The sequence below is a fragment of the Pseudoalteromonas sp. P1-7a genome (assembly GCF_001401855.1).
In the GTDB taxonomy this organism is placed as follows: Bacteria; Pseudomonadota; Gammaproteobacteria; order Enterobacterales; family Alteromonadaceae; genus Pseudoalteromonas.
The window spans coordinates 1-115,343 of record NZ_LKDU01000009.1 but is presented as its reverse complement, the minus strand read 5'-3'; the positions used below and the strand labels follow the sequence as shown (position 1 = coordinate 115,343).

Sequence of the window (115,343 nt, the reverse complement as noted above, 5' to 3'; positions counted from 1 at the left end):
GCAATATTAGAGCGTAATGAAAATGCAGGTAAAGTGGTACTACTGGTAGAGTAACTCTTTAATTTTAGGGTTTAGCCCATATACTAAGCCCTATAAAAAACACATAAGGTTAATAATGAATCCAATACTAGCAATACTTAAAGAGCACAACGTAAGCGACGAAAAAGTAAAAGCACTATTCGAAGCCTTTACGCAAAACCCAATGATGGCTATGGCACTAGTGCAAGAGCTTGGTATCCCACCTGAAAAACTACAGCAATTAATGGCGGTGGTAATGACTCAACCGCATTTAATTAAAGAGGCTACCGACGAGCTAGGCTTAGACTTTGAAAAGGTAAAAGAAGCGAAAGATAAGCTAAACCAGCAATAAGCCCTACAAGTTACTCATTACCAAGGCATAAGCCTTGGTAATCTTGCCTTAAGTTCCACACACTTTTTGTTACATTGTTCATGGAACTGCTTGGTATTAAGCGAGTCATACCAGTACTTATGATAGGTAGGGACTAGGTATGAAGGCACTTTATAAATTTTGGAAAAATAACCGTTCGTTAATTTTATTTATTGCGCTTATGAGCGTGTTTAGAAGCGCGGTTGCAGATTGGTATGAAGTACCGACAGGCTCGATGAAACCCACTATTTTAGAAGGCGATAGAATATTAACTGATAAAATGGCCTACGATATTCGCATTCCGTTTACGCATATACCTTTAGTAAAATTAGCCGACCCAAAAACAGGCGATATTATTGTATTTGATTCACAAGCTGCAGAAAATCGGTTAATTAAACGCGTAATTGGTGTACCTGGCGATACTGTTGCGCTTTACAATAACGAGCTTGTCATTAATGGCGTTAAAGTTAATTACAATAATTTGCAAAGCAATATTGATTCTTTAGATAAAATAGAAGACTTAAATGGTCATAAGCACACGATTCGTGTTGCGCATACGCCTTCGCAGCTATCGGGTTTTAATAAAATAACCATTCCAGATGATTATTATTTAGCAATGGGTGATAACCGCGACCACAGTGCTGACTCGCGTGTTATTGGTTTAATTCCTCGCAGCGAACTACTTGGCAAAGCAGAGCGCATTATTGTGTCGCTTGATTACGACGATTATTACTTACCGCGTAAAAACCGCTTTTTAAGACCCTTACTTTAAGGCGGTTTTGGGCGCTAACCACACGCCCGATTTTAATCGCTTAGCTCTACAATTTTTTGTGCAATATTATAAAGCGAGCAGTGCGAGTTCATTGCTTGCTGTTGTAATTTTTTATGAGCTTGCTCTTCGCTAAGGCTTAACTGTTCAATTAAAATATACTTTGCTTGATGTATTATTTTTTGTTCTGTTATTACTCGTTTAGCATCAACTAAAGCCTGATTTATTTGCTTAATATGCTGGCTTTGCTCCATGATTAAGTCGTACATACTTTTATTACTATTGAGTTTATTGGCGGCGGTATTTTGAGGTGTGCTTTGCTTAAACGCGAGTTGGCCATCAGTAATTGGCATGTATTGCTCTTCAAGGCTGCTTATAACCTGTTTGTTTGAATTTAAAGTTCGCTGTGCCTGAGCTATTTGCATAGCTGCAGAGTCAATAAGGTAGTCACTGAGGTTTTGCTCAATCTTATGCATAATATCTATGCGCGTTGTTGTCACCTCGTACCACACTTCACTAAGTTGAGAGAGCGGCTGCGCGTTTTCGTCATCTAAATTTTGTAAAAGCCCCCTCAGCTGATCTACCTGTTTATTGACGGGGTGATCAGTTAAAGATCGGTAGCATTTTAATACATGGTCGTCGGCGTACTCGTTAAAAAACGTAAAGCTGTGGTGCTGTTGTTGAACAAAATGCGCAAGCTGTTGTTTTTGCTCTACAGTAAACTTACTTGATGCAAACGCTTGCGCGCCACATGCACGTTCTTGCCCAGCATATTCTTTACCTTGCATAAAGTTAAAGTAGGCAACAAGCAAGCGAGTAACGCGCGGGTCGCTTGCGCCATCGGCGGCTTCTAAAATAATATTAAGTAAATACGATATAAGCTGTGTGTATGATTGCGTAGCATGCACAGGACTCACTTTTTGATTTGCTATTTGCACTCTAAGGTTTGGTAGCGCATCTAACGATTGCAAACTATGGGTAATTAAATTGTATAAACGGGTGTGGCCTGTGTCGGCGTTATCGGTAATAAAAGTCGTTTTTATTGACTGGTAAAACAGTGTTTGCGTTTGTTCTGTTAAGCTAATCTGTTGCTTTAGCTGCGAAGTAAAACGCTTGCGGTTTGAGGCGAGATAAATATTGCTCATGCCGCGCTCTTTTTGTAACTGATGTATAAAATCGCCCAGTTTAGTAAGTGATGCACAGCTTTTTTGAAGCTGTTTTAAGGCATGAATCTCTTGGTATTTTGCTGCTAATAAAAACTGTTTTGTGAGAGGATTGCTCGATAACATAGGACTTATTCCGCACTTTTTTGTTTTTAAAGTGCAACCACTGTTCCAAACATTTAAAAATGCATTGATTGAATTTAAAACTAAATTAAAACAGTCTCTTAAAGCCATTGTTTTTATGTATTTGCCTATTAACTGTTGTGTATTTAATACAGTAATAAACCTTTTTGGTGCAAAATTTGTGATTTATGCACCCCATTGCGTCCTTTGTAAAATAAGAAAAAAAAGTGTTTACTCTGTAAACTACACAGAGCAAACACCAGAGGGGGAATTTATACCTCGCTATACTTAAGCAGCTCTGGGCTAACAGCCATTTTATGATTTATTACCTCGCCTATCATAATGAGCGTAGGGCCTGTTAATGTATGAACTGCACCTTCACTGACAATATGCTCAAGCGTGCTGGTTATTATCTTTTGTTTATTCGTTGTCGCATTTTCTATTAGTGCGATAGGGGTTGTTTTAGGCCAGCCAACTGATAGCAAGCCCGCGCTTAATGCGCTTAATCGTGCTAATCCCATATAGACAACTAATGTAGGATTATTGGCGTTTTGCACATAGCTGTAATTGTGCCAATTAGGGAGTTTATTAGGATCGGCAAATTGTGCCGTTAAAAACGTAACACTTCGGGCTACATCGCGGGCGGTAAGGGGGATACCGGTATACGCTGAGGCAGCACAGGCTGTGGTAACGCCAGGTATAATAGCAAAATTAATATTATGCTCTGTTAGGGCGCTCGCCTCTTCATTGATGCGCGCAAAAATACTCGGATCACCCCCTTTTAAACGAACAACTTTACACCCTTGTTGTGCATATTTTACTAATAGGGCACTTATGGTAGCTTGGGGCATAGAATGTTTACCAGCGCGTTTACCTACATATACACGCTGTGCATGTTTAGGTATGGTATTTAAAAGCGCTTCGCTTACTAAGCTGTCGTACAATACCACGTCGGCTGCTGCAATATGGCGCTGCGCTTTAACCGTTATAAGCTCAGCATCGCCCGGGCCTGCTCCTATTAAATACACGTGGCCGCTTTTTGGGTGTTCAGCTTTGTGCTTTGTATTTTGAGTTAGCTTATTAACAAATTTGTTTAGCCATGGGCTTTCAATACCTGAAAAATATGAAAGAACACTCATTTTATGCTCCTCATGCTAATGCTGTAATGGCTTTTGGCTCAGCACTAACAAAGACATTGCCATTGTCTATTTTGGCTTCAAATACGGGGAGCTGTATTGCCTCTGCTTCTAGGCATTCGCCAGTATTTAAACAAAAATGTTGCTTATACAAAGGGGAGGCCACTACTAATTTGCCATCAATAGAGCCAATAATACCGCGCGATAGTACATTGGCTTTGCCTATCGGGTCGTAGTTGCTAATGGCTAACACAGGCTCACTATTTTGTGGAACATAAAATATGGCCACTTGCTGGTTGTTTACTAATGCGCATACGCCACTATTAGCAACTAGGTCATCGGTTGTTCCAATTTTATGCCAATACATCAGCTTGCTCCTGCTCAATTTCCATTACGGGGATACGGTTTGTTGAATTTTGTTGGTTACGTTTTTCAGACTCAGTAGCAGGGCGAATTTGGTTGCGCTCTTGTACAAATAAAATATTGCTATCGGCATCTGGGCTATTAATAAATTGGCGGAACCGTTTTGAGGCCTCAGGACTTTCGACTGCTTTTTTCCATTCGCAGGCATAAGTTTTAGTTATAAACGCCATTTGCGTTTCAAGTTCGTGGCAAATACCTAAGCTGTCGTCTATTACTACGCTTTTTAAATAATCTAACCCGCCCTCTAAATTTTCCAACCACACTGAGGTGCGCTGTAGCTTATCGGCGGTTTTAATGTAAAACATGAGCACACGGTCAATGTATTTAATGAGTGTGTCGGTATCTAAATCGGTCGCAAATAAATCAGCATGGCGTGGGCGCATACCGCCATTACCACACACGTATAAGTTCCAGCCATTTTCGGTCGCTATTACGCCTATATCTTTGCTTTGTGCCTCAGCACATTCGCGAGTACAGCCGGAAACGGCCATTTTAATTTTATGCGGTGCGCGTAATCCTTTGTAGCGGTCTTCAATCGCTATTGCGTGGCCAACACTGTCTTGTACACCATAGCGACACCACGTACTCCCAACACACGATTTAACCGTTCTGAGCGATTTACCATACGCATGGCCTGTTTCAAAACCTGCGGCTATAAGTCTTTCCCAAATAATAGGGAGCTCTTCAAGGCGTGCACCAAATAAATCAATACGCTGCCCACCGGTGACTTTACAATACAGATTAAAGTCTTTGGCCACTTGGCCAATAACAATGAGTTTGTCGGGGGTAATTTCACCACCAGCAATACGAGGCACTACTGAGTAGGAGCCATCTTTTTGCATATTAGCTAGGTAAGTGTCGTTAGTGTCTTGCAGGCCAACATGAGCAGGCTCTAAAATAAAGTCGTTCCATGTTGAGGCTAAAATAGAAGCCACTGCGGGTTTACATATTTCACAGCCGTGATGACCGCTGCCATGCTTAGTGAGTAAATCATCAAAGGTTTTAATGCTTTCTACTTTTACTATATGCAGTAGCTCTTGGCGTGAATAAGCAAAATGCTCACACACATGGTTATTTACTTCAACGCCACGGCTTTCAAGCTCACTGTCGACTACCGATTTTAATAACGCGGTACAGCCGCCACAGCCACTGGCGGCTTTGGTGCACGCTTTAACTGCAGATAAATCGCATGAGCCGCTATCAATGGCACCCACTATATCGCCTTTACTTACATTGTGGCATGAACAAATGGTGGCGGTATCGGGCAGGGCATTCCCAGCTAAAACAGGTGCGCCTTCGCTGTCAGGTAAAATGAGGCACTCAGGGTGTGCGGGTAATTCCATGTCGTTTAACATGTACTGCAACAGTGTGTCGTAATCGCTAGTATCGCCAACAAGTACTGCGCCTAATAACTTGTTGCCGGCCTCATTTAAAATAATTTTTTTATAACAATCACGAATAGGATCTTGATAAATGAGCACTTTGCAATCGGGGGTTTTAGCGTGCGCATCGCCAATAGAACCTACCTCTACACCAAGGAGCTTTAATTTTGTGCTCATATCGGCGCCTAAAAACTCAAGGTTGCCGCCTGTGAGTTGACTTGTTGCAACGCGGGCCATGTTGTAGCCAGGTGCTACTAAACCAAAAAGTTTTTTATCCCAAAGGGCGCACTCACCAATGGCATAAATATCAGGGTCTGATGTTTGGCATTGGTTATTAATTACAATACCGCCGCGCTCTCCTAGTTCTAGCTCGGCTACTTTACCTAGCTCATCGTAAGGGCGAATACCGGCCGAGAACAAAATTAAGTCGGTTTCTAAAAACGTGCCATCTGAAAAATTTAGTCTGTAACGGCTTGTTTCGCCTTTTACTATTTCGCTGGTGACCTTAGCGGTATGCACGCTCACGCCCAGCTTTTCTATTTTATTTTTTAACAGCGTGCCACCTTGAGAGTCGAGTTGGACTGCCATAAGTTGCGGTGCAAATTCAACAACATGTGTATCAAGTCCAAGTTGCTTAATTGCATTGGCCGCTTCAAGTCCTAATAAACCGCCACCTATCACTACGCCACTTTTACTTTGAGCGGCGCTTGCTTTTATTTGCTCTAAATCCTCTAGGGTACGGTAAACCAAGCAATGGGGTTGGTCATTCCCTTTAATAGGCGGTACAAACGGGTACGACCCTGTTGCTAAAATAAGCTTATCGTAACTAAACGTATCACCAGTTTGAGTGTTAACTACTTTGTTTGTTTTATCTATTTCATTAACCCACTGATTAGTATGTACATTTATATTTAACTGCTGGTAATTATCAAAGGTGGTGAGGGCTAAATCGGCGGCTGTTTTACCATCAAATACGCTGGATAAGTAAACACGGTCATATGCTAAATTTGCTTCCCCGCACAGTACGGTAATGTGTGCATTAGCGTCGCTTTGGCGCATTTGCTCTACAAAATGGTGCCCAACCATCCCATTACCAATAATGAGTATTTTTGTTGGTGTTTGCATTGGTATCCCCTCAATGACGGTTTAATTTAAAACAAAAAAGCCCGCCACAGATACAAGTTAATGTAACTGCGAGCGGGCTTCTTTGCCTGTGGTCATAACAACCTAAATGTGTGTCGTTTTAATAACGAACAGTATGGTTATCTTGTAAGCAAAAATACGACCAATTTTATAAGTGTTTGTTTTTTAAGAGCTACACTGCTTTTGAATGGTTTTATTTACACATATTTGAGTGGTTTTGGTGCGGTGCTAGCACTATAGAAGTGCAAATAAAGAGGTTACGACGTGCTAAGTAGTCAAAAAAGTGCATTTTGTGCTGTTAACTAATAACGGGGGAGACGTTTAGGGTATGAATAAAAAAATACGCCTAATGTTATTTTGAGATAAAAAACACTAGGCGTATTAATACTGTAAAGCGGCTTACTTACTTTGCTTTGCCAGGGTTTCTACATCGGTATCTTCAACAGGTTTAAAGCTGCCTGTTGCTTCATCGTAGGTTTTAATTTCTGCAGATTCAATATCATATACCCAACCGTGTAGCTTAATTTGACCAGTTGCAATTTTTGCAGCCACAGCAGGGTGTGTTTTTATATGCTGTAACTGTTGTACTACGTTCTCTTCGATTACCAAGCCTAGGTGGTCGTTATTATTTAGCTCTGCGCAACCGCATTTTTCTTTTACAACTTCTGTTGCTACGCGGCTGTGACCAAGCCACTCTTTAACGTGCGGCAAGCTTGATAACCCCTCAGTATTTATAGCGCCTTTCATTGCTCCACAGTCTGAGTGTCCACAAATAATAATGTGTGATACGCCCAGCGCTGCCACTGCAAATTCAATTGAGGCAGTCATGCCACCGGTTTGATTACTGTGCGGCGGGATAATATTGCCCGCGTTACGGCAAATAAATAATTCACCGGGTTCGGTTTGAGTTACTAAGTTAGGGTCGATACGTGAGTCGGCACAGGTGATAAATAACACTTCTGGGTTTTGACCATTGGCTAGTTTTTGAAACGCTGCTTTTTTTGATGGGTAAACTTCTTTTTGAAACTTAGCCACGCCCGAAATAATATGTTCCATGTACAACTCCTAATTGGGGTAATTTAATCGTATTACTTATAGCTTTATTCGCCAGACAAATTAGCGCCAGTATAACTTTGTTCTTATTTTTTTTGTACTGTTTAGCCGTTTAATAAATTTCATGTAATTTAATTAAATGCTGCATAAGGGGCGGTAGGTTATCAAAGCCATTAATGGCAAGTTTTATAATGAATCAACGTGGATAGGGATTTGTAAGGTTATTTAAATAAATTGGCAAAATAGGGAAGATAGGAGCGTGTTAAACGCCCCTATTAAATTAGAGTGTATTAAAAGTCATAGTTAAAGCTTAGAGTAAGCCTTCTACCATCTAATACAACGCCATAAGTCTCGTTGGTAACTACACGGTCTGTTACGTTATATAAGCCAGCCATGAGTTTTAAGTCATCAGTAATCCAATAACGAGCACCTATATCCATCATGGTGTAACCCGGAGTGCCATCACTTAGGCTGGTACGACTTAAGTAGTCGGTTGTTTCGCCACGATAATTTACACGGCTCCATAAATTTACAGTATCGCTGGCATCCCAATTTAAGCTAATGTTAGCCATTTGCTTTGGTATTTTATTTAAAGGCTCGCCTGCAAAGTCACCTGTTTTTTGCTCAGAATCAGTGTAAGAATAGTCGCCTTTAACACGTAAACTTTGGTTAATACGGTAGCTTATCGTTGCTTCTAACCCTTGCATCTGCGCTTTTGAGATATTTTTTTGCGTACTTAAAAACTGATAGGTATTGCCGCTGAATTCACATTGGTAGTTTTCAAAGTCATTCCTATCAATATTTTCGCTAACACAGTATCTATCTTCTGCAATTTTATCATCAAAGTTTGTCTGATAAAGCGTTAAGCTAGTGGATAGACCTACTTTGGGGTCGTTATAAATAAAACCTACTTCGTAGTTTACGCTGGTTTCAGGCTCTAGATCAGGATTACCTATGATCAAGGCACGTGAAATTGATGTCCCATCTGCAGATAAATTAGGCGACCCGCCGCCACCAGTACCGCGTCCAAAGCCAGCTGTGGCTTGAGAGAGTGAAGGTTGCGTATACCCGGTAGAAACACCGCCCTTAATAGTAAAATTATTAGTGGTATGCCAGTTGGCATACAGGCGGGGTGACCAATGCGAGCCAAATTGTTCATCGTTATCGTATCTTAAGCCTGTTGTTATGGCTAAGTCGTCAATAAAGTTCCACTCAACCTCTGTGAATAAAGCACCAATCCACCGATCTACCGTGTCACTTGCAATAGCAACATTAGCATCAAGTAAACCGTTGGTTTCATCAACGAGCTCTTCTGTTTTATAGCGTGCGCCAACAGTATAAATGTGCTTATCGCCTGCGTAAGTTGCCGAACTATTTAGCGTGATCACTTCTTCTTTTTTATCTTCATTTTGAACACGTTCCGATAAGTCTTGCTGAAGATACGTATTTGTAGTTAGCTTGCCATAATTACCATTATGAGTAACTACATACATTTGCTTCTCATATTCGTATTGAGACCCTTCGGCATCAGCCGCAATAGACTCACCTGGCGTATGCTTAAAATCAATGTTTGATGTATTGTAAGCTAAGCTCATTCGGTTTTTAGCATTTACAGCCCAATTAAATTTTACACCTAATTGCGTTGTATCCGAATCAGGGCGGCTTGCAGCAGAGTCTCCACCGCCTGAATAACCACTTTCATCGGTATGCTGTAAAGACCCTGTAAGCTCAACGCCTAATGCGTCTTTTATTAAAGCGCCGCCCAGATAAAAGTCACTATTGTACTCATCATTACTTACATCATTCATCGATGAGGTATAACTGGCCGCCAAACTGCCTGACCAGTGTTGAGGGGCTGCACGGGTAATAATATTAATTACACCCCCCATTGCCTCTGAGCCATAAAGCGATGACATAGGGCCGCGAATAACTTCTACACGCTCAATCATTGCAAGCGGTGGAATACCAATTTGTTTGCCTCCATCGGCACCGTTGGTATTGACAGAGCGACCCGCTGAAATAGGGCGGCCATCAACAAGGTATAGGGTGTACTGATCATCCATACCACGAATACTAATATCTTGCATATTACCGCCACCACTGACGTATACGCCGGGTATATCGCGAACAGCATCCACCACAGTGGTATAAGACTGTTTACGTAACTCTTCTTGTAATATGACCGAGATAGAAGCAGGGGCGTCTATAATTTTTTGTTGGTAACCGGTTGCTGTTACAACCATTGTTTCCATTTCGTTGTTATTTTCTGTGGCCGAAGCTCCCATGGCTAAAGGGACAAAAATAGCCAAAGGCAACTTTTTACAGGTCAATGGTGCTTGCTTAAACAATGAGCGGTTGCACATTAAAATGTTCTCCTTTACGTGTAGACCTTTATTTATAAAGTGCAAATGATAATTCTTATTGTTATCATGTAAAGAAAATTGAATGGAACAATGTGTTGCAAAAGCCGCAACACATTGCACTCGTTTGTTTATGACAAACAGGTTTAACTGTAGGTATAAGCCTGTTTTTTATTTCAAACGTTGCAGGAGGTTATAGTGTTACAGTTTAAAGAATTACATAGTTTTGTGTCTGTTGTTAGTTCGGGCAGTTTATCAAGTTCTGCAAAAACGCTTCAGTTATCTAAATCAACTCTTAGCCGACACCTAAAAAATTTAGAGCAAGATACAGGTTATACTTTATTAAAAAGAATGCCTAAAAGCTTAGTCCCTACGGAGGCAGGGCTGCGCTTTTATAGTTATTGCGAGCAAATACTTCGCATTGCTAATGAGGCCAAACATGAACTAGCTACACTCGATGAAAAGATACAAGGCGAGGTGGTTGTGTATGTTGATAATGGTTTATTAAGAGGTTGGCTAGGCGATGTGGTTGCTCAGTTTTTAACGCGCTTTCCTGATGTGAGCGTGACTTTAAAAACAGATATAAAGGCAAATTCAAATCAGTGGCGAGATCATATTTTACTTTGTATGGGCTCTCTCCCAGAGACCAGCCAACGCCAAGAAAAACTCTGCATGTTATGGCAAGGAGTATTTGGTAGTAAAGAGTATTTTAGCCGTAACGGCTACCCACAATCACCGGAAGATTTGATAAACACACAATGGCTTCAATTACTTGGGAATAAAAGCGAGCAGCTAGTGATGACTGATCAGCGTGGGACAACATTAAGTGTGCCTGTACCTTCATCACGTATTCAGTCTGATCAGCTCGTGTTACAGGGGGATGCAATAAGCCATGGGCATGGGCTGGGTTTATTACCACTGTGGCAAGCCAGCATGCGGCTCAATGCTCACCCTGGGTGTTTTGAGCGTTGTTTAAACGACTGGGTAGCGGATCCACTGCCTATTTGGCTATGTTACCCATTTGGTAAATTAGCGAAAAAGCAACGCGCCTTTATAGATCATATTAAAGGTAATTTACCTAAAGCCTGGAACACTGAAATATGCCAAAGTATGTAATAGTAATTAGAGTATGTTGAGCTTTTAAGTTAACTTCTCATCAGTCTGTTTGGTATTTAGGCAAAGTCGAGCCTATCTCGTTATTCCCTATAAATAGGCGCTAACGTCGTATTAACGCCAAACAGCCGCTGCCCAAAGGGTCTCCCTGGGGACTATTTAATCTTAGTAATTCGGCTTTTGCTTAATCCATCATGTTACAAAAATCGCACTGTGATTAAATAGCCCCTAGTTTAAACAAATTTTAGTCCGCAAAGATCAACAGACCCTCACAAACGCGAAGAAGTGTCTTAGTGTTCTAGAAACTGCAACGCAAAAAACCGCTTTTATACCCAATAAAACAAATACGACTCATTATCATTTTTAGGTGTGCGTGATAGCATGGCCTACCAATTACCTATACTTACACAAAAGGAAATAGTAATAATGTACGGTCAATTTTTAAATATACTTATAATTTTAGTGTTCGGCTTTTATTCAGTGGCAAGTTTTGCCAACTACCCTTTAACAATAGAGCATGCAGGAAAGAAGCCTGTTGTTATAAAACAAAAACCTAAAAAAGTGGTTGTTTTTGATTTAGGTGTACTCGATACCATAACAGCGCTTGATGTTGAAGTAACCGCTGTAGCTAAGGGCGTGTTCCCAGATTATTTGGCAGGTTATAACACCTCTGATAAAGCAATAGCGGGTAGTTTATTTAAACCCGACTATGCAAAGCTCAAAGATATAAAACCTGACCTTATTATTGTGGGTGGCCGAAGCCGTAAGGCCCTTGATAAATTATCGGGTATTGCGCCAACTATTGATTTAACCGTTAATGCCGATAGCTTTGTGCCTAGCGTTAAAAGAAATGTTTTATTACTGGGCAGTATTTTTGATAAAAAACAACAAGCAAAGTCACTGTGGGAAAAGCTAAACAGTAAAATCCTAACTTTGCAGGCTAAAGCAAAAAGTAAAGGTGCAGGGCTAGTTTTATTTACCGTAAAAGATGTGTTTATTGCACATTTACCTGGCGATAGGTTTGGTATGGTGTATGACCTGTTAGGTATTCCAAGCGTTGGTAAAATTAATAAACAAACCGACAGTAAAGCAAATAAAAAGCAAACTAAAGCACAAAAAGCCAAACATGCTGCAACCCTTACAAAAGCATACATAGAAAAAAAACCTGATTGGTTATTTATACTCGACAGAGGGCTAGCAACCGCAGGACAAAGTAATATTAAGCAAGCATTAACTAGTTCACCTTTTATAAAAAATTCCAACGCTTGGCAAAAAAATCATGTTTATTATCTAAATCCAACACAATGGTACGTAGTTACTGGTGGATACACGAGTGTACTTAACACGGTTAATGATCTAAATACACTATGGTAAGTAACAAGCCCAAAAGTGCACACTATTAACTCAGCATACTTTGAGTTTATGGGCTGATTTTAAGTTATACATACGCTGATCCGCTAAGGTTAAACACTCGGTATGGTTTTGGCATTCATCGCTTGATGCTATGCCATAACTAATACCTGATTGCGGCCATTGACGCTGTATAGTGTTATGTAATGCTTTGAGCTTTTGGGTGAGCGTGGTTTTAAGCTGGGGGAGGTGTGATTTGTTTTTGACTTTACATAACCAAATAAATTCATCGCCCCCGGTTCTAAATACGGTGCCGTCTTGCGCTAAATGGTGTGTCATTAATTTTGCTGCATTAATTAAAAACGCATCCCCTTTGGCGTGCCCAAGCCCATCGTTTATTTTTTTTATTCCATCACAATCTATAAACACAATGATGTAAGCACTATGTGCAAGTTTAACCAGCTCATCATCTAATAATAATCGGTTGCCAACTTGGGTTAGAGGGTCAAAGCGAGATTCATACAATAAGGTATTAAACGCTTGATGCTTTAACTTCAGCCACTCAGATAAAGATAATAATATACACACGCAATCTATTGCTAAAGCGATCAGCACAAAGATTTCTGCTGATGTTGCATTTATTAAATTAAAATGAAACGCAACGTAGACTACTAATGAGAGGCTATAGAGCACATTGCCAAATAAAAAGTACTTGGCTCTAAAATCGTTCAGGCTAAGCATAGCAAACCCGGTAGTTAAACTAAGCGTAACCCATATTGCTGCTAAAAAATGCGCGGTATAAAACACCACATAAAAGGGCATTAATAGACTGCAAACGCCACATACAAAGGCAGTAATAGAGAAGTATTTTAATGCGCGTGTCAGCTTGTTTGTTTTTTCTTTATAAAAGTTAAATAGGTAGTAGGTAAATGCGCCAGCGCAACTCACAGCAAAGGCGAATAAATACATACCTAAGTAATGTTTATTAAAAGTGGGACTGGCGTAAACTGCATTGAAAGCACCTGAGGCAAACGCCCAACCAAAGCCATGTAAACCAACATAGCCAGCACAAAATAAGGCCACTTTTTGTTTTACATTTAAAAACATTACCAAGGCCAATATTGCTAAAGTAAGCATGACTGAAATAGCAATAAGGCTTATTGAGTTTATATAAAATTGATGATGTAAAAATGCACCCTCATCTAAAATAGTCAGATCAACTGGGGTAGGGTAATGTTTGGCTTCTAAATATATCCACAAATAGCCCTTGCTTGGTTCAAAAAAGGGCAGTTTAAATGCCTGACCATGCATTAAAATGGCCTGCTGGTTTACATGAGTCTGCGAAAAATCAGCAAGCTTAACTATATCCCCCTGTTCGGTTTGCCAAAAGGCTAGGCCAACATCGATAAAATTGGCCTGAGGAAGCACATACCAATCACCAGTGGCGGGGCTATTTAGTGCCACTTTTGTCACTACAGCGCCACTTTTACCGAGCAGAGTGCTTATTTCAGAACTGTTTTTATATGATGTAATGACTTGTTGAGCAGAAGGTGTGGTATTAAATGCTGTAACAGGACGCCACAGGTTATCATCCTCTATGGTAGTGTTATTGTTATTAAGTGGATAAGCATGTGTTAGCGGGCTAAAAAAAGCACAGAAAAAAAATACTGTTAATATACCAGCCCGCGCCATACCTAAACTCACTTTAAAAACCCATTAAGTCATTATATTTAAAGTACAAGCGCCTTGTACATAAAGCAATCAAAACTAATAGAGCTAAGCAAAGGTACGTTTAAAAATGTAGCTGTTTTTTGGTAGGTTTACATCCCGAAGTTTTTGATTTTTATAGCAAGTTCATGTGATAGATTAAGTATAAATATCTTTTGAAGCCTATAAATATCTTTTGGGGCTTATAAATGATTAATAAACTTAAGGTTGATAAGGGTGACTATACAGGTACGAAACTCACCCAGCTTTAACGTTTTTGGTGTTTTTTTAATAGTGTATCTGTTGTGATTTATGTTAATTTTTAAAACATACCGCTGCATCGTTGCATTTAAAACTCAAACGTAAAACCAAATTCTCTTAGTTTTTCGTATACGTTTATATCAAAACGGTACAAAGTAGCGGCTCTGTGAGCTACATTTGTTTGCTTTTCTTTGCAGTTTATTAGTAAGTTCATTTTTTGGAACTTACGTCTAAAGTTAGGTTTATCGAGTGATTTATTTAAAATCGACTCGTAAATTCCTTGTAGCTCAAGTAGGGTAAACTTTTCAGGGAGCAGGCTAAAACCAATCGGCTCGTGCCTTACTTTATAGCGTAAGTAATCTAAGCCACTTTTTAAAATGTCGGCGTGGTCAAACATTAAAGGGGGGACGTTATTTACATCAAACCATTCACATTCTAAAGCATTGTCGCCGCTCACAAGATTGGTTTCTTCAAAGCGTACGAGCGAATAGTAAACAATGGTTATAATACGTCTAGCAGGGTAGCGGTCAACGTTACCAAACGCACCTAACTGATCTAAATAAAGGTTTTCAACACCGGTCGTACTTTTAACAACACGCAGAGCTGCAAGGTCTAAGTTTTCATCTTTACGAACCCAGTGACCAATTAAACCCCACTGGCTTGTTGCAAGGCCGCGGTTATATTTAACTAGCAACACCTTTAACTTACCTTCATGAATAGCAAATACAATATTATCTACGGTTAGATTACTAATGCAGTCATCAGGAATTGATTCTTCGTCAATATTGTTAGAAATGTTTGATGTTTTATGGTGCATAAATTACTCAGCCAAAGCTATACGTAGATATTGTTATAAAGACTATTAAGAGTATATAAAAGGGGCTTAAAGCGCAAATAAAAAGCGTTTATAAATCCTATCTAAAACAACCACATCTATATAATTAACGGTTACTTGAACTGTACCCAATTAAATTAATTTACAAACTTAGTGTTCTTTAGCCGCGAATTCAAGTCCGAAGTGCACCACTCACTAAATTAGGCTGCTCCACGTAATTCGTTAAAGACGACCTCAGGTTGTTTGTAACCAAGGCATTTCCTTGGTCTCAAGTTCAGAGCACGTTGCGCTTGCGCAACCTGCTTGTCTGTTACTGTTCTAAGGGCTGTGCCTTTGCTGATGTACTGCCGCAGTAATCCGTTAAAGTTCTCATTTAAACCTCGCTCCCATGACGAATAGGGATTGGCGAAGTAAATGTCTGTTTTCAACTTTTCGGCAACTAGCTCGTGTCCGCAAAACTCCGTGCCGTTGTCTGCGGTAATCGTATGCACATGGCTACGATAGCGCCACAACATTCCAACCATTGCACGACTGACTTCTGCTGCGCTCTTCGCAGGCACCTTGCGAATTAGATAAAACTTACTCTTACGCTCAACCAAACTCACAATAGCACCCGTGCCGCTTTTGCCCAGGACGCTGTCTGCTTCCCAATCGCCAAAGCGTCTCTTTTTATCAACGATAGCAGGCCTATGCTCAATACCAACGCGGTTCGGGATAATCACGCGTTTCGCACGGCTGCCTTTTCGGTACTTGCGTCGGCCATGACGCAGTTGTTTATACAGCTTGCCACCCGTTAATTTATCGCGCTGTACATCGCCATAAATCCACTCATGACTAACCGGATGACCGATAAGTTTACCCACACCTGATATTTGTTCAGGGCTCCACTTTTCATTCAAGCCGAACTCGACAAACATAATAGTGAGTGCTGATACGCTATATTTTGCTGCACTTCGTCGTCGCTTGACGGATTTTGATTGCGCCTCCTCAGGGAGATAGTGCGTACCACGAATTCTATTACGCCGGACCTCACGACTTATCGTGCTGTGGCTCACTTTCAAACGATTTCCAATTTCTCGGTAACTGAAACCCTCGCGTAAGTAGGCTTTTATCTGGTATCGTTGTCCCTCGAACAACTGTTTGTAACTCATGGTAACTACTCTTGTTTTTTGGCGATTACAGAGTACCACCAACAGGCAGTTGATCTCTTCTCACCATTTAACCAAGAGTGGTGCACTTATTATCTGAATTCGGGTCTAAGTAGTGGTTCTTTATTGAGCGAGCAATACCTTTGTATGTTAGTAGCTTTGATTCTTAATTAGTGTGATGTATCAAGTAAATTACCAGTAAATTAAAAATGTAACATAAATGTTTACATGCGCTAAAAATGCATATAGTATTTTTGACTATATCGATTTGCATTGAAAATTGAGCACACATGAACAACACAAAACACACACTCACAATTAAAGAAAAAATAGGGTACGGACTTGGCGATACAGCTAGTAATATTGTATTTCAAATGGTCGCTAACTTTATGTTGATATTTTATACCGATGTTTACGGTTTATCTGCAGCCGCTGCGGGTACCTTATTATTAGCGGTTCGTTTATTTGATGGAATTACCGACCCTATAATGGGTAGCATTGCCGATAGAACTCGCAGCCGTTGGGGCTCTTACCGCCCATATATATTATTTTTAGCCGTGCCTTATGGTGTGTTTGCTTGCTTAGCATTTATAACCCCCGATTTTGATTCTACGGGCAAGCTTATATATGCCTACTTTACTTACGGGCTATTAATGACGTGTTATACCGCTATTAATATACCTTATGGCGCACTTGGCGCAGTAATGACAAACGATCCAAAAGAGCGAGCATCGCTTCAGTCATATCGATTTGCAATGGCAATGGCTGCACTACTTGTAATTGTATGGGCACTGCCTAAGCTAGTTACTTTTTTTGGCGACGGCGACGATGTAGTAGGTTACCCGCTAGCCATGGTGTTTTTAGGCGGACTTGCTGCGGCTTGTTTTTTACTATGTTTTAAAATGACTAAAGAAACAAAACAAGTTAAACCCGCGCAAACTAAAAAGAATGCCTTCCTTGAATTTTTAAGCTTATTTAAAAACGATCAATGGGTTGTAATAGCCGTTATAAGCCTAGCAACATTAATTTTAATTGGCGTTAGAGCCTCTGTAGCGCCGCATTATATTAAGTACTACGTGGGAGAAGCCTCACTTACTTCTAATTTTTTAACACTTTCAGCAATTGGCTCAGTACTAGGCGCTGTGTCTACTAACTTTTTAACCAAATTTATTGAAAAGAAAACACTTTTTATCGCCGCGTTAGTGGTGGTGATTGTTTCTCATAGCATGTTCTACGTACTTGAGAGCGACGCCATAGTCACCATTTTTATCGTCTACTTTATTGCTAACTTTGCCCACATGATAATTACCCCAATTATGTTTTCAATGGTGGCAGATACGGTTGACTATGGCGCCTTAAAAATTGGTCGCAGATTAACCGCTGTTACGTTTTCGGGCCATTTATTAGCAATAAAACTAGGCTTTGCAATCGGCGGTGCGATTGCTGGTTGGATATTATCTGGCTATGCATACGTGCCTAATCAAGAACAGTCAGAACACACGTTATCAGGCATTTTACTCGCCTTTGCCGGCATTCCAGTAATTTGTACCGTGGCATGTTTAATTTTTATAACACGTTACAAACTTACCGAGCCTGAAGTAAAGCGCATTCAAACGCAGCTGGCTGATAACAAAACCATAAACTAATTTAGCAGCCCACTTTGCGCCTTTTTAAAAGCGCTAAGTGGGCAGGCAATACTAGGAGTAAAAATGCAAAATACAGCGCAATCAGCACCCCCATCTAATGGGTTAAGTGACGCTGAACTTAAACAGTTAAAAGACCTACAACGAGCCAACTCGTTAATACAAAACCACAATGTGTTAGTTGATCACATGTATACCGCCGATCCGTCTGCGCATGTGTTTAACGGCAAAGTGTATATTTATCCTTCGCACGACATTGAATCAAAAAATGAAATTAATGATAACGGCGACCACTTTGCAATGCGCGACTACCATGTGTTTTCGCTTGACGAAAGCTCAGGCAAAGCCATAGACCATGGCGTAGCACTTTGTGTAGACGACGTAAAATGGGCAAGCAAGCAAATGTGGGCACCCGATGCAGCGCATAAGCTTGGTCAGTACTACCTTTATTTCCCCGCGCGCGATCAGCAAGGTATTTTTAGAATTGGCGTTGCAAAAAGTGATAGCCCAACAGGTCCATTTAAAGCCGAAGACGATTACATTCAAGGGACATTTAGTATTGACCCTGCTGTATTTGAAGATGACGACTCAAGCCATTATTTGTATTTTGGTGGCTTGTGGGGCGGCCAATTACAAAATTGGCAAACCAGCGAATTTAATGAACAAAGCACGTATCCAAAAAATGGTGAACCTGCAATTCCTGCGCGCGTTGCAAAATTATCGCAAGATATGATCAGCCTAAGCGAAGACGTAAAAGAGGTTGTTGTACTAGATGAAAGCGGCTCGCCAATTACAGTATGCGATAACAACCGCCGATTTTTTGAAGGCCCTTGGGTACACAAACACAACGGTGTTTATTACTTTTCGTACTCAACGGGCGATACACACAAAATTGTATACGCTACGGGCGATAACCCTTACGGACCATTTACTTACCAGGGTGTTATTTTAAACCCTGTACTTGGTTGGACCACGCATCACTCAATTGTTAAGCACAATGGCGACTGGTTTTTATTTTATCACGACAGTACGTTATCGGGCGGGCAAACCCATTTACGCAGTATGAAAATGGCTAAGCTTGAGCACGACTCAAACGGAAAAATTCAAACAATAAGTCCATATGAACACGCTTAACAAAAATAGTTTTAAACAATGCAAATTATCTGCGTAAGCAAAGCTTAAGCTTTTATTTGCACAAAAAAGATGTAGTCAATGTGACCATTAATTTATTTTGTTAATGGTCTAAATAAGAGGAAGCTGAGGACATATGACAAAATGAAAATATTTTAAAGCAAAAATTAGCACAAAGAATTAGCATAAACGTGCTGTTATTTAATGGTTTTTAGTTAAGTAGCACATGTTTAAAACTGGTTGTGGTCTTTGTAAAACGTTTAAAACATACACACACAATAATTATTTATTGACCGTAAAATGAAACAAATAGTTTACAATTATGTTTCGAGTAACTCTTAAAGTCTTGCAGTACGTCAATAATAATTAAATAAGAAAAAGGCATCATGATGTTTAAGAAAAAGATAATTTCAACAGCCATACTCGCTGCAATGGGTACCGTTACGCTTCCTCACCAAAGCTACGCTGCCGAAACCGTTGTCGACGAAGATGTAGAAATAATACAAGTAACAGGCATTAGAGGTTCATTGCAGCGCTCTATGGATGTTAAACGCGACTCTTCTGGTATTGTCGATGCTATTTCGGCTGAGGATATGGGGAAATTTCCTGATACTAATCTTGCTGAATCGCTGCAACGTATTACCGGCGTATCAATTGATAGAGCGGGCGGTGAAGGTAGCCGCGTAACAGTACGTGGATTTGGACCTGCTAATAACTTAATTACTATTAATGGCCGCCAACTTCCAAATACAACAGGTGACCGTACATTTGATTTTGCTAATGTGGCATCTGAAAGCGTATCGGGCGTGCAAGTTTATAAAACATCAGACGCAAGTGTTACCTCAGGTGGCATTGGCGCAACTATAAACTTAACAACAAGCAGGCCTTTAAATAGCCCAGGTATAAAAGCATCGTTTGGCGTAAAAGCTGTAGACGATCAATCAACCGATGAGGGTAGTATTACACCGGAGGTAAGTGGTTTATATTCGCAAACATTTGGTGACGATAAATTTGGTATATCTATTTCAGGTAGCTACCAAGACCGTGAAAGCGGTATGCAACAGTTTATTCAAGATCAAGGCTACAGAGCATCTGATTACACAAATACAGGGTGGGGCGGTGTACCTGCAGGCGCAGAGGGCGGAGCAAACAGACCTACATCAGGTATTTATTCAAACCCGCAACAACCACGTTATGTGTTTGAAGAACGCCAACGTGAACGTGTAAATGGCCAGCTAGTTTTTCAATATCAACCTGTTGAAAACATTACAGCAACCCTTGACTACACTACGTTTAGAACAACCGTTGAAGAGCAGCACACTGATGCGTCAGTTTGGTTTAACTACGCAGGCGATAGAAGTGAATCTGTTTGGGCGGGCGAGCCTAACGCGTATCCACTTATTTACTCAGAAATTTATGACATTCAAAGTGATGCTGATTACCGCGATACGTCGCTTACGGTAGGTTCTTGGGGTCGCGAAGAAAAAACAGATTCACTAGGCTTTAATCTAGAATGGGCAGTGTCTGATCAGCTTAACCTAGAGTTTGATCACCACAGTTCAAAAGCATCAATGAAAGCAACTGATCCACGCCACGGTACACGTAACAATATTCAGTTACCGTCGTACACACGTTCGCGCTCAGGGCTTGATTTAACTGGCGACTTACCAGGTATTGCAATTGGTAACATTGAAAACTTTAACCCAAGTACTATGCGTTTATCGGGTAGCTGGTTTGCAAACGATAAATACGATTCAGAAATCGATCAAACGCAAATTTCGGGCGACTTCTACATTGACGACAACCTAAGCATTGACTTTGGTGTTGCGGTTAATAAAGTAAATAACCATTACCGTCATACGCAAGTACAGCGCCCAGATTGGGGTGGTGTTGGTGTTGAGGGTGACTTTGCTGATATTGATTGGCGCCAAGATACTATTTTAGATAAGTTTCAAGCTAAAGCGGGTAACTTTGAAGGCACTGCAACACAAGGCGAATACGATTTATTTAATACAATCTTTTTTGCCGACTTTGATGCGATTGTAAATGCAGCAGAGTACGCAGATCCTATTGCTAACGTAGATAACCTTTATGGTGATTGTAAAGCAGCCGACGGCGCAGCAGCAGGACCAAACGGCGAAGGACAATTTTGTGCCTCAACTGACTGGGATGCAGCAACAAACCGCTTTACGGAAGAAAAAACGCAGTCTGCTTTTGCTCAAGTAAATTACAAAGGCGAATTGAGTGGCATGTTTTTCGACCTGCAAATTGGCTTACGCTACGAAAAAACAGACGTATTTTCTAAAGCAACAGCACCAGGTTACAGCCGCGTAGAGTGGAACGAAGATACAGCTACATCAGTAACCGGTGTTACCGGCATTGAAACGCTAAGCCAGTCGGCAGATTACAGCCAGTTCCTGCCAAATATTAACTTTAATATTGAAGTTGTTGAAGATGTAATGATTCGCGCAGCAGCGAGCAAAACTATTTCAAGAGCGGGTTATGGCCAACTACAAGGCGGTACAACTATTAATACCGGCGGTAGCTTAAGTGGTTATTCGGGTGGCTCTGGTAACCCAGGACTTAAACCGCTTGAATCAATTAACTATGACTTATCAAGTGAATGGTATTACGGCGAAGGTAGCTATATTTCGTTTGGTTACTTTAAAAAAGACGTAACAAATTGGATCACTACAGGTACTATCGACTCAAATATATTTAACTTAGCTGATCCATTAAATGGTGAAAAGTTTAGAGCTGCTACAGCGGCACTTGGCGCTAATGCATCTAACGAAGATATCAGAACCTATATATTTGAAAACTTTGCTGATGATCCAAATGTACAACCTAAATTTGATGAAGATGGCGAGTTAGACGGCGGCACAATTGTTGGTGACCCAGACTCAGATGATCCAATTAACTTTAGAATAAACGTGCCTGTAAATGGCGACCAAGAATACACCATTGATGGCTTTGAATTTAATATTCAGCATTTATTTGGTGAGTCAGGCTTTGGCGGTATTTTTAACTACACTATGGTTGACTCGGGTCTTGAATACGACAACGACTCGCTAGAGGATACAGAAGCACTTGTAGGGTTAAGTGATACTGCAAACGTAGTGTTCTTTTACGATAAAGAAGGCTTACAAGCACGTATTGCGTATAACTGGCGCGACTCGTTTTTAAATGAGCGTCGTGTAAACGGCGATTTAACCGCACCAATTTACACTGATGAGTATTACCAAATAGACTTTAACGTAAGTTACGAAGTACCCGCAGTAGAGGGACTTACCGTATTTATTGAAGGTATAAACATTACTGACGAGTACGTAACATCGTACGGGCGTAAGCAAGAGCTGATTTATAACATCACTCAAACAGGCTCTCGTTACGGTTTAGGTGTTCGTTATAATTTTTAATAAATTACTCTTGTAGCAACCTTATAAAAGCCGCATTTTGTGGCTTTTTTATTTGCCTAAATTAACCTAGTAATAATAATATCCAGCTGTTATAGTCAATATGAATTTAACTTATTAGTTACATTTAATATGTAGCAATAGGTAAAGGCATACAACAACAATTGGAGCACACAATCCATGGCCAATCATGCATTATTAAATAATGTTGAACATCAGCATTTAAAAATAAACCCTGCACGCAGCACACACCTAGGTGATGGGGTTTGGTATAGCGAAACATTTGTGAGCGAATTTAGAGTCGCTCAAGCACATTACCCAATATTTTTTATAAAAGACGATATAACAAATACATTTTTGCCGGTGTGTTTGTACGGCATAAATAAAGACGAAAACTTATTTTTAGTAAACCAGCAATGGCAAGCACACTATATTCCACTAAGTATGCAGCGACTGCCTTTTGCTATCGCGACTCAAAATACAATGCAAAACGGTGTGGCAACGCAAGAGCGCATGCTTAGCATTGATTTAGACTCGCCAAAAGTGTCAACAAAGCAGGGTATTAACTTATTTTTAGAACACGGCGGGAATAGCGATTACCTCGAAAACATAATAAATGTGCTCGACAACTTGCATCATGGTTTACAACAAAATCAGCCATTTATTAAAACTTTGATTAAACATGGTTTGCTTGAATCAGTATCGCTAGAGCTTGATTTAGTAAACGGGCTTAAACATAACTTACTTGGTTTTTATACCATCAACGAAGACTCACTTAACCAGCTAAGTAGCGATGCAATTGCAGAGCTGCATTCACAAGGGTATTTAGCGTGTATATACATGATCATTGCATCTCAAGTACATGTGCGTGATTTAGTGGCGCTTAAAAACGAGCAACTTAAGCTACAAAAGCACGCGGTATAAGTGCTTAACAATGGAAAATTTATCAAATAATATTCAAACGCTAAGTGGCTTAACTCCCAGCACGTTACCCAAGGAGCTTTTAAACTCGCCTGTGCCTATTGTACTAAAAGGGTTTGTGAGCGATTGGCCCTTAGTTATTGCTGCTAAAAAGTCAGACAGTGCAGCGATTGATTATTTAACGCCGTTTTACGAAGGTTTTTTAGTTAACACTTGCACAATACCCGCCAGTCAAAGCGGGGTTGTAGGATATAACCCCGATTTGAGCGGTTTTAATTTTACTAATCAACAAGCGGCATTGATTAATGCGCTTGAGCAAATAGCGCAAAGTGCTAATAACCCGCAAGCCGACACCTTATACATTGGCTCTACTAGCATTGCACAATGCTTGCCTGGTTTGGTTAATCACTGCCAAGTTAACGCATTAAACGAAGGCTGTTTATTTAATGTATGGGCAGGCGGAAAAGTTACCGTACCAGCACATTACGACGTAGCGCAAAATTTAGCATGTTGCGTTGCAGGTAAAAGGCGTTTTACATTATTTGCCCCCGATCAAATAGATAATTTATACATAGGCCCGCTTGATAAAGCACCCGGTGGTCAGCCAATAAGCTTAACCACCACAACTGCGCCCAACTTCACGCAATACCCTAAATTTGAGCAGGCAATAAAAGCGGCAATTACCGTTGATCTTGAAGCAGGCGATGCCCTTATATTATCCAGCATGTGGTGGCACCAAGTACAGGGGCTTGGCAGTTTAAATATACTGTTTAATTATTGGTTTAAAAATACGCCAGCGGTGTATGGGCAGCCTACTAATGCACTTCACCTTGCTATTTTAAATATACGTAATTTACCAAAGCATGAGCGCGCCGCATGGCAACGTTTGTTTAATTACTATGTATTTAACGACAACGAATTTGCACATATACCAGAGCCCGCACAGGCTATTTTAACAAAGCCAATGGATGAGCTTACAGCGCGTAAATTAAGAGCCCAATTACAAAATAAATTAAGACGCTAAGCGTACTAGTAAGGTTTGAATTATGAATCAAAATGCAATTAAAAAAATCGTAATAGCAGGTGGCGGCACCGCTGGTTGGATGTGCAGCGCAGCAATGGCAAAGCTGCTAGGTAAAAATATTGAAATATGCTTGGTTGAATCCGATTTAATACCTACCGTAGGGGTCGGAGAGTCAACTATTCCTACGCTGCATATATTTCATGATTTACTAAAAATTAGTGAATCAGAATTTATGGCAGCCACTAATGCCACGTTTAAATTAGGCATATCGTTTGAGGGCTGGAAACAAAACCAGCAAAGCTACTTTCACTCATTTGGTTATGTGGGGCAAGGCTGTTGGGCTGCGGGTTTTCAGCACTTTTGGCTAAAAGGCATGCAACAAGGTGTTGCAGCCGATATTGGCGACTATTGCACAGAGCACGTAGCAAGTCGTTTGGGTAAATTTGCCGTAGTGCCGAATCAAGACCGTAACCATGCTTATCAATTAGATGCAGGTTTGTACGCTAAATTTTTACGTAATTTTGCACAGCAAAACGGCGCTAAACGTATAGAAGGCATGATAAGCAAAGTTAACCTAGAGCCCACTAATGGCTTTATAAAATCGCTTACTTTAGGTGACGGGCAAATTATTGAGGGCGATTTATTTATAGATTGCACCGGCTTTAAAGGTTTATTAATAGAGCAAGCGCTACACACCGGATACGAAGATTGGAGCCATTGGCTCCCGTGCGACAGCGCAGTAGCAGTACAAACCGAATTAGTAAGTCCAATAGTGCCATATACGCGTGCAATGACACATAAATGTGGTTGGCAGTGGCAAATACCGTTGCAAAGCCGCCGTGGTAATGGCTTAGTGTTTTGTAGTAAATACATGAGCGATGATGAGGCAAAAACAGCGCTACTCAATAACGTAGAAGGCAAACTGATTAATGAGCCGCGCGTTATTAAATACCGCACCGGTACACGGCGTAAACATTGGAACAAAAACTGTGTAGCTATTGGCTTAGCAAGTGGTTTTATTGAGCCGCTTGAATCAACCAGTATTCATTTAATTCAGCAAAGCATTATAAGATTAATGCAAAACATGCCAACCAAAGCAATCGAGTCGTGCTATCAAGATGACTTTAACAACAAAATGCGCTTTGAAGCCGAAAACATTCGCGACTTTATTGTGCTGCATTACCATGTAACACAGCGCACCGACAGCGACTTTTGGCGTTACTGTAAAAACATGCTAATTCCAGAGTCGCTTGCCAAACGCATTGAGCTATTTAAGCAAAGTGGGCATGTTTATAAAGCAGAGCAAGAGCTATTTGGTGAAGCCTCGTGGTTACAAGTGATGTTAGGGCAAGGGCTAGTGCCGCAAAATTATCACCCAATTGTTGATAGCATGAGCGATGATGAGCTTAAACGATTTTTAGAATCAATAAAAAATCATGTGGCTAAAAAAGCAAATAGCTTACCGAGTCACATTGATTTTATTAATCATTATTGCAAGGCTAAGTAAGTATTATGCTAACACTTGGCAATAACTTACAGCCGCAGTATGAGTTTATAGGGCAAGAGCAAACGCCAATTATTATAATTGACGACTACCTGAGTGTGCCGCAAAAACTTATAAACTTAGCTAAAAGTGCTGAGGACAACAGTGGCGAGTTTAAGCCTGACGAACTCACTCAATACCCTGGTTTACGCATGCCGCTGCCAAAGCAATGTGTGGTTGATTACTTAAAGCCGCTTATACAGGGTTTTTATACCGTATTTAATATTGAGCAAACATTTACCCCATACCCAAAAGATAATACCTTATCGTTAATTACTAAAACGCAGCAGCAGCTATCACCAATACAAACCTTGCCACACTTTGATACCAACGATCCTAACCTAATTGCCATTATTCATTACCTTGGCGAAGGCGAGCATGGCGGCACTGGGTTTTTTAGGCATAAAAAAACAGGGTTTGAAACAATCAGCACAAAGCGCAAAAACACGTATTTAACACATGCTCAGAAATACCTTGAATTAGATAATGCAAAGCCTAGTTACTGCACCACGCAGCACAGTGAGTTTGAGTGCTACAAGCACATAGAATATAAGCCAAATAGGCTTATTGTGTTTCCTGGGTATTTGCTGCACACCAGTTTACTTAACACGTCTACCGATATTTCATCGTGTCCACAAACAGGGCGGCTAACGGCTAATATGTTTGTTCATTTTAAATAGGAATACTATGTCTTTTTCTTTATCTAGATTCGCATATAAGGGTTGGCTATTAAGCTTTGTTGTATTGGCACTGAGTATGGCAACAGTGCAAAAAAGTAATGCTACAGGGTTTGATACCCTCCCTAAAAAGCAATTTAATGTGCTGCTATTTACAAAAACCGCAGGGTGGCACCATAAGTCGCAAACCGAAGGCGTTAAAGCGCTAGAAGGCTTAGCCGATAAGCACTTTTTCAACTTAATTTGGCACGAAGAAAGCCATTATTTTAACGACGATTACTTAAAAAATGTTGATGTAGTAGTGTTTTTATCAACCACAGGCGATATTTTAAACCCAAAAGAGCAAGCCGCGCTTGAGCGATTTGTAAAAGCAGGTAAAGGCTTTGTTGGTATTCATAGCGCATCAGATACCGAATACGACTGGGCGTGGTATCAAAGGCTGGTGGGGCGCACCTTTAACATTCATCCTGTTATTCAAACTGGCGTACTACGTAAAGTACCTAATACTCGCTTTATTGGCTTAAACCATATGCCGCAGGAAATGCTTTGGACAGACGAGTGGTACGAATTTGGGCCTGAGCTAACTAAGTTAAACTACTTACTCACAGTTGATGAGCAAAGTTACAATCCAACTGCCGATTGGGGTAATAACAAAACAGGCTCAGGTATGGGGGCGTTTCATCCTATTTCGTGGTATCACAATTACGATGGTGGTCGATCATTTTACACAGCCCTTGGACATACTAATGCGGTGTATAAAAGTGAGTTTTTATCCGAGCATATTTATGGCGGAATTTATTGGGCTGCAACGGGTAAAGGGTTAAAAAAGTAGCAATTAATAAATAACCAATAAATACGCTTTTAACACTATTTGTGTCGATTTAGGCTGCTTTTTTAAGCGGCCTTTTATATTTTAAACACTTCTTAAACACCTCACATATCTCACTTAGTTTATAAAATAAACAAATAGTTTTGAGAACCTCTTGATCAAATGGTCATAAAGACTATATTGAATTTGCACGCTGATATAATTCAAATAAAGAGGATAAACATGAAAGTATTTTTTAAAATAACAACTTTATTATTAACGCTAATAAGCTATCAATCACTTGCAGCATTTAATAATAGCCCATCGAGTGTAGGCGCCGACAGTTCAGGAGCATACCGTAACCTCGCACAAGAAATGGGTAAAACAAATATACAGCAAAAAGTGAATAGTACTTTTGATAATATGTTTGGCTATAACAACACTCAACAACTTTATTACCCGTACACCGAAAACGGTGTTTATAAAGCACACTATATAAAAGCAATTAACCCGGACGAGGGCGACGATATAAGAACAGAAGGGCAGTCGTGGGGAATGACCGCCGCTGTCATGCTAAACAAACAGCAAGAGTTTGATAACCTATGGCGCTTTGCAAAAGCGTATCAAAAAAATCCAGACAACCACCCTGATGCAAAAAAACAAGGCGTTTACGCGTGGAAACTAAAGCTTAATCAAAACGGCTTTGTTTATAAAGTAGATGAAGGCCCCGCTCCCGATGGCGAAGAGTACTTTGCTTTTGCACTACTTAATGCTTCCGCTCGTTGGGGGAATTCGGGTGAGTTTAACTACTACAACGATGCCATTACCATGTTAAACACAATTAAAAATAAGCTGATGGAAAACCAAATAATCCGCTTTTCACCTTACATTGATAACCTAACAGACCCTTCTTATCACATACCTGCGTTTTATGACTACTTTGCAAATAACGTAACTAACCAAGCAGACAAAGCTTACTGGCGAGAAGTAGCCACAAAAAGTAGAACCTTACTTAAAAACCATTTTACAAAAGTAAGTGGCAGCCCGCATTGGAACTTACCTACATTTTTATCGCGCTTAGATGGCAGCCCTGTTATTGGCTACATTTTTAACGACCAAGCAAACCCAGGTCAATGGTATGAATTTGATGCATGGCGCGTAATTATGAATGTGGGTTTAGACGCGCATTTAATGGGTGCTCAAGCATGGCATAAAAGCGCAGTAAATAAAGCACTGGGCTTTTTAAGTTATGCAAAAACTAACAACAGTAATAACTGTTACGAGCAAGTGTATTCGTACGGTGGAGCGCAAAACAAAGGCTGTGCAGGCGAAGGTCAAAAAGCCGCGAATGCAGTAGCGTTACTTGCTTCAACAAACGCTGGGCAAGCAAATGAGTTTTTTAACGAATTTTGGTCTTTATCGCAACCAACGGGTGACTACCGTTACTATAATGGTTCGTTATATATGTTAGCTATGCTGCATGTATCGGGCAATTTTAAGTTTTATAACAACACGTTTAATTAAAATAACACTACCTAAGTAGCAAAAACCTAAGTAGCAAAAGCTTAGGCAGCAAAAACTTAAATAATAAAAAACCGGTGTAACCAAGTTACACCGGTTTTTGTGCTTAACGAGTGAGCTTAACTTTCTCTTTAATACGTTGCTTAACTAATTTAGCTAATTAGCCAAACCCGCTACTTTTACATCAAGCGTAAACAAACCCTTAGCGGTGGTTATTAATAACGTTTTGCGATTTTTACCACCAAACGCAAGGTTAGTTACATTAGGGCCCAGTTCAATTTTATCGATATATGCGCCACTTGGCGTATAAATATTAATAACGCCTTTTTTGTGGCTGCTTACGTAAATATTGCCAGCTGAATCTACTTTTATACCATCGGGCGAGGTTACTTTAATAAAGTCTTCGCGCGGTGAAATATCACCGTTTTCATCAATAGTGTATTTGCTGACGCGGTTACTAAAGTCGCCAACATAAAGGGTACGTTGATCAGGCGAGAGTGCAACACCATTGGGCTTTTCAAGAGTAGCGTCAATTAAACTAAGTGTGCCCATATTGCTTAACTTATACACACCGGTATAAGGCATTTGCTGAGTGCGTTCGCCTAGTTGCCAATTAGGATCGGTAAAAAATATATCGCCATTTCTATGCATAGTCATATCGTTTGGCGAGCTAAAGCTTAGCCCATCAAATTTATTGACTATTACGGTATTGGTCTTACTTTTTATATTAATTTTAGAAAGCGACTGCGTACTATGGTTAAGCGTATAGAGGTTCTGCCCTTTGGCATACAAGCCGTTTGTACCACTGTGTTTTAAATAAGTGGTGAGGGTATTGGGTAGCACTAATTTATAAATGGTCGAATCAGGGCCAAGCGCTTGCGAGCTAGCAAAGTTCATTTCTGAAAAATAAAACGCATTGTCTTGGTTTGACCACGTTGGGCCTTCTAAAAATAATAAATTGTCACTAACAAGTGTGGGTGTTACGCCCTTTATTAATGGCGACTGCTTATTGCTTTGGCTGTTTACAGCGGTTAACAAAGGTGTATTTTCAGGTTGTTGTGCCAGCGCTGCTTTATTAAAACAGAGCATTAATACAACTAAGCTTAGCGTTTTTTTGTGTGTTTTTAGCATAGACGTTTACTCAGGTTTGTTTAATTTACAATTAATGGTCACTTTGACTATATCATTTATTTTTTTCGTTGTATGATATTTATCGAAAATAATAACGATTCAACGGAGCACACACATGCATAAAAAACACACACTCAGCCTGCTTTTACTTGCAGGGTCATTAAGCGTAAACGCTGCACAAGACCAAGCTCTTAAAAACACCTTTACAGACTCATTCAAAATGGGGGTTGCTGTAAATCAAGATATAGTGACAGGCAAAAACGCAGCCGCGCAGTCAATTATTGCTAAGCAATTTAATACAGTCACCCTAGAAAACGCCATGAAAGCAGAAGTAATTTACCCACAGCAAGGTAAGGTTGATTTTAGTGGTGCAGATGCCTTTATAGATTTTGCCAAGCAAAATAACATGTTTACGGTAGGGCACACCTTAGTGTGGCATAACCAAACGCCTGACTGGTTTTTTACAAATAGCAAAAATGAGCCAAATACCCCAGCAGAGCAGCTCGAGCAAATGCGCAAACACATAGAACTTGTAGCAGGGCGCTATAAAAGCAAAGTAGATGCGTGGGATGTAGTAAACGAAGTGATTGCTGATGACGGCTCTTATCGCCCAACTGTGTGGGTTAACCGCGTAGGTGATGGCGATACGATGGTAAAAGCCGCGTTTAAATACGCCCAGCAGTATTCACCTAATACTGAGCTTTATTACAACGACTTTAATGCATGGCGACCAGAAAAAAGAGACGGCATTATACGTATGATCAAAATGCTGCAAAAAGAAGGTATTCGAATCGACGGCATAGGCATACAAGCGCACTGGGGGCTTAATTTTCCTAAAATGCAATATATTGAACAAGCCATTGACGCCTACGCCGCGCTGGGTATAAAAGTGATGATCACCGAGCTTGATATAGACGTGCTGCCGTTAACAAAAGAGGGGCAAATTACCGGCACCGATATGATGAAACCACAATTTCAGCTAGAAGAGTTTGAAACCTACCTTGACCCATACAAAAATGGCTTGCCAAGCGACGTAGAAGCGCAACTAAACGCCCGTTATAAAGCCTTATTTGAACTGTTCTATGCAAAACGCGACAAAATAGACCGCGTAACCTTTTGGGGATTACACGATGGTATGTCGTGGAAAAACGACTACCCAATCCCAAACAGAACAAACTACCCATTACTATGGGATCGTAATTTAAATCCTAAGCCAGTTATTAAAACCATTGCTGAAGTAGTTCAGTAAACTGAATTGTGTAGCCCAAGCCGAGTATTTAAAAGTACTCGGCTTTTTTGTTTGGAAATTTCCACATAGGGGCTAATAAAAGTCACTTTACTAAGCGATGAGCTGGCAATCCTTAAACTTACCTAAGTAACACAAGCGCAAGTATCACTTACACCTTCTATTTAATTATTTTTCTCAAACTCAAACTCAAACTCAAAGCAAACGCAATATGAAGCGGGTAAAATTTTAGTCTTGACCCTTATTGTTAAGTGGACTATAACAATGTTGGTTTTAAGTTGATTTTATAATTGCATATTCACACACACGATATAAAACAATAAATTTTAATTTAAACCTTAACTATAACTCGATGATTTTAATCTTATATTTGTACTCTTATACAAGGTAAATATTAACGTTTGAAGAGATATTAAAATAATAAATATAAATGACTGTTTGTTTTTCTAATTTGTAGTAGTCACGTTGAATAATAGCTTTTGATGATGCAGTAGAAATACTCTTATCATATTTTATTCACTCATATGGCTTTACTGCACCTAGCTTAAAAACGACTCATTTATTGCTTTAGTCTAAGGAATAAAAAATGAATAAATCGATTTTTCGTAACACCGGATTAGTTACCTTAGTGTCACTTTTAATGGCGTGCGGGGGGAATAATAAAGATACACCGGTGCCTGAACCCATACCTGAAGTAGTAGCCCCTGATACTCCAGAACCTGAAGCGCCAATAGCAGCTGAAATAACAAATGGTGGGTTTGAAGAAGACACCGCAGGTCAAACAATACCTGTCGGAAATTGGGTATTTAGACCAGATCAAGAATCAAGCGCAACTTCTACTATAGAAGTAATAAAATCCGAAGAAGGCGTTAATACTTACAAAGGCACAAAAGCAGCTGAGGTTATTGTTAATACATTGGGTGACAACCCTTGGGGTATTGAAATAGCTTATGAAGACCTTCCTATCACCGGTGGTAAAAATTACGAGTTTAGCGTTTGGGCCAAAGGTGAAGAGGGAACCAGTGCCGATTTTTGGATTCAAACTCCTGCACCAGATTATGGTCAACTTAGCCTAGTAAAAGAAACACTCACAGGCGAGTGGCAAAAAATAACATTAATAGCTGCAACGGCCGAAGCTGACTCTTTAGTAAGGCTGGCAATTCACTTTTCAAAAGAAGAGAACATTAACAAGTCTATATACCTAGACGAATTTTCAGGGTTTATTTTAGACGATGTCCCAGCAGAAGAAATACCTGATGTTCAATACAGCGAAGTGACAGCACAAAGTTTAAAAGCATTAGGACCTAATTTTAATATTGGCGTGGCTGTGCCAGCGGGTGGATTTGGTAACAGCATAATAGACAGACCAGAGATTAAAACGATTATTGAAAAACATTTTAATCAACTCTCTGCTGAAAACATTATGAAGCCTACCTATTTACAACCAACCCAAGGTGAATTTTTTTACGATGATTCTGATGAGCTAGTTAACTACGCCAAAGACAACTCACTCACGGTACATGGTCATGTTTTTGTATGGCACTCTCAAATTGCGCCTTGGATGCAAAGTTTTCAAGGTGATAAAGCCGCGTGGATAACCATGATGGAAAATCACATCACTCAAGTTGCCACTCATTTTGAAGAAGAAGGCGATAACGATACCGTAGTTAGCTGGGATGTAGTTAACGAAGCGTTTATGGAAAACGGTAAATACCGTGGTGAAAAAACCACAAGTGACAGTGCCGACGAATCTGTGTGGTTTGAAAACATAGGTGCAGAATTTTTACCGTTAGCCTATAAAGCAGCAAGAGCAGCCGACCCCGATGCCGACTTATACTACAACGATTACAACCTGATTTGGAACGCCGACAAATTAGATGCCGTTATATCTATGGTTAACGATTTTCACAACAATGGCGTGCCTATTGATGGTATAGGGTTTCAATCTCATATTTCACTTAACAGCCCTGACATTTCAACCATTCAGGCACACCTTCAAAAAGTTGTCGATATTCGCCCTAAGATAAAAGTGAAAATTACCGAGCTAGATGTTCGTATGAACAACGAAGGCGGCATTCCTCTAACTTACTTAACAAGTGAAAGAGCGGATGAACAAAAGCAGTACTACTACGATATTGTTAAAACATACCTAGAAACGGTACCTGAAGATCAACGAGGTGGTATTACTATTTGGGGCGTAATTGACGAGGATAGTTGGTTACAAAACTGGCCAGCGCCAACAACAGAATGGCCGCTATTATTTTTTAATGACTATACAGCAAAGCCTGCCTTACAAGGATTTGCTAATGCATTAAAAGAGCTCATTGAAGTAGCTGAGCCAGCACCTTCATCAGAACTGCTAAGTAATGGCGACTTTGAAGCTGGGCTTGATTCATGGCAAGCCCGTGGCAGTGCAAGCATTACCTTAGATGCAACCCAAGCCCATAGTGGTAATAATAGCGCTTTAGTACAAGGGCGAACTGAAACATGGAATGGCATACAAAAGGATGTAAAAGGCTTATTTACAGCAGATAAAACCTATAATGTATCTGCATGGGTTAAGTTATCTGACGACAGCACAACAGTGTCGCCAGATATAAAACTAACGCTACAAATAGAGCACACTAGCACCGAGTACCTTGAGCTTACACCCGTTACTACCGTTAACGCGGGTGACTGGGTTCAGTTATCAGGTACTTACACACATTCAATTACAACGCAGGAAAGCGCCGCTTTACTTTATGTTGAGTCAAGTGAACTCACCGCTGACTTTTATGTGGATGATGTATCGGTCACTTTGGTTGAATAATAAACCAAACTAAAAGTAATTAACCCCAGATTAAATAGTCTGTATTTTTATACAGACTATTTTTTCGTGGGCTTTAATTTTTTTATGCAAAGCGCAGTAGGGTAGCCAACGTTACTTTCTGGGGTTGTGTGATAGCGCTTAAATAAAACGATTGCAGATGAAGTTAAGTAAACCGCATTGTGTAGTCAAAGCCGAGTATTTTTAAATACTTGGCTTTTTTGGAAATTTTATTATTGACTAGCTATAAACATGTAGTCTGAATTCATGATCTTTATAGTTATGTAATTGGGCTGTTTTTAATTAGAAAAAGGTTGATTTTATTTGATAAAATCGTTTTGATCTTATAAAACAAATACGGATGTTTAAGTGAGTAAGAATGTATTTAATAGCAAAAATTTAGGTGAATATTACTTTTTTTTGCATTATATCGAGTTAGATGATGAAGTGATGATGATTCCAGCTCAACGAGCTAGTCAGGTTGTATTACAGCAAACAAATAACTTAAGCGCAGAAGAGATATTATTTTTGAAGACATACCTGCATGAGACGACGCATCTGCTTGATTCATCTGCCTCAATATGGGGGATTGAGTATAGTATCAGGCTTATTAACTGTCTTAATGATATGAGCAATACAAAATCCATGGAGGTATTTGCAACTAACCATTCAGAAATAGAATTACATACCGATTTACTATTGTCTAACGAAAGAGAGTATTTCGAATACAGAGAAATGCGTTCGGTGCTTTCTTATGATATTAGTCATGGTGTTCACTTACAGTTTCATTATTACAATAATAAACATATCCTTTCTCATAAAACGCCTGTGAGCATGTTATCAGTATTAGAAGGTCATGCTTTCGCTGTTGAACAATTAAAAGAAATTGAAATATATGAAAATAAAAATGATATTGTTTCGTTAAAATTATTAGAAAGAGCCTATTTAAAAACATTACATAATCCTCTTAGAACAGAATATACTTGCTTATTAGCTTTTTCGGAGCAAATTTATCCCAATAAGACTTTTAAAGAAAAGCTGATTATTTTGGACTTTACATGTCGCTTTTGTCTCAACATACCAAGCATTGGATTTCCTTTCCCTAGCTATTATATTGATGGACTGTTTAGAAACTCGGATGAGAAATTAGTCAGTTCTCTAAAGATGGATCTTAGTAGAGGCATGAATCGTTCTTCACTGTTGTGTCTTATTTTAATTGTTCTCAAATACTCATTCGATGAAGTACAGATAAATGAAGATGATACGTTTGAAAGTCAGGTCGAAGATAGGGTTTTTGATATCTTTCGACAAGGAAATCAAACGTTGAAACAGTGCAAGCAGTCACTTCTGTCACTTTGGGAGGTAGAATATGATTTAGGGTGTAAATTACTTGATGAAAAAGGATTTGAGCTAGCTAATAAATTAGCAATATTAAATAAAGGCTATTCTTGGAATAAGTTTGATCATATAACTGCAGCACTTCCAGAAGTTGGATTAGTTACTGGTTCTTTTATAAATGCTAAGAACCCAATAAAGTTTGATATGGAACAGCATTTTTATAAATATTTCGATGCTGCTGATCAATTGATAAAATCACTTCAAAACATAAATAAAAAGAAGCAACATTTAAATCCTAATACCGCACATGCTTGGCTAAATGATATTAACGAAGGGAAAAATTCTTTTATAAAATTTTATGATGAATAACCCAAAATAGCCTGATCTTATATCAGGCTATTTTTCCTCTAAAAGCGAAGCGTCTCTTAACCTCTTTGGGCATAATTCCCTTAATCTATTTCACTTAAAACTAAAAAATCACCAACCTACTTAGCCTGATACCTCACTACCACAAATTTAAGCGGCACATCGCCGTTGTTATAAATGCCGTGTACGTCATTAGGGGCTGCAAATAAAATATCTCCAGTATGAGCTGGCTGACTTTTGCCATTAAGCGTCCACGTGCCAGAGCCTTCAAGAATCATTAAGTATTCTTCATCAGGATGCTGGTGGGCAGGGTGTATTTCGTTATTAGGTTTAATAACGGCAACGCCCGTAATAGCGCCTTTGGTGAGTGGTGTATCGCCATAAAAGTAAGTATGAAAATCGCCGCCTTCGTAATGAGTAATGTGCGCGTCCTTTTGACTCACAATAGCTGATGTAAGTTGTGTGGGTTTCTCTGCTGCGTTTGCAGGCAATGCAATGGTGGCTGCGGTTGTAAGTAATACGCCGGTTACACAATGTTTAACTGTTAAATGATTCATGGTTGTTATCCTTATTATTTAGCGCTTAGGTTAATTAAATAAACCCAGTCGTTATTAGGTGTGTTGGGTGGTGTTGCCAGTTGTGTACTCGTTGGGGTATTTATACAAAAGCGTTTGCCGTTTATGTAGTTGTTAGTTCGTGGGTTAAACCAGTCGAGGGTATAACACGCATTTGGTAATGTGACCTGAGCTTGGCTTGGGTTACTAAAATAAAATAAGTAAAACGCTGAGTTATCACTCAACGCCCAGCCTGTTTTTGTAAGCTCAGGGGCTGGTGTAAGCTTTGTAAAAGGCACGTATTTTTGAAAAAACGCAACAGCGTTGGTCATCGCTAAATAGTAATCTTTGTATGGCGTTAAATCTTGCTCTGTTAAGTCGCCGCCACCGCCTAAATAAAACTCAATACCTGCGCCACCTGCCATAAATGTGGCCCACACGTTACTTTTACGCCACGTATCTACATTGTTTGCATACTCGTAAATATAGGCCTCGTCCATGGTGATCACCCACGGGTGAGGGTTGTTTTGAGTAAGCTGGCGGTACTTTAAAACATCGCCGTAAGTGGTGTTAGTTTTAAGTTCACCTTGTAAGCTTGCCCTTGTGTAGGCGGGGTAGCCCAAAATGTTGTCGTTTGGTTTATCGTAAATGTGGTAGTCGAGCGACGGGCCATTGTGTACAACAATATGCTCAGGATAGTAGGTGAGTGATTGGAAGTAATCGGCAAATTGCTTTCTTTGTTTTGTGGTATTAGCTTTTTGTTGTTTATCGTCGCCGCTTGGATCTTGCCAGCCGTTTTCTTCGCCTATATTCCACGTGGTTGCTAAATGATAGCCAAAGCGGGCAAATAACTCGCGATAGTAAATTTTACGACTAACAGCAAAGTCGTTTTTAAGCTGGCTTTCGTTCCATTCAAACAGTGATTCGTTTTCGGTTTCGCTCATTACAAAGTGAGTCATTATGCCTTTTTGCTGCATGTGGCTAAATACAATATCCCACTGAGCTAATTTAGATACATCGTAGCGTGTGGTTTGGGTTTTGCTAAGCCATGGCCAAACTTGGTCTCCATCGCCGTAGGCGTTCATGGTTAAAAAGTAATACGCGTTAATGTTAAGCGACGCTAAATAATTTATTAGCCCAATAATGCCTTTGGAAGATTGATGACTGCTGTTATCAGTCTCTGTATTAATTGTTTGCCATGTAGGGTCGCTATTTTGCCAATGCTTTATGTGCGCTTGGTAGTTACGCTTTGTGGGAGTGGCATCAAACCCTGAAAAGCCAAGCAGCACTTCGGGGCTGTTAGCACCGGCTTTTAAAAAGTACTCTTTTGAGCCATTAAACTGCAAATAGGGTTTATTAATGTATTCAAGCTTACCTTTGCTTTTAAAGTCTTTACTGCTGGATGATTTAGTGGCGGCGGTAACATTAAACTCGCCTGTTTGTTTATCAAAAAAACCGGCTGATTGCTCATTTGTAACAGTATTTAATGGCACGCTTGCGATATTACGGCCTTTAACAAATGAGAGTGTATAGCGCCATTTGCCAAGTTCGTTGGGCGAAAACAAAACCTGCCATTTGTTGCCTGCTGTTGCATGTGTTTGAGCAGTGTTTGCATCGGCTGCATAATATCCAGGTACTGTATATTGCCTGTTAGTGGGGCTGGTAAATGTTGCATCTAAGCGGTAGTCGGTAAAGGGGTTAGGCGTGGCAAGCTCGCTGGTGTGCGGGCCTTCAAGGGTTAAGCTTAATTTATGCCAAATAGGCACGTGAGTGCTGGTTTGATCTGCTCGAATTAGGGCGCTGAATATAAATGAGGCGAAAAATGCGCTAATTAACAGAAGTCGTTTTATTGTTATTTTTTTCATGTGTGTCCTTGCTAATTTTGTTGCTAGTAAAGGGTGTGATTAAGGAATGTATGCTGTGTTATTTTCGTTCAGTCTATTTTAATAAAACGTTGTTGTCAAAAAGACTATATGGTGTTAAGTTTACGTTGCACACTAAAAAACACACAACAGGTACATCATGCATAAAAATAAATTTACGATTGCTATTTTATTAGGAATGTCGAGCCTTGCACTTGGCTGTAATGGCTCAGCAGAGCAAAGTAAACCAACATTAAAAGCGCCGGAGCAATTAACGCTTAAAGCGCAATTTAAAGACCACTTTAAAATAGGTACAGCGATTAGCCGAGACCAAATATTAGGGGCTTTGCCTGAAGATTTAAGTGTGGCTAAAGCGCAATTTAATACCTTTACGCCAGAGAACTCAATGAAGTGGGAGCGTATACACCCAGAGCTAGAAACCTATGATTTTGAAGCCGCTGATGCGTTAGTTCAGTACGCACAAGAGAACAACCAAGAATTAGTTGGGCACACATTAGTGTGGCATTCGCAAACTCCTGACTGGGTTTTTGAAGACGAACAAGGCGAGCCGCTAACCCGCGATGCATTACTTAAGCGTATGCAAAACCATATTAATGCAGTTGCAGGGCGCTATAAAAACCGTATTTTTGCATGGGACGTGGTAAACGAAGCACTTAACGAAGACGGCACACTGCGTGAATCTAAATGGAGCACCATTATTGGTGACGACTTTATAGAATATGCGTTTAAATACGCTAAGCAGGCAGCGCCTAATGCCAAGTTATATTACAACGACTATAACTTGTTTAAGTCAGAAAAAAGAGCTGGTGCAATTGCGCTTATTAAAAACTTGCAAAATAAAGGTATTCAAATTGATGGAATTGGTATGCAAGCGCATTATTCGCTTGATAACCCAGAGCTTTCGTTAATGGAAGACTCTATTGTCGCATACGCTGCCACAGGTATTGATGTGATGATAACCGAGCTTGATATTTCGGTATTGCCATTCCCTGAAGGTGAAGAACAAGGGGCTGATATTTCGTTAGATATTGCGCTGCAAGAGCGATTTAACCCATACCCAGATGGTTTGCCTAGTGAAGTAAACACCCAGTTAGGCGAGCGCTATAAAGCCGTGTTCGACATACTTAAAAAACATGACGACAAAGTAAGCCGCGTTACTTTTTGGGGCATAAGCGATGCACGCACTTGGCGCAACGATTGGCCAATGCAAGGGCGCACCGATTACCCATTATTAATTGACCGTGAGCTAAAACTTAAAAGCTTTGTAAGCGATTTATAATCGCACTAAACATTTAACCTCCCGCAAAGGATCGCTTAATAGCGATCCTTTTTTGGTTTATAAAATAGCTATTTTTTATTAGTTTTAGTTAAGCAGTAACTAATATGCGTTTGCAAAGGCACTTGAGGTGTTAAATAGCTAAATGGGAAGTGTGGGTTATTAGGGCTGTCGGGGCAAAATTGCGGCTCTAGGCAAATACCGTCAAATTGGTTAAACGGGCTTTTTAAATGCTGCCCTGTATAAACCTGAATAGCAGGGTAGTTAGAAAGCACACTCAGCATTACTTTTTCATCAGCGCTTGTAAGCGTTACGTGTTGCTTATTGGTTTGCAGATTAAGTACTTGCTCGGTTACAAAGTTATGATCGAGTTTATCGGTTTTATTAAGCACCCGCGCATTTGTGTAGTCAAAAGTTGTATTTGCTACAGGGGCTATTAAACCTGTGGGAATGGCGTTTGTATCTACGGGGGTATAATGCGCGGCGGCCAGTTTTAATGTATGCCCTTGTGCGCTGTTAGTAATGCCATTTAAATTAAAATATGGGTGCGCTGTTGGCCCTGCAATGGTTTTTTTATTACTGGTAATCGTAAATTTAATATCAAGATTACTTTGGTTTTTACTGTTAGTGGTAAAGGTATACAGCACGTTAAATATAGTTTTACCGGGGTAGCCGTTGTATCCATCGGGTAGGGTAATACTTAAACTTAATGCATTTTTTTGATGATAATCGAGCTGCCAAAATAAGTCGCTTAATGCTTTTTGGCCGCCGTGAAGTTGGTTTACGCCTTCGTTTTTATTAAGTACATAGGTTTTATCATCAATGTTTATTTGGGCGTTACTTAGCCTGTTTGCATAAGGGCCGGCTACAGCGCCTAAGTAAAACGTGTCGTTTAAATAGTCATTAATATTAGAATAGCCAAGTATAATATTTCGTTTTTTATTATCAACATGGGTAATCCAGCTGGTAAGCCGGGCACCGTAGTTAATAATAGAAATAGTGTCGTTTGCTTCATTACTTAGTGTGTATTGAACAATTGAAGTTGTCATGTTGGTTACTCTTTTAATTGTTCGTTCTGGCTTTTTTAATTTCTTCTTTTACGATTGGGTACAGATCGTATGTTGGATAAAACTCAGTGCTGTAGGCTTTCCAGCCATAACGTTTAATCGATAAATTTACTTTTGGTAATAACGCTGCTGGAAAGCGCAAGGTAACAACTTGCCCTATGCTCATCATTACTTTCCAAGATTCTACTGTTGCGCCTTCTGGCGGGAAGTGTTTGTAAAAGTTAGCGTTGTTGAGTATTTCTTTTATTTCAGAGAGGTTTTTTGATTGGTCGTGCTTTAAAAAAATCGTTAGCATTAGTTCATCATTTTGCTCGTCACTTGCCCATGCGTTAAAACTAGTACTTGCACTAAAAAGTATAATTAATAGTAAATATTTCATAGTTCACCTTTGTTAGTTAATTATAAAAATGCGCGGAGCTTTGAAAGGCTTAGCGCATTAATTGGATAAAGTTTGGATTATTTAGCGCATTACGCGTACTAAATATATTAAGCGTTGGCTTTAATTAACGCCTGCGCGGTGCTCACTACGTTTTGGGTGGTAAAGCCAAAATGCTCTAATAACACATTACCTGGCGCCGACTCACCAAAAGTGCTCATACCAATTACTTTGCCTTGTAAGCCAACATATTTAAGCCAGTAATCTTGCTGTGATGTTTCAATTGCAATACGGTTTGCTACCGAGTTTGGCAATACACTTTGCTTGTAATCGTCTGATTGTAGATCAAACAATGTGGTGCTTGGCATTGATACCACACGCACTGCAACGCCTTGTGCTGTAAGCTCTTTTGCGGCTTGCATTGCTAAATCAACCTCAGAGCCTGTTGCAATTAAAATAAGCTCAGGCGCTTTATTGCATTCGCTAAGAATATAGCCGCCTTTTTCTATGTCGCTAATTTGCTGAGCGCTGCGTGGCTGGTGGTTTAGCCCTTGGCGACTAAAAATAAGCGCTGTAGGTTGCTGCTGATTTTGTATCGCGTTTTTCCACGAAACGGCAGTTTCTACTGCATCACACGGGCGCCATGTGACTAGGTTTGGCGTCATACGTAGGTTGGCTAGTTGCTCAATAGGTTGGTGAGTTGGACCGTCTTCACCTTGACCAATAGAGTCGTGGGTATACACAAATATATTTTGAATACCCATAAGTGCCGACATTCTTACTGCGTTACGGGCGTATTCCATAAACATTAAAAATGTAGCACCGTAATTAATAAAACCACTGTGCAGTGATATGCCATTCATAATGCCGCTCATACCAAACTCGCGCACGCCATAAAACAGGTAATTACCGCTGGCGTCATCTGCGCTTATGCCTTTAGAGCCAGACCACAGCGTTAAGTTAGAACCGGCTAAATCGGCAGAGCCACCCAGTAACTCTGGTAAATGCGGGGCAAAGGCTTCAATGGTGTTTTGCGAGGCTTTTCGGCTGGCAATGTTAGCGGCGTCATTGTTGCACTGTGCAATATAGTTGTTTGCAATAGCTTCGAAGTTGTCAGGAAGGGTGCGTTTAATTACGCGGCGCTCAAATTCTTTGCCAAGCTCTGGGTGGCTTTTGGTGTAGTCGCGAAACAGTTGCTGCCATTGTTTTTGTTTTTTATCACCGCTTTGTTTAGCGTCCCAATGGGCGTAAATATCATCGCTGATACTAAATGCTTCATTTGGTAGGTTTAAAAATTTGCGTGCAGCAGTTATTTCGTCATTACCTAATGGCGAGCCATGGCAGTCGTGCGAGCCTGATTTATTTGGTGAGCCAAATCCAATCACGGTTTTACAACAAAGTAGGGTGGGTTTATCGCTCACTTGTTTTGCTTGTTCAATGGCGCTTGCAATTTGCTCTGGGTCGTGACCGTCTATATCTGTTATTACATGCCAGCCGTAAGCGTCAAAGCGTTTAGCGGTGTCGTCGGTAAACCAGCCCTCAACGTGTCCGTCGATAGATATGCCGTTATCGTCCCAAAAAGCAATAAGTTTACCCAGGCCTAATGTGCCTGCAAGCGAACATGCTTCGTGCGATATGCCTTCCATTAAACAGCCATCACCCATAAAACAGTAAGTGTAATGATCAACAATATCAAAACTCTCTTTGTTAAATTGTGCTGCTAGGGCTTTTTCGGCAATGGCCATACCTACTGCATTTGATACACCTGCGCCAAGCGGACCTGTGGTTGTTTCGACACCAGGGGTATAACCGTATTCAGGGTGGCCTGGGGTTTTTGAATGCATTTGTCTAAATTGTTTAAGCTCGCTAAGTGGTAGTTCGTACCCGCTTAAATGCAATAAAGAATAAATAAGCATAGAGCCGTGACCGTTACTAAGTACAAAGCGGTCTCGGTTTGGCCAATTTGGATCGGTTGGATTGTGGTTTAAAAAATCGTTCCACAGTACTTCGGCTATATCGGCCATACCCATAGGTGCGCCCGGATGCCCTGAGTTTGCTTGCTGTACCGCATCCATACTGAGTGCGCGAATGGCATTAGCAAAAGGCGCACGAGAAGAAAGTTGAGTCATGTATTACCTCAAATAAAATTAAAAAAGCCCGCACTTTATGTGGCAGGCTTGAGGGAAATTAGTTTAGTAAGTCTTCAACCAATTTAGCCAAAATACGCTGATCTTTGGCAAAGTTACGAATACCTTCACCGAGCTTTTCGCTGGCCATTGGATCTTCGTTGTGCTGCCATAAAAATTGCTCGTGAGTGAGTGGGGTTATGTCGCTTTGCGGTGCTTTGGCAATGTTTGTAGCGTTAAGCTTTGTAACCAGCTCACCTTCTTGGCTTTGTAAATCATTGAGTAATGAAGGCGAGATAGTCAGTAAATCGCAGCCAGCAAGTTCGATTATTTCCTGAATGTTTCTAAAGCTTGCGGCCATTACCACGGTTTTATAATCGTACTTTTTATAGTACTGATAAATACGTGTAACCGACTGCACACCAGGATCTTCGATTGGGGTGTATTCTTTATTATCGCGGACTTTGTACCAATCAAGAATACGCCCAACAAACGGAGATATAAGCGTTACGTTAGCTTGTGCGCAGGCAATGGCTTGAGCCATCGAAAAAAGCAGCGTTAAGTTACACTTAATGCCTTCTTTTTCTAACTGCTCGGCGGCTTTAATGCCTTCCCATGTTGAAGCAAGTTTAATAAGTACGCGGTCTTTTGAAATACCCGCTTGCTCGTAAAGTGAAATAAGCTTACGCCCTTTGGCAATACTTTCTTGGGTATCAAACGATAAACGCGCATCTACTTCGCTCGATATACGCCCAGGTATTACTTTTAGTATTTCACAGCCAAAGTTAACAATAAGTTGGTCGCAAATAGCGTCAACGTCTTTGCCAGCTTTACTTATAGCGTCTTCAATTAAATGTTTATATTGAGGTAATTTTGCAGCTTGTAAAATTAACGAAGGATTGGTTGTTGCATCAACCGGTTGTAGGGCTTTGATTGACTCTACATCGCCACTGTCGGCAACGACTGTGGTTACTTTTTTGAGTTGTTCTAACAAGTTCATAATGATGTACGCCTCGGCTTTAAAACCGAGGCGATGTCCTTATACGTAGCGGTTAACAATATTCTCAAGCAGCTCTTGTCGGCCAGAAACTTGCTTAGGATCGATGTTGTTCTCGTGTACTAAGGCTGAAAGGCTTTCAAGTGATTGCTCACCATTTAAAATGCTTTGACCTAGGTCTTCTTTCCAACCAGCGTAACGTTTTTCAACAAAATCAGTCAGCTCGCCTCCTTCAATCATTGCTGCTGCATTGAGTAATGCTTTAGCCATCGTATCCATACCGCCAATGTGACCAATGAATAAATCATCGCGTTCACACGATTGACGACGAAGTTTAGTATCAAAGTTAAAGCCACCGGTTGTAAAACCGCCATTCTTTAAAATTTCGTAAACGACAAGTGTGCACTCAGCTACATCATTAGGGAATTGATCTGTATCCCATCCGTTTTGCATATCACCACGGTTAGCATCAATACTACCCATAATACCTTCAGCGCAAGCAACGGCAATTTCGTGGTGGAAGCTATGACCTGCAAGTGTTGCGTGGTTTGCTTCAATGTTTACTTTAATTTCGTCTTGTAAGCCGTGTTTGTGTAAAAAGCCTGCAACCGTTGCTGTATCGTAATCATACTGGTGCTTAGTTGGCTCTTGTGGTTTTGGCTCAATTAATAATGTGCCTTTAAAACCAATTTTTTTCTTGTGTTCTACAACCATTTTCAAAAAGCGTGCGTACTGTTCGCTTTCTTGTGCAAGGTCTGTATTTAGTAGTGTGTCATAACCTTCACGACCACCCCAAAGTACGTAGTTTTCGCCGCCTAAACGATGCGTTATTTCCATTGCATGTTTAACTTGTGCTGCTGCATATGCATACGTATTAGGATTAGGGTTTGTTGCACCACCGGCACAAAAACGCTGATTTGAGAATAAGTTAGCAGTACCCCACAGTAGTTTTACACCTGTGCGCTGCATTTCTTTTTCGATAATGTTAGCTATGTGCGTTACGTTATCGTGGCTTTCTTGTAGTGTTTTTCCTTCAGGGGCAATATCAACATCATGAAAACAAAAGTAAGGAACGCCTAGTTTTTCGAAAAATTCAAAGGCTACTTTTACTTTTTGTTCAGCAAGTTCTAATTGATTGCCTACAGGTTGGATCCAAGGGCGGTCAAATGTACCTTCACCAAAAATATCAAACCCTGTAGAACAAAAGTTATGCCAGTAACAGGCTGCAAAACGTAAATGTTCTTTCATTGTTTTGCCAAGCACTACTTGGTTTTCGTCGTAATAACGAAATGCAAATGGGTTTTTAGAGTTTTCACCCTCAAATTTAATTTTTTCAACGTTTGTGAAAAATTGCTCGCTCATATTGTGCTCCATTAATTTTATAATAGTGTTTTAAAAGTATGTTTTTACACTTTGATAAAGTGCTTTGTATGTTGTGTATTGCTGTGCGTAAAAATCTTGCATTACTGGATTTGGTTCAATGGTTTGCGTTACTTTGCCGTTAACGCATACATGTTGTGCTGGGAGTTGTGTTACTGCTATTCGAGCAAGTCTTGCAGCGCCAAATGCGGGGCCAACTTCTGAGCCTTCTCGGTAAATTAGGGGGCGGTTGAGTACACTTGCGATGATTTTTCCCCACAGTGAGCTTTTAGCGCCACCACCAATAACGGTTACATCGTCAATTTGTGCACCAGCATCAAGCAGTACTTGTTGGCCATCGGCAAAAGCAAAGGCAACACCCTCGAGTACTGCACGGCCAAGGGTTGCTGCATCGGTATCGCTGTCTAAACCAAAAAATACGCCTTTGGCATCGGGGTTATTGTGCGGCGTGCGCTCACCTGTTAAATAAGGCAAAAATATCACTGAGCTTGGTTTGCTAAAGTCGCATTTACTTACTTGTTCAAGGAGTGCGCCTTCGTTTTCAAAACCGGTTAATTTAGTGACCCAGGTTAAGCAGCTCGCTGCGCTTAACACCACTGACATTTGATGCCAGGTGTTTTCAATGCAATGACAAAAAGTATGTACAGCACCTTCTGGGTTAGGCAGGTATTTTTCGTTGGCAACAAAGTAAACGCCCGAAGTACCTAATGATAAAAACGCTTGCTTTGGTTTTACAACGCCAACACCTGCAGCGCCTGCGGCATTATCGCCACCGCCTGCAACAACAGGTACTTGCTCCATTCCCCATTTAGCTGCAACTTGGGCTGTTAATTTGCCCGTAATTTGTGTGCCTTCAAAAAGGGTAGGCATGTGTTGCTCTGCTAAGTCGCAGGCGCTAAGCATTTTTTGAGACCATGCTCTCTTTTCTACGTCTAGCCACAGTGTGCCCGCTGAGTCAGACATGTCTGATGCAAAATCGCCGGTCATTAAAAAGCGTAGGTAGTCTTTTGGTAGTAATACTTTGGCTACTTTTGCAAAGTTTTCTGGTTCAAACTCTTTTAACCACACCAATTTAGGTGCAGTAAAACCAGGCATTGCTATGTTGCCGGTGATATTACGAGAATTTGGTTCGCGTTTTTCAAGCTCTACACATTGTGCTGCACTGCGCCCGTCGTTCCATAAAATGGCTGGGCGAATAATATTATTGTTTTTATCAAGCAGCGTTGCGCCATGCATTTGCCCAGAAAGGCCCACAGCCTTTACCGATTTTAGTAATGCAGGGTGAGTCTTTTTAAGATCCTCGATTGCACTACAGGTAGCAAGCCACCAATCTGAAGGGTTTTGCTCAGAAAAAAGTGGTGCTGGGCGTGAAACGCTTAAAGACCCACTTGCTTGAGCAAGCAATTGGTCTTGCTCGTCTAAAATAATTACTTTTACACCTGAAGTGCCTAAATCGATACCAAGGAACATAAATGTTGTGCTTAATGTTGTTTTAGTGTTAGCGCTAACATTAATGATTTGATATTGTTAAGTCAAGCTAGTTTTAAACTATGTTTAACAATTAATTTGCAAGTTTATTGCTTGATTGTTGGAGTTCACTTAAATTTCTTTTTAAGATCACAAGGAAACACTATGAAAAAAATAAACTGGGGTATTGTTGGTTGTGGCCGAATTGCTGCACAATTTTGTGAAGACTTAGCACATACAAATAATGGTGTTGCGTACGCGGTTGCAGCAAGAAATGGGGATGATGCAACCGCTTTTGCGAGCAAGTATGGTGCGGCCAATGCCTACGAAGGGTATCAGGCATTATTTGACGATAAAAATGTGGATGTAGTTTACATTGCGACCCCGCATAACTTTCACTTTAAAAATGCCAGCGATGCTATTAAAGCAGGTAAGCATGTATTGTGCGAAAAGCCCATTACGGTTTCGGCTGAAGAGTGTAAGCAGTTGTCTTTACTGGCTAAAAAGCACGACGTATTTTTAATGGAAGCCATGTGGACGTACTTTTTACCTGCAATACAAAAAGCAAAAAAATGGGTAGAGCAAGGGCGAATTGGCACTATTAAACATGTTAAAGCTGACTTTGGCTATCCTGTGCCTTTTAATCCCAATGGGCGTGAATACAACCCAGATTTAGCGGGCGGTTGTTTACTTGATATGGGAATTTATCCGCTTGCCATTACCAATTACTTTTTAAATAACGACCTTGAAAACTTACACGTAAGAGCAAATATTCGCTACAAAGGCGTGGAAGACGATGTACTTATTACTGCTAATTGTGGCGATGTAATGGTGAGCTTAGCAACGTCATTTCAATGCCGGTTAGGGAATGGCGCGTATATTATTGGCGACAAAGGCTAAATAAAAATACCCGATGCATTTAGGGCTTATGAGTGCTCTTTGTATGAGCTTGATGATTTAATTGAGCATTTTGAAGATGGCAGGCTGTCACAAGGTTATAGCTTTGAAGCCCAAGAAGTAGGGCGCTTACTGAGCGAAAATAAACGAGAGAGTGACATTATGAGCTACTCTCAAAGTTTACTTTTACAATCACAAATGGAACGTATTAAAGCCCTGTTTTAAGAAAACTTTAAAATGGTTTTATATTAGCTTCTAATAAACTAACAAACTTAACTGGCGGCGATTTATTCGCCGCTAGGTTCGTCATAATTAAAAAATGAAAAGTGAGCTTCTTTATTTCTCCCCGATAAGTCTTGGCACGCCATACCAACAAAAGCGCCGGTAAAACACGGGCGATACCCTTGTGGTGATTGCTGCACGTAATCATCAGATAAAATACTGCCATCGAGCACTGGACCAAACTTTATCCAGCAGTTTTCCTCGGTGGCGTAGTAAAACTGCAGCTGAGCGCCATTAAAATCAGCTTTTAAGTAAACAGGTTTGTTTGTTTTAAGCAAAAGCGGTGCAACAGGCGTGCTTGTTTGGTATTTATCGCAGCTTATTATATTTAAATAACGTGGTGTGGTTTCATCGCCTTCATCGCCGCCGCTTATATGCAAATAGTAGTAATGAGCGGTGTTGTAATAACATACTAGCCCCGCCATTTGCTGAAAACTGCTCGGCGCAAAATCAACGCATGTGCTGCTAACAGTATGATGAGCCTGTACACGCCTGGTAATAAAACTTTGCTGATGCAATGAGCTTAAAGACTCTTTTCCCACTAGGGTGAGCGATGCTTTTTGAGTATTTTTATACACCCAGCTTTTGCACATGGGCATACGCAATGACTGAAAATCAACAGTCAGATCATCTTTACTAAAATCAATATGTGTTGTGGGTTGCGGCTGTGGGTTTAGTGTTAAACCTTCAACGGGTACGTGTATTCTGGGGGCTTTATTTGTGTGTTTTGCATAAGGCCAGCCATCATCTTTCCAGATTATTTGCTCAATCCCTGTTTCACGCCCTGTAATGCAGCGGCCACGCTCAGACAGCGGTCTTGATGTTAAAAATACCGTGTACCAATCACCGGTTTGTGTTTGAAAAAAATCTCCATGGCCACATTTTTGTAGCGTATTACTCGGCTCGTGGGCTGCTGTAATAACGGGGTTGTGCGGGTGTACTTGGTAAGGGCCAAATACGTTTTTAGCACGCGCTACACTAATGCAGTGTTCATACCCAGTGCCACCTTCAGCGGTAATTAAATAGTAGTAATCGCCACGTTTTAAAATATGTGGGCCTTCAGTGCAACCAAGTTCTGTGCCTGAAAATATAGGTTTAACATCGCCTATTAATTTATTGGTTTTTAGGCAAAGCTCTTGCATTACTATACCACCAAATAGTGCGTTATTACGGTGATCAACCAGCATGTTTAACAAATAGCTTTTACCGTCATCATCGTGAAAAATAGACGGATCAAAACCGCTAGAATTTAAGTAAGTCGCTTGTGACCAGTTACCGGTGATATCAGTGGTTGATACAAAATAGTTTGGTGTGTCTTTGTAAGGGCCATCAAAGCTTTTTACATTGGTATATACCAAATAAAAACGGCCATTATTGTAACTAAGTTGCGGTGCCCATACGCCGCAAGAGTCGGGCACTCCTCGCATATCGAGTTGCTCTACGGTGTTAAGTGCTTGGCCTATAACTCGCCAATTTACTAAATCGGTAGAGTGGTGAATTTGCACACCGCCAAACCATTCAAATGTTGAAGTGGCTATGTAGTAGTCGTTATTAACTCTGACAATGTTTGGGTCTGGGTTAAAGCCTCTTAGAATTGGGTTTTGCAGCATGCTCATAATATAGGCCTTTTTAAGTTTTTTATATTATTGGGTGTGAATATTATAAATCCGTTGTTAGCGCTAACATTTTCAGTGTAGTATAAGACTTTGTCAATAAGTAATCATTTAAATGCGCTGTAAACAATATCAAGCTTTACAATTATGTATAATGAAAATTAAGAAAGTTAATTATAACAATCCACTGATTGTGAGTAGGTAATAACAGTAATGGCCGATCCTAAAAGAGCAAGAATACAAGATGTAGCCGAGCAGGCTGGTGTATCAATGATGACGGTTTCGCGTGTGCTCAACCAAGACAAAAAAGTAAGCGACAAAACCCGCGAAAAAGTAATGGCTGTTGTTGAGCAATTAAACTACCGGCCAAATGTGTCTGCTAGGCGCCTTGCTAGTACTAAGTCATTCTTTTTAGGGCTTTTATACGATAACCCAAGTGACTCTTACATAAGCCAGTTTTTATTGGCAGCGCTTAAAAAATGCCGCGCACTGGGCTACCACCTTGTTGTTGACGAAGCGCATACCGATATTGACAAAACAATTGAATCGGTAAAGCAACTTATTGATGTTACACAGGTTGATGGCATGATTTTACTGCCACCTATGTGCGACAACGAACAGGTTTTAGATGTGCTTACTAAAGCTCAAGTGCCATTTGTAAGAATAACGCCAGATACAAAATTAAATCGCTCCCCTTTTATATGCATGGACGATTATCAAGCGGCGTTTGATGTTACAGAGCATTTAATTAATCAAGGGCATAGCAAAATTGCACATATTATTGGCGACACTAAACAAGGTGTAAGCCGTTTGCGTTACCAAGGTTATTTAGATGCGCTGCGCTCTAATAAAATAATAACGCCACCTGAGTATATAGAGCAGGGCAGTTTTACCTATCAATCGGGCATGGAAGCGGCAATAAAATTACTTTCGCTTGATGATAAACCAACGGCTATTTTTGCAGCTAATGATGATATGGCAGCCGCTGTAATCTCAATAGCTCAAAAACAAGGTATTAATATTCCAAGCGACCTGTCGGTTGTGGGCTTTGATGACACGCAACTTGCAACCATAGTTTGGCCAAATATTTCTACGGTAAAACAGCCCATTAATGAAATGGCTGAGCTTGCGATTACTTTACTTGCATCGGGTCAGTATAACGATTTAAGCAATGTAAAAAGCTTAGACTTAAGACATATTTTAGATTTTGAATTAATAGAAAGAGAATCAAGCTCAACCAATAAAAACAACTAAATAAGCACACCCTTTTGAGCTTCAAAATCTATATAAAATAACAACAACACACAATATGGATACTTATGAACGAGAAAGAAAATGTACTTTTAATCGTACTGGTTTGCTTTGTTGCGACCATTGGCGGTTTTTTATTTGGTTTTGACAGCGGCGTAATTAACGGCACTGTTGATGGATTACAAACGGCGTTTGGCTCCAGTAGTGCGGGTACGGGATTTAACGTATCGAGCATGCTAATTGGTTGTGCCATTGGTGCGTTTTGCGCAGGTCGATTGGCTGATAAATTTGGTCGGCGTCCAATTTTACTTTTTGCCGCTGCTTTATTTATTATAAGTGCTTGGGGCTCGGGTGTGTCAGTCACATCGTTTGAATTTGTGATTTATCGCATTTTAGGCGGCTTAGCTGTAGGGGCTGCATCGGTTATGACCCCAGCTTATATTAGCGAAATTGCCCCCGCACGATACAGAGGCACGCTCTCTACACTTCAACAAGTGGCTATTATATTTGGTTTGTTTAGCGCATTTGTGAGTAACTATTTTTTAGCAAATACGGCTGGCGGCTCTACGGCTATATTTTGGCTCGACTTTGAAACATGGCGTTGGATGTTTTGGGTTGAGTTATTACCTGCATGCTTGTTTTTAATCGCTTTATTTTTTATCCCTGAAAGCCCACGATACTTAATTATGGCTGGTAAAAAAGACGCTGCTGCACGTGTTTTATCGTCATTATATGGTGCTGAAACTGCCGCTCTTAAATTAAATGAAATAGCAGAGTCTCTTGCTGGCGATAAACACCAACCTAAATTATCTGATCTTATTGATAAACCTAAAAAACGTTTACGCCCCATTGTTTGGATAGGAATTGGCTTAGCTACATTTCAGCAATTAGTCGGCATTAACGTTGTTTTTTACTACGGCGCGGTACTTTGGCAAGCAGCCGGTTTTACTGAATCTGACGCGTTACTTATTAATATAATAAGCGGCTTTGTAAGTATTTTAGCAGTGTTTATTACCATGTATTTTATAGACAAAATTGGCAGAAAACCTTTTTTGTTAACCGGCTCAATTGGTATGACGGTGACACTTTCTGTTATTGTTTATGCCTTTTTAAACGCAGATATTGGCTCAACAGGTAACTTAGAACTAGGAGAGCAGGGCATAGTTGCTTTAATAGCCGCTAATGCGTATGTTTTCTTTTTTAACTTATCGTGGGGCCCTGTAATGTGGGTTATGTTAGGCGAAATGTTCCCTAACCAAATTCGCGGCTCTGGTCTTGCAGTTGCCGGCTTTGCCCAGTGGATAGCTAACTTTTTAATTACCTGGTCGTTCCCTGTTATGCTCACAGGCATTGGTTTAGTTGGGGCTTATGGTTTTTACGCATTTTGTGCGTTTGTTTCAGTCATATTTGTATTTAAGTTTTTACACGAAACTAAAGGCAAAGAGCTTGAACAAATGAAAGGGTAAATATTACCCCTTTAATAAGCGCCAAAAATATTTCGAAGGGGAGTAGTTTTGGTACAACTGAGTGGATTCGAACCACCGATTTCGGCGTGGGTCATAGAGAGTAGGTATCGCGCTAACCAACTGAGCTACAGTCGTAAAAATATATATTTATTCAAAAGGAAGAATAGTTTTGGTACGACTGAGTGGATTCGAACCACCGACCTCTACCATGTCAAGGTAGCGCTCTAACCAACTGAGCTACAGTCGTATAAATAATAACTTAATTATATTTATTCATAGGGAAGAATAAATTTGGTACGACCGAGTGGATTCGAACCACCGACCTCTACCATGTCAAGGTAGCGCTCTAACCAACTAAGCTACGGTCGTATTACCTAATTAAGATGCGGTGAATATAATTTACCAGCGGCCGCTAATATATAGCGTGGTGAGTGGTGAATCAAGCAAGTTTGTTGCTTTTAGGTTTATTTGCCGTTTTTTTATTCATATTGGGCTGATTTCACACGTTTTATAAAAGTTTTGCCACCAGGTTACGTGTTTTTTGGCTGAGCCTTTAAGTTGGTTTAATAGATTATTTTGCGAATTCTGCGCTATCAAAATGTTTATTTGGCTATTTGTTATGGGTTCGTCAAGCCAAAGTTGGCTATACAGAGGTAATAGTGTTTCAAGGTAGCCTGCTAAATTAGCCTGATAAGGCTGTATTTCTTTGAGGTAAAACTTTTGGAAGACGTGGCTAACTATTGTCGCTACTTTTTTATTTTTTCCTGCTGGGCATATCTCATCAATTGATTGCGACTGAATAAATTGCGTTGCTGAATTATTAAATGCTATTTGCAAACGCGCAGAGTAAATAAGTAATTGGTTAAAACGGTACTTGTTAAGCTGCTCTAACGCGTTAAATATGTCTGCGGAGTTGATTTTTAAATAGTGTTTATTGAGTATGTGGCGCTTTAACTGTGCAAGCTTCTGCATGGCCGCTACGGTGTCGCTATACCCAGCCGGCGCCACAGCAAGCTCTGCGCTGCTAGCTTGCCACGTGTTTTTAAGCTCTAATTCGTTATACAGCATTAAATTAAAGTAGTGGTTTAGTGTTTGCTCTTTTTGCGCTTTTGCATTTAATAGGGTTTTGTAAATGTTTGAGTCAGGCTTAAGTGTGCTTAAGCACTGCTGCGCATTTTGCACAAACTCTATTTGATACTTTAAAACACTGGCATAGCCTGCCGTTTTGCCTAGCTGATTATTATGCTCGCTAATAAGTAAGCTGAGTTTACAATGGCTTAGACTGGCAAGTTCGACCAAGCTGATAGTGCTGCCTTTAGTAAGCGTATTTTGGGGTAATAGCGGGCTAATTGGAGCAGGCTTACTTAAGCTTGGGGCCTGGATTTCAAGGGTATTACTTAAGCGTTCTGTGTATGTTTGATACGTGGTGCTGGGCGCTTTTGAACACCCAGCAAGCACGGCGCAACACACAGCTAATAAAAAGCTTAACCATGTTTTGCTAAATAATAATGTAAGGGCTTTTTTATACAAATGGCGCCTGCTTTAATCGCTTATTAACGGTGAAAATAAGCCACACAGCAGCAACGGTTAAACCAAAAATAATACCTATCCAAAAACCGTGCGGCCCCATGGCGGGCACAATTAAATCTGTTCTTCCTAATACGTAGCCTAAAGCAAAACCGATTAACCAGTACGATATAAACGTGATATACGATATAGGCTGAGTATGCTTTAAACCCCTTAATATGCCATTGGCAGCGACTTGCAGTGCATCAGGAATTTGATAAATACAGGCTAAAATCATAATAGAGCTAGCTAAGGCAATAACAGCAGGGCTGTCGGTGTATAGTTGGCTTATTAAATTGCGGCCAATAAAGGTTATAAATGCTAAAAATAACGCTATAGCAATGGCTAATATGTAGCTAGTCGATATAGCAGTTTTTAATTGGCTTAAATGGTTTTGACCAAATAAATTACCAATACGAATACTAATGGCGATAGATAAGCTCAGTGGCATCATAAATAATAATGCAGTTACGCTTCCTGCAATTTGATGGCCCGACACTGCAACAGCGCCTAAATGTGCAATAAACAAAGGTATGCACGCAAATAGCGTAATTTCAAAAAAGGTGGCCAACGAAATGGGTATACCTAATTTAGTAATAATGCCAATGGTTTTAATATTGGGCTTTTCAAAATTTGCCAGCAGGGCTTTTGCATCTATTTTTTTACTAAACTGGCAATAGGTTACTTGTGCAACAGCCATTACAGTTAGTACCAATGCCGTAGCAATGCCACACCCCGCACCGCCTAAAGCTGGTAAGCCAAATAAACCATTTATAAAAATATAGTTAGCCGGAATATTAACGCCAAGGCCCAGCAAGCTGATATAAAAAGCCGGTTTTGTCATCCCCATGCCTTCGGTCATATTGCGATAAACAGTAAAAATTAAAAAACCAAAGGCGCCCCATTTCACAAAATGAATATAGTCATGCGCAAGGCTTGCAATAGCGGGGGTTGTATCGAGTTTTAAAATAACAATATCGGCTAGGTTGGCGATACCAAAACCAATTGTGCTTAAAATTGCGGTTAAATACAGTGCTTGCTGAAAATAATGGCTAATGCCTTTTTTATCATTAGCACCTGCAAATTGGGCAATAATCCCAGTTAACGCGAGCAAAATACCTTGCAGCGCTAGTAATAACGGGTTCCATATACCGGTTGCAATCGATAGCGCAGCTAAATCTGTGGGGCTTACTTGGCCTGCCATAATAGTGTCGACCACCGACATTAAAACGAGTGTTACTTGTGCTAAAAATACAGGTACGGCAAGGGTAATTAAACGTTTGGCTTCCCAGCTACTAAAGGTCATAAAAACAGCTATTTGATAAAACAGGGCGCAATTGTAATCGATTGTGTTTCAAATAAAAATCACTGTAGTGAATGATTTTACCCGTTGATACGTTAAACTAGCACTTTGTAATAATTTTAAGTGATTTTATGTTTACAGGAATCGTTCAAACTCAAGCCACTGTTGTATCTACCACACATACTGAAGGGGTTTTACGCTTGGTTGTATCGGTAGGTGATGAATACGTTAAACACCTTGATTTAGGGGCCAGTATTGCAATTAATGGCTGTTGCCTAACAGTGGTTAAAGTAGAATTAAGTAACCATGATGTAGTGGCACAAGTGCACTTTGATGTAATCGATGAAACATTATTACTTACCAATTTAGGCAAGCTTGCAGTAGGTAGTTTAGTCAATTACGAGCGTTCAGTCACTTTTGGTACTGAACTAGGTGGCCATATTGTATCTGGGCACATTCACTGTACTGCCCAAATCAAGCAAATAGTCAAAGAGCAAAACAACTGTAAAATTCAGTTAAGCCTACCGTCTAAATGGCAAAAGTATGTTTTATACAAAGGCTTTGTAGCAATAAATGGCGCAAGTTTAACCGTGGGCGAAATTGACGAGCAGGGATTTTGGTTACACTTGATCCCCGAAACGCTGGCCATTACAAATTTAGGTAACGCACAAGAGGGTGATGAACTAAATATAGAAGTTGATCAACAAACTTATACTATTGTTAACACGGTAGAAAATTACTTACGCCACCAGGGCTAAAAAATTTGCTCATCGTCGCTGTCTATGTGTAACTCTAATTTTTTATGAGCATGGTCTATATGCATATTTAAATGAATAGGGTTACAACAGGCATTGCATTCTTCAATGTAGTCTTGATCTCCCATGCTTGCGTCGATATCTAGGTGTATGTGGTTGCCACAGTGAGGGCAGGTGATACGTTGTGATAAAAAATCTTTCATAATCACTCCAATAGTACCAAGGTAAGAATTAACTTGTTGATACGCATTAATTAAGTTGTGCGGTTATACTAGCAACAACTTGATGGCTCAAAACTGAACTAAACAACAAGGTATTGAGCCTTAATTACATCCTTTTAACTATAGTGCTGAAGCGACGTTTATGACAGTAACTTTACGCCTTAGAAGCATTATTATTTAAAGCGATAGCAGCGTATCAATATGTTGCTTAGCTTGAGTAAGGTAATGCCCTGCAAAAATATTTGCGTGATTTAAAATAGGGTAAAGCTGGTATATCGCTTTACGCTTATTATAGTTATCGCTTAGTGGGTATTGCGCGTTATAGGCGTTATAAAAATCATCTGGTAAGGGGGCAAATAGCTCACTCATTGCGATATCGACCTCGCGGTCACCGTAATAGCATGCTGGGTTAAACAAGGTGGGTACATTTTTAATAAAACCCATATTTCCACGCCAAAAATCACCATGTACTAAAGAGGGCTGAACTACATGGCTATGTAGTTGCTCTTTTACCAAGTTAATTAATAGCTCAGGCTCAACAAGCTCAATACCTTTCTCGGCTAATAGTTGAAGTTGCCAGCCTATACGCTCTTCTGCGTAAAATAAATCCCACTTTTTATGCCATTGGTTTGGTTGCACGGTTGTGGCTAGGTAGTTATCTTCGTCAAATCCAAACATTGCTTGGTCGTGCTTTTGATGCAGCATAGCCAGTTGCTTTCCCATATCGTGCCAATGAGTGTGGGGCTGTTTATCAAGTACTAACCACTCAAGTACAATAAACGAAAATTCAATATTAGCACCTGTTACAATGCAGTCAGGTACCATAAAAACACTATTTTGGGTAAGCTGTTTAAGCCCAATCGCTTCGCTTTCTAGACGATCTAGCTCGTTTTTGAGGGCAATTTTAACCAGGTAATTGTGCTTACCATCAGTTAATTGATAGAGTTTATCGGTATTTGTACTTTGCAGCTGGCGTTTGTAAGTATGTTTAAAGTCATAATGAATGGCTTGGCTAATGTGCTCGTTTACTGTTTTCCACATATCAATTGCTCGCCTTTTAAACAGATACTTAAACTATGGCAAAAAAGTATTAATTTAACAAACTAATCGTTGTAAAATTAACGATATAAAAAATGCTTATGGAGTAACAATGAACAAAAGTTTTATCACCAATTTGCTTGCGGTTTTGTGTGTCGTGATAGGCTACTTTTTTAACCAAGCTATTGTGTTATCGGTGGGGTTATTTGCGCTATCTGGAGCTGTCACAAACTTATTGGCTGTTCATATGTTATTTGAAAAGGTCCCTTTGTTATACGGCTCGGGCGTTATTGCTTTAAAATTTGAAAGTTTTAAAGTGGCTATTCGTAATTTAATTTTGACTGAGTTTTTCTCAGAGCAAAAAATTAATAATCTACTTAACAAAGCACAACCTAATATCGACTTTGAAGGTATTATTACTAAGGTTGATTTAAACCCTGCGTTCGACAACCTACTGCACGTGATAGAGCAATCACAGTTTGGTAGCATGCTAGGTATGTTTGGCGGCACAGAGGCAATAGAGCCAATGCGAGAAAAGTTTATTGAAAAAATGCAGCTATCACTTGCGCAAATTAGCCAAACAGACGATTTTAAAGCGCTAGTAAACGATACGTTGTCGCAAGGCAATAGCGCACAAAGCTTACATGCTACGGTACTTAAATTAGTTGATGAGCGTTTAAATGAACTCACCCCTAAAATGGTTAAAGACATTATTCAAACGATGATACGTGAGCATTTAGGTTGGCTAGTAGTGTGGGGCGGTGTGTTTGGCGGTTTATTTGGCTTAATTGCGGCCATTATTTAATAAACTAAGCCTGCTTACAAAGCAGACTTAGTTTTGTGTTACCGCCATACTATTTTGGCCCTGTGATAATGACTTTTTCTGGGTTGTTCGACTTAGCTAAATCTTTAATTGATGTGCGAGTACTGGTATCAATATTTAAATAATTAGCGCTTTTATCAAGGTTATACAAACTAACAAAGTCGCCCATTGATAAGTTATTACAGTGCAGTTTTTTGCTCATTACCGCTTTGCTTATATTTAAATCGCGTAACGCTTTACGCAAACTGTACGATTTATTCGCTGCAACAGCCATACAAGCCTGTGTACCTGGCGAAGAATCGGCCGCGATAAACTGCGTTGCTAATGCTGGTTTTGCGATTAATAAAGTTGCCCCTAGTACCATAGTTGTGCAAAAAGTCGCTTTTAACGTGTTCATAATTAGTCCTCATTGTTTGTGGTTCAGCTTTATTATTGAGCGATTTAAACTAAAAAGCTGTTAACCAAACGCAACAAGGTGTAAGCAGGTATGTTTAAAAATACACATTTAACCTAGGTGACTGAATTTAAGCCCTAATAAGTGTGTTTTTTGACACACTTAGGTAAAATTATTTTACAGCTACTGACATATTTTCTCAGCCTGCTATCATCGCCCCCAATATTTACGCGCTTAATTTTTAGGAGAATCAGTGAGCAAAACGTTAGCCAGCTATTACCAGCAAGCGTATGCCTGCGAGCACAAACATTTTAACCAATGTTTTTATTGTGGGTGCGAAGCCACAGAGCGCGACCATTGCCCGCCCCTGCACATGTTACAGAGCATTATTGATTTAGGCGAAGAGGCCGATTTTATATCAATTGCAGCATGTTACGAGTGCAATGCCTTATTACATAATGAAAGGCTAATGACAATAGATGAGCGCTTTACAAAACTTAAAAAAAAGCTCTCTAATAAGTATGCTAAAGCGCTGCGTGTTTATAACATGTGGGAAGAAAACGAATTAAGCGAAATGAGCGATGAATTTGCGCACAGCATTCAAGCGGGTATGAAATTAGGTAAAGAGGCATCTGAGCGTTTAGCATTTACAGGCTTTACCTATGCCACCGAAGAAGCCCGTGTAACCGTACGCGAAAAAACCAAAGAGTTTGATGTAGAAGGCACCGTTTTTACCGACTTTAAAGAGGCATTAAATTACTGTATTAACGAGCTTAAAGTTCAAAAAAGTGATTTTTATAAAATACTGGTTGAGGATTATAATGGCGATTTTAACAGGGCGCTTAGCCAGTATCGTCATCGCCATAATAAAGTAACAACAGCAAGCGATGGCAATAGTTTAATTAAGGATTTTGCTAAGCAACATAAGCAAAACTCAGACTTTGTGACACGCACGGTTAAACACTTTATAAACAAAGATCCTTCCCTTACTACCGAAGCCGCGCTAGAAAAGTTGTATAACAATTATATAAAAAAATAATGACAGCCGTTTAACTCAATTAATCGCTTTTTTACCTGTTTTTTTAGCTTTATTACGCCGCTTTAGCTAAAGTAGCAAAAAAACAGGAGAACCTAACAACATGCAAAAATTTGCACCCTCAATGTTAGCAGTTGGTTTAGCTGCTGCGCTTGTTGGTTGCCAAGAAAACGGCCCGCAAGATGCAAAAATCACCATTAATAAAAACCCATACCCAAGCACTTACACACCGCTGGCAAGTAAAAGCACTTTAATTACCAATGCAACCGTACTTACCGGTACAGGCGAGCGTTTAAATGATGCTGATGTACTACTTGTTGATGGTAAAGTACAACAAGTAGGTAAAGACTTATCGGCCAATGCAGATATAATCATTGATGCACAGGGTAAATGGGTTACCCCAGGTATTATTGATGTACACTCTCACTTAGGTGCCTACCCAAGCCCATCAGTTGAGTCTCATCAAGATGGTAACGAAATGACCAGCCCAAATACTGCCGAGGTGTGGGTAGAGCATTCTGTATGGCCTCAAGATCCAGGCTTTAACCGCGCCCGCGAAGGTGGTATTACTTCACTACAAATTTTACCAGGTTCAGCTAACCTATTTGGCGGGCGTGGCGTAACACTCAAAAACATTCCTGCGCATACAATGCAAGCAATGAAATTTCCTGATGCACCTAATGGCTTAAAAATGGCCTGTGGTGAAAACCCAAAACGCGTATATGGCCGCCAAGGTACTTTACCTTCAACCCGTATGGGTAACATGGCCGGCTACAGAATGGCATGGGCAGAAGCACAAGAGTACAAACGTGCATGGGACAAGTACGACGCTGATTACGAAGCAGGCTTAAACCCACAAGCACCGGCTCGCGACATTAAGCACGATACACTAAAAGCGGTTATTGAAGGTGAAGTGTTAATTCATAATCATTGTTATAAAGCTGAAGAAATGGCAATGATGATCGATCTGTCAAAAGAATTTGGCTATCACGCAGGTACTTTCCATCACGGTGTAGAAGCTTATAAAATTGCAGATTTACTGGCTGAAAATGGTTCGTGTGCTGCACTTTGGCCAGATTGGTGGGGCTTTAAAATGGAAGCCTACGACATGGTTCAAGAAAACGTAGCTATTGTTGATGCGGTAAAAAATTCGTGCGCTATTGTGCACTCTGACTCAGACACCACTATTCAGCGCTTAAACCAAGAAGCGGGTAAAGTAATGTACCGTGCAAACGAAAATGGTTTTGATATTTCGGAGCAGCACGCAATTAAGTGGATCACTTCTAACGCGGCTAAATCATTGGGTATTGAAGATAAAACGGGTTCGCTTGAAGCAGGTAAGCAAGGCGATGTTGTTATTTGGAACCAAAACCCATTTAGCGTTTACGCAAAAGCTGAACAAGTATTTATTGATGGCGCAAAAGTTTACGATAGAAACGACAGCGCATTTCAGGCACAAAGTGATTTTATGTTAGGCCAACAATAAGGAGCCCAGAATGAAAAATTTATCACGTTCGTTTTCGCTATCTCTGGTTGCTGCCGGATTGTTAGCCTCAGCTACAGTGGATGCTCGCTCGCTTGCCATTGTGAATGCAACGCTTCATACCGCTACTGAGCAAGGTGTGCTAGAGAACGCTAGTATTATAATGGATAACGGTAAAATTACCGCTATTAACCCGCAACAAGTATATGCAGACCAAGTTATCGATGCTCAAGGCCGCATTGTTACGCCAGGGTTTATTGCCAGTATTAACCAACTTGGCTTAGTAGAAGTCAGCGCGGTTGCAGGCTCACGTGATGCTGGCGAAGAAAAAGCAGGTATTGATTTTGACGTAAGCCTTGCTTACAACGCTCACTCAAGCCTTATCCCTTATGCACGTAAAGGTGGTGTAACTCGCGATATTATTACCCCACATGGGGGCGATAGTATTTTTGCAGGCCTAGCAAGTGTTGTTGATTTAAGCGGAAATTTACAAAGCGATATACAAAAGCAAGCTGCTTTAGTGGTTTATTTGGGTGAGCGCAGCAAGGGGTCGCGCGCATTTACATTGCAAACCCTCATTAATAAGCTTGAAGAGCACCAAACAAAAGCAGCTAAAAAGCCTAAAAAAGACGACGACAGCAAGCCTAGCACTGAAGATAAAGTCATGCGTAAAGTACTTAGCGGCGATATGCCAATGGTAGTTGGCGTATCTCGTGCGGCCGATATTATTGAGCTCCTTAAAGTTAAAGCGCAATTTGGTATTAATTTAGTGCTCAATGGCGCACAAGATGCGGTTGTTGTTAAAGAGCAGATTGCTAAAGCGCAAGTACCCGTAATTATGAGTGCTATGGATAGCTTACCCTCAAGCTTTGACTCGCTACATGCCAGTTTAGATAACGCAGCCGTGCTAGAAAAAGCAGGGGTTAAGGTTATTTTAACCGTGGGCGGCGATGCCAGTCATAATATTTACCAACTTCGTTTTGATGCAGGCAATGCTGTTTCATATGGCATGAGCCAACAAGGCGCATTAAAGGCCGTTACATCTAATGTAGCAAGTGTGTTTAATATTAATGCTGGCAGTATTGAAGTTGGAAAAGCCGCTGATGTAGTGATGTGGAGCAATGACCCGTTTGAGTTAAGCAGTCATGTAAGTAAAATGATTATTAATGGTGAAGAAGTATCTACACAGTCTCGCCAAGATAAACTACGTGAGCGCTACACTACTGAGTCATCTATGCCGCGAGCTTATACAAAATAATTAAAATAGCTTTAATTGTTTACAGGCCGCTATTTTATAAATAGCGGATTTTTTATACAAAAGCCAGGCACAAAAAACCGCTTACTTTTTACGTAAGCGGTTTTTTAATTTAATCTAAAATTATACTAATTTAGATAAAATTTCGTTAAAGGTTGGGCTTGGGCGCATTGCTTTAAACGCTGCCTCATCATTTGGTTGGAAGTAACCACCAATATCCATTGAAGGACCTTGCGCATCGTTAAGCTCGTTTACGATTTGCTCTTTTTGCGTTTCTAAATCGTTGGCAATTTGTGTAAATTGCGCTTTAAGCTCACTGTCTTCGTCTTGCTTAGCCAGCTCTTGTGCCCAGAATAGAGATAAGAAGAAGTGAGAACCACGGTTATCAATTTCTTTTACTTTACGTGAAGGCGACTTGTTTTCAGCTAAGAACGTACCGGTTGCTTTATCTAGTGTGTCAGCAAGTACTTGGGCTTTTTTGTTGCCTGTATTCACACTTAGGTGCTCAAGCGAAGCCGCTAATGCTAAAAACTCGCCTAACGAATCCCAACGTAAGTGGTTTTCTTTTTCGAACTGTTGAACATGCTTAGGTGCTGAACCACCTGCACCAGTTTCAAATAAGCCACCGCCGTTCATAAGAGGAACAATTGAAAGCATTTTAGCACTAGTACCCAGCTCTAAAATTGGGAATAAATCTGTTAGGTAGTCACGTAATACGTTACCTGTTACAGAAATAGTGTCTTTACCTTCTTTAATACGCGCTAATGAGAATAAAGTTGCTTCAAGCGGCGCTAAAATTTGAATGTCTAGGCCATCTGTATCGTGATCTGGTAAGTATTTGTTTACCTTTTTAATAAGCTGAGCATCGTGAGCGCGATTTTCATCTAACCAGAAAACAGCAGGTACGCCCGTTGCACGTGCACGGTTTACCGCCAGTTTAACCCAATCTTGGATTGGTGCGTCTTTAACCTGACACATTCTCCAAATATCGCCTTGCTCAACAGTGTGCTCAAGTAGCGTAGTGCCATTTGCATCAACAACACGGATTGAGCCATCCGCTTTTGCTTCAAACGTTTTATCGTGAGAACCGTATTCTTCTGCTTTTTGAGCCATTAAGCCTACGTTTGGAACGCTACCCATAGTGGTAGGATCAAATGCGCCATTTTCTTTACAAAAATCAATAGTCGCTTGGTAAACGCTTGAGTAGCTACGATCTGGGATCACAAAGCTAGTGTCTTGTAGTTTACCGTCGTTGTTCCACATTTGACCGCTTGAACGAATAGCAGCAGGCATAGATGCATCAATGATCACATCGCTTGGTACGTGTAAATTAGTAATACCACGGTCAGAGTCAACCATTGCAATGGCAGGACGATCAGCATAAACCGCTTGAATGTCTGCTTCAATTTCTTCGCGCTTAGCATCATCTAATGATTGAATTTTAGAATAAACGTCGCCTAAACCGTTATTTACATCAACACCTAGCTCTTCAAAAAGCTCGCCGTGTTTAGCAAATACGTCTTTGTAGAAAACTTTTACCGCGTGACCAAAAATAATAGGGTCAGATACTTTCATCATTGTCGCTTTCATGTGAAGCGAAAATAATACGCCTTTTTCTTTCGCGGCATCAATTTCTGCTGCTAAAAACGCTTGTAATTTAGCTGCGCTAATGCGTGACGCATCTATTACTTCGCCAGCGATTAGCGGAGTGCTTTGCTTAAGTACAGTTACTTCGCCATTAGTCGCTACGTGTTCAATACGTACATCAGTTGCTGCATCAACGGTTACTGATTGCTCAGAACCAAAGAAATCGCCTTCGCTCATGCTCGCAACGTATGATTGTGAATCTTTGCTCCACGCACCCATTGAATGCGGGTTATTACGTGCATATTCTTTAACAGAGCCAGGCGCACGACGATCTGAGTTACCTTCACGCAATACTGGGTTTACAGCGCTGCCTTTAATTTTGTCGTAAGTTGCTTTAATTTTAGCTTCTTCATCATTTTTAGGCTCAGCAGGGTATTCTGGTAGTGCGTAACCTTTTTCTTGAAGCTCTTTAATCACAGCGCGTAATTGCGGTACAGACGCACTGATATTTGGTAATTTGATGATGTTTGCTTCTGGTGTTTTTGCAAGTTCGCCAAGTTCTGCAAGCGCATCGCCAATGCGTTGCTCTTCAGTAAGGTAATCAGCGAAGTTTGCAATTACACGACCTGCTAATGAGATATCGCGAGTTTCAACTTCAACACCTGCCGCATTTGTATAGGCTTGGATAATTGGTAGCAACGAGTAGGTTGCTAGCGCCGGAGCTTCGTCCGTTTTAGTGTAGATAATTTTTGATGTCATCATCATTCCTAGATAGTAGGCCGCAGTGGCCGTATTCAACAATGCAAAGAAACTCATTAGCGCATGACTGCGTTAATAAGCAGTTTGTTAGGTGTCGGTACTCTTAATATGCCATAAGGCAGAATAGTCACACCTGACTAACTGATTTTTATAGGTTGCAAAGTACACGTATTTAGCAGCGTAAAAGCATTAGCTAAAATGTAACCGCGTAATTTAGCAACAAGAGTGTAACAAGCTTGTTTAAAAAGGGCTAGCGCTTGCGCTTTTGTACAGCCTAAATTAGCAGGTAACTGTTAGAACATTGGGGTATATAAAATAAAATCAAGGAAAAGGGTTGAATTTAGTGTGTATAGGAGCAATTTAGTAATAAGGAGAGTGTTGAATGGTAAGTGGGAAATTAAGCGAGGATCTAAATTAGGTCGCTCGCTTTAGTCGAACAAATTTTGATCACTCTAAAATGTCGCCGTTAGGGGCTATGTTTTTAGCGTGTAAGCCCTTAGGGCCTTGTTCTAGCTCGAATGTTACATCTTGACCAGCTTTAAGTGTCTTATAACCATCCATTACAATCGTTGAGTAATGAGCGAAAATATCATTCTCGCAGCCGTCTTCTACGATGAAACCAAAACCTTTGGCGTTGTTGAACCATTTGACTTTACCACAAGCCATACTTCTACATCCTTCTATAAGTTGACTAATTTAGTTATTCTAAACCGTATAATTTGCTAGACTGACTAATGATTAATCAATCTACTTCTGACTGTAGTTTATTTGGCCAGTCAGTCAAGTGTTTTGTGTTATTTTTTTAACATTTAATTTATTTTTTATTCAAGTTTGCTTGAGTTCTAAAGACAAGACTATATTTAATTATGATTGGTATGAAAGATTCAGGTGTCATAGACACAGTTCGTGATAGTGAAAAGCAAAAGCTGCAACCACCGCGAAAATACAAAGTTGTTTTAAATAACGACGACTACACGCCAATGGACTTTGTAATAGAAGTCCTGATGACGTTTTTCAATATGGATAGCGATAGAGCAACTGATGTGATGCTACAAGTTCACGAAAAAGGGAAGGGGATATGCGGTGTATTTAGCGCCGATGTAGCCCATACCAAAGCGGAACAAGTTAACCGTTATGCACGGGATAACGAGCATCCACTGCTTTGTAGTTGTGAGCAGGAATAAATACCAATTAGGTGATCAATCATCTCATTGTTGTGGTATAAAATAATTATCTCAGTAAGGGGTTGCCAATGCTAAACAAAGACTTAGAACTAACGTTAAACGCCGCGTTTCGTGAAGCGCGTACACGCCGCCATGAGTTTATGACGGTAGAACACCTTTTACTTGCGCTTTTAGATAATCCTTCAGCAGGCGAAGCGTTAAACGCCTGTGGGGTGGATATTTCAGGTTTAAAAACCGAGCTATTAGAATTTATAGACGAAACCACACCGGTTATTCCCGACTTAGAAGAAGAACGCGAAACCCAACCAACACTGGGCTTTCAGCGCGTGCTTCAGCGTGCAGTTTTTCATGTTCAATCATCAGGTAAAAACGAAGTGACGGGAGTAAACGTCCTTGTTGCTATTTTTTCTGAACAGGAAAGCCAAGCAGTTTATCTACTTAAGAAAAGTGATATTTCTCGCTTAGATATAGTGAATTTTATTTCTCATGGTATTTCTAAATCCGATGATGAGTTAGGTGATGACACTGACGATATTCATGAAGAAGTACAAGAGGTTCAAAACGAAGAAGCAAGTAAGTTAGATAGCTTTACCACTAACTTAAATGCGCAAGCTAAAGACGGCAACATAGACCCATTAGTAGGTCGCGACAGCGAAGTAGAGCGTACGGTGCAGGTTTTATGTCGCCGTAAAAAGAATAACCCATTGCTTGTTGGTGAAGCCGGCGTTGGTAAAACAGCCATTGCAGAGGGCCTTGCGTATCGTATTGTTAACGAGCAAGTGCCTGAAGTGATTGCCGATGCTGTTGTTTACTCGCTTGATATGGGCGCATTGCTTGCTGGCACTAAATACCGCGGCGACTTTGAAAAACGCTTTAAGAGCCTGTTAAAAGAGTTACAAGCTAAACCTAACTCAATATTATTTATTGATGAAATACACACTATTATTGGTGCAGGTGCTGCATCGGGTGGTGTTATGGATGCATCTAACTTACTTAAACCGCTACTTTCGAGCGGGCAGTTACGTTGTATGGGCTCAACCACTTACAATGAGTACAAAAATATTTTTGAAAAAGACCGTGCGTTAGTTCGCCGTTTCCAAAAAATTGATGTACTTGAACCGAGTGTGGCTGATACCACTAAAATTTTAAATGGTTTAAAAGAGCGTTATGAAGAACACCATGGCATTCGTTACACACAAAAAGCACTAAAAGCAGCTGCAGAGCTAAGTGCTAAATACATTAATGAGCGTCACTTACCTGATAAAGCCATTGATGTAATAGATGAAGCCGGTGCCAACCAACGTTTGCAGCCAAGCTCTAAGCGCAAAAAAACCATTGGTGTATCAGATATTGAATCGATTATTGCTAAAATGGCGCGTATCCCAGCTCAAAGCGTGTCATCGACCGATAAAGAAACGCTTAAAAATCTTGATCGTAATCTTAAAATGTTAGTGTTTGGGCAAGATCAGTCTATTGACGCGCTAACATCTGCGATTCGTTTATCTCGCTCTGGGCTTGCAAACGAAGATAAACCAGTAGGCTCGTTCTTATTTGCAGGGCCAACGGGTGTAGGTAAAACCGAGGTTACAAAACAGCTTGCAAAATGTATGGGCGTTGAGTTTATCCGTTTTGATATGTCAGAGTACGTTGAGCGCCATGCAGTGAGCCGTCTAATTGGTGCGCCTCCTGGGTATGTTGGTTTTGAACAAGGTGGTTTACTCACCGAAGCTGTTATTAAAAACCCGCATGCAGTTGTATTATTGGATGAAATTGAAAAAGCCCATCCAGATATTTACAACATACTACTGCAAGTCATGGATCACGGTACGTTAACCGATAACAATGGTCGTAAAGCTGACTTTAGAAACGTCGTGGTGGTTATGACAACCAATGCCGGTGTGCAAGAAACAACACGCAAATCGATTGGCTTTACCGAGCAAGATCATACGCATGATGCAATGAGCGAAATTAACAAGGTATTTTCACCCGAATTTAGAAACCGCTTAGATAATATTATTTGGTTTAACCACCTTGAAAAAGAGGTTATCTTGCAAGTGGTTGACAAGTTTGTAGTTGAGCTGCAAGCACAACTAGATAAAAAGTCGGTTAACCTTGAACTGACCTCTAAAGCGCGTGAATGGTTAGCAGACAAAGGCTACGACAAAGCGATGGGGGCACGCCCAATGGCACGTGTTATTCAAGATGAGCTTAAAAAGCCGTTGGCTAATGAAATACTCTTTGGTGAGCTGGTTGATGGCGGTACTGTTAAAGTGTCAGTTAAAGATAAGAAAATTAACTTTGACTATGAAAGCAATTTAACACCCGCTTAAATAAGAGCATTCACTTATAATACCCATCCGCTAAATAGTAACTTAATTATGCGAATGGGTATATAAACTAGCCTGAGCAATACGTGCGGGCTTTTTTTTGCTTTTTTTAGGCAACAAAAAACCCAGCAAAAGCTGGGTTTTTTGTTTATTAAATGTAATTGCTAGTCAGCACCATCAATTACATTTAATAAACGCTTTAAGCTAGTTATTCACTAGCCAAAAACTAAATCTCGTTTACGCACTTAGCGAGCACGGAATACGATACGACCTTTCGATAAATCGTAAGGCGTCATTTCTACCGTTACTTTATCGCCGGTTAAAATACGGATGTAGTTTTTGCGCATTTTACCTGAAATATGAGCCACAACTACGTGACCATTTTCTAGCTCAACTCGGAACATTGTATTTGGTAAAGTATCAAGGACAGTCCCTTGCATTTCGATTACGTCTTCTTTCGCCATGTTTAGCGTAACACCTCTTTAATAGTTAAACGCTGCAGATTTTGCCCAAAATACGCCAATAAGTAAAGGCGCAGCGGGCATTTTTGCAAATTAAATAGCCAACCACTGGTCATTAACGTGTTTTTGCGCGGGTAAAAACTGAGTTTTGTATTTCATTTTGGTGCATTCATCGATTTGGTAGCCCAAATACACAAATTCTTTATTTTGTTGTTTGGCAAATTCGAGCTGCTGTAAAATCATCACAGTGCCTAAACTGTAGTGCTCAAAGTCGGGATCGAAAAACGTATAAATAGCTGAAACAGCATTATCCATACAATCGGTTACGGCTACTGCAACTAAAGTGTCTTGGTGCCAAAGTTCAATAAACGTTATTTCTAGCCAGCTACAAAATAAAAAACTTTGAAATTGCTCTATATTAGGGGGGAACATAGTGCCATCGCTGTGACGTAATGAAATGTATTTACTATAAAGCGGGTAATATTCTTCGCGCTTAGCCTGAGTGTATTTAACTTCAAAGTGTGCTTTTACTTTATTGAGTTTTCGTTTTTGGGATTTTGACGGGTCAAACTCTTGAGCTAACACGCGTACAGAATTACAGGCACTACACGACGGGCAATGAGGTCGGTAAATTTGGTTACCGCTACGCCTAAAGCCGAGCGATAAAAGCATCTCAAATTTTTGGGTGCTGTAACAGGTAGGGTCAAGTATTACCAATAATTGTTCTTGCCTGTCAGGTAAATAGCTACAAGCAAACTCTTGGCTAAGGCCTACGCGAGAAGGTATGTGCTCACTCATAAATTGCTATTAACTCCTGTGGCTGCCACATCATCGGGTTGAGGCTGTAAGAACCTGCTAATTTAAGTCTAGTCAAAAATTCTGAGCGAGGGATCACTTTTGCGCCTAAAGAGGTTAAATAGGGGTTTTCTAGTTGGCAGTCAATAAAATGTGCATTATGGCGTTTTAACCAATTAACTAACGCCCACATGGCCAGTTTTGAGCAATTAGTTTGATGATGAAACATCGACTCGCCACAAAAAATGCCATTTTGCATAATGCCATAAAGCCCACCGGCAAGTTCGCCGTTTTGCCATACCTCAACACTATGCGCAATATTAGCGTCATGTGCAGCAATATAAGCGCTTAACATCTCGTTTGTTATCCACGTGCCTTCGGTGTCTATTCGTTGCTCACAGCACGCTTCTATCACCTCAGCAAAGGCATTGTTAATGGTTACTTTTACTGGGTGCTTTTTTAAATGTTTACGCAAGCTTTTACTTATATGAAAGTCATTTAGCTCTACAATGCCGCGTTCACTTGGCGACCACCACATAATGGGCTCACCTTCGCTAAACCACGGAAAAATCCCCATTTTATAGGCGTTACTTAATCGCTTTACAGATAAATCGCCGCCTATGGCAAGCAGGCCATCGGGGGAGGTGAGTGCATATTCGGGATTTGGAAATGCTATATCGGTTTCACTGAGTTGGTATAGCTGGTTTCTCATAGAGGGCTTAACTTATTAATTATCATAAAAGTGTAACTACATTTTAGGCATAAAAAAAGGCTGAATTATCAGCCTCTTTTAAAATATTTAACGTGATTACAGATTATCTAAGAAACGTTCTGCATCTAGGGCTGCCATACAACCTGTACCTGCAGATGTAATTGCTTGACGGTAAATGTGATCAGACACGTCACCTGCGGCAAATACGCCAGGTACGCTTGTTTGAGTAGCGTTACCGTTAAGGCCCGACTCAACCACTAAATAGCCGTCTTTCATTTCTAGTTGGCCTTCAAACATGTCGGTGTTTGGCTTATGGCCGATAGCAATAAACACACCAGCTAAATCAAGCTCCTCGGTAGCATCAGATTGTGTATCTTTAATGCGTACGCCTGTTACACCCATGTCATCGCCAAGTACTTCGTCTAGCGTACGGTTGTAGTGCATTACTACGTTACCATTTTGCGCTTTTTCGTTAAGGCGATCAGCAAGAATTTTTTCACTGCGGAAGCTATCTCGACGGTGAATGACGTGTACTTCATCGGCAATGTTAGATAAGTAAAGCGCTTCTTCTACTGCTGTGTTACCACCCCCTACAACGGCAACTTTACGCCCTTTATAGAAAAAACCATCACACGTAGCACATGCAGATACACCACGACCTTGAAAGTTAGTTTCAGACTCTAAGCCTAAGTATTTAGCCGACGCACCTGTGGCAATAATTAATGCATCACACGTGTAAGTACCTTGGTCGCCAGTAAGCGTGAAAGGGCGCTTAGACACATCGACTTTATTAATGTGGTCAAACACAATTTCCGTTTCAAAGCGCTCAGCGTGCTCTTTCATACGATCCATTAATGCAGGGCCTGTTAAACCATGCGCATCGCCTGGCCAGTTTTCAACTTCAGTTGTGGTCGTTAATTGGCCACCTTGTTGAATACCAGTAATTAAAACCGGGTTTAAATTTGCACGCGCTGCGTAAACCGCGGCAGTGTAACCCGCAGGGCCTGAGCCTAAAATTAGTAACTTAGAGTGTTTTGCTTCAGTCATGATCTTTTCCTAAACGTTTAATACTGAACTTAATGGCTTCGATTCTAAGAAAAACAAGGCACAAGTAAACAAATTATGTGAATATTTTTTTCTGACAAAATTAAAAGCTGTGCAATATTATGTACTGACCTTGCAGTAAATGATAAAAAAGCCTGCGTTGAGGTTAAAAAACAAACAGATGAGCAACAAAGCTTCGTTAATTCATGACCCGTTAGTATTTTTTTGATATGTTTTACTTAATTTTATTTGTCACTGATAGATTATGTGACCTTAGTGAATAGGCAACTATGTTATTTTGGCAGGAAAAACCCGCATTTGGGTTGACTTCAAAAGACGTTAACGTCTTAACCAACGCACAAGAGTACCGTACGCAATTGCTACGCTTAATTAGCAATGCAAAACAAAGAATCTACATTACGGCACTGTACTTACAAGATGATGAAGCAGGGCGTGAAATACTCGAAGCGCTGCATCGTGTGTCGTTGGCGAACCCCGACCTTGAAATAAAAGTGTTGGTTGATTTTCATCGTGCTCAACGTGGTCTTATTGGGGCAGCAAAATCAGACGGTAACGCAAGTTTATATTGTGACTATTTAGAAAAATTTAAATCAAACGTTCAAGTTTACGGTGTACCCGTTAAGGCAAAAGAGCTCTTTGGTGTATTACATTTAAAAGGCTTTGTGGTCGATAACACGCTTTTGTATAGCGGTGCTAGCTTAAATAATGTGTACTTACAATATAATGATCGCTACAGGCTGGACCGTTATTTTTTAGTTAATCAAGCAGCGCTGTGCGACTCTGTAATTGATTTTATTGAGTCTAAGCTTATTGCTTCTCAAGCCGTACCGCGTATTGATACACGCCCGCTTAAGCGCTTAATAGACTTTAAATTTGAACAAAAGCAATTAATGCGCGAGCTAAAGTCGGCCAGTTATGCAAACCCAACTACGCCCAATACCGACCCACTCGGTGTGCGTTTGTTTTTAGGTTTAGGGCGTCGTAATAATAGCCTTAACCGATTAATTAAAAATTTGTTTGATACCACAGAGCAAGAGCTTGTACTTTACACACCGTATTTTAATTTTCCGGCGCCGCTTATGCGCTCGCTTCGTAGATTATTAAAACAAGGTAAGCAGGTAACCATTGTCGTGGGTGATAAAACGGCGAACGATTTTTACCTGCCGCCAAATGAGCCGTTTAGTAAAATTGGTGCATTACCGTATTTATACGAAACCATTTTGCATAAATTTGTAAAATCGCAAAAGCGCCATATAGATAACGGCAATTTAAACGTGTACTTATGGAAGCACGATAGTAACTCGTTTCACTTAAAAGGTATTTGCGCAGACCGACAACGCCACTTATTAAGCGGCCACAATCTTAATCCGCGGGCGTGGGGGCTTGATATTGAAAACGGTATTTTAATTGAAGACCCACAGCAAAGTATTATGCAAGCCATAGATAACGAAAAGCAGGAAATTTTAAAACACTGCCGCCGTTTAACGGGGCCAAATGATTTAGAAACAGTAGAAGATTACCCACAACCGGTTAAAAAGCTACTTGGTCAAGCTAAACGCGTAAAAGTGGATTTTATAATTAAGCGTTTTATATAAATTACTTTATATAGTCGAAATTTAGATACAAAAAAAGCAGCTAATTAGCTGCTTTTTTATTGTTTGTAGTTAGGTAACTATTTTATTCAATAACACCTAACGACTAAACGCAAAATTACGCGTTTTCTACTGCAGTACGTGGATCAACATATTCCATGTTGAACGCTTCTGCTACTTCTTTATACGTTACTTGGCCTTTAATTACGTTTAAGCCTTTTAAGAAGTGCGCGTCATCAAGTAGTGCCTTTTTGTAACCTTTGTTTGCAAGGTTAATAATAAACGGTAATGTTGCATTATTAAGTGCAAAGGTAGAAGTGCGTGGTACTGCACCTGGCATGTTAGCTACACAGTAGTGCACAACGTCATCAACAATGTATGTTGGATCAGCGTGTGTAGTCGCTTTAGACGTTGCAATACAACCACCTTGGTCAATAGCAACATCCACAATTGCAGCGCCTGGCTTCATGGCTTTAATGTGTTCAGCTGTAACAAGTTTAGGTGCCGCTGCACCTGGGATTAGTACGCCACCAATTACTAGGTCTGCTTCTAAAACGTGTTTTTCAAGTGCATCGGCAGTTGAGTAAATCGCTTTAACTTTGTTACCAAATTGCGCGTCTAATGAACGTAATACATCGATGTTGCGATCAAGTACAACAACGTCTGCGCCCATGCCTACAGCCATTTGCGCCGCACTACGACCCACCATGCCGCCGCCAATAACAACAACTTTAGCTGCTTCAACGCCTGGTACGCCACCAAGTAGCATACCACGGCCGTGGTTAGATTTTTCAAGCGCTTGTGCACCGGCCTGAATAGACATACGACCAGCTACTTCACTCATTGGTGCAAGAAGCGGTAAGCCGCCACGTGCATCAGTCACTGTTTCGTAAGCAATACAAATCGATTTGCTTTTAACAAGGTCTTCAGTTTGCGGAAGATCAGGTGCAAGGTGAAGGTACGTAAATAAAATTTGGTCTTCGCGTAGCATTGCACGCTCAACAGCTTGTGGCTCTTTTACTTTTACGATCATGTCTGCTTTTGCAAAAACATCAGCTGCAGTGGCTAAAATTTCAGCGCCAGCTTGAGTGTAATCTTCGTTAGTAAAACCAATGCCCATACCTGCATCTGTTTCAACAATCACTTGGTGGCCGTGATTTACTAATTCACGAACACTCGCAGGAACCATACCTACACGGTATTCATGGTTTTTAATTTCTTTAGGTACACCAATAATCATAAAATTTGCCTTATTAAGAACGGATTAACATTTTTCACTATTATATTCATCATATGGCAGTGTGTCTCACCTTTTTTAAAAGGGTAACCAGTGTTATTATCTAAATAATAAAAATAAACAGAATATTAAACTAGTTGGGTGTATGCATCAGTTATTAGATAGAATTGACCGTAAAATTTTAATGGAATTACAGCACGATGGACGCCTTTCTAATGTAGAACTGGCCCGACGAGTTGGCCTAAGCGCCACGCCCTGTCTGGAGCGCGTAAAAAAGTTAGAACGTGAAGGCTACATACTTGGCTACAAAGCGGTGGTTGATCCAGCAAAGCTTGGCCAAGGCTTATCGGTGTATGTTGAGGTAACCATTACCAAAACATCGCCCGACGTATTTGATGAGTTTAGTGCGGCGGTTAAACAGCACGAAGAGATAATAGAGTGTCACTTGGTATCGGGTAATTTTGATTTTTTATTAAAAACCCGTGTAAACGATATGTCAGAATACCGCGGTGTACTAGGCGACATACTTTTAAAACTACCAAATGTGAGTGAAAGCCGCACCTATGTAGTAATGGAAGAAGTAAAAGGTGAAGACGGCGTAATTATTCGCCCTTACATTGCGTAAATTCAACCGCAAAAGATAAACACACTCTAATTTATAAAAACTTGTTCATAATCAGGCCAAACATATTAAGATAAAGTGCATCAAATTGCATTTCCTGCTAAGGTATTTGATTGCAAGCAAGTGCGAATAGAACAATAAAGAGGATAGGAAGTTATGCGCCTAAATGGTGTGCAAAGACTATTAGAAACAGGGCTGATCATCAGCACCTTTGCGGCAATATTCATTTTATGTGCTTTAATCAGCTTTGATCCTGCAGACCCCGCGTGGTCGCAAACGGGTGAATTTAGAAACGTAAAAAATATTACAGGCACTGCTGGTGCTTGGGTGGCCGATATACTATTACTTTCATTTGGCTGGCTTGCTTATTTAGTGCCGGCCGCTATTCAGCTATTTGGCTATTTACTGTTTAAGCAACCTCATCGTATTTTACAGCTCGATTACACCACACTTGCCTTGCGTGTTATTGGCTTTGCATTATTTATTACCTCGGCAACGGCAATTAGCAGCATTAACTTTGATGATATTTATAACTTTTCATCCGGTGGGGTAGTGGGCGATGTGATTGCATCGGCCATGATGCCAGCATTTAACTTTACCGGTACCTCTATTTTATTATTGTGCTTCTTTTTTGCTGGGCTTACTTTATTAACCGGCGTGTCATGGGTTGAATTTGTAGACTACCTTGGTGATTTAGTGGTTAGAGGCTACCGCTATGCTTTTAATTACGCCCAAGGTTGGATGCAACGAGAGCGCATTGCGGCAAGCCCTGTGCAGGCCGATGCCCAATTTAATGATGACGCTGATAATTATGAGCAAAGCGATACCATACACGAGCAATCATCAGAATTTGAACAAGAACCTGCTAAAAGTAAAAAACCAGCTAAACAAAAAGCCATTACTAAAGAGCAGCCTACCTTTAGCGAGCCGCAAATTAGTGATGATTACAGCCCATTTGATGAGCTAGACGATATACTCGACCAAGAAATTGGCTTTAGCGCCATAGACGATGAGCCTATGGATACAGCAGCTGCGTTAAATGCACTGGATCAAAGCCAAGTTGTTGAGCCTGAAAAACCGGTGACCACGGTGGTATCGCCAGCAAGGCCAATGCCTAAGCCAAAACCTGCGTATCAGCCACCGCCAACAGCTAAAGAAAAGTTTGAAGAGTTACTTGATAAAGAGCCACCACCAGGGCCATTACCGTCGCTTGATTTACTCGACAGACCCGACAAAGCAAAAAACCCGATATCACAAGAAGAGCTTGAAAGTGTATCGCGCCTTGTTGAAACAAAATTACTCGACTTTAACGTACAAGCCACTGTAGTAGGGGTGTACCCAGGGCCTGTAGTAACGCGTTTTGAGCTTGATTTAGCACCGGGTATTAAGGTGTCTAAAATTACGGGCTTATCAAAAGATTTAGCCCGTTCATTATCGGCAATTAGTGTACGTGTTGTAGAAGTTATACCTGGTAAAACGTACATAGGGATAGAGCTGCCCAATAAATACCGCGAAATCGTACGTTTATCTGAGGTCATTAACGCCCCTAAATTTGAGCAAAATCCATCCCCTCTAACCATGGTATTAGGTAAAGATATTGCAGGGCAACCTGTGTGTGCCGATTTAGGTAAAATGCCCCATTTACTGGTAGCCGGTACCACAGGTTCAGGTAAGTCAGTGGGCGTTAATGTAATGATATTAAGCTTACTGTACAAATCGGGCCCTGATGATGTTCGTATGATCATGATTGACCCGAAAATGCTTGAGCTTTCGGTTTACGAAGGTATTCCGCACCTATTGTGTGAAGTTGTTACCGACATGAAAGAAGCCGCTAACGCGCTGCGTTGGTGTGTAGGCGAAATGGAGCGCCGCTATAAATTAATGTCGGCGTTGGGTGTGCGTAACTTGAAAGGTTACAACCAAAAAGTAATGGAAGCCAAAGAGGCGGGTTACCCAATTCTTGACCCATTATTTAAAGACACCGACGGCATGAGAGAAGGCCCCGATGAGCTAGACAAACTACCAAGTATAGTAGTAGTAATTGACGAATTTGCCGACATGATGATGATTGTAGGCAAAAAAGTTGAAGAGCTAATTGCCCGTATTGCGCAAAAAGCACGTGCCGCAGGTATACACTTAGTACTTGCAACACAGCGCCCATCGGTAGATGTAATTACCGGCTTAATTAAAGCCAATATACCTACGCGTATGGCGTTTCAGGTGTCGAGCAAAATAGACTCGCGTACCATACTTGACCAGCAAGGCGCCGAAAACCTATTAGGTATGGGTGATATGCTTTATTTACCGCCAGGCACAAGTGTACCAGAGCGTGTGCATGGCGCATTTGTTGACGACCATGAAGTACATGCGGTAGTTAACGATTGGAAAGCACGTGGTAAACCTAATTACATTGATGAAATTTTAAATGGTGATGCAACAGAAGATGTTTTATTACCAGGTGAAACCAATGAAAACGCAGATGACGAGTCAGATCCGCTTTACGACGAAGCCGTAGCATTTGTAATCGAAACCGGCAAAGTATCAGTATCGTCAGTACAACGTAAATTACGTGTTGGCTATAACCGCGCAGCACGACTAGTAGAACAAATGGAAACATCGGGTATCGTGAGTTCGCCTGGCCACAACGGCGCTCGCGATGTATTAGTACCTAATGGAGCAAATTAATGAAAAAATTAAACAGTTTATTATTAATGCTTGGCAGTTTAATTGCCACGCCTAGCTTTGCTGACGACAGCCAAGCACTGCAAGACAAACTCGCCACTCTTAAAAGTTTTAAAGCGCAGTTTTCTCAAAACGTAACCGACTCGCAAGGCCAATCGGTTATGCAAGGCGAGGGCACAATTGCCCTTAAACAACCTATGATGATCCGCTGGCAGCAAACAAACCCAGACGATACCTTATTTGTATCAAATGGCGACAAAACCTATTACTTCGACAGCTTTGCTGAGCAAGTAACTATTATGGATACCCATAGCCTTATAGATTCAACGCCGTTTGTATTGCTCACCTCAAAAGACCCTGCACAATGGGAAAAATACAGTGTTCAAGCCACAGACTCTGGCTTTAGTGTAACGCCAAATAAAGGCGTAGAGAGCCAAGTAGAGCAGCTTGATATTACCTTTGCAGATAACGAGCAAGGCCTTGCTAAGTTAGTTGTGACGGATAATTCTGGTCAGCTTTCATCGTTTAGTTTTAACAATGCACACGTAAATACCACGCTTGATACAAGCACCTTTGAATTTACCCCACCAGAGGGTGTAGAAATAGACGATCAGAGTAACGGTGAATAATTTAGGCTTTAACTTTGGGCCCGATGTACGCCCACTTGCGGCGCGTATGCGCCCAACAACGCTTGACGAATACATAGGTCAGCAGCATTTACTAAGTAGCGACAAGCCCTTGCACCAAGCCATTGTTGCAGGGCGTTGCCACAGCTTAATTTTGTGGGGGCCGCCTGGGGTAGGTAAAACCACCCTTGCGCAAATTATTGCAAACCACGCCGATGCCGAACTTATACAAATGTCGGCTGTGACCGCAGGCGTAAAAGATATTCGCGACAGCGTAACGCAAGCCCACGATAACCTACAAAGCCGCGGGCAGCGCACGCTTATGTTTGTTGACGAAGTACACCGTTTTAATAAATCGCAGCAAGATGCATTTTTACCTCACATAGAAGATGGTACCTTTATATTTGTAGGCGCAACAACCGAAAACCCCTCATTTGCACTTAACAACGCTATTTTGTCGCGTGCACGCGTGTATGTTTTAAAATCCTTGCAGGAAAGCGACTTATACACTGTGATAGAGCGCGCACTTAAGCAAGATGAGCAACTAAACCAAAAAAACATTGTTATTGCCGAAAACGCCAAACAGGCGCTTTGCCAAGCAAGCGGTGGCGATGCCCGTAAAGTATTAAACTTACTTGAGCAAGCGGTTGATTTAACGAGTGAGCAAAATGGCACATACAACGTAGATGAGCACGTATTAAGCCAAGTACTGCCAACCCATTTAGCTAAATACGATAAAGGCGGCGATGAATTTTACGATTTAATATCGGCTTTTCATAAATCAGTACGAGGTAGCTCCCCCGATGGTGCGCTGTATTGGTATTGCCGTATTTTAGCCGGCGGCGGCGACCCACTTTATGTAGCAAGGCGTTTACTTGCCATTGCCACAGAAGACATAGGTAATGCCGACCCTCGCGCAATGGAAGTGGCGTTAAACGCATGGGATATATTTCAGCGTGTAGGCCCAAGTGAGGGCGAGCGCGCCATTGCACAAGCTACCTTATATTTAGCCAGCGCACCTAAAAGTAATGCCGTTTATATGGCGTTTAACCAAGCAAAGGCAGATGCCAAAAATGAGCCAAGTTACCCCGTACCTGAGCATTTACGAAACGCGCCAACCAACCTAATGAAAGACTTAGGCTATGGCGCTGAGTATCGCTACGCACACAACGAAGAGGGCGCTTTTGCTGCAGGTGAAAAGTACCTACCGCCAGAAATTCAAGACAAACAGTATTATACACCGAGCGATCGCGGCCTTGAGCAAAAAATTAAGCAAAAGCTTGATTACCTAAAAGATCGCGACGCGCAAAGCCCACTTAAACGGTACGAAAATGATTAAACTTTATATGATGATCGCCCTTGGCGGTGCCTCAGGAGCCTGTTTACGATTTTTTATTAGCGAAACCATGCTAAAACTCCTTGGTAGGGGATTCCCTTTTGGCACGTTGACGGTTAATATTCTGGGTTCATTGTTAATGGGCATTTTGTACGGTTTGATAGAGAAAGAAATTATCGCCACAAGCCCCGCTAAAACCCTTATTGGTATTGGCTTTTTAGGTGCGTTAACCACCTTTTCAACATTCTCAATGGACTCGTTGTTGTTATTACAACAAGGTCACTTTATTAAAATGGCCCTCAATATCATCTTAAATGTGATGAACTGTATTTTTATGGCTTGGCTGGGCCTTCAGCTGGTAATGCAAAAAGGTTAAAAAACTAACATGTTAGATTCTAAATATTTACGACAAGACGTTGAGCAAACTGCAGCACGCTTAGCGGCTCGTGGCTACGAGCTTGATGTTGCAAAAGTGACAGAACTTGAAGAACAACGCAAAACATTACAAGTAAAAACGCAAGAGCTTCAAAGTCAACGTAACGCCAGTGCTAAAGCCATTGGCCAAGCAAAAGCAAAAGGCGAAGACGCACAACCACTACTAGATGCAGTGGCAAATTTAGGCAGCGAATTAGACGCAACTAAAAAAGCGCAAGATGAAGTACTCAACGCTATTAACGACATTGCTTTAGCAATTCCAAACTTGCCAGACGAATCAGTACCAGAAGGCGCTGATGAAGAAGACAACGTTGAAATACTTACTTGGGGCACGCCTAAAAAGTACGACTTTGAAGTAAAAGATCACGTAGACGTAGGCCAAGACCTAAACGGCCTAGACTTTGAAATGGGCGTTAAAATTAGTGGCGCACGTTTTACAGTAATGCGTGGCCAAGTAGCGCGTATGCACCGTGCACTTACGCAATACATGCTAGATACCCACACAGATAAAAACGGCTACACAGAAATGTATGTACCGTACTTAGTAAATAGCGCAAGCCTTTACGGCACAAGCCAATTACCTAAGTTTGCAGGCGATTTGTTCCATACATTAGGCCTAGTAAACGACGACGGTGAACAACAAGCTGGCTTTAGCTTAATCCCAACAGCAGAAGTACCGCTTACTAATAGCGCACGCGACGAAATTTACGAAGAAAGCGATTTACCGATTCGCTTAACTGCGCACACACCGTGTTTTAGAAGTGAAGCAGGCAGCTACGGTCGCGATACACGTGGTTTAATTCGTCAGCATCAGTTTGATAAAGTTGAACTAGTACAACTAGTAAAACCAGAAAATTCAATGCAAGCGCTTGAAGAGCTAACCGGCCACGCAGAGCAAATTTTACAAGCACTAGAACTACCATACCGTAAAGTAATTTTATGTATGGGCGACATGGGCTTTGGCGCAGCCAAAACATACGACTTAGAAGTATGGTTACCGGCGCAAGATACCTACCGCGAAATTTCGTCTTGTTCAAATATGGTCGATTTCCAAGCGCGCCGTATGCAAGCACGTTTTCGCCGTGAAGGTGCTAAAAAACCAGAGTTACTCCATACACTAAATGGTTCTGGTTTAGCGGTTGGTCGTACACTAGTCGCTATACTAGAAAACTACCAACAAGCAGATGGTTCAGTAGTCGTGCCAGAAGTATTACGCCCATACATGGGTGGGCTTGAAGTGATTGGTAAAGCTTAAAATACAAGCTGTCAGTTTTTAGCTATCAGCTTTAAGTAGAAAAGCCGCTGTTTTAAACGAACAGCGGCTTTTTTGTGGGTAAAAAGTTAAAGGTAAAAGGTTCAAGGCGAAAGAAAAGTTTAAGTGTTGTTGTTTATTAGTGTATTACTCTTTTGTCCGATATTACTGATCTCTACCATTTTGGTGTTTTCTCGCATCGAGTAAATTTAGATGATAGCTAACTAGTTGTTTACATGTGCTTATTCGCTGGTTACATTAGATGTTTGGTAATATTTGGACATTTGTCGGTTTATAAAGCGACAAATGTCGGATACAAAGTTGTTATGTGTAAATGGAAGTTCAATAGTGAATTCAAATTTTGATAAATATATTTCTAATCTTGTTAGCGACAAAACGAAATTTCCTGAACAGCTCTTTGAGTTCGCTACCAATCTAGAACGTTATGAGTTAAATCATCCCAAGTCGCTTCATGATAGTTGGGTTACATCTTTAACTATTGCCGAGAATCGCAATAAACAACGTCCTTTTGATGCTTCGTTATCAATCACTTTGAATCTACTCGGGCAAAAACATGATCGCGACATTGTTTTAACATACAACAATGTTAAATATTACGAACTAATCGGCCATGAAAATGAATTTAATTACAATGATACTTTTCACGGTGATATTTTAACTCATGAAGTATCATTGGAAAATGAGCTATATAAACATATTCTTGAATTACGGTCTGGCTCTATATTCAAAGTGTATTTTACAGAGTTTAAAGTTACAGAGTGCGTTTACACATAACAAGCGCCTCAACAAAGGACGCAAAAAGCTTGGCTTTCGTCACTTCGTTCCTAATTTTAGCCAAGCATTTTCCGCCTGTTAGGCGGGCGTTAGGCATTAAATGAATTTGAGACATTGGAAGTTACTTAGAAATTTGTCAATAATCTATATCCTGTTGGTTATTGGATTGTTTATTGCCAATATGATTATCTTCAATGTTGTAGAGTATGGAACCAAGCCTATAGATTTTGTCGGATGCTACGCTTATGATGCGATGCTAGTTGGTTTCAAATGTTCAGGTTTCTTGGGCTCAGAAATATTTGGCTTTGCTCTTAATCTTCCGCTTTATCATTTATACATGCCGATTTTTGTTTTATTCAATCCGTTGCTTATATTTGTAGTATTGGCACTTTGGTTTTTCCCTGTAATGCTATTGGTTTCAATTGCAAAGTTACGGAGGCAAAATGCCTAACAAATTGCCTAAGTTCGCCGCAAAAGGCGCGGCTGGGACAAATGCTCACTGGGCTTCGCCCAACAACGTTCGCATTTGCCCCTTGGCAAAGCGTTAGGTGACTATGGGTACTGAAATATTATCAATTTTCATTTTAATTCCATTGGTCTTGAGCCTGATAGGTTTGATAAAAATTGTTCGAAATCAAAATCGAATAAAGCATGTAATATTACTGGCGATGGCAATTTGTCTTATTGGATATTTTTCATTGCAGTCTTATTTAGGTGGCTTTAACCCAATGCAAGGTGTTGTTATTGGAAGTTTGTTGTATGTGCCTTGTTTTTTGATTCTGTATTGTGCGATAACCGCTTACTCTAGAAAAATGAGTGACAAGTACAACGTCACCTAACAAGAGCCTCAATTCGCTCACAAGTTCGCTCGGACAATTAACAATGGGCTATTGTCGCTGCGCTCAATATTTTAGCCCATTATTAATTCGCCGTTTAGGCGAGCGTTAGTAGCCATATGAAAATGGAGACAGCAGTGGAAATAGATGAAGATAAAATCGATGAAGCGGCACTTGCTCTGTTTTACCTTACTTTGCATGACAAGTTTGGTAGGGCTTGGAAACAAATAGACTGGAGTATTACCGATCGGCTTTATGAAAAAGGTTATATTCACGACCCTGTTGGCAAATCAAAGTCTGTGGTTTTAACTGAAGAAGGTCTCGCCAAATCAGAAGAACTCTTCAAAAAGCTATTCGTCAAAAGTGAGTGAGCATTGGCCGCAAATCTCAGCTGTTATTCTAGGATGTATTAGCGTGGCAACTAACAAGCCAATCAACGCACTCACTTCGTTCGCTGGGACGCATACACGCGGGGCGGCTTCGCCATTATGCCCCACATGTCTGCGCCCGTTATTGGAAAGTTATATTTGTCCGGAAAATTATGCATAAGCACACTTTTAAAGAAGATGAATGGCCTTTCAGTTGCCCAATAGACTCTGCTGCAGTAACTACCAAATTTGTCTATGAAAGATTGGAGCCAATAATCCAAGTTAATCATTACATAGATGATGGGTGGCAGTTTATGTGCAACACTACGGATGACCCCGATGACGGCATGGTAATTTGTATGGGGTGTTTTATTAGCAAATTTCCAGAAATGATTGAGCTTGCAGATCTACCTAAAGGCTGGGACGCATTCAGAGAAGACAAAAATCAACCGTGGGACAAACAGCAGTTTGAATAAGCCACAAATATAACAAACACATTAAGTCGCTTCGCTGGGACGCCTACACATGGGCTGCGTCACTTCGCTCCTAATTTTAGCCCATGTGTTACCGCCCCTTATGTGGATGTTAGTTTTTACAAGGAGAGTGTGTGCGCATTCTGAAAGTTAGTTTATTGATTATGTTATTTTCCTTTATTTTTTCATTTCTATTTTTTAAAAAAGAAGCAATAGCATGTGAGGCTATAAACCTAACAAATTTCGCAGAAGTACACCCCGATGTATATGTGGACTCTAGCGTAACTAGCGAGCAACGAACGTTACTTTTAGAGTCAATGAATATGGCTTACAACAGAGTAAATCAAATATATGGCGAGATAAACTCTTCTCCTCGATTGATTATGACAAATGATCTTGAATATAAAAAATACGGACTTAATCCTACAGGTATGCAAAATTCTGGTTTTTTTAGAGAGTGTATATTCTTAGGCCCAAAGGGAATGAATGTTGACGTTATAGCTCATGAATTAGTGCATGCTGAAGTTAGGCATAGAACCAATATTTTTACAGAATTCACAAAATTGCCAGCTTGGTTTATTGAAGGTACGGGTATCAAAGTTGACTATAGAGCCCCATTTTTAATAGAAAATATTGATGTTTCACAAGAAGAAGTAGAGCAAATTAAATCAGTGTTTTTTCTTAGTGACTTTCCAAACACAAGTGTTAAATCGTATCAAGCCTCAAGAGTTGCAATTGAAGATTTAGATCCAAAATTTTTATATTCTGGATTAGAGCGATTAGACAATGGTGAAAGCTTCGAAGAAGTTTTTGGAATGTAAAACTAACAAGTCATTAAATCAGGACAAAAAACAGTTGGTTTTTGCTCCTTCGTCGCTTATGTTAACCAACTTTTTTGCCTCTTAATGAGGTGTTATATACCCAAGGAAAAGTATGCGTTTTATTTTAGCATTTTTATTACTAGTTCCATTCGCTTCTTTAGCACAGAATGTCAAGACTGATTCATTTGTCATATCTTTACCTGACAACTTAACCGTCCAAACTGACAAGGTAAGAAGGATTTTAGCTTTTGGTAAAAAAAGAAACCCTTTTATCAATATTGAATTTGGCTATTTGGTAGGTGAGCAGTTTTCAGAAATCGTCGATAGCGTTAACGAAACTTTAAAACCTATGAAATCAGTTTTATCCGAGGTAGATTGCGGTTCAGGTTGTGTCGGTTTTTCTGCTGAATCGGTCAGTAAGCAAGGTGATATTTCTTTGTATTCATATTTCTACCTTGTCAAAAGTAAAAGGCAAAACTTTATAATCGCGATGGGTGCTCCAGAGCCAATTACAGATGAAAACTTAAAAGCAGCAAATATAGCTAAACAAATATTGAATTCGGGTATATAACAAGCTGTTTATGGATTGGACGTTTTAATGCTTGGCTGACGCTCATTCTTCGCTAGAATAGCCAAGCTTAATCCACCCCATAACAGGGCGTTAAATGCCCTAAGGTGTTTTATCTAACCTATGAAGTTAAAAAAGTTACTGAATCACTCTTTCATAATTGAGTTTGAGAAACTGTTAAAGACCGATTTCGAAAGAGAGTTGTTCTTATGTAGTTTGAGAAATTACTGCTCTCATGGAAACCCTTTACGTTTTCATAATTTTGCTTTTTCTATGAGAGAGTTAGTTCTTCAAGTATTAAACAGACGTGCACCTGATAAAGAGGTAGAAAAGGCTTGTTGGTATGAAAAAGAAAGTGACAAATTTAATGTCACAAGACGACAGAAGCTTAAGTTTTGCGCACAAGGTTTTTTGTCTGATGCTTATCTGGACGAATTTACTATTGAAGATCTTAATCAGAGCATTAAAGACTATTTGAAAGAGTTTAACTTTTTTAATAAATATACCCATATCACGGCTAAACACTTCAAAGCTTGCCCTCAAAAGTTTTACACTGATATGAAGTTTATTATTCAACGCTCTCAGGAAGTCATTGAAGAGCTAGATTCATTGGAAAGCATGGTTACACAAAGCTTAGAGTACGGTATTCAAGATAAAGTATTTGATGCTGTAATTAACTCGTGCCCCGATGAGTTATCTATTTTGGCTCACAGAGTGATAGTCGAACAGGTTTCTCCAGAAAAAATGGAAATCGAATACTTGGAAGAAAATGGAATCACGATAGGGGTTGAGGGAACAATTTATATTACTCAAGAGTACGGGAAAGGTGATGATTTCTGCGAAATTTCAAATGACTTCCCATTTTATATTCCCGTAGACGCATGTATAACAAACCCCGAGAATATCTCAGTAAATGAGAATGCTTTAGAGGTCGATACTAGTTCTTGGTATGAATAAGAACGGGCACTTAACAAGTCATTTCAGCAGGACAAAAAACAGCTGGTTTTTGCTCGTGCCTCGCTAATTTTAACCAGCTATTTTATTGCCTCTGAATGAGGCGTTATACGCTATGAGCATCAAGGATAGAAATGCCGCTTAAAAAACCTAAGTATCTTCTCATTACTCAAAAGTTAGGACTTAAGTTACCACTAGTTTGGTGTGCTTCTGCGTTCTTAATCGGTATGCTTACTCAAGAAATGGCAGCCGCAATCTTCATTTCAATTTCATCTTTTTTCTTAACTTGGCTTACTTGCAAACTTTCCTGTTTCTTCTTCAGCTTCCAAGAACACAGCGGCATTTTAAAAAACCATATTTACGACAACGTTATGAAAGCAATTTGGTTTATAACTCTGTTTTGCCTCGTAGTGAATTTCTTTAAACCTCTACTCGTTAAAACAGGAAGTGAAGCATTCTTGGGCTGTGTATTTTCAATCGTCTATTTCGGCTTTATGCTTTCTGCATCAAACCGCTGGGGTATGCACTTCGTTGAAAAGCGCGTATAACAAAAAAATCAAGTTCGCCCGCTGCGCGGGCAAATAATAATAAATAAAATAAATAAGACACCCATCTTAAGTTTTGCTCTTTTCAAAATTGAAGGCTACGTTTAAATCAGTGTAAAAAACGAGCTGGGTGTCTTATGGCAATTGCAAGAAAGCGACAAGTAAGTTTGGTTGATACAAAATACTACCATTGTATTTCACGGTGTGTTCGTCGTGCTTTTTTGTGTGGAGAAGACCGTTTTACTGGTCAATCTTACGAGCATCGACGAGGATGGGTTGAGGATAAGTTGCTTGAATTAGCTAAGATATTTTGTATCGACGTGTGTGCTTATGCCGTTATGAGTAATCACACGCACTTAGTACTGTATGTAGATGATAAAAAAGCGAATAGGCTAAATGATAAAGCGATTATTATTCGCTGGCATAAACTCTGTAAAGGCACATTGTTAACACAAAAATACATACAGGGTGAAAAGCTAAGTAAAGTTGAACTTATCTTTTTTAATCAAACAGTAAAGCAATACCGAGAGCGCCTATCAAGTATCAGCTGGTTTATGCGGTTGTTAAATGAAAACATTGCTCGCAGAGCAAATAAAGAAGATAACTGCACAGGACGATTCTGGGAGGGAAGGTTCAAATCGCAAGCATTACTAGATGAAGCAGCACTTGCAGCCTGCATGGCCTATGTCGATTTAAATCCCATTAGAGCTAAAATAGCTAACAAACCAGAAGAGTCAGACCATACCAGTGTACAAAATCGCTTAACATGCGCGGCAGAAGGTAAACAACCTAAGCAGTTACTACGTTTTGCAGGTATGCCACGTCAGATTATGCCTAAAGGGCTGCCGTTTGAGCTTAAATCTTACCTTGAACTTGTTGAGTTAACAGGGCGAATAATACGAGAGGATAAACGGGGGCACATTGATAATATGAACCCTCCTCTGCTAGAAAGACTTAATATATCCCCCGAAAACTGGTTAAAACTCACTACGCAATTTACGCGCGTATTTCATGGTGCAGTAGGCAGACCCACTTCACAAGTAAGTTACTGTGAAAATTTAAAGCGCAAACGGCGTTCAAATATTAGCAACTGCGAAAAGCTACTCGCATAAATTAAAAATTACTTAGTAAAAATTAAAACTGCAATCTTGCAGTTATTTTCATGCGTGTAATTCAGGTTTGAGAATGCCACTGACTTATTTAATGGATGAAATGAAAATGACCAAGTAATAAAAAATTAATTCTGCACCCGAGGAGCATGTTTAGTGGCACAGTTCGGTTCGCTGATTTATATTGGGTGTCAGATTTAATACTGATTTATATTGGGTGTCAGATTTAATAATTAGGTGTCAGATTTAATAATTATTTTCATGCGTGTAATTCAGGTTTGAGAATGCCACTGACTTATTTAATGGATGAAATAAAAATGACCAAGTAATAAAAAATTAATTCTGCACCCGAGGAGCATGTTTAGTGGCACAGTTCGGTTCGCTGATTTATATTGGGTGTCAAATTTAATAATTAATTACAGTTCGGTTCGCTGATTTATATTGGGTGTCAGATTTAATAAGATTTAGTAATTATTCAAAACGCCATTTAAAACAATATCAAACACTTCAATCTTCTGTGTAAAAATACAGTAATCAATTGAACCAAAATAGGAACTCAGCTATGGTTTGTTAATCAATAAAAACAAATTTAATAACGAGTTAATCTACAGGCTCATCATATGCCTAAAAGGGAGTTTTAAACAATGAAGCTTTTTCTAATACCATTATCAATAGTTGTTCTTTGTTCTTGCGCTACAACATCAATTCCAGAAGCTACAAAAACGGAAATGGATAGTGATATAAAAAGATATCTTAATTATAGGAATCAGAAAGCTTATGCAGTTGCCGTGGAAAAAGACGGCGCATGGGTAAGTGGCTATGGGTATGGATATCCGAATCAAGAACTCGCCAACAAAAGAGCTTTACTAGAGTGCGAATTACAAAAACATTCTCGTAAAATTAGTGCAGACTGTTTTGTTCTTTATGAAGATGGACGTAGAAAAAACGGCATATAACAAAACGCTAAACACGTTCACTGGGACAGTAACGCAGCGGCTCTTCGCAATTATGCAGCTACGTCACTGCTCGTTAGCTTTACAAGGAAAATTTGGTGTTTGATAGGATAAAAGTAGCGATGTCAAAGGGGGGTTGGCACGCTTTGGCGGTAATCATAGTCATGCTATTAGCTGGGCCAGAAATAATGGTAAGTATTGAACTTATGGCCATGGTCGAAGTGCTTGGGGCTTCTACCTTTGTAGTGATGTATCTCTCAGGTATTAAGCTGTTTTTCTCAAAGGTGTGGGATAAATATAAAAATTTTGAAAAACATTCTTTTTTCTTTTTCCCAACTTTTCCTGTTTTAAAAAAAATGCCATCACTGATAGTTCATTCTATTCCTGAGCGGACTGTAGTTATTGGACTTTTTACGTTTATTACTGTTGCAATGTCAATATTTTACATACAAATTTTAATTTAGTTTAGTAAAGCTAAGTAGCACTCTGAATCAACTTTGCTAAATATACGCTTGAGCTTATAAGCCCCTTAGTCGCTATACCCACTAGCGCTCTTATTTTTAAATAAGTGCGCTGGTTTTAATTACATAGCTGGTTTTAAAGTAAGTTTTACTACCCTAATAGCTCTTTTCTTACTATTTCAGCGCCTTTGCTCAATGCATTAAGCTTAGCGTTTGCAACTTCGCGCGAAAGTGGCGCCATGCCGCAGTTTGTGCAGGGGTAGAGTTTGTCGGCATCTACAAACTGCAGTGCTTTGCGTAAAGTAGCGGCTACTTCTTCGGGTGTTTCTATTTCATTGCTGGCAACATCAATAGCGCCTACCATTACTTTTTTACCACGAATGAGTTCGAGTAAATCCATAGGTACGTGCGAGTTATGACACTCAAGTGAGATAATATCAATATTTGATTGCTGTAATTTAGGAAAAGCTTCTTCGTACTGGCGCCATTCATTGCCCAATGTTTTTTTCCAATCGGTGTTAGCTTTAATGCCGTAGCCGTAACAAATATGCACTGCGGTTTCGCATTTTAACCCTTCAATTGCGCGCTCTAAACAGGCAATGCCCCAGTCGTTTACTTCATCAAAAAATACATTAAACGCGGGCTCATCAAATTGGATAATATCTACGCCTGCGGCTTCGAGTTCTTTGGCTTCTTGGTTGAGTATTTTAGCAAATTCCCACGCTAGTTTTTCGCGACTTTTGTAGTGGTCGTCATACAGTGTATCAATCATGGTCATGGGGCCGGGTAGTGCCCACTTTATAGGTTGGTTAGTTTGCGAGCGCAAAAACTTAGCATCTTCTACAAATACGGGTTTTTGGCGGCTAACAGGGCCCACTACGCTTGGTACACTTGCATCGTAACGGTCGCGTATTTTTACGGTTTTTCGTTTTTCAAAATCAACACCGTTAAGGTGCTCTATAAATGTAGTTACAAAATGTTGGCGTGTTTGCTCGCCATCGCTCACTATATCAATACCTGCTAGTTGCTGTGAGTGAAGCGCAATGCGCAGGGCGTCTTTTTTGCCTTCAATGAGTTCGTTGTTTTTAAGCTTCCACGGCGACCAAAGGGTTTCTGGCTCTGCAAGCCATAAGGGCTTTGGTAAACTGCCTGCGGTAGAGGTAGGTAATAATTTTTTCATAATAAGGGTGACCATTTATTAAAATAAGGTTAGACGTTTGCTGATGTAAATTGCTCAAGTACTGATTTATACGGTTTTATAAAATGCTCTTCAGCAAACTTGCCTTGTTCGGCGGCTAATTTACTGCGCTCATCTCTATCGTAAATAATCTGTGTGAGTGAATGGTCGGCATTTTTTAAATTAGGCTTAAAGGCATTACCTGCTTTGGCATTGGCGTTGTAAATTTCTGGACGATAAATTTTTTGAAACGTTTCCATGGTGCTAATAGTGCTTATTAGCTCAAGGTTGGTGTAATCGTTTAGTAAATCACCAACAAAAAACAATGCAAAAGGGGCTGTGCTATTCGCAGGCATAAAGTAACGCACCTGTAAGCCCATTTTTTTAAAGTATTGCTCTGTTAACGACGATTCGTTTGGTTGGTATTCAATGCCTAAAATAGGGTGCTCGTTAGCGGTGCGGTGATAGGTTTTGTTATCTGACACACTTAAGCAAATTACCGGTGGCTTTTTAAAGTGTTGTTTATAGGTGTTTGAACTTACAAACGACTGAAACAACTTGCCATGTAACTCCCCAAAATTATCAGGAATACTAAATTGCGGTTTATTTTTATTATGTTGTTGTAGTAACACGCTAAAGTCGTAGTCACGTACGTACGACGAAAAGTTATTACCAACAATACCTTCTATGCGCTTATTTGTTTTGTTATCAATAATATTTGTTTTTAATATTTCTATAGAAGGAAAGCGTTGGCTGTTTTCATCTAAACCAATATCTACAGAAATAATCTCAAGCTCAAGGTTGTAGCGCTCACCGGTGGGGTTATCCCAATTAGCAAGGGTATTAAAGCGGTTGTTGATCATATTGAGCGCTTTTTTTAAGTTTTGTTGGCGGTGCTCGCCTCGTGCTAAGTTTGCAAAATTAGTGGTAATACGGGTGTTTTCAGCGGGGTGGTAGTTTTCATCAAGGCGCTGACTTTTAATATTAAATGTAATGTTTTTATTCATGGTGACTTTATCCATTTTGTATATTTAAAACCTGAGCCTTTGGTGTGCTCAAAAGATGGTTTTGTAATAAACAGGCTTAATGCTTATAAGCGCTGGCCGATGGATAATTTATACGCTGATCGGTGTTTTAATAAAAACGGTTTAATTTCACATAAAACATGAGTTTGATTCATTTATATAAATCAATGCTGTTACTGAGAGAGCATATCTCTGTGTTTGAGCGTGTAAAACAATTGTACAGCGTCTGATTTTTAGATGTTTAGACGTCTAGGTGGGTTTGTTGTGGTGAATTCATGTTGTGCATTAATAAAATTCAGGCATGGCCGTAACCCTTATTTTAATTAGGGCTTTGTATTACCGTTTTAAAAATTACTGTCATTTTTAAAGGCGTGTTATAGCCAGTTATTCATTATAATAGCGGTTAAATGGGGTTTGTTTTTAATACAACAACTAAAAGAATACCTGCAGGCATCTATGTGTTGTTAATCTACGCTTAGTTACACTGATTTAACTAACTTGATAATAATAAAGATCATTATGCACGGACGTTTAAATAAATGAATAAACTAAAAAATCTCATTACACAATTTATAGTGGCAATGCAAAAAAGACCTGGGTTATTGGCGGTATTGGCGTTTTGTTCAGGAGTTGCAAGCTATGTAATGGTTGATAGAAAAGAGTCGTTCTCGCAGGTTATTGCTATCGTTTTACTTATTAGCTGGTTTTGGTTGATTATCGATAATTGGCTACGCGATAAAGTAGAAGAGCGTTTTGGGGTGGCGGTATCTCCCAATGTAATGCGCTTTGCCCTGCAAATGGTGCAGCAAGAAAGCCTATTTTTTGCGTTACCGTTTTTTTTAGCGGTTACGCAGTGGGATCACCCACAAGCACTTTTTACATCGCTGATTGTTTTGTGTGCATTAATATCGGTAATAGATCCATTTTACTATAAAAAATTAGCTAAAAACCGCACACTATTCACAGTATTTCATAACTTTGCATTATTCGTGGTTTTACTTGTTACCTTGCCTATTTTATTAAACCTAACCACGAGCCAAAGTTTAGCCATTGCACTTGTAACCTCTGTGCTAATTACTTTACCTAGCTTAGCAAACTTAATGCCTGATGCGCGCTGGTGGCGTTTTCCTATTTTAGTTTTAATTTTATGCGCAATAAGTGCTGGAGTTTGGCAGCTTCGCAGTTTTGTACCGCCGGCAGCCTTGCGTTTAACCGATATTACCTTGGCACACAAGATAGATGAAGAGCATAAAAAACCGTTAGGCAGCATTGATACTCTTGATTTATATACACTCCATAGTGAAGGGCTGTACACGTGGACCGCAGTAAAAGCGCCACGAGGTTTAAACGAAAAGATATTTCATGTATGGATACACAATAAAAAAGAGATTGATAGAATTACGCTCAATATTAATGGTGGGCGAAAACAAGGCTACAGAGCATGGACGCATAAAGTAAATTTTCCGCATGATGCTCAAGGTAAATGGCAGGTAAAAGTGGTAACCGAGTCGGGGCAACTTATAGGGCTTACGAAATTTATTGTTACACCTTAAGGCTATAAATACACTGATAAACAAATTTAAATTTGATACGCTATTTTTAAGTTACTTAATGGATGAGTGTTATGAGCATTGCTTTAGATATTTTTATATGGCTAATGATAGAAACCATTTTAGGGTTTATTTTGTACTCTACCGGCTGTGCAATTTTAAACGTATTCACCTTTGGTAAGTTTAAAGCTGATATTAAAGATTATGTGAGCTTTAAGGCAAATAAAGCTAAAAATGTTTACCTAATATGTTTACTTGGTTTTAGCTTTTACGCAGCGTTAATTGGTTTTGTTGCTTATATAAGCCAATAACTTAGGTTTATAAGTATATGAAGTTTAATAAGCTATTGGTTATAGCGGGGCTTTTAAGTTTTATAGCGTCACTTTTACATATTGCCTGTATTTTTGGCGGCCCTGATTGGTATCGCTTTTTTGGTGCTGGCGAACACATGGCGCAGTTGGCTAAGCAGGGAAGTACGTATCCTACCTTTGTTACTTTAATTATATCAGCCATACTTGTTATATGGGGCTTGTATGCGCTCTCTGGCGCAGGTTTTATTTTAAAGCTGCCTTTATTAAAAACGGCTTTGGTATTAATCACTGCAATTTATTTAGTGCGCGGTATTGCAGGTTTAATCATTCCTTTTTTAACTACCAGCCAAATTGTTCACCATAACTCTATGCAGTTTTGGATTATAAGCTCAGTTGTATGCAGTATTTATGGGCTGTTTTATTTATTAGGTACGCTTAAATATCTTCGCACACATACATAATTAATGTTATTTACTGATGTAAGGAGTCGTATGAGTCACGATCACAGCCATCATATTAGTCATTACAACCGTGCATTTGCTATCGGTGTTTTACTCAATCTTATCTTTGTATTAATAGAAGCAGGCTATGGTTTTTTTGCTAACTCCTTAGCGCTTTTAGCCGATGCAGGGCATAACCTTAGCGATGTTGTCAGTTTATTGCTCGCATGGGGCGCCAATGTGTTAGCTAATAAAGCGGCAACGAACAAACGTACCTTTGGTTATAAAAAATCTACCGTATTAGCATCGTTATTGAGCTCTGTTTTACTTATAGCTGCACTTATCAGCATAGCTTGGCAAGCGATTGAGCGTTTTAATAACCCTCAGCCGGTTACCGGCATGACGGTTATTGTGGTTTCGCTTATTGGTGTAGTTATTAACACATTAACTGCATTGTTGTTTGTACAAGGGCAAAAGCACGATTTAAATATTAGAGGTGCTTTTTTACATATGGCGGCCGATGCTGCGGTGTCTTTAGGTGTGGTTATTGCCGGCATTGTTATTTTATTTAAAAACTGGCAGTGGGTGGACCCTGTTGTAAGTTTGAGTATTGTAGTGATTGTGTTTATTGGCACATGGGGATTATTTAAAGACTCGCTCAATTACGCCACCGATGCCGTCCCTAAAAATATTAGTATAGAAAAACTAAAGCAGTATTTTTTAAGCATTGAGCATGTTGAAGGTGTGCATGGTTTACATGTGTGGCCACTAAGTACCACAGAGTCTGCGCTTATTGTTCACCTAGTAACAGAGAACAACGCATTAAATAACGACTTTTTAATTGAAGTACAGCACCATTTACATGACCACTTTGATATTGAACATGCCACCATTCAGGTTGAAAGCAGCCAGGGGAGCGAAGGTTGTATGTTTAACCATGGGCATGCCCATGGTTAAACGTTGATTAGTTTTAAAAAATCAACCCTGATAGCTTGTAACAACTTAACGAAAAAATAAGTAGTAGCACGGGTAATATAACTACATTTAAAAGTGTTGAGTTGGTGTATTTGCCCATTACTGTTTTTTGGTTAACTAACCACACCAAATACGCGGTAATTATGGGCAGTAGTAATCCATTTGCAGCTTGTGCAAATATAATCACCGCAACAGGGTCAAGTCCCAATGAAGCCACAAAAGCACCAAAAGCTAAAATAGTAATGGCGACTGTTTTAAAACGGCTGTTACTCATTTCGCTTGACCAGCCAAGCATGCCACATACAGCATACGCGCCAGCTAGTGGGGCTGTTATTGCGCTGGTTAACCCTGCAGAAAATAAACCAATAGCAAAAAAGTAGTGCGCTGCTTCGCCAAGAAGAGGCTCAAGTTGTACGGCCATATTTGCTGCACTAATTTTACCGGCATCGGTCCCATAAAAGGCAACAGATGCGGTTGATAAAATGGCAAGGGTGATCACACCACCGAGCGTAATAGATAAACCTGTGTCTAAATTAGTTTGTTTAATAACAGTGTCTTTATCACTTTTAGAATGATCTTGCGCTGCTAAAACACCAGAGTGCAAAAATAAGTTATACGGCACTATGGTTGTGCCAATTAGGGCAAGTACTGTTGTAATTGAGCCACTTGGCATTGTAGGTATAAACCCAGTAAGTACCTGAGTAATGGGTGGCGCAGCCATAATTAATGTAGATATAAATACCAGGCTCATAAGGATCACCAGCAGTATTAATGCGTTTTCTACCACCTTGTGCTTACCACTGTATAAAAGAATGGCACTGCATATAGCAATTACGGGTGTCCATATTTGCGCACTTACCCCTGGGAAAATACCAACGAGCCCCATACTTGCACCACTGAGGTTTCCGGCTTCATAAGCAGCGCTGCCTACACCAATTGCACTTATTACTAAAAAGCTAGCAAGTGCTTTAAGATAAGGGGTTTTAATGTGAGCACGTAACGCTTGCGCTAAATCTTGCCCTGTTGCTACGCCTAATCGAGCAGCCATAGACTGCAACAAAATAGTGGCCATAACCGAAAAGAGTAATGTCCAAATTAATGCAAATCCAAAGTTTGCACCGACAACACTTGCCGTGGTGATTGTTCCGGGGCCAATAAATGCAGCTGTTACAAGTAATCCTGGGCCAAATCGCATACTGTTACCTTAATATTTGCTTTTAAATTTAGAACAACGTTTTATTACGTTGAACCTAGATTGCTGCCACTATATGTGCCATGCAGCGAGAGCCCCACCTTGGCTAATTTTTATAACAGGGTTATCAAAAAGCCGCGTAGGATACCAACTTATAAATAGAATTAAAGAGCCAAATGTTTACTTGCTGGTAAATTACACAATACGCTTAAATTGTATTTATATTTCAGCAATGTGCATAATCTATCCTACCCATAGATTGTAATACGAGCAAATAACGGTACATTTAAAAGTGTGAGCTATTTGCTAACCCTGCCGGGTCTGTAGACTTTTCAAGGTTAAAATTGCAGGAACCTATTTGGTATTTAGGTAAGTGTTTGAGCAGGCTTCGAAATCTTTGCTCGGTTTTTATTTATTATTACATGAATATAAGTGATTAGAATAACTTAGCCGCAGTTATTTAGGGCACTGGGCTTCACACTTCACGCTGCAATTAAATAGCCCCTAGTTTGAACTAATCTTAATCCGCAAAGGTCATCAAAGTTCAATCAAAATATGTTGTTATTTAAATGATCCTTTTCTTTTGATCTAACAAGACTTAATCCATAAAGTGTAATAAGTTTTTAAATAAAGAGGCATTTATGAAATTTTTAGTTTTTTTAGGCACCATCAGAGATAGCACGCCACCTAAGCCAGCTCGGTTAGGTGAACGCGTGGCTAAGTCGTGCCTTGAATGTTTAAACGAGCGTTACAGCGAGCACGAGTTTGAGCTTATAGACGCGCTCGATTTTCCTTCTGAGGATGTATTTAAGCCTCATTTTGCCTATGCAAAAAGCCAAGCTCCTGAACATTTAACAGCTTTAGCAGATAAAATTAGTCAAGCTGATGGCTATATAATGGTAAGCCCAGAGTACAATCATAGTATGAGCCCAGCATTAGCTGATTTATTAAATCATTTTGGTAGCTCGTTGTTTTCGTATAAGCCAAGCGCTATTGTCACTTATTCGGCAGGGCAATGGGGAGGGCTTAGGGCAGCAATTAGTTTACGCACTTTTTTATCTGAGCTTGGGTGTTTGCCGGTTTCAGCGATGATTCATGTACCTAAGGCGCAAGAGCGGCTAAATAACGATGGCTCAACGTGTGAGAGCGAAGATAAAAAATCGTGGTTTAATTATTATTCGCGTACTTTTAGCCAACTTATGTGGTGGGCACAGGCGTGCAGTCAGCAGACTAAACGTGTCGATCCTCACAGTATGCTTAAAAGCTTTAAGACAGATCCATCTGAGCGAAACGCACCTTAATGTTGTAATAAGGTGCGATTTATATGGTAACTGTATTTATATACAGCACCTTGCTCAATTAAAACAATAAGCTAATTGATAAGCGGGCTGTGCGAGGTTCAATTGGATGAAAGTGGTTATCTTCAACACCTTGCGCAGGCTCGCCCGGTAGGCGCGAAGCGTAGTAGTAATCTATATCGTGATCGGTACTGTTAAATAAATTGAGTAGTTCTAGGTCGATTTTCCAGTGCGTTTGTTTATAGCTAATAGCACTATTGACTACCGTTAATGGGTTTGACCGTTTATCACCGTCATCCGTTAATGTACGTTTACCAATATGGCGTACTCTAATTGATGACTGCCATTGTTCACTTATATGCCAGTTTAAACCTGTACTTGCTACTACCGGCACAGCCCCTTCTATGTAGTTATTTTTATCATTAATTTCTAAGCGAGAATGCGTGAACGAGGTTTCTAAATCAAGACTAAACCTATCGTTTAGCCAATAATAAGCACTTAGCTCTAACCCATAACGTTTAGATGCATCACTTGGCTCTGTATTACCGGCATCGCCCACAAATAATAGCTCTGAGTCGAGGGTTAACCACCAAAGTGCAGCCGATATATTATATTTTTTATCATCAGCAAAGCGTAATCCAATTTCAGCGCCTTCACTTTTTACTAATAGGTCGACTTGCTGTGCCTGTTCTTCTGTAATTGGGTCAATTGTAATTGTAGAGCCTCGTGCATCGTTAGAATGAAATGATTGACCCCAATTAGCATAGACAGCGAGCAAATCAGTGAAACGGTAATTTAAGTTTGCTTTAAAACTAATTAAATCATCGTTTGTTTTACCTGAGTTTACAGCAGTAATACTAGTAACGTTTGTGCCAAAATAGTCGTACCTTACACCCGCGGTAGCCTCAAATTTTGGGGTAAGCAAAAATTTAGACTCCCAATAGGTTGAGTAACTAGTTTGCTTGAGTGCGTCTTGCCTTACTGTACTGAGTCGTTTTCTGGCTTTTGTGTTATAAAGCCCTACGTTATCAATGTCATCGTGGCGAAGCTCAATCCCTGTAGTATGTTGCATGATTATAGCTTGTGTTTGCGTGTCGAACTGATAGCTTACATTAGTGCCATAAATAGTGCGGCTATCTTGCTGATTAAATTGATCACCATTAATTGGATCATTTAAAAAGTAACTAAAATTAGAATATAGATTTAAATCGTAATTAATGATATGAGCGCTGGCTTTAATATGCTCACTTTGCCAGTTAGTTGATAAACTATAACGGCTAGAACTGCCACCAAGGGTGGTATCCAGTGAGCCTAATTGATTTATTATACCTTGGGTTACAGCCCGCTTAGGAATTTGATCTGCTGAGTTCCATGCATTGTCATAAGCCATTGCACTTATTGAAAGCTCCCCATTTAACGCTTTACCAATATAGCGTAATAGGGCATTTTTTTTATTCACGTCTTCGTTTATTTTGTTCCATGGGCCGTCGTAACCTTGCCATTCAGCTGCTGCAATTAGTTTTCCTGTTGTAAGGTTTGTAGAGCCAAGTACTACAGCACGCTTATAATTATCCTCTCCTATGCTAAGCTCGATTTGTTGATGCTTTAAATTGTCAGCCAATTTAAACTGTGCACTCCCAGCACTTGAAAAGTCACCTTGTGACGCACTGTATGACCCTTTTTGATAATTTATAGTTGAAATAGCTTCTGGGATAATAAAATTAAGATCGGTATAACCTTGGCCGTGACCATGGCTTCGCATATTGATAGGCATGCCCTCAATGCTGGTGGCAAAATCAGTACCGTGATCGAGGTTAAATCCTCTAATAAAGTATTGATTCGCTTTTCCAGAGCCACTGTGCTGAGTGACTGCCATACCCGGTATAAGCTCTAACATTTCGGCGCTTCTGAGCATCGGGCGTTGCTGTATTTCACCTTGGCCAATAATGCCGCTCGAGGCACTTATAGAGTTACCAATTAATCCATCTCTATGCCCATACACTGTAATGGTTTCAATATTTGCGTAGCTAGGTGTGTAATAAAACGCGCTTATTGAAAGTATGACTACATTTTTCATGACTAAAATCCCTATGTATTGCTATCTATAATAAGCTGATAGTTTAAATACGGCTTAGCAGGTTAATTGGATGCAGTATTTGTTAAGAAGGTGCATTAGTTGTTGTAAATTTAGTGTGTGATCTCGCCTATAAGCATAGGTAAAAAGAGCTATCGGGCTATTGTAATCTGCCTATATAACACTAATAATCATGTGGCTAACTCACTAATTAACGCAAACAACAAAGAGCCTGTATTGAAAGCCAAAGAAATTCGTAATTTTTATATAAACGAAGAGCAGTCTATTTATTTGCTCTCTCACAGGGATGCAAAAAAACATCGTCAATGGCTTAATATTTGTATTAAGCAATTGACCGCACTTGGCTATAAAAATGTTGAGATGATTGGCTCAGGCGCGTTTGGGTTTGTATTTGCTGGTACTGACGAAAATAATTTACCTTGGGTGTTTAAGTTCTCGCGTATTACGCTTGCCCAAAGTGTGCGCGACCGCCTAGAAGACGAAGCGTATATGCTCTCGCAAATTAATAACCCGCTCGTACCAACCTTTTATGCGTTTGAGCGTATAAAAAAGCAAGGCATTTTAATGATGGCCCGCGCCATTGGTGAAGACCTTGAAAAAGTATCGCTAAAAAAAGGGCGTTTTAGTGCCCACCAAATTATGCAATTAGCGGTGCGGCTGCGTAATGTGTTAATTGATCTTCGTAACCATAAAAATGGTTTAACCCCTCAACCTATAGTACATGGCGATATAAAACCTTCCAACTTGGTATGGGATGAGCAAAGCGATGCGCTGTCTTTAGTTGATTGGGGAAGCTCTGTTTACGCACAGGTTGATAGTAATGGCGAGCCTATAGCCAGTAATTTTATGGATTTAATGTCGGGCGATTTAAGCACTACTAATGCCAGAATGGGCGATGTGTATTTTATAGGTGATGCGCAAATGTCGGGTGAGCAGTCATCCCCGCGCTTTGACGAGCAAGGTGTTGCCTCAACGTTATATGCACTTGCCTCTGCTCAATCATGTCGTTTTGGTGCGCAGGCCATTCCTGCAAGCTCGCTTGGTTTACCCAAAGAGCTGGCTAATGTAATTGATGGCATGCTTTCTAAAAATAAAACCATACGTGATGGTGCAGGCGATTACTTTATGCGTAACATTACCAAAATGGCTAAGGCTTATCTGCCTGAGCTTAAAAAAGAGCAGCCGCGTCCTGCTATCCCGTATTGGTTTGGCAAAGGCGATAAGCCTGACACCGTAGTATATAGCTCACGCAAACAGTTTTTACGCCAGGCCGATCATAATCAGCAACTGCTTGATGTTAACGATGCGCAACTAGACCGCTATTATAAAGAGTTTTTGTTTGATACTGGGGATACCGAAAAAGCCTTTTTGGCTTCTATTAGCCGCTTAGCTAAATACCCAGTTGTGGGTGGATTGAGTTTTCATTGGAAAGATGAGTCGTTGTTTGTTGAGTCATCGCTTATTGTGCATGATGAAAGTTTAAAAGCAGCGTTTACCGATGCTATTAACAATACCGTGATGCTGGCTCAAGCAATTAATCAAAAAGGGCTATTTAAATGTTGTTTATTTGATGCGCGTAAAACGATTCAATTAGAGCGAGATGGAACAGGGGCGTTTAAGTTTGATAATCTTCCTGAGCTTGATTATGAAGTTGTCAGTATGAAAGCCAATGAAATTGCACGGCCACATTCTTATTTTGAAGACGGTAAAGACCCTGATGAGCAGCTGCAATTGCCTAAAAAGGTAATTAAATGCGTGTTTGAGTTAAACCAAATTCATCATACGGGGTGTATTATTTTTGAAGCCTTGCCTGATAGAATGAAAATACATCATTATTATCGCTTACTCGATGAAAGCAAAGAAGCAGAGTTTAAACGGTTACTTAATAAATTAATGCAGTATGCTGTGAATATTACTGATGTGGGGGTAGCAGGATTTATGAAGCTTCCTTATAAAAACACCCGCGAATTTTCGCTTTGCGAAAAACAACCAAATAATTTCTATCCTAAAAACCCGAAATTATTAGCACATTAAAAAGGTCAGCTTAATTGTAAGTTTGCCCTTGGCTACTTAATTGTTAGTTTAAAACACTGTGCTAAAAGGTGTACGGGGTGTTACAGCGAATTGATGACTCAATTTTTGCTGTTTATTAGTGGCGGTAATGTGGTATTTATTTAAATCAGAATTTTTACTAAATAACCTAACATTTAATTTAAGCTGCTTAGTTATAACTGGCACTGTATAGCGGCCTGTAATCGTTATGTGCTCAATATTATTAGCATCATCATGCGACACTTCAGGGTTTAATAATAAGCCTTCTAGGGAAAACTTATAAAGATGATCGTTTAAATAAATGCCTTGCTTTATGATTTTGCGGATTTGCTTTTTATGGGCGTTAAATTCATCCAAAGAGACTTTTTTGTTCAAATCGTCATCAAGGTTATTAAATGCCGAAATAGGCAACGAGAGAACTATAAAGGCATGATTATCAATCACGTTTAATGTTCCGTGTTGAGCCACCATTAAATGTGCATAAGCAACTGGAGCTATAACCATGTTAGCTACTAATATAAGCGCAACCAGTGCTTTTTTTTGTATATTCATCATACTCACTTTGCCTATAGTCTAATTTACAGTTCGCCTTTCACACAGCGCTGAAAAAACGGGTAAGTATCGGTTGCGTAGTAATGGTATATGCCTTGAGGGAATTCAGGGGTAACACCAAAGCGCCCGTTACACTCATCTAAATCGCCAGAGCCAGCTACATACTCCCAATCTTGTGCAAAAGTACCCAGAGGATAAATTTCGATAGAAGGGCGGTTATCGCTTACTGTACTAATATGCTGGTAGCTACCTGTCATCACTTTAAGCGGCGAACTGGCATCATCAGCGGTGCTATAGCCATAACGCGCATAAATAGGAAACCCGTCAGCCGCCCATGCAATTAAAGTCATTGTTGAGCTGTTGCCGCCTCTAAGGGTAACAAATCCCTCTGGCATGCCATGGTAATGATAGGTGCCATCGGGCTGGACATGTGCGTTGTTATCGTCTGTACCAAAACTAAAAGTATCTTGGCTTAGAGCTTCAATACTCCAGTTGCCACTGTTATCGCCAAGCGAGCAGTTATCGCCAGAATCATCGCAGCTGCCGCCTGTACCAGCATCAATTTTAACGCCATTTAGTACTATGCCTAATACGCCACGAGGGCCGCCCATTAAGGTTGTGGTATCGCTTTGTATAGGCGTTAGCGTAAAGCTTTCACTCACAGTTTGTTCAGAAATGGTGTTTGGATTATCGGGGTTAGGGAACGTGCCTACATCATGATCTGGAATGCCATTAGCGACTACATCGCGTGTTGTCCCTGTGCATGCCCAATCAGCAGAGCTGGTGGTTTGCACTGATGTAGAGTCGTTGTATTCATTGTAACTGTAATCACATAGCACTTGTTCGGTAGAGCTGCTACCTGTTGCTGTTGTACTGTTACTGCTTGAAGGTGTACTTTCATCGGTAGCGGTTGTTATGCTTTGCTCATCACTACCGCATGCAACAATAGAGCAAATTGCTGCGCTTAATAACGAAATTTTTAATAGTTTAATTTTATTAGGTAGTGAGTGATTCATTGTACACAGCCAATTAAGTACTAATTGACGCTATTTTTAATCTTAAATGTGCAAGCAATGTGCAAAAATACAACAACATTGAGTATGTATGTTAATGGATGATTTTACTTAAGATGTAAGTATTATAAAATCAGTGTTTTAACAGCCCAAAATAAAGAATGGTGTAATGGCAAAATCAAAACCTGAGGTGTCAATTCAAAGCTTCGGCATTTATTCTACATGGGATAGTAAAAGTAAGACGCTGCCACAAATTGAGCAATTTACAACCAATGTTATTGCTAAGCTTGATGTTGAATTTGGTTTAATAATTAATATCAAAAAAGCCAAAGGGGAAAAACTCCACTTTTGTATTTATCACCCTGATATACCAGACAACAATGGTGAAATAATGCCGCCCTTTGCAGGCGTTGAATACATTAAAGAGAATGACTGGCAGTTTTATTTAGGGGATACGCTGTGGGAGCCTATTGAAAATAAATTAGGTGATTGGCGGATGACACTTACCCTGAACAATAAAATTATTGCTGATAAAACATTTAAAGTTGCGCTTGAAGAGCAAGGCTCAGTTAATGACTTTTGGCGCAAACGCGGTTACTAAGCCCTTATATTGCAGCGCTAAAAAAAGCCAATATACATTGGCTTTAAAAATATAACTTAACCTGAACTCTGGTTTAGAGATACACCAACATAATTTATCATGATGATCTTTAAGCTTAATTCTCTAGCCAGCGGTTTTCGGTGAAAACAAGGCGAATTTACGCGTCAATAGCTAGCCTATTGCAAGTAAATTCAACGCTGTTAGCGCTGAAAATAGCTGCTAGAGATAGATGTATTATCTAGAGTTGAGGTTAACTTAGTTACCCCACGGGTTACTAGCGTTTGAGCGTTGCTTTCGTGCTCTGGCGCGTTGTTTAGTGGCCTTTTTTTCCATAATTCGCTTTGCATCACTAAAGCTTAGTTCGCACGGCTCCCCCGGTTTATGATCCGCAGGAATAACTCTATCTCGTGGCGGTAATTGGTATTGTACATCGTCGGGCTTAGGCAAGTTTTTAAGACGGTATAGGTAAAAGTTATCTACCTTTTCTTGTGCCCATTGTGTTTTACGTAAAAATTTAACCGCCGATTTTATATCTGGATTGTTTTTAAAACAGTTTAATTGCAAATAAGCGTGCAGTAGCTCCCACCCATATTGCTCAACCAGTTCTTCAACCACTTGCTCTAATTTTACGCCTTGCAGTGGGTTATTACTGTAAAGATCTTGGTTGCTCATAGGTGTTGCCTCATTAATAAAAATACAAATGTCATTATAAATTTAATAACGAGGCTTTAATAGATAAAATTGCTTAACTTTGGCAATTAACAACGACACGGCCGCGAATTTTACCGTCCATAAGTTGCTCGGCATTTTCAATGACTTGCTCAAGTGTAATGTCGGTCGAGATTTTATCAAGGTAATCTGCTTTTACTAAGCTTGCTAGTCTGTCCCATGCTTCGATTCTGTCTTTTTTAGGGCGCATAACACTGTCTATCCCAATTAATGACACACCACGCAAAATAAAGGGCGCTACTGAGGCGGGTAAATCCATCCCTTGGGCTAAACCACAGGCAGTAACTACCCCTCCATATTTAAGTGATGCACAAATATTGGCAAGCGTATGGCTGCCTACCGAATCTATAGCGCCAGCAAAACGTTCTTTTTGAAGTGGCTTACCTGGGATTGAAAGCTCATCGCGGCTAATAATTTGTGATGCACCCAGCTCCTTTAAGTAATCGCTTTGTTCCATTCTCCCTGTTGCAGCGGTTACGTTATAGCCCAGCTGATTTAATAAATAAATGGCAAAGCTGCCAACACCACCGTTTGCGCCGGTCACTAATATTTCACCATCACTTGGTGTAATACCTTGTTTTTCAAGGGCAATAACACTGAGCATTGCTGTGTAACCCGCAGTGCCAATTTGCATTGCTTGTTTTGGCGAAAGCGCTGCAGGAAGGGGGATTAACCAGTCACTATTAAGCGATGCCTTTTGTGCAAGGCCGCCCCAGTGTTTTTCGCCTACACCAAAGCCATTTAAAATTACATTATCGCCAACACTAAATTCATCCGTACTTGTTCCACTTACTGTACCCACCAAATCGATGCCGGGCACCATAGGAAAGCTACGCACGACAGGGCCTTTACCTGTAATGGCTAGCCCATCTTTGTAATTGAGCGTGCTATAAAGTACATCAAGTTGCACGTTTTGATCTGGTAGGTCACCTTGCTGCACTTCACTAAGCGCGGCAGCGTAGTTTTCGTCTTTCGTAATTACAATAGCTTTAATTGGGTTACTCATAACATATCCTTTTAGACCGATCGGTTTTTAATGGTTAAATAAAATGCGCATTAGGTGAGTAATGCGCGTAAAAACATTTCTGTATACAGCGTAAGGGGCTTGCTTGATTGGGTTAATTTAGCGCGCATAACAGCGCCTTCCCAGCCAATCCAAAAATATTCACTCATAAGCTTTGTATTAACAGATTTAGCAAGTGTGCCTTGTTGTTGTGCTTCATTTAAACACTGCTCAACTTGCTGCTGCCATGCTACATAGCTTTGTAATAAGCGGGTTTTAAACTCATTACTTAAATGGTTGAGCTCTTGATTTAAGTTTCCGACTAAACAACCGCGTTTGTACTGATATTTTTGCATGCCCATTATGGCACTTTGCGTAAAGTGTATTAAACGTTCAAGCGGCGGGGTGCTGCTATCGGTTAAGTATTTTTTTAGCTTAGTGATAAAGTATTCGTCGTAGGCATTTACTAAAGCAATACCAAACGCCTCTTTACTTTTAAAGTAATGATAAAACGAGCCTTTAGGCACACCGGCTTTTTTTAAAATGGTATCAAGTCCAGTTGCGCTAAAACCAAATTCAGTTAAGGTTTCTAGGCCAACCCTAATAAGGTGCGCTTTCGTATCAGCGTTTTCGCGAGGTATTTTAGGGGGCCTTCCGCGCCGTGCAGGTGCCTGAGCTGTATTCATTATTAGTAACCCCTAATTAGTCTTTTTTGTGTTAACCCATATTAGACCGATCGACTTTAATTAATCAAGCACTAATACCAGTTGTTCAAAAATAAATCATTTAAACTGTTTTTTATTCAAAATTGAGAGTGCAATAAAATTGTCATGATTACATTATTGTAGGGAACTAAGCCAAAAATGGTGTGTCCGACATTAAGCACATACGTGCATTTAAGCGGTTAGATAGCCGTATTGTAAATTAAATAAGCAGTAAGAAATTAAGTGGTATGACCACTGTGTTTTTATAAATGTTAAATTATTTTTGCATCAGCAGGTTAGTTAATGTCAAACAAATTAATTAATTTTGCTATTTGAATTTAACATTTTTATTAACTATTCATTAAATGTAGATTTCACTAATGCTACAAAATTTATAATTAAAAAAGGTGAGGATATTACCGATGAAGAGACAAAAAAGAGATCGTTTAGAAAGAGCTCATTCTCAAGGTTTTAAAGCAGGTTTGGCTGGGCGCTCTAAAGAGCTATGCCCTTATCAGCAAATCGATCCTAAGTCTGAATGGTTAGGCGGTTGGCGTGAAGCAATTGAAAACCGAAACATGTATAAAACCTAATTCATCACAAAAGAATTAACGTAAAAAGGCCTCTATATAGAGGCCTTTTTGCATAAATATATAATATTAAAATGCGCTCGTATCTTGAAATAAGCCCACTTTTAGATCTTTTGCTTCGTAAATAACGCGGCCGTCTACTTCAACTGTGCCATCAGCCATGCCCATAAATAATTTACGCTTGATTACACGTTTCATATCAAGGCGGTACGTTACTTTTTTAGCTGTAGGTAAAATTTGGCCGGTAAATTTAACTTCACCTACACCAAGCGCGCGGCCTAAACCAGGGCCACCAGACCAGCCTAAGAAAAAGCCAACCAGTTGCCACATAGCATCTAGGCCTAAGCAGCCTGGCATAACTGGGTCGCCTTTAAAGTGGCAGTCAAAAAACCAAAGGCTTGGGTCAATATCAAGCTCAGCTACAATTTGGCCTTTACCGTGCTCGCCGCCATCAGCAGTGATTGAAGTAATACGGTCCATCATTAACATGTTGTCGCTTGGTAAACGGCAGTTACCTTCACCAAACATTTCACCTTGACCACATAGGATCAAATCTTCTTTTGTATAGCTATTTTTAGGTTCCATAACACTTATCTTCGCTTAGAAATTGCCAAGTACTTTAGCGTACACTTGTACGCCAAACAACTCGGAGCAGTTGAAAAAAGACACTTTTTTGCGTGATTTATCGCCAATCAGTAGTGGCGACGGCTTTTTAGACTATAAAACCGCGCAATTACAATCAGAAATCATTATAATTACCCCTGACTTATAACCAGTTTAAAGGAAGTTTATGATCCTTTTTGTTAACTCACTAACAGTGATTGATTTTTCTTACTTATGTAACAAACGCGGCGCCGTTGGCGAGAGCTGGATTGTTGACTTAACGTTGCATGGCAAGCTAAACGAAGAGTCTATGGTGTTAGACTTTGGCTTAGTTAAAAAGCAAATTAAAGGCATAATTGACGATTGTTTAGACCACAAACTAGCCATTGCTAAAGGTTTAAATGGCACGGTACAAGAATTTGATACTTACAAAACGCTCGATTGTACATTTGGTGATAACCACCATTTAGCTATGAGTGCTCCGCATCAAGCTTATTGCATGATAGATGCGCCAGAAATTAGTGTTGAATCAGTCACTGAATTTTTAATCGACACTATTTTACCTAAACTACCAAGTAATATTGAAAAAATTGAATTGTCGCTAAAACCAGAGCACAGCCAAAGCTTTTATTATCACTACAGTCATGGCCTTAAAAAGCATGATGGTAACTGTCAGCGCATTATTCATGGCCATCGCTCGCAAATAGGTATTAGTTTAGATGGTATGTCTATGCCTCGCTTACAAAAGCAATGGGCTGAAAAATGGCAAGATATTTACTTAGCCACACGTGAAGACCAAATCGCTGCAAGCGAACTTAAACACATTAGTGCTAAAGGCGATGATGTGTGTTTTGCTTACACCGCAGCGCAAGGCTATTTTGAAATGGCTATTAGTGAATCTCGTTGTGACATTTTACCCGTAGATACAACGGTAGAATGTATTGCTCAGCACCTAGCAGAGCAAGTAAAGGCAGAATACCCAGACAAAGACGTAAAAATTACCGCTTATGAAGGTGTAGGAAAGGGATCAATTAGTTATGCTTAAAACTCTTTTAGCAACAGCGCTTGTAACCACAACTAGCTTTAGTGCATTAGCGCTTGAGCTAAAAGGGCACCTCACTCAAGGCGGCTTAGTGACAGGCAAGCTTGAAAATGTAAAAACCGTGTCGTTAGATGGTAAAACATTAAAGTTAACTCAAAATGGGGATTTTGTATTCGGTTTTGGTCGCGATGCTGAATCAAAGCACACTCTTGAGTGGGTAGATAGAAACGGTAAAACACACACGCAAGATTTAATGATCACTAAACGTGATTATAAAATTGATAAAATTACCGGTGTGGCAAAAAAATATGTGTCGCCCCCTAAAGAAGTAAGCGCACGTATTAGCCGTGAAGCGCAAGCAATACGTAAAGCGCGCGCTGTTAACTCTGATTTACAATATTTTTTAGATCCTGTACTTAAGCCTGCTCAGGGTCGTATATCGGGTGTTTATGGTAGTCAGCGCTATTTTAATGGCGAACCACGACGCCCACATTTTGGTTTAGACATTGCTAATAAAACCGGTTCACCTGTATATGCGCCTATTAGCGGCACCGTTGTGTTTGCTGATCCCGACTTATATTACTCAGGTGGCACACTTATTATAGACCATGGGCATGGCGTTACTTCAACCTATATACATTTAAGTAAGTTGGACGTAAAAGTAGGCGATACTATCACTCAAGGCGATAAGGTTGCTGAAATAGGTGCAACAGGGCGTGTAACAGGCCCACACCTAGATTGGCGTTTTAACTGGGAAGGCGAGCGCCTAGACCCAGCATTATTGATGCAAGATAAACTTGCTAATAAAAAGTAGAGACTATGACAGAAACAAACCGTGATGCAATTATTGCAAAGCGTATTAAAGACTCAACCACCTCGGTTACTAAAACTGTGTTTCCTGGGCGTACTAACCATCACAATACATTATTTGGTGGGGATGCTTTAGCATGGATGGACGAAGTAGCTTTTATTGCTGCTACTCGTTTTTGCCGTAAGCCCTTAGTGACTATTTCATCAGATAGGGTTGATTTTAAAGAAGCAATTCCAGTAGGTTCTTTTGCTGAACTTATTGCTAAAGTTGTTCACGTGGGTAATACCTCTTTAAAGGTAGATGTGGATATATGCATTGAAACTATGCATAAAGATGATAAACACTCTGCTATTTCAGGTAGTTTTACATTTGTAGCCGTTGACGATGACCACAGACCCACACCGGTTGTGTGCGATAAAATGATTTATGGCTTTGATAAGTAGAGCATCGGATAATATACCAATCTCTAAAAGCTATTTTCAGCGTTAACTGTGTTGAATTTACCTACAAGAAACAAGCTATAGATGCGTAAATTCGCAATTAAATAAGCACCTAATTAAGGTGCTTATTTAATTGCAGCAAAAGAACACATCATACTAAATTCAATGTATAACCAATCATAGCAACTATAAAAATATATAAATTTAATATTCACAATAGAGGGGGGGATATAAAAAAGGCATGAAATACATGCCTTAAAAATAATGAACTATCCAACAAACCATAAGTGCAAAAGTATTAAAGCACCATAGCCGCAATCCAACCAAATATAAGTAGAGGAATATTAAAATGTATAAAGGTTGGGATTACAGAGTCTCGTATATGGTCATGTTGGCCATCGGCATTTAAACCCGAGGTTGGCCCAAGTGTAGAGTCAGAGGCAGGGGAGCCCGCATCACCTAATGCACCGGCTGTTCCTACTAAAGCTGCGGTTGCCATAACTGAGAAACCTAAATCTAAACACAAAGGCACAAATAAGGTAGCAATAATGGGCACTGTAGAAAACGAACTACCAATCCCCATTGTTATCAATAATCCCACTAACAAAATAGCTGCTGCAGCAAGGGGCTTATTGCCATCAAATAACGCAGCGCCACTGTGTACTAAACTTGCTACATCACCAGTTGCTTTCATTACTGAAGCAAATCCTTGGGCCGAAATCATAATAAAACCAATCATCGCCATCATGGCGACTCCTTTACTAAATACGTCGCCGTTTTCTTCCCACTTAACAACGCCAAATACACTAAATATCATTACACCTACAAGGCCGCCCAATATCATTGAGCCACTTAGGTTTTGTGCAACTAACGATGAAATCACAGCAAATAAACCGACTATCATCACTTTTTTTGGTTTTTCAATGTCGGTAGCTTTACTTTGTGTTGTTAACGGTTGCGCATTGTAGTCACGGCGCTTAACGTAACTTATAAACACCGCAATAATTAAACCAATTAACATACCACAGGCAGGAATAATCATTGCCATAGGCACTTGTGTGTTTACAATTTCTAGGCCGTTATCAACTAAGTTTTTATGCAAAATAGAATATAAGTAAATGCCACCAAATCCATAAGGCAATACCATGTAAGAGGTAGCTAAACCAAACGTTAATATACAGGCAATGGCACGGCGGTCCAGGCGTAGTTGATTAAACACAACGAGTAAAGGGGGTATTAAAATAGGGATAAAGGCAATGTGCACAGGCACTAGATTTTGAGAAGAAACAGCAAAGCCTAATATAATTAATAAAATAAAATAGCTTAAAAAGGTTTCGCTACCTGCACCTTGTGCATTCACTTTGTTTAATAGTTTTTCGGCAAGGATACGGGTTAATCCCGATTTTGAAATAGCCACTGCAAAGGCGCCTAACATTGCGTAACTTAAAGCAATTTCAGCGCCGGCAGATAGGCCAGAATTAAATGCATCAACACTTTCTTTTATGCCTAAACCAGCTGTTAAACCGGCTACAAGTGCACTAATTATCATAGCTACAATGACATTTACACGGGCTAAGGAGAGCCCAAGCATTAAAATAACGCCTATAACAACCGCATTCATAGTTTTCTCTATTTTGAAGATTTAATTAATTTTATCAGATCTTTAGCCTGATTTTTACGTTCTTTAGTAAAAGGTTTTTTAGCATATCGCACTTGATTAAATAAATAGCTAAATTCGATTAAAGGTGCGGCCGCCACAGGGCTTTGCTCTGCAAAGTATATTAGCTGCTGATTAGGAGAATAGTGACTAGGCGCCGTTATGTTGTTTTTATTTGCCCAGAGCTTAATGGCTTCAAATTCTGCAACTAACGGCGGGCGCTTACTTTTGTTGCGTGGCCAATTTAAATAAATAAAATAAGCAGCAAAGCTAAAAGCAAGCCCTAAAATAACTGCTAAAGGTACCAACCAAAGGTGTTTACTACCAAAAAGTGATTTTAAAAAGTTACTTTGTTTTTCTTCGTCAAAACCAAGTACCCAGCTAGTCCATTGGTAATCAAGGGTTTCTAGTTTTAGCCTTAACCAATTAACGGCTGCAAAGTTACTTAAGCTCACTAAGCCAAAATCAAGATTACTTTTAAATTCGTCATTTAGTTCTTCGTTTTGCGAAAGTGAACCATTTAAACGCTCGGGAGCAACCACCGCTGTGGCATCGAAAATTTGCCACTGATTATTAATATACACTTCAACCCAGGCGTGGGCATCGTATTGGCGAACCGATAAATAATTATTTGATTGATTTTTTTCACCACCTAAATAACCGCTGGCCAAGCGTGCGGGAATACCGGCGCTTCTAAAAATATACGCTGCTGCACTGGCGTAATGGCCGCAAAAGCCGCGCTTTTTATCAAATAAAAATTGATCAATAGTGCTGTCACCGGTCATTGGCTCAGGGGTTAACGTGTAGCTAAATTCTTGTTTAGCAAAGTAGCTAAGCAATGCTTTATAAAAGTCACTTTGCGAGGTTGTTGATTGTTTAAGTGTGGCTGCAAGCTTGGCTGCTTGTTGGTTTGTTTGGTTATTTAAGCGTGTGTAATAAGCGGTTTGCCAATTTGAAAGTTGCTCACTACTCAGTGCTGCACTTGATACCTGATACTGCAAGCTTTTAGCTTGATATTGCTTTTTTCGTAACAGCCCTAATGCATTACTTTCAACATTTTTATTATTACTGGTTGCGTAATTAAGCCCATATAGCCACTTTTGATTAGCAGGCTCGGCAATAATAGTGTAGGTATTTTGTACCAATATTTGTTCATTGTGATCCGCGCTTTGATTATTATATTTTAATAAATCAGATGTTTTCCACGCTTTACCATCAAAGGTGTCGTGCACAAGTGCGCGCCAATAATAAGGCGAGGCAGGCGTTTTATTATCAAAGCGGGCTCTAAAAACCAGTTCATCAGAATTAGACAACTTTGCAATGTCAAACGGGTCTACCTGTTCAGAGAGGCCTGTTTTAGCAAGCTTTGGCCCAGGTAATTGCCAAAAAGCGGGCATTTTAGGTAAAAACAACAACAAAAATATAGCTAAGGGCAAAGCAATAAATAACAGCTTAGCACTTTGTTTAGAGGCTAATTTTAAACTATGAGAAGATTCGATTAAGCTCAATACCGTAAAGTTGAGTAAAAATAGGGCGCTCATAGTTAAGGTGGTTATTATGCTTTGGTTAAACAAATACGCCGATGAAATAGAAAAAAACGTAAGTGTAACAATAATATGGTAATGCTTTTTCGTTTTAGCCTGCAGTAGTTTAAAAATACTAGAGAGCAATAACATAGCAACAAACAATATTACTGTATCGCCTATACCTAGGGTGTAAATCATTAATATTAAAGCTAATCCTGCCAAAATATTTGCAAGCCACGCGTTAGGTTTAGGGGTGTTAGTCAGTGTTAAGTACACGTTCCACAGGCATAACAACGATAAAACCCCAATAAATAGTATGGGCATATGCGATAAATAAAACGCAAACAAACAGGCATAGATAAAGCTCATTGCTAAATTTATTGCCCGGTAATTTAATAGCTCAGCCATTAATTGCTCCGCCGTATTCGCTCAGAAGTGCTAAACATTGTGACTTGTCGTGCGTGTCATTGGTTGCTTTGTAACTTGCTGAGGGCAAAATGAGAGTAAACGTTGTGTTGTTTTCGCATGCATTGCACACTAAAAAGCAAAGCTGACTCAAGCGTTGCTCGGTATTACCCGTTAGCTGTTTAAAATCAAAAACAATATCGGACTTTTTATAATCACTAAATTCTTTTACGAGTAACTGTTGTGATTTAGCGTAATGCTTCCATGAAATTCGCTGCAGTCCCATTTCTGGTAAATGCGTAATTAGCTCATCAAACTCTTCGCTGCCGCTCTCTTTAATACTGCCTGTTTGCGTTGTATGTTCAAACGTATTGTTGTAAGTGTCGTTTAATACATGCTCTGGCGCAGGGTAAACGTAAACAGAGTCATTAGGTTGTATATAACTCCACACGCTTACCAGCCCAAATGGGTAATTACTGTGTATTTTAAAACGATTGAGGGGATATTTACCGCGGGTATTATAGGGTAGGTTAATAATTAACGAGCTGTCATTGGGCGTAACATGCGCTAAGTGCTTTGCGTATTTTGAATCACTTGAGTAGCTAAGCGATACTGATTGCGTAAGTGTTGGGGCTTTTAAAATAAATTTAACCGATCCTTTATTTGGTGAGAAGCTGGCAACGCTTTTTATATATTCAACCTTTAGCCCTTTGGCATTTGTATAACCAAGCAGTACGGCAATAATCATCACCACAAACATTAAATAAGCCATCACCAAAATTAAGTTATTTTGATAATTAATCCCCATAACAAAATTTAAAATAGCGACAATAATAAAGTAAAAGCCGAGCTGCGAGGGCAACACATAAATATTGTTATGAGCCAGCGTAATGGATTGCTTTGAATGCTTGTTTTTAAGTAGTTTATTAAGTAAACGCATTTTTAATGCGCCTAATATACTGACCTTTTTAGCTTTTTTTTTAAATAACACGTTAAACTGGCACAGCTACAGTTTTTAAAATTTCGTTTACTTGCGCTTCGCCCGATTCGTTATGCAGACCTAATCGGTGCTGACACACGCTAGCAAATACAGCTTGTACATCGTCAGGGGTGACAAAATCACGCCCTTCAATAAATGCCCACGACTTAGCCGCTTTGGCAAGCGCCATACTTGCACGAGGAGACAGCGAGCCTGCAAATGCGGCGCTTTGACGAGTATGCGTTACTAATTCAATAATGTAGTCGAGCACAGGGCTACTTATCACAATTTGATTAATTATGGTTTGAATTTGCTGTAGCTGCTTAGCGTCTATTCTTTGCGGTAATTGGCTGTAGTCTCGCGGTTTAATGTTTAAAATAAGGTGTTTTTCAGCCTCTTTAGGAGGGAAACCTAAACTTATGCGCATTAAAAATCGATCTAACTGCGATTCAGGAAGTGGGTAAGTACCCGATTGATAAAGCGGGTTTTGCGTGGCAATTACAAAAAAAGGATTTGGTAATGTGTACTTACTGCCATCTACTGTAACTTGCTGCTCTTCCATTGCCTCAAGTAATGCACTTTGCGTTTTAGGGCCCGCGCGGTTTATTTCATCTGCTAATACAACTTGGCTAAAAATTGGCCCTTTATGAAATGTAAAGGTGTGCTCATTAGCGTTAAATACATTGGTTCCTAAAATATCGGCAGGTAAAAGATCGCTAGTAAATTGTATACGCTGATACGACAGCCCTAGCACAGCAGCAAGTGCATGTGAGAGCGTAGTTTTACCCATACCTGGTAAATCTTCTATCAGTAAATGCCCTTCACTGAATAAGCAGGTGAGTGCTAGTTTTATTTGTTGTTTTTTTCCAAAAATAACACTCGATAAATCGTCGATAATTGCCGAAACAGTGTTTTGCATACTGACCTTATTTTATTCGCTTAGTTCGAGGCGCTTCATAACAGAATTAACTTTTTTAGCGTTAAAAGGTTTTTCTATAAAGCCTTTGGCACCTAATTCCCATGTGTTTTGCACGTTTTCAAGGGTGTTATGACCCGAGCACATAACAACGTGCGCGTGAGGGTAACTATCATTAATGTGTTCTAGAATATCAGAGCTTTCAGAGTCAGGTAAGTCTACATCCAAAAATATGACATTGGGTGATTTTTTATCAAGAAGGGGTTTAGCAGAAAGGTAATCGTTGCTTTCTAAAATATCTTCAAAGCCTAGCTCCGTTAATATTTGGTTTAGGTAGTCACGTATTTCCTTAACGTCATCAATAATAAGTATAGGCTCAAGCGGGCGCACAAATTCCATATGTTAATTACTTCTATTTATAATACATCTAAAGTAATTTAATTTTATGCTAAGCACTGTATAAGCTCAAGAAAGTAAATCAAAAAACAATCAATTAGCGCTTTAGTGCGCCTAAATCTGCCACATTCATTAAACACCCAAACCATTAAATTGGTTAACAATACCAATCCGCAATAATATTTAATCATTTTCAGGGGCTAAACGTGTCGCTATCTGCGTTAAAAAATTCTCATTTACGACTGCATGGATGCAGAAGGTAGAGCAATGCA

The 115,343-nt window shown here is 40.0% G+C and carries 104 protein-coding genes and 2 tRNA genes (1 of these 106 running past the window's edge); 58 read left to right on the top strand and 48 right to left on the bottom strand.

Features of this window, described 5'->3' with window-relative positions; genetic code table 11:
* The 3 genes from AN389_RS08420 to lepB all read left to right on the top strand — a co-directional run.
* A protein-coding gene (locus tag AN389_RS08420; RefSeq protein WP_055018504.1) for a zinc-binding dehydrogenase crosses the window boundary here: on the top strand, window positions 1–54 show its 3' end. Its footprint begins 909 nt before the window's first position; only the last 54 of its 963 coding nucleotides appear in the window; its start codon lies beyond the left edge, outside the window; the stop codon is at window positions 52–54.
* 61 nt (window positions 55–115) lie between these two features.
* Entirely contained in the window at window positions 116–370 is a 255-nt protein-coding gene (locus tag AN389_RS08415) for a DUF2999 family protein (RefSeq protein WP_004586776.1), read from the top strand.
* Between the two features lie 139 nt (window positions 371–509).
* Window positions 510–1,160, top strand: a complete 651-nt coding sequence (gene lepB, locus AN389_RS08410; RefSeq protein WP_055019605.1) for a signal peptidase I — start codon at window positions 510–512, stop codon at window positions 1,158–1,160.
* 32 nt (window positions 1,161–1,192) lie between these two features.
* Here lepB and AN389_RS08405 read toward each other — a convergent pair whose 3' ends face one another.
* The 6 genes from AN389_RS08405 to AN389_RS08375 form a co-directional block, all read right to left on the bottom strand.
* On the bottom strand, window positions 1,193–2,446 hold the full coding sequence (locus tag AN389_RS08405; protein ID WP_055018502.1) for a nitrate regulatory protein: 1,254 nt from the start codon (window positions 2,444–2,446) through the stop codon (window positions 1,193–1,195).
* Between the two features lie 269 nt (window positions 2,447–2,715).
* Window positions 2,716–3,582, bottom strand: coding sequence for a uroporphyrinogen-III C-methyltransferase (gene cobA / locus AN389_RS08395; protein WP_055018500.1), 867 nt, complete (start codon window positions 3,580–3,582; stop codon window positions 2,716–2,718).
* 10 nt (window positions 3,583–3,592) lie between these two features.
* Window positions 3,593–3,946 carry a nitrite reductase small subunit NirD gene (nirD, locus tag AN389_RS08390; RefSeq protein ID WP_024033472.1) on the bottom strand — a complete coding sequence of 118 codons (354 nt, stop codon included), beginning with the start codon at window positions 3,944–3,946 and terminating at the stop codon, window positions 3,593–3,595.
* Window positions 3,933–6,509 carry a nitrite reductase large subunit NirB gene (nirB, locus tag AN389_RS08385; protein WP_055019604.1) on the bottom strand — a complete coding sequence of 859 codons (2,577 nt, stop codon included), beginning with the start codon at window positions 6,507–6,509 and terminating at the stop codon, window positions 3,933–3,935. Before nirB ends, nirD begins: the two co-directional genes overlap by 14 nt.
* Window positions 6,510–6,926: 417 nt before the next feature.
* The gene (locus AN389_RS08380) at window positions 6,927–7,583 is read right to left on the bottom strand and encodes a carbonic anhydrase (RefSeq protein WP_055014361.1); all 657 of its coding nucleotides are present in this window, start codon (window positions 7,581–7,583) and stop codon (window positions 6,927–6,929) included.
* 287 nt (window positions 7,584–7,870) lie between these two features.
* Entirely contained in the window at window positions 7,871–9,943 is a 2,073-nt protein-coding gene (locus tag AN389_RS08375; protein ID WP_055019603.1) for a TonB-dependent receptor domain-containing protein, read from the bottom strand.
* Between the two features lie 195 nt (window positions 9,944–10,138).
* Between AN389_RS08375 and AN389_RS08370 the strand changes: the two genes are divergently transcribed.
* Entirely contained in the window at window positions 10,139–11,056 is a 918-nt protein-coding gene (locus AN389_RS08370) for a LysR family transcriptional regulator (protein ID WP_004586768.1), read from the top strand.
* Window positions 11,057–11,479: 423 nt separating this feature from the next.
* Entirely contained in the window at window positions 11,480–12,427 is a 948-nt protein-coding gene (locus AN389_RS08365; protein ID WP_055019602.1) for a siderophore ABC transporter substrate-binding protein, read from the top strand.
* A 30-nt stretch (window positions 12,428–12,457) separates the two neighbouring features.
* On the opposite strand, the gene AN389_RS08360 is transcribed toward AN389_RS08365, so the two are convergent.
* The 3 genes from AN389_RS08360 to AN389_RS08350 form a co-directional block, all read right to left on the bottom strand.
* On the bottom strand, window positions 12,458–14,107 hold the full coding sequence (locus tag AN389_RS08360; protein ID WP_055019601.1) for a diguanylate cyclase: 1,650 nt from the start codon (window positions 14,105–14,107) through the stop codon (window positions 12,458–12,460).
* Window positions 14,108–14,459: 352 nt separating this feature from the next.
* Window positions 14,460–15,188 carry an NrtR DNA-binding winged helix domain-containing protein gene (locus tag AN389_RS08355; protein WP_082430545.1) on the bottom strand — a complete coding sequence of 243 codons (729 nt, stop codon included), beginning with the start codon at window positions 15,186–15,188 and terminating at the stop codon, window positions 14,460–14,462.
* Between the two features lie 218 nt (window positions 15,189–15,406).
* Window positions 15,407–16,357 (bottom strand): IS30 family transposase, encoded by a 951-nt coding sequence (locus AN389_RS08350; protein WP_055019600.1) that lies wholly within the window; start codon window positions 16,355–16,357, stop codon window positions 15,407–15,409.
* A 287-nt stretch (window positions 16,358–16,644) separates the two neighbouring features.
* On the opposite strand from AN389_RS08350, the gene AN389_RS08345 reads away from it, so the two are divergent.
* The 9 genes from AN389_RS08345 (at window position 16,645) to AN389_RS08305 (ending at window position 29,041) form a co-directional block, all read left to right on the top strand.
* Window positions 16,645–18,000, top strand: coding sequence for an MFS transporter (locus tag AN389_RS08345; protein ID WP_055019599.1), 1,356 nt, complete (start codon window positions 16,645–16,647; stop codon window positions 17,998–18,000).
* Between the two features lie 63 nt (window positions 18,001–18,063).
* A complete protein-coding gene (locus AN389_RS08340) occupies window positions 18,064–19,131 on the top strand; it encodes a glycoside hydrolase family 43 protein (RefSeq protein ID WP_055019598.1) in 1,068 nt (355 codons plus the stop codon).
* A 386-nt stretch (window positions 19,132–19,517) separates the two neighbouring features.
* On the top strand, window positions 19,518–22,547 hold the full coding sequence (locus tag AN389_RS08335) for a TonB-dependent receptor (protein ID WP_055019597.1): 3,030 nt from the start codon (window positions 19,518–19,520) through the stop codon (window positions 22,545–22,547).
* 177 nt (window positions 22,548–22,724) lie between these two features.
* Complete coding sequence (locus AN389_RS08330; protein ID WP_055019596.1) at window positions 22,725–23,468, top strand: SapC family protein; 744 nt, start codon at window positions 22,725–22,727, stop codon at window positions 23,466–23,468.
* Between the two features lie 10 nt (window positions 23,469–23,478).
* On the top strand, window positions 23,479–24,489 hold the full coding sequence (locus tag AN389_RS08325) for a cupin-like domain-containing protein (RefSeq protein WP_055019595.1): 1,011 nt from the start codon (window positions 23,479–23,481) through the stop codon (window positions 24,487–24,489).
* 22 nt (window positions 24,490–24,511) lie between these two features.
* Window positions 24,512–25,996: a tryptophan halogenase family protein gene (locus AN389_RS08320; RefSeq protein ID WP_055019594.1), complete on the top strand. Its 1,485-nt coding sequence runs from the start codon at window positions 24,512–24,514 to the stop codon at window positions 25,994–25,996.
* Window positions 25,997–26,001: 5 nt separating this feature from the next.
* Window positions 26,002–26,712, top strand: coding sequence for a DUF6445 family protein (locus AN389_RS08315; protein WP_055019593.1), 711 nt, complete (start codon window positions 26,002–26,004; stop codon window positions 26,710–26,712).
* A gap of 7 nt (window positions 26,713–26,719) precedes the next feature.
* Window positions 26,720–27,541 carry a ThuA domain-containing protein gene (locus AN389_RS08310; RefSeq protein ID WP_055019592.1) on the top strand — a complete coding sequence of 274 codons (822 nt, stop codon included), beginning with the start codon at window positions 26,720–26,722 and terminating at the stop codon, window positions 27,539–27,541.
* A gap of 219 nt (window positions 27,542–27,760) precedes the next feature.
* The gene (locus AN389_RS08305) at window positions 27,761–29,041 is read left to right on the top strand and encodes a glycosyl hydrolase family 8 (protein WP_055019591.1); all 1,281 of its coding nucleotides are present in this window, start codon (window positions 27,761–27,763) and stop codon (window positions 29,039–29,041) included.
* A 153-nt stretch (window positions 29,042–29,194) separates the two neighbouring features.
* Here the strand turns inward: AN389_RS08305 and AN389_RS08300 are convergent, their stop codons facing one another.
* A complete protein-coding gene (locus AN389_RS08300; RefSeq protein WP_055019590.1) occupies window positions 29,195–30,169 on the bottom strand; it encodes an SMP-30/gluconolactonase/LRE family protein in 975 nt (324 codons plus the stop codon).
* 115 nt (window positions 30,170–30,284) lie between these two features.
* On the opposite strand from AN389_RS08300, the gene AN389_RS08295 reads away from it, so the two are divergent.
* The 3 genes from AN389_RS08295 to AN389_RS08285 all read left to right on the top strand — a co-directional run bounded on the left by AN389_RS08295 (window position 30,285) and on the right by AN389_RS08285 (window position 35,928).
* Window positions 30,285–31,418 carry an endo-1,4-beta-xylanase gene (locus AN389_RS08295; RefSeq protein WP_055019589.1) on the top strand — a complete coding sequence of 378 codons (1,134 nt, stop codon included), beginning with the start codon at window positions 30,285–30,287 and terminating at the stop codon, window positions 31,416–31,418.
* A gap of 583 nt (window positions 31,419–32,001) precedes the next feature.
* Window positions 32,002–34,224: an endo-1,4-beta-xylanase gene (locus AN389_RS08290; protein ID WP_055019588.1), complete on the top strand. Its 2,223-nt coding sequence runs from the start codon at window positions 32,002–32,004 to the stop codon at window positions 34,222–34,224.
* Window positions 34,225–34,590: 366 nt separating this feature from the next.
* Window positions 34,591–35,928: a hypothetical protein gene (locus tag AN389_RS08285; protein WP_055019587.1), complete on the top strand. Its 1,338-nt coding sequence runs from the start codon at window positions 34,591–34,593 to the stop codon at window positions 35,926–35,928.
* A gap of 116 nt (window positions 35,929–36,044) precedes the next feature.
* Here AN389_RS08285 and AN389_RS08280 read toward each other — a convergent pair whose 3' ends face one another.
* Together AN389_RS08280 and AN389_RS08275 are read right to left on the bottom strand one after the other, a co-directional pair.
* Complete coding sequence (locus AN389_RS08280; RefSeq protein ID WP_055019586.1) at window positions 36,045–36,482, bottom strand: cupin domain-containing protein; 438 nt, start codon at window positions 36,480–36,482, stop codon at window positions 36,045–36,047.
* A 14-nt stretch (window positions 36,483–36,496) separates the two neighbouring features.
* Window positions 36,497–38,344: a DUF5060 domain-containing protein gene (locus AN389_RS08275; RefSeq protein ID WP_055019585.1), complete on the bottom strand. Its 1,848-nt coding sequence runs from the start codon at window positions 38,342–38,344 to the stop codon at window positions 36,497–36,499.
* A 157-nt stretch (window positions 38,345–38,501) separates the two neighbouring features.
* Between AN389_RS08275 and AN389_RS08270 the strand changes: the two genes are divergently transcribed.
* Window positions 38,502–39,641, top strand: a complete 1,140-nt coding sequence (locus AN389_RS08270) for an endo-1,4-beta-xylanase (RefSeq protein ID WP_055019584.1) — start codon at window positions 38,502–38,504, stop codon at window positions 39,639–39,641.
* A 68-nt stretch (window positions 39,642–39,709) separates the two neighbouring features.
* Here AN389_RS08270 and AN389_RS08265 read toward each other — a convergent pair whose 3' ends face one another.
* From AN389_RS08265 to xylB, 6 genes are all read right to left on the bottom strand, one after another.
* Window positions 39,710–40,687: an aldose epimerase family protein gene (locus AN389_RS08265; protein ID WP_055019583.1), complete on the bottom strand. Its 978-nt coding sequence runs from the start codon at window positions 40,685–40,687 to the stop codon at window positions 39,710–39,712.
* Between the two features lie 13 nt (window positions 40,688–40,700).
* Window positions 40,701–41,084 (bottom strand): hypothetical protein, encoded by a 384-nt coding sequence (locus tag AN389_RS08260; RefSeq protein WP_055019582.1) that lies wholly within the window; start codon window positions 41,082–41,084, stop codon window positions 40,701–40,703.
* A 107-nt stretch (window positions 41,085–41,191) separates the two neighbouring features.
* Window positions 41,192–43,210: a transketolase gene (gene tkt, locus AN389_RS08255; protein ID WP_055019581.1), complete on the bottom strand. Its 2,019-nt coding sequence runs from the start codon at window positions 43,208–43,210 to the stop codon at window positions 41,192–41,194.
* A gap of 58 nt (window positions 43,211–43,268) precedes the next feature.
* Window positions 43,269–44,207, bottom strand: coding sequence for a transaldolase (tal, locus tag AN389_RS08250; protein WP_146258066.1), 939 nt, complete (start codon window positions 44,205–44,207; stop codon window positions 43,269–43,271).
* A 39-nt stretch (window positions 44,208–44,246) separates the two neighbouring features.
* Window positions 44,247–45,566: a xylose isomerase gene (gene xylA / locus AN389_RS08245; protein WP_055019579.1), complete on the bottom strand. Its 1,320-nt coding sequence runs from the start codon at window positions 45,564–45,566 to the stop codon at window positions 44,247–44,249.
* 30 nt (window positions 45,567–45,596) lie between these two features.
* Window positions 45,597–47,054 carry a xylulokinase gene (xylB, locus tag AN389_RS08240; RefSeq protein ID WP_055019578.1) on the bottom strand — a complete coding sequence of 486 codons (1,458 nt, stop codon included), beginning with the start codon at window positions 47,052–47,054 and terminating at the stop codon, window positions 45,597–45,599.
* Window positions 47,055–47,216: 162 nt separating this feature from the next.
* On the opposite strand from xylB, the gene AN389_RS08235 reads away from it, so the two are divergent.
* Entirely contained in the window at window positions 47,217–47,951 is a 735-nt protein-coding gene (locus AN389_RS08235; RefSeq protein ID WP_235575962.1) for a Gfo/Idh/MocA family protein, read from the top strand.
* Between the two features lie 39 nt (window positions 47,952–47,990).
* Window positions 47,991–48,173, top strand: coding sequence for a hypothetical protein (locus AN389_RS20660; protein ID WP_235575961.1), 183 nt, complete (start codon window positions 47,991–47,993; stop codon window positions 48,171–48,173).
* A 62-nt stretch (window positions 48,174–48,235) separates the two neighbouring features.
* Here the strand turns inward: AN389_RS20660 and AN389_RS08230 are convergent, their stop codons facing one another.
* Complete coding sequence (locus AN389_RS08230; RefSeq protein WP_055019577.1) at window positions 48,236–49,846, bottom strand: glycoside hydrolase family 43 protein; 1,611 nt, start codon at window positions 49,844–49,846, stop codon at window positions 48,236–48,238.
* A 210-nt stretch (window positions 49,847–50,056) separates the two neighbouring features.
* Here AN389_RS08230 and AN389_RS08225 point away from each other — a divergent pair, with 210 nt between their 5' ends.
* Both AN389_RS08225 and AN389_RS08220 read left to right on the top strand, forming a co-directional pair.
* A complete protein-coding gene (locus AN389_RS08225) occupies window positions 50,057–51,097 on the top strand; it encodes a LacI family DNA-binding transcriptional regulator (RefSeq protein WP_055019576.1) in 1,041 nt (346 codons plus the stop codon).
* A 59-nt stretch (window positions 51,098–51,156) separates the two neighbouring features.
* On the top strand, window positions 51,157–52,560 hold the full coding sequence (locus AN389_RS08220; protein ID WP_408003051.1) for a sugar porter family MFS transporter: 1,404 nt from the start codon (window positions 51,157–51,159) through the stop codon (window positions 52,558–52,560).
* Window positions 52,561–52,730: 170 nt separating this feature from the next.
* Here AN389_RS08220 and AN389_RS08210 read toward each other — a convergent pair.
* From AN389_RS08210 to AN389_RS08195, 4 genes are all read right to left on the bottom strand, one after another.
* A tRNA-Val gene (locus tag AN389_RS08210) sits at window positions 52,731–52,807 on the bottom strand.
* A 45-nt stretch (window positions 52,808–52,852) separates the two neighbouring features.
* Window positions 52,853–52,929: transfer RNA gene (locus tag AN389_RS08205), tRNA-Val, on the bottom strand.
* 114 nt (window positions 52,930–53,043) lie between these two features.
* Complete coding sequence (locus tag AN389_RS08200; RefSeq protein WP_055019574.1) at window positions 53,044–54,090, bottom strand: DUF3080 family protein; 1,047 nt, start codon at window positions 54,088–54,090, stop codon at window positions 53,044–53,046.
* The gene (locus AN389_RS08195) at window positions 54,083–55,432 is read right to left on the bottom strand and encodes an MATE family efflux transporter (RefSeq protein ID WP_055019573.1); all 1,350 of its coding nucleotides are present in this window, start codon (window positions 55,430–55,432) and stop codon (window positions 54,083–54,085) included. Before AN389_RS08195 ends, AN389_RS08200 begins: the two co-directional genes overlap by 8 nt.
* 128 nt (window positions 55,433–55,560) lie before the next feature.
* Here AN389_RS08195 and AN389_RS08190 point away from each other — a divergent pair, with 128 nt between their 5' ends.
* On the top strand, window positions 55,561–56,187 hold the full coding sequence (locus tag AN389_RS08190) for a riboflavin synthase (RefSeq protein WP_055014324.1): 627 nt from the start codon (window positions 55,561–55,563) through the stop codon (window positions 56,185–56,187).
* Here the strand turns inward: AN389_RS08190 and AN389_RS08185 are convergent.
* Entirely contained in the window at window positions 56,184–56,387 is a 204-nt protein-coding gene (locus AN389_RS08185; protein WP_055019572.1) for a CPXCG motif-containing cysteine-rich protein, read from the bottom strand. The two genes, AN389_RS08190 and AN389_RS08185, sit on opposite strands and share 4 nt — an antisense overlap.
* Window positions 56,388–56,582: 195 nt before the next feature.
* Entirely contained in the window at window positions 56,583–57,446 is an 864-nt protein-coding gene (locus AN389_RS08180) for a fructosamine kinase family protein (RefSeq protein WP_055019571.1), read from the bottom strand.
* A gap of 109 nt (window positions 57,447–57,555) precedes the next feature.
* Between AN389_RS08180 and AN389_RS08175 the strand changes: the two genes are divergently transcribed.
* Complete coding sequence (locus AN389_RS08175) at window positions 57,556–58,248, top strand: hypothetical protein (protein ID WP_055014321.1); 693 nt, start codon at window positions 57,556–57,558, stop codon at window positions 58,246–58,248.
* A 49-nt stretch (window positions 58,249–58,297) separates the two neighbouring features.
* Here AN389_RS08175 and AN389_RS08170 read toward each other — a convergent pair whose 3' ends face one another.
* Window positions 58,298–58,663: a DUF3718 domain-containing protein gene (locus AN389_RS08170; RefSeq protein ID WP_055014320.1), complete on the bottom strand. Its 366-nt coding sequence runs from the start codon at window positions 58,661–58,663 to the stop codon at window positions 58,298–58,300.
* 250 nt (window positions 58,664–58,913) lie between these two features.
* Here AN389_RS08170 and AN389_RS08165 point away from each other — a divergent pair, with 250 nt between their 5' ends.
* The 3 genes from AN389_RS08165 (at window position 58,914) to AN389_RS08155 (ending at window position 62,437) form a co-directional block, all read left to right on the top strand.
* Complete coding sequence (locus tag AN389_RS08165) at window positions 58,914–59,699, top strand: hypothetical protein (protein WP_055019570.1); 786 nt, start codon at window positions 58,914–58,916, stop codon at window positions 59,697–59,699.
* A gap of 100 nt (window positions 59,700–59,799) precedes the next feature.
* Window positions 59,800–61,182, top strand: coding sequence for an amidohydrolase (locus AN389_RS08160; protein WP_055019569.1), 1,383 nt, complete (start codon window positions 59,800–59,802; stop codon window positions 61,180–61,182).
* Between the two features lie 10 nt (window positions 61,183–61,192).
* Window positions 61,193–62,437, top strand: a complete 1,245-nt coding sequence (locus AN389_RS08155; RefSeq protein WP_055014317.1) for an amidohydrolase family protein — start codon at window positions 61,193–61,195, stop codon at window positions 62,435–62,437.
* Window positions 62,438–62,557: 120 nt separating this feature from the next.
* Here the strand turns inward: AN389_RS08155 and AN389_RS08150 are convergent, their stop codons facing one another.
* Together AN389_RS08150 and cspD are read right to left on the bottom strand one after the other, a co-directional pair.
* Window positions 62,558–64,780, bottom strand: a complete 2,223-nt coding sequence (locus tag AN389_RS08150) for an NADP-dependent isocitrate dehydrogenase (RefSeq protein ID WP_055014316.1) — start codon at window positions 64,778–64,780, stop codon at window positions 62,558–62,560.
* Between the two features lie 447 nt (window positions 64,781–65,227).
* Complete coding sequence (cspD, locus tag AN389_RS08145; protein ID WP_004586755.1) at window positions 65,228–65,446, bottom strand: cold shock domain-containing protein CspD; 219 nt, start codon at window positions 65,444–65,446, stop codon at window positions 65,228–65,230.
* Window positions 65,447–65,655: 209 nt separating this feature from the next.
* On the opposite strand from cspD, the gene clpS reads away from it, so the two are divergent.
* Window positions 65,656–65,964, top strand: coding sequence for an ATP-dependent Clp protease adapter ClpS (gene clpS, locus AN389_RS08140; protein ID WP_004586754.1), 309 nt, complete (start codon window positions 65,656–65,658; stop codon window positions 65,962–65,964).
* A 68-nt stretch (window positions 65,965–66,032) separates the two neighbouring features.
* Entirely contained in the window at window positions 66,033–68,294 is a 2,262-nt protein-coding gene (clpA, locus tag AN389_RS08135) for an ATP-dependent Clp protease ATP-binding subunit ClpA (protein WP_055014315.1), read from the top strand.
* Window positions 68,295–68,536: 242 nt separating this feature from the next.
* Here clpA and infA read toward each other — a convergent pair whose 3' ends face one another.
* The 4 genes from infA to trxB all read right to left on the bottom strand — a co-directional run bounded on the left by infA (window position 68,537) and on the right by trxB (window position 71,306).
* The gene (gene infA, locus AN389_RS08130) at window positions 68,537–68,755 is read right to left on the bottom strand and encodes a translation initiation factor IF-1 (protein WP_002962494.1); all 219 of its coding nucleotides are present in this window, start codon (window positions 68,753–68,755) and stop codon (window positions 68,537–68,539) included.
* A gap of 90 nt (window positions 68,756–68,845) precedes the next feature.
* On the bottom strand, window positions 68,846–69,550 hold the full coding sequence (locus tag AN389_RS08125; RefSeq protein WP_055018490.1) for an arginyltransferase: 705 nt from the start codon (window positions 69,548–69,550) through the stop codon (window positions 68,846–68,848).
* Window positions 69,543–70,259, bottom strand: a complete 717-nt coding sequence (gene aat, locus AN389_RS08120; protein ID WP_055019567.1) for a leucyl/phenylalanyl-tRNA--protein transferase — start codon at window positions 70,257–70,259, stop codon at window positions 69,543–69,545. The genes AN389_RS08125 and aat overlap by 8 nt, the downstream gene beginning before the upstream one ends.
* Before the next feature lie 96 nt (window positions 70,260–70,355).
* Window positions 70,356–71,306, bottom strand: coding sequence for a thioredoxin-disulfide reductase (trxB, locus tag AN389_RS08115; RefSeq protein WP_024033489.1), 951 nt, complete (start codon window positions 71,304–71,306; stop codon window positions 70,356–70,358).
* Between the two features lie 287 nt (window positions 71,307–71,593).
* On the opposite strand from trxB, the gene pssA reads away from it, so the two are divergent.
* Window positions 71,594–72,919 (top strand): CDP-diacylglycerol--serine O-phosphatidyltransferase, encoded by a 1,326-nt coding sequence (pssA, locus tag AN389_RS08110; protein WP_055014312.1) that lies wholly within the window; start codon window positions 71,594–71,596, stop codon window positions 72,917–72,919.
* Window positions 72,920–73,034: 115 nt separating this feature from the next.
* Here pssA and ald read toward each other — a convergent pair whose 3' ends face one another.
* Window positions 73,035–74,156, bottom strand: coding sequence for an alanine dehydrogenase (gene ald, locus AN389_RS08105; protein ID WP_055014311.1), 1,122 nt, complete (start codon window positions 74,154–74,156; stop codon window positions 73,035–73,037).
* 142 nt (window positions 74,157–74,298) lie between these two features.
* Here ald and lrp point away from each other — a divergent pair, with 142 nt between their 5' ends.
* The 17 genes from lrp to AN389_RS08015 all read left to right on the top strand — a co-directional run bounded on the left by lrp (window position 74,299) and on the right by AN389_RS08015 (window position 88,992).
* Window positions 74,299–74,778: a leucine-responsive transcriptional regulator Lrp gene (gene lrp, locus AN389_RS08100; RefSeq protein WP_004586747.1), complete on the top strand. Its 480-nt coding sequence runs from the start codon at window positions 74,299–74,301 to the stop codon at window positions 74,776–74,778.
* A 153-nt stretch (window positions 74,779–74,931) separates the two neighbouring features.
* Window positions 74,932–77,460, top strand: coding sequence for a DNA translocase FtsK (locus tag AN389_RS08095; RefSeq protein WP_055019566.1), 2,529 nt, complete (start codon window positions 74,932–74,934; stop codon window positions 77,458–77,460).
* The gene (gene lolA, locus AN389_RS08090; RefSeq protein ID WP_055019565.1) at window positions 77,460–78,086 is read left to right on the top strand and encodes an outer membrane lipoprotein chaperone LolA; all 627 of its coding nucleotides are present in this window, start codon (window positions 77,460–77,462) and stop codon (window positions 78,084–78,086) included. Before AN389_RS08095 ends, lolA begins: the two co-directional genes overlap by 1 nt.
* Entirely contained in the window at window positions 78,079–79,422 is a 1,344-nt protein-coding gene (locus tag AN389_RS08085; RefSeq protein ID WP_055019564.1) for a replication-associated recombination protein A, read from the top strand. Before lolA ends, AN389_RS08085 begins: the two co-directional genes overlap by 8 nt.
* Complete coding sequence (crcB, locus tag AN389_RS08080) at window positions 79,415–79,795, top strand: fluoride efflux transporter CrcB (protein WP_055019563.1); 381 nt, start codon at window positions 79,415–79,417, stop codon at window positions 79,793–79,795. The genes AN389_RS08085 and crcB overlap by 8 nt, the downstream gene beginning before the upstream one ends.
* 9 nt (window positions 79,796–79,804) lie before the next feature.
* On the top strand, window positions 79,805–81,109 hold the full coding sequence (gene serS, locus AN389_RS08075; protein ID WP_055019562.1) for a serine--tRNA ligase: 1,305 nt from the start codon (window positions 79,805–79,807) through the stop codon (window positions 81,107–81,109).
* A gap of 345 nt (window positions 81,110–81,454) precedes the next feature.
* Window positions 81,455–81,901, top strand: coding sequence for a hypothetical protein (locus tag AN389_RS08070; protein WP_082430547.1), 447 nt, complete (start codon window positions 81,455–81,457; stop codon window positions 81,899–81,901).
* Between the two features lie 100 nt (window positions 81,902–82,001).
* On the top strand, window positions 82,002–82,352 hold the full coding sequence (locus AN389_RS08065) for a hypothetical protein (RefSeq protein ID WP_055019560.1): 351 nt from the start codon (window positions 82,002–82,004) through the stop codon (window positions 82,350–82,352).
* A 522-nt stretch (window positions 82,353–82,874) separates the two neighbouring features.
* Window positions 82,875–83,108, top strand: coding sequence for a DUF6429 family protein (locus AN389_RS08055; RefSeq protein ID WP_044056436.1), 234 nt, complete (start codon window positions 82,875–82,877; stop codon window positions 83,106–83,108).
* Window positions 83,109–83,278: 170 nt separating this feature from the next.
* On the top strand, window positions 83,279–83,581 hold the full coding sequence (locus tag AN389_RS08050) for a hypothetical protein (protein WP_006793678.1): 303 nt from the start codon (window positions 83,279–83,281) through the stop codon (window positions 83,579–83,581).
* Window positions 83,582–83,712: 131 nt separating this feature from the next.
* The gene (locus AN389_RS08045; RefSeq protein ID WP_055018387.1) at window positions 83,713–84,399 is read left to right on the top strand and encodes a hypothetical protein; all 687 of its coding nucleotides are present in this window, start codon (window positions 83,713–83,715) and stop codon (window positions 84,397–84,399) included.
* Window positions 84,400–84,511: 112 nt separating this feature from the next.
* Window positions 84,512–84,970 (top strand): hypothetical protein, encoded by a 459-nt coding sequence (locus tag AN389_RS08040; RefSeq protein ID WP_055018386.1) that lies wholly within the window; start codon window positions 84,512–84,514, stop codon window positions 84,968–84,970.
* A gap of 120 nt (window positions 84,971–85,090) precedes the next feature.
* A complete protein-coding gene (locus AN389_RS08035; protein WP_055018385.1) occupies window positions 85,091–85,924 on the top strand; it encodes a hypothetical protein in 834 nt (277 codons plus the stop codon).
* 131 nt (window positions 85,925–86,055) lie between these two features.
* On the top strand, window positions 86,056–86,469 hold the full coding sequence (locus tag AN389_RS08030; protein ID WP_055018384.1) for a hypothetical protein: 414 nt from the start codon (window positions 86,056–86,058) through the stop codon (window positions 86,467–86,469).
* Between the two features lie 134 nt (window positions 86,470–86,603).
* The gene (locus AN389_RS08025) at window positions 86,604–87,578 is read left to right on the top strand and encodes a transposase (protein WP_055019558.1); all 975 of its coding nucleotides are present in this window, start codon (window positions 86,604–86,606) and stop codon (window positions 87,576–87,578) included.
* Window positions 87,579–88,219: 641 nt separating this feature from the next.
* Window positions 88,220–88,531, top strand: a complete 312-nt coding sequence (locus AN389_RS08020; protein WP_055014764.1) for a hypothetical protein — start codon at window positions 88,220–88,222, stop codon at window positions 88,529–88,531.
* Between the two features lie 95 nt (window positions 88,532–88,626).
* A complete protein-coding gene (locus AN389_RS08015) occupies window positions 88,627–88,992 on the top strand; it encodes a hypothetical protein (protein WP_055019557.1) in 366 nt (121 codons plus the stop codon).
* A gap of 148 nt (window positions 88,993–89,140) precedes the next feature.
* Here AN389_RS08015 and AN389_RS08010 read toward each other — a convergent pair whose 3' ends face one another.
* The gene (locus tag AN389_RS08010) at window positions 89,141–90,169 is read right to left on the bottom strand and encodes a methionine synthase (protein WP_055014766.1); all 1,029 of its coding nucleotides are present in this window, start codon (window positions 90,167–90,169) and stop codon (window positions 89,141–89,143) included.
* A 29-nt stretch (window positions 90,170–90,198) separates the two neighbouring features.
* Entirely contained in the window at window positions 90,199–91,173 is a 975-nt protein-coding gene (locus AN389_RS08005; RefSeq protein WP_055014767.1) for a DUF1852 domain-containing protein, read from the bottom strand.
* 557 nt (window positions 91,174–91,730) lie between these two features.
* On the opposite strand from AN389_RS08005, the gene AN389_RS08000 reads away from it, so the two are divergent.
* From AN389_RS08000 to AN389_RS07985, 4 genes are all read left to right on the top strand, one after another.
* Entirely contained in the window at window positions 91,731–92,744 is a 1,014-nt protein-coding gene (locus AN389_RS08000) for a DUF5924 family protein (protein WP_055019556.1), read from the top strand.
* A gap of 71 nt (window positions 92,745–92,815) precedes the next feature.
* Window positions 92,816–93,052 (top strand): hypothetical protein, encoded by a 237-nt coding sequence (locus tag AN389_RS07995; RefSeq protein WP_055014769.1) that lies wholly within the window; start codon window positions 92,816–92,818, stop codon window positions 93,050–93,052.
* A gap of 17 nt (window positions 93,053–93,069) precedes the next feature.
* Window positions 93,070–93,513, top strand: a complete 444-nt coding sequence (locus tag AN389_RS07990; RefSeq protein WP_055019555.1) for a hypothetical protein — start codon at window positions 93,070–93,072, stop codon at window positions 93,511–93,513.
* 30 nt (window positions 93,514–93,543) lie between these two features.
* Window positions 93,544–94,449: a cation diffusion facilitator family transporter gene (locus AN389_RS07985; RefSeq protein WP_055019554.1), complete on the top strand. Its 906-nt coding sequence runs from the start codon at window positions 93,544–93,546 to the stop codon at window positions 94,447–94,449.
* A 13-nt stretch (window positions 94,450–94,462) separates the two neighbouring features.
* Here the strand turns inward: AN389_RS07985 and AN389_RS07980 are convergent, their stop codons facing one another.
* Window positions 94,463–95,662 (bottom strand): Nramp family divalent metal transporter, encoded by a 1,200-nt coding sequence (locus AN389_RS07980; RefSeq protein WP_055019553.1) that lies wholly within the window; start codon window positions 95,660–95,662, stop codon window positions 94,463–94,465.
* A 638-nt stretch (window positions 95,663–96,300) separates the two neighbouring features.
* On the opposite strand from AN389_RS07980, the gene AN389_RS07975 reads away from it, so the two are divergent.
* Complete coding sequence (locus AN389_RS07975; protein ID WP_055018814.1) at window positions 96,301–96,960, top strand: NADPH-dependent FMN reductase; 660 nt, start codon at window positions 96,301–96,303, stop codon at window positions 96,958–96,960.
* A 58-nt stretch (window positions 96,961–97,018) separates the two neighbouring features.
* Here AN389_RS07975 and AN389_RS07970 read toward each other — a convergent pair whose 3' ends face one another.
* Window positions 97,019–99,034: a TonB-dependent receptor gene (locus tag AN389_RS07970; protein ID WP_055019552.1), complete on the bottom strand. Its 2,016-nt coding sequence runs from the start codon at window positions 99,032–99,034 to the stop codon at window positions 97,019–97,021.
* A 234-nt stretch (window positions 99,035–99,268) separates the two neighbouring features.
* Between AN389_RS07970 and AN389_RS07965 the strand changes: the two genes are divergently transcribed.
* Window positions 99,269–101,086, top strand: a complete 1,818-nt coding sequence (locus AN389_RS07965) for a protein kinase domain-containing protein (protein WP_055019608.1) — start codon at window positions 99,269–99,271, stop codon at window positions 101,084–101,086.
* A gap of 48 nt (window positions 101,087–101,134) precedes the next feature.
* On the opposite strand, the gene AN389_RS07960 is transcribed toward AN389_RS07965, so the two are convergent.
* Both AN389_RS07960 and AN389_RS07955 read right to left on the bottom strand, forming a co-directional pair.
* On the bottom strand, window positions 101,135–101,659 hold the full coding sequence (locus AN389_RS07960) for a hypothetical protein (protein WP_082430544.1): 525 nt from the start codon (window positions 101,657–101,659) through the stop codon (window positions 101,135–101,137).
* A gap of 23 nt (window positions 101,660–101,682) precedes the next feature.
* Window positions 101,683–102,672 (bottom strand): YHYH protein, encoded by a 990-nt coding sequence (locus AN389_RS07955; RefSeq protein WP_055019551.1) that lies wholly within the window; start codon window positions 102,670–102,672, stop codon window positions 101,683–101,685.
* Window positions 102,673–102,838: 166 nt separating this feature from the next.
* Here AN389_RS07955 and AN389_RS07950 point away from each other — a divergent pair, with 166 nt between their 5' ends.
* Complete coding sequence (locus AN389_RS07950; RefSeq protein WP_055014777.1) at window positions 102,839–103,270, top strand: DUF3859 domain-containing protein; 432 nt, start codon at window positions 102,839–102,841, stop codon at window positions 103,268–103,270.
* Window positions 103,271–103,525: 255 nt separating this feature from the next.
* Here the strand turns inward: AN389_RS07950 and AN389_RS07945 are convergent, their stop codons facing one another.
* From AN389_RS07945 to AN389_RS07935, 3 genes are all read right to left on the bottom strand, one after another.
* Complete coding sequence (locus AN389_RS07945) at window positions 103,526–103,942, bottom strand: VF530 family DNA-binding protein (protein ID WP_055014778.1); 417 nt, start codon at window positions 103,940–103,942, stop codon at window positions 103,526–103,528.
* 73 nt (window positions 103,943–104,015) lie between these two features.
* Window positions 104,016–105,005: an MDR family oxidoreductase gene (locus tag AN389_RS07940; RefSeq protein ID WP_055019550.1), complete on the bottom strand. Its 990-nt coding sequence runs from the start codon at window positions 105,003–105,005 to the stop codon at window positions 104,016–104,018.
* 50 nt (window positions 105,006–105,055) lie between these two features.
* Window positions 105,056–105,688, bottom strand: coding sequence for a TetR/AcrR family transcriptional regulator (locus tag AN389_RS07935; RefSeq protein ID WP_055019549.1), 633 nt, complete (start codon window positions 105,686–105,688; stop codon window positions 105,056–105,058).
* Between the two features lie 440 nt (window positions 105,689–106,128).
* Here AN389_RS07935 and rmf point away from each other — a divergent pair, with 440 nt between their 5' ends.
* On the top strand, window positions 106,129–106,299 hold the full coding sequence (gene rmf / locus AN389_RS07930; RefSeq protein ID WP_004586522.1) for a ribosome modulation factor: 171 nt from the start codon (window positions 106,129–106,131) through the stop codon (window positions 106,297–106,299).
* Window positions 106,300–106,365: 66 nt separating this feature from the next.
* Here the strand turns inward: rmf and fabA are convergent, their stop codons facing one another.
* Window positions 106,366–106,881, bottom strand: a complete 516-nt coding sequence (gene fabA, locus AN389_RS07925) for a bifunctional 3-hydroxydecanoyl-ACP dehydratase/trans-2-decenoyl-ACP isomerase (RefSeq protein ID WP_004586523.1) — start codon at window positions 106,879–106,881, stop codon at window positions 106,366–106,368.
* A 205-nt stretch (window positions 106,882–107,086) separates the two neighbouring features.
* Between fabA and AN389_RS07920 the strand changes: the two genes are divergently transcribed.
* From AN389_RS07920 to AN389_RS07910, 3 genes are read left to right on the top strand one after another with little or no spacing between them, the layout of a single operon-like run.
* On the top strand, window positions 107,087–107,944 hold the full coding sequence (locus tag AN389_RS07920) for a 6-carboxytetrahydropterin synthase (RefSeq protein ID WP_055018808.1): 858 nt from the start codon (window positions 107,087–107,089) through the stop codon (window positions 107,942–107,944).
* Window positions 107,937–108,755, top strand: coding sequence for a M23 family metallopeptidase (locus AN389_RS07915; RefSeq protein ID WP_055019548.1), 819 nt, complete (start codon window positions 107,937–107,939; stop codon window positions 108,753–108,755). The genes AN389_RS07920 and AN389_RS07915 overlap by 8 nt, the downstream gene beginning before the upstream one ends.
* 5 nt (window positions 108,756–108,760) lie before the next feature.
* Window positions 108,761–109,195 (top strand): acyl-CoA thioesterase, encoded by a 435-nt coding sequence (locus AN389_RS07910; protein WP_055014783.1) that lies wholly within the window; start codon window positions 108,761–108,763, stop codon window positions 109,193–109,195.
* 295 nt (window positions 109,196–109,490) lie between these two features.
* Here the strand turns inward: AN389_RS07910 and AN389_RS07905 are convergent, their stop codons facing one another.
* Genes AN389_RS07905 through AN389_RS07885 form a run of 5 tightly spaced genes read right to left on the bottom strand, consistent with a single transcriptional unit; the run spans window position 109,491 to window position 115,074 of the window.
* Window positions 109,491–110,813 (bottom strand): Na+/H+ antiporter family protein, encoded by a 1,323-nt coding sequence (locus AN389_RS07905; RefSeq protein WP_055018806.1) that lies wholly within the window; start codon window positions 110,811–110,813, stop codon window positions 109,491–109,493.
* 8 nt (window positions 110,814–110,821) lie between these two features.
* Window positions 110,822–112,783: a DUF3488 and transglutaminase-like domain-containing protein gene (locus AN389_RS07900; protein WP_055019547.1), complete on the bottom strand. Its 1,962-nt coding sequence runs from the start codon at window positions 112,781–112,783 to the stop codon at window positions 110,822–110,824.
* A complete protein-coding gene (locus AN389_RS07895; RefSeq protein ID WP_055019606.1) occupies window positions 112,776–113,720 on the bottom strand; it encodes a DUF58 domain-containing protein in 945 nt (314 codons plus the stop codon). The genes AN389_RS07900 and AN389_RS07895 overlap by 8 nt, the downstream gene beginning before the upstream one ends.
* Window positions 113,721–113,772: 52 nt before the next feature.
* The gene (locus AN389_RS07890; RefSeq protein WP_055018804.1) at window positions 113,773–114,678 is read right to left on the bottom strand and encodes a MoxR family ATPase; all 906 of its coding nucleotides are present in this window, start codon (window positions 114,676–114,678) and stop codon (window positions 113,773–113,775) included.
* 12 nt (window positions 114,679–114,690) lie between these two features.
* On the bottom strand, window positions 114,691–115,074 hold the full coding sequence (locus AN389_RS07885; RefSeq protein WP_029772290.1) for a response regulator: 384 nt from the start codon (window positions 115,072–115,074) through the stop codon (window positions 114,691–114,693).
* Window positions 115,075–115,343: the final 269 nt, after the last annotated feature.

Excerpts from the sequence above, each read along its gene's own strand:
- AN389_RS07910 (WP_055014783.1), top strand. The coding sequence starts at position 108,761 with ATGACAGAAACAAACCGTGATGCAATTATTGCAAAGCGTATTAAAGAC.
- AN389_RS07945 (WP_055014778.1), bottom strand. The coding sequence starts at position 103,942 with ATGAGCAACCAAGATCTTTACAGTAATAACCCACTGCAAGGCGTAAAA.
- lrp (WP_004586747.1), top strand. The coding sequence starts at position 74,299 with ATGCATCAGTTATTAGATAGAATTGACCGTAAAATTTTAATGGAATTA.
- AN389_RS08005 (WP_055014767.1), bottom strand. The coding sequence starts at position 91,173 with ATGAATAAAAACATTACATTTAATATTAAAAGTCAGCGCCTTGATGAA.
- AN389_RS07950 (WP_055014777.1), top strand. The coding sequence starts at position 102,839 with ATGGCAAAATCAAAACCTGAGGTGTCAATTCAAAGCTTCGGCATTTAT.
- AN389_RS07905 (WP_055018806.1), bottom strand. The coding sequence starts at position 110,813 with ATGAATGCGGTTGTTATAGGCGTTATTTTAATGCTTGGGCTCTCCTTA.
- AN389_RS08265 (WP_055019583.1), bottom strand. The coding sequence starts at position 40,687 with ATGACAACTTCAATTGTTCAATACACACTAAGTAATGAAGCAAACGAC.
- AN389_RS08365 (WP_055019602.1), top strand. The coding sequence starts at position 11,480 with ATGTACGGTCAATTTTTAAATATACTTATAATTTTAGTGTTCGGCTTT.
- AN389_RS08340 (WP_055019598.1), top strand. The coding sequence starts at position 18,064 with ATGCAAAATACAGCGCAATCAGCACCCCCATCTAATGGGTTAAGTGAC.
- AN389_RS08150 (WP_055014316.1), bottom strand. The coding sequence starts at position 64,780 with ATGACATCAAAAATTATCTACACTAAAACGGACGAAGCTCCGGCGCTA.
- AN389_RS08350 (WP_055019600.1), bottom strand. The coding sequence starts at position 16,357 with ATGAGTTACAAACAGTTGTTCGAGGGACAACGATACCAGATAAAAGCC.
- AN389_RS08180 (WP_055019571.1), bottom strand. The coding sequence starts at position 57,446 with ATGTGGAAAACAGTAAACGAGCACATTAGCCAAGCCATTCATTATGAC.
- AN389_RS07940 (WP_055019550.1), bottom strand. The coding sequence starts at position 105,005 with ATGAGTAACCCAATTAAAGCTATTGTAATTACGAAAGACGAAAACTAC.
- cspD (WP_004586755.1), bottom strand. The coding sequence starts at position 65,446 with ATGGCTTGTGGTAAAGTCAAATGGTTCAACAACGCCAAAGGTTTTGGT.
- AN389_RS08225 (WP_055019576.1), top strand. The coding sequence starts at position 50,057 with ATGGCCGATCCTAAAAGAGCAAGAATACAAGATGTAGCCGAGCAGGCT.
- AN389_RS07920 (WP_055018808.1), top strand. The coding sequence starts at position 107,087 with ATGATCCTTTTTGTTAACTCACTAACAGTGATTGATTTTTCTTACTTA.
- AN389_RS07955 (WP_055019551.1), bottom strand. The coding sequence starts at position 102,672 with ATGAATCACTCACTACCTAATAAAATTAAACTATTAAAAATTTCGTTA.
- AN389_RS08275 (WP_055019585.1), bottom strand. The coding sequence starts at position 38,344 with ATGAAAAAAATAACAATAAAACGACTTCTGTTAATTAGCGCATTTTTC.
- AN389_RS08050 (WP_006793678.1), top strand. The coding sequence starts at position 83,279 with ATGCATAAGCACACTTTTAAAGAAGATGAATGGCCTTTCAGTTGCCCA.
- AN389_RS08405 (WP_055018502.1), bottom strand. The coding sequence starts at position 2,446 with ATGTTATCGAGCAATCCTCTCACAAAACAGTTTTTATTAGCAGCAAAA.
- AN389_RS07985 (WP_055019554.1), top strand. The coding sequence starts at position 93,544 with ATGAGTCACGATCACAGCCATCATATTAGTCATTACAACCGTGCATTT.
- AN389_RS07995 (WP_055014769.1), top strand. The coding sequence starts at position 92,816 with ATGAGCATTGCTTTAGATATTTTTATATGGCTAATGATAGAAACCATT.
- AN389_RS08020 (WP_055014764.1), top strand. The coding sequence starts at position 88,220 with ATGAAGCTTTTTCTAATACCATTATCAATAGTTGTTCTTTGTTCTTGC.
- AN389_RS08290 (WP_055019588.1), top strand. The coding sequence starts at position 32,002 with ATGAATAAATCGATTTTTCGTAACACCGGATTAGTTACCTTAGTGTCA.
- AN389_RS08300 (WP_055019590.1), bottom strand. The coding sequence starts at position 30,169 with ATGCTAAAAACACACAAAAAAACGCTAAGCTTAGTTGTATTAATGCTC.
- AN389_RS08295 (WP_055019589.1), top strand. The coding sequence starts at position 30,285 with ATGCATAAAAAACACACACTCAGCCTGCTTTTACTTGCAGGGTCATTA.
- AN389_RS08270 (WP_055019584.1), top strand. The coding sequence starts at position 38,502 with ATGCATAAAAATAAATTTACGATTGCTATTTTATTAGGAATGTCGAGC.
- AN389_RS08310 (WP_055019592.1), top strand. The coding sequence starts at position 26,720 with ATGTCTTTTTCTTTATCTAGATTCGCATATAAGGGTTGGCTATTAAGC.
- AN389_RS07935 (WP_055019549.1), bottom strand. The coding sequence starts at position 105,688 with ATGAATACAGCTCAGGCACCTGCACGGCGCGGAAGGCCCCCTAAAATA.
- AN389_RS07900 (WP_055019547.1), bottom strand. The coding sequence starts at position 112,783 with ATGGCTGAGCTATTAAATTACCGGGCAATAAATTTAGCAATGAGCTTT.
- lepB (WP_055019605.1), top strand. The coding sequence starts at position 510 with ATGAAGGCACTTTATAAATTTTGGAAAAATAACCGTTCGTTAATTTTA.
- AN389_RS08030 (WP_055018384.1), top strand. The coding sequence starts at position 86,056 with ATGCCGCTTAAAAAACCTAAGTATCTTCTCATTACTCAAAAGTTAGGA.
- AN389_RS07885 (WP_029772290.1), bottom strand. The coding sequence starts at position 115,074 with ATGGAATTTGTGCGCCCGCTTGAGCCTATACTTATTATTGATGACGTT.
- AN389_RS08195 (WP_055019573.1), bottom strand. The coding sequence starts at position 55,432 with ATGACCTTTAGTAGCTGGGAAGCCAAACGTTTAATTACCCTTGCCGTA.
- xylA (WP_055019579.1), bottom strand. The coding sequence starts at position 45,566 with ATGAGCGAGCAATTTTTCACAAACGTTGAAAAAATTAAATTTGAGGGT.
- cobA (WP_055018500.1), bottom strand. The coding sequence starts at position 3,582 with ATGAGTGTTCTTTCATATTTTTCAGGTATTGAAAGCCCATGGCTAAAC.
- AN389_RS08125 (WP_055018490.1), bottom strand. The coding sequence starts at position 69,550 with ATGAGTGAGCACATACCTTCTCGCGTAGGCCTTAGCCAAGAGTTTGCT.
- AN389_RS08160 (WP_055019569.1), top strand. The coding sequence starts at position 59,800 with ATGCAAAAATTTGCACCCTCAATGTTAGCAGTTGGTTTAGCTGCTGCG.
- lolA (WP_055019565.1), top strand. The coding sequence starts at position 77,460 with ATGAAAAAATTAAACAGTTTATTATTAATGCTTGGCAGTTTAATTGCC.
- AN389_RS08185 (WP_055019572.1), bottom strand. The coding sequence starts at position 56,387 with ATGAAAGATTTTTTATCACAACGTATCACCTGCCCTCACTGTGGCAAC.
- AN389_RS08375 (WP_055019603.1), bottom strand. The coding sequence starts at position 9,943 with ATGTGCAACCGCTCATTGTTTAAGCAAGCACCATTGACCTGTAAAAAG.
- AN389_RS08010 (WP_055014766.1), bottom strand. The coding sequence starts at position 90,169 with ATGAAAAAATTATTACCTACCTCTACCGCAGGCAGTTTACCAAAGCCC.
- nirD (WP_024033472.1), bottom strand. The coding sequence starts at position 3,946 with ATGTATTGGCATAAAATTGGAACAACCGATGACCTAGTTGCTAATAGT.
- AN389_RS08415 (WP_004586776.1), top strand. The coding sequence starts at position 116 with ATGAATCCAATACTAGCAATACTTAAAGAGCACAACGTAAGCGACGAA.
- AN389_RS07990 (WP_055019555.1), top strand. The coding sequence starts at position 93,070 with ATGAAGTTTAATAAGCTATTGGTTATAGCGGGGCTTTTAAGTTTTATA.
- AN389_RS08355 (WP_082430545.1), bottom strand. The coding sequence starts at position 15,188 with ATGCACCATAAAACATCAAACATTTCTAACAATATTGACGAAGAATCA.
- AN389_RS08305 (WP_055019591.1), top strand. The coding sequence starts at position 27,761 with ATGAAAGTATTTTTTAAAATAACAACTTTATTATTAACGCTAATAAGC.
- xylB (WP_055019578.1), bottom strand. The coding sequence starts at position 47,054 with ATGTTCCTTGGTATCGATTTAGGCACTTCAGGTGTAAAAGTAATTATT.
- AN389_RS08345 (WP_055019599.1), top strand. The coding sequence starts at position 16,645 with ATGAACAACACAAAACACACACTCACAATTAAAGAAAAAATAGGGTAC.
- AN389_RS08000 (WP_055019556.1), top strand. The coding sequence starts at position 91,731 with ATGAATAAACTAAAAAATCTCATTACACAATTTATAGTGGCAATGCAA.
- AN389_RS07980 (WP_055019553.1), bottom strand. The coding sequence starts at position 95,662 with ATGCGATTTGGCCCAGGATTACTTGTAACAGCTGCATTTATTGGCCCC.
- AN389_RS08175 (WP_055014321.1), top strand. The coding sequence starts at position 57,556 with ATGAACAAAAGTTTTATCACCAATTTGCTTGCGGTTTTGTGTGTCGTG.
- AN389_RS08170 (WP_055014320.1), bottom strand. The coding sequence starts at position 58,663 with ATGAACACGTTAAAAGCGACTTTTTGCACAACTATGGTACTAGGGGCA.
- infA (WP_002962494.1), bottom strand. The coding sequence starts at position 68,755 with ATGGCGAAAGAAGACGTAATCGAAATGCAAGGGACTGTCCTTGATACT.
- AN389_RS07915 (WP_055019548.1), top strand. The coding sequence starts at position 107,937 with ATGCTTAAAACTCTTTTAGCAACAGCGCTTGTAACCACAACTAGCTTT.
- AN389_RS08315 (WP_055019593.1), top strand. The coding sequence starts at position 26,002 with ATGCTAACACTTGGCAATAACTTACAGCCGCAGTATGAGTTTATAGGG.
- tkt (WP_055019581.1), bottom strand. The coding sequence starts at position 43,210 with ATGACTCAACTTTCTTCTCGTGCGCCTTTTGCTAATGCCATTCGCGCA.
- AN389_RS08235 (WP_235575962.1), top strand. The coding sequence starts at position 47,217 with ATGAAAAAAATAAACTGGGGTATTGTTGGTTGTGGCCGAATTGCTGCA.
- AN389_RS07960 (WP_082430544.1), bottom strand. The coding sequence starts at position 101,659 with ATGATGAATATACAAAAAAAAGCACTGGTTGCGCTTATATTAGTAGCT.
- AN389_RS08155 (WP_055014317.1), top strand. The coding sequence starts at position 61,193 with ATGAAAAATTTATCACGTTCGTTTTCGCTATCTCTGGTTGCTGCCGGA.
- AN389_RS08335 (WP_055019597.1), top strand. The coding sequence starts at position 19,518 with ATGTTTAAGAAAAAGATAATTTCAACAGCCATACTCGCTGCAATGGGT.
- fabA (WP_004586523.1), bottom strand. The coding sequence starts at position 106,881 with ATGGAACCTAAAAATAGCTATACAAAAGAAGATTTGATCCTATGTGGT.
- clpS (WP_004586754.1), top strand. The coding sequence starts at position 65,656 with ATGAAAGATTCAGGTGTCATAGACACAGTTCGTGATAGTGAAAAGCAA.
- AN389_RS07895 (WP_055019606.1), bottom strand. The coding sequence starts at position 113,720 with ATGCGTTTACTTAATAAACTACTTAAAAACAAGCATTCAAAGCAATCC.
- AN389_RS08065 (WP_055019560.1), top strand. The coding sequence starts at position 82,002 with ATGAATTTGAGACATTGGAAGTTACTTAGAAATTTGTCAATAATCTAT.
- aat (WP_055019567.1), bottom strand. The coding sequence starts at position 70,259 with ATGAGAAACCAGCTATACCAACTCAGTGAAACCGATATAGCATTTCCA.
- ald (WP_055014311.1), bottom strand. The coding sequence starts at position 74,156 with ATGATTATTGGTGTACCTAAAGAAATTAAAAACCATGAATACCGTGTA.
- AN389_RS08325 (WP_055019595.1), top strand. The coding sequence starts at position 23,479 with ATGGAAAATTTATCAAATAATATTCAAACGCTAAGTGGCTTAACTCCC.
- AN389_RS07890 (WP_055018804.1), bottom strand. The coding sequence starts at position 114,678 with ATGCAAAACACTGTTTCGGCAATTATCGACGATTTATCGAGTGTTATT.
- AN389_RS08040 (WP_055018386.1), top strand. The coding sequence starts at position 84,512 with ATGCGTTTTATTTTAGCATTTTTATTACTAGTTCCATTCGCTTCTTTA.
- AN389_RS08320 (WP_055019594.1), top strand. The coding sequence starts at position 24,512 with ATGAATCAAAATGCAATTAAAAAAATCGTAATAGCAGGTGGCGGCACC.
- serS (WP_055019562.1), top strand. The coding sequence starts at position 79,805 with ATGTTAGATTCTAAATATTTACGACAAGACGTTGAGCAAACTGCAGCA.
- pssA (WP_055014312.1), top strand. The coding sequence starts at position 71,594 with ATGTTATTTTGGCAGGAAAAACCCGCATTTGGGTTGACTTCAAAAGAC.
- crcB (WP_055019563.1), top strand. The coding sequence starts at position 79,415 with ATGATTAAACTTTATATGATGATCGCCCTTGGCGGTGCCTCAGGAGCC.
- tal (WP_146258066.1), bottom strand. The coding sequence starts at position 44,207 with ATGAACTTGTTAGAACAACTCAAAAAAGTAACCACAGTCGTTGCCGAC.
- AN389_RS08260 (WP_055019582.1), bottom strand. The coding sequence starts at position 41,084 with ATGAAATATTTACTATTAATTATACTTTTTAGTGCAAGTACTAGTTTT.
- AN389_RS08035 (WP_055018385.1), top strand. The coding sequence starts at position 85,091 with ATGAAGTTAAAAAAGTTACTGAATCACTCTTTCATAATTGAGTTTGAG.
- AN389_RS08190 (WP_055014324.1), top strand. The coding sequence starts at position 55,561 with ATGTTTACAGGAATCGTTCAAACTCAAGCCACTGTTGTATCTACCACA.
- AN389_RS08095 (WP_055019566.1), top strand. The coding sequence starts at position 74,932 with ATGCGCCTAAATGGTGTGCAAAGACTATTAGAAACAGGGCTGATCATC.
- clpA (WP_055014315.1), top strand. The coding sequence starts at position 66,033 with ATGCTAAACAAAGACTTAGAACTAACGTTAAACGCCGCGTTTCGTGAA.
- nirB (WP_055019604.1), bottom strand. The coding sequence starts at position 6,509 with ATGCAAACACCAACAAAAATACTCATTATTGGTAATGGGATGGTTGGG.
- AN389_RS07970 (WP_055019552.1), bottom strand. The coding sequence starts at position 99,034 with ATGAAAAATGTAGTCATACTTTCAATAAGCGCGTTTTATTACACACCT.
- AN389_RS08230 (WP_055019577.1), bottom strand. The coding sequence starts at position 49,846 with ATGAGCATGCTGCAAAACCCAATTCTAAGAGGCTTTAACCCAGACCCA.
- AN389_RS08025 (WP_055019558.1), top strand. The coding sequence starts at position 86,604 with ATGGCAATTGCAAGAAAGCGACAAGTAAGTTTGGTTGATACAAAATAC.
- AN389_RS08280 (WP_055019586.1), bottom strand. The coding sequence starts at position 36,482 with ATGAATCATTTAACAGTTAAACATTGTGTAACCGGCGTATTACTTACA.
- AN389_RS07975 (WP_055018814.1), top strand. The coding sequence starts at position 96,301 with ATGAAATTTTTAGTTTTTTTAGGCACCATCAGAGATAGCACGCCACCT.
- trxB (WP_024033489.1), bottom strand. The coding sequence starts at position 71,306 with ATGACTGAAGCAAAACACTCTAAGTTACTAATTTTAGGCTCAGGCCCT.
- AN389_RS08380 (WP_055014361.1), bottom strand. The coding sequence starts at position 7,583 with ATGGAACATATTATTTCGGGCGTGGCTAAGTTTCAAAAAGAAGTTTAC.
- AN389_RS08330 (WP_055019596.1), top strand. The coding sequence starts at position 22,725 with ATGGCCAATCATGCATTATTAAATAATGTTGAACATCAGCATTTAAAA.
- rmf (WP_004586522.1), top strand. The coding sequence starts at position 106,129 with ATGAAGAGACAAAAAAGAGATCGTTTAGAAAGAGCTCATTCTCAAGGT.